This is a genomic window from Kitasatospora sp. NPDC008050, from assembly GCF_042957465.1.
Taxonomy (GTDB): domain Bacteria; phylum Actinomycetota; class Actinomycetes; order Streptomycetales; family Streptomycetaceae; genus Kitasatospora.
Window position 1 is genome coordinate 1 of sequence record NZ_JBIBIJ010000008.1, and the last position, 115,343, is coordinate 115,343.

29 protein-coding genes, 1 tRNA gene and 3 pseudogenes (1 of these 33 running past the window's edge) are annotated in these 115,343 nt (G+C 74.2%); 14 read left to right on the forward strand and 19 right to left on the reverse strand.

The annotated features are described in order from the left end of the window. Positions 1 to 85 precede the first annotated feature (85 nt). Both ACFZB9_RS17700 and ACFZB9_RS17705 read right to left on the reverse strand, forming a co-directional pair. The gene (locus tag ACFZB9_RS17700; RefSeq protein WP_391448095.1) at positions 86 to 1,522 is read right to left on the reverse strand and encodes a class I adenylate-forming enzyme family protein; all 1,437 of its coding nucleotides are present in this window, start codon (positions 1,520 to 1,522) and stop codon (positions 86 to 88) included. Between the two features lie 261 nt (positions 1,523 to 1,783). Beyond that, positions 1,784 to 2,671: an ACP S-malonyltransferase gene (locus ACFZB9_RS17705; protein ID WP_391448096.1), complete on the reverse strand. Its 888-nt coding sequence runs from the start codon at positions 2,669 to 2,671 to the stop codon at positions 1,784 to 1,786. A gap of 298 nt (positions 2,672 to 2,969) precedes the next feature. Between ACFZB9_RS17705 and ACFZB9_RS17710 the strand changes: the two genes are divergently transcribed. From ACFZB9_RS17710 to ACFZB9_RS17725, 4 genes are all read left to right on the forward strand, one after another. Continuing rightward, positions 2,970 to 3,773 carry a carbon-nitrogen hydrolase family protein gene (locus ACFZB9_RS17710; protein WP_391448097.1) on the forward strand — a complete coding sequence of 268 codons (804 nt, stop codon included), beginning with the start codon at positions 2,970 to 2,972 and terminating at the stop codon, positions 3,771 to 3,773. Between the two features lie 33 nt (positions 3,774 to 3,806). Then, positions 3,807 to 5,492: a flavin monoamine oxidase family protein gene (locus tag ACFZB9_RS17715; protein WP_391448099.1), complete on the forward strand. Its 1,686-nt coding sequence runs from the start codon at positions 3,807 to 3,809 to the stop codon at positions 5,490 to 5,492. Between the two features lie 135 nt (positions 5,493 to 5,627). Further along, a complete protein-coding gene (locus ACFZB9_RS17720; protein WP_391448101.1) occupies positions 5,628 to 6,026 on the forward strand; it encodes a transposase family protein in 399 nt (132 codons plus the stop codon). A 783-nt stretch (positions 6,027 to 6,809) separates the two neighbouring features. Beyond that, complete coding sequence (locus ACFZB9_RS17725; protein ID WP_391448103.1) at positions 6,810 to 9,668, forward strand: ATP-binding protein; 2,859 nt, start codon at positions 6,810 to 6,812, stop codon at positions 9,666 to 9,668. Between the two features lie 177 nt (positions 9,669 to 9,845). Here ACFZB9_RS17725 and ACFZB9_RS17730 read toward each other — a convergent pair whose 3' ends face one another. The 3 genes and pseudogenes from ACFZB9_RS17730 to ACFZB9_RS17740 all read right to left on the reverse strand — a co-directional run bounded on the left by ACFZB9_RS17730 (position 9,846) and on the right by ACFZB9_RS17740 (position 43,850). Further along, a complete protein-coding gene (locus tag ACFZB9_RS17730; protein WP_391448105.1) occupies positions 9,846 to 10,607 on the reverse strand; it encodes a thioesterase II family protein in 762 nt (253 codons plus the stop codon). Positions 10,608 to 10,711: 104 nt separating this feature from the next. Continuing rightward, positions 10,712 to 22,441 (reverse strand): annotated as a pseudogene (locus tag ACFZB9_RS17735) (type I polyketide synthase); the annotation flags it as partial. Between the two features lie 97 nt (positions 22,442 to 22,538). Continuing rightward, a complete protein-coding gene (locus tag ACFZB9_RS17740) occupies positions 22,539 to 43,850 on the reverse strand; it encodes an SDR family NAD(P)-dependent oxidoreductase (RefSeq protein ID WP_391448107.1) in 21,312 nt (7,103 codons plus the stop codon). A gap of 437 nt (positions 43,851 to 44,287) precedes the next feature. Between ACFZB9_RS17740 and ACFZB9_RS17745 the strand changes: the two are divergent. From ACFZB9_RS17745 to ACFZB9_RS17755, 3 genes and pseudogenes are all read left to right on the forward strand, one after another. Then, a pseudogene (locus tag ACFZB9_RS17745) lies at positions 44,288 to 45,751 on the forward strand (class I adenylate-forming enzyme family protein); the annotation flags it as partial. Positions 45,752 to 45,823: 72 nt separating this feature from the next. Next, complete coding sequence (hemA, locus tag ACFZB9_RS17750; RefSeq protein WP_391448574.1) at positions 45,824 to 47,038, forward strand: 5-aminolevulinate synthase; 1,215 nt, start codon at positions 45,824 to 45,826, stop codon at positions 47,036 to 47,038. A 98-nt stretch (positions 47,039 to 47,136) separates the two neighbouring features. Further along, on the forward strand, positions 47,137 to 48,717 hold the full coding sequence (locus ACFZB9_RS17755) for a long-chain fatty acid--CoA ligase (protein ID WP_391448109.1): 1,581 nt from the start codon (positions 47,137 to 47,139) through the stop codon (positions 48,715 to 48,717). 27 nt (positions 48,718 to 48,744) lie between these two features. On the opposite strand, the gene ACFZB9_RS17760 is transcribed toward ACFZB9_RS17755, so the two are convergent. The 5 genes from ACFZB9_RS17760 to ACFZB9_RS17780 all read right to left on the reverse strand — a co-directional run bounded on the left by ACFZB9_RS17760 (position 48,745) and on the right by ACFZB9_RS17780 (position 85,101). After that, on the reverse strand, positions 48,745 to 49,422 hold the full coding sequence (locus ACFZB9_RS17760; protein WP_391448111.1) for a response regulator transcription factor: 678 nt from the start codon (positions 49,420 to 49,422) through the stop codon (positions 48,745 to 48,747). Positions 49,423 to 49,664: 242 nt separating this feature from the next. Next, positions 49,665 to 52,694, reverse strand: coding sequence for an amino acid adenylation domain-containing protein (locus tag ACFZB9_RS17765; RefSeq protein WP_391448113.1), 3,030 nt, complete (start codon positions 52,692 to 52,694; stop codon positions 49,665 to 49,667). A gap of 130 nt (positions 52,695 to 52,824) precedes the next feature. Beyond that, positions 52,825 to 64,611: an SDR family NAD(P)-dependent oxidoreductase gene (locus tag ACFZB9_RS17770; protein ID WP_391448116.1), complete on the reverse strand. Its 11,787-nt coding sequence runs from the start codon at positions 64,609 to 64,611 to the stop codon at positions 52,825 to 52,827. 63 nt (positions 64,612 to 64,674) lie between these two features. Beyond that, positions 64,675 to 74,265: a type I polyketide synthase gene (locus ACFZB9_RS17775; RefSeq protein ID WP_391448117.1), complete on the reverse strand. Its 9,591-nt coding sequence runs from the start codon at positions 74,263 to 74,265 to the stop codon at positions 64,675 to 64,677. Between the two features lie 63 nt (positions 74,266 to 74,328). Then, positions 74,329 to 85,101 (reverse strand): type I polyketide synthase, encoded by a 10,773-nt coding sequence (locus tag ACFZB9_RS17780; RefSeq protein WP_391448119.1) that lies wholly within the window; start codon positions 85,099 to 85,101, stop codon positions 74,329 to 74,331. Between the two features lie 460 nt (positions 85,102 to 85,561). Between ACFZB9_RS17780 and ACFZB9_RS17785 the strand changes: the two genes are divergently transcribed. The 3 genes from ACFZB9_RS17785 to ACFZB9_RS17795 are packed head-to-tail and all read left to right on the forward strand — an operon-like array spanning position 85,562 to position 88,971. Beyond that, positions 85,562 to 86,560, forward strand: a complete 999-nt coding sequence (locus ACFZB9_RS17785) for an ABC transporter ATP-binding protein (protein ID WP_391448121.1) — start codon at positions 85,562 to 85,564, stop codon at positions 86,558 to 86,560. Further along, a complete protein-coding gene (locus tag ACFZB9_RS17790) occupies positions 86,557 to 87,402 on the forward strand; it encodes an ABC transporter permease (RefSeq protein WP_391448123.1) in 846 nt (281 codons plus the stop codon). Before ACFZB9_RS17785 ends, ACFZB9_RS17790 begins: the two co-directional genes overlap by 4 nt. Before the next feature lie 18 nt (positions 87,403 to 87,420). Next, entirely contained in the window at positions 87,421 to 88,971 is a 1,551-nt protein-coding gene (locus tag ACFZB9_RS17795) for an ArnT family glycosyltransferase (protein WP_391448125.1), read from the forward strand. 289 nt (positions 88,972 to 89,260) lie between these two features. Here the strand turns inward: ACFZB9_RS17795 and ACFZB9_RS17800 are convergent, their stop codons facing one another. After that, complete coding sequence (locus ACFZB9_RS17800) at positions 89,261 to 104,761, reverse strand: type I polyketide synthase (RefSeq protein ID WP_391448576.1); 15,501 nt, start codon at positions 104,759 to 104,761, stop codon at positions 89,261 to 89,263. A 381-nt stretch (positions 104,762 to 105,142) separates the two neighbouring features. Between ACFZB9_RS17800 and ACFZB9_RS17805 the strand changes: the two genes are divergently transcribed. Next, complete coding sequence (locus ACFZB9_RS17805) at positions 105,143 to 106,252, forward strand: agmatinase family protein (RefSeq protein ID WP_391448578.1); 1,110 nt, start codon at positions 105,143 to 105,145, stop codon at positions 106,250 to 106,252. A gap of 131 nt (positions 106,253 to 106,383) precedes the next feature. On the opposite strand, the gene ACFZB9_RS17810 is transcribed toward ACFZB9_RS17805, so the two are convergent. After that, positions 106,384 to 106,569, reverse strand: a complete 186-nt coding sequence (locus ACFZB9_RS17810) for a hypothetical protein (RefSeq protein WP_391448127.1) — start codon at positions 106,567 to 106,569, stop codon at positions 106,384 to 106,386. A gap of 381 nt (positions 106,570 to 106,950) precedes the next feature. Continuing rightward, positions 106,951 to 107,619, reverse strand: coding sequence for an MBL fold metallo-hydrolase (locus ACFZB9_RS17815; RefSeq protein WP_391448129.1), 669 nt, complete (start codon positions 107,617 to 107,619; stop codon positions 106,951 to 106,953). 223 nt (positions 107,620 to 107,842) lie between these two features. On the opposite strand from ACFZB9_RS17815, the pseudogene ACFZB9_RS17820 reads away from it, so the two are divergent. Further along, positions 107,843 to 108,058, forward strand: a pseudogene (locus ACFZB9_RS17820) (zinc ribbon domain-containing protein); the annotation flags it as partial. Positions 108,059 to 108,248: 190 nt separating this feature from the next. Here ACFZB9_RS17820 and ACFZB9_RS17825 read toward each other — a convergent pair. Next, complete coding sequence (locus tag ACFZB9_RS17825; RefSeq protein ID WP_391448131.1) at positions 108,249 to 109,004, reverse strand: helix-turn-helix domain-containing protein; 756 nt, start codon at positions 109,002 to 109,004, stop codon at positions 108,249 to 108,251. Between the two features lie 255 nt (positions 109,005 to 109,259). Here ACFZB9_RS17825 and ACFZB9_RS17830 point away from each other — a divergent pair, with 255 nt between their 5' ends. Next, positions 109,260 to 109,928: an alpha/beta fold hydrolase gene (locus ACFZB9_RS17830; RefSeq protein WP_391448133.1), complete on the forward strand. Its 669-nt coding sequence runs from the start codon at positions 109,260 to 109,262 to the stop codon at positions 109,926 to 109,928. Between the two features lie 115 nt (positions 109,929 to 110,043). On the opposite strand, the gene ACFZB9_RS17835 is transcribed toward ACFZB9_RS17830, so the two are convergent. The 3 genes from ACFZB9_RS17835 to ACFZB9_RS17845 form a co-directional block, all read right to left on the reverse strand. After that, a tRNA-Leu gene (locus ACFZB9_RS17835) sits at positions 110,044 to 110,132 on the reverse strand. Between the two features lie 160 nt (positions 110,133 to 110,292). Then, positions 110,293 to 110,757, reverse strand: a complete 465-nt coding sequence (locus ACFZB9_RS17840) for an NADAR family protein (protein ID WP_391448135.1) — start codon at positions 110,755 to 110,757, stop codon at positions 110,293 to 110,295. Positions 110,758 to 110,934: 177 nt separating this feature from the next. Then, on the reverse strand, positions 110,935 to 112,122 hold the full coding sequence (locus ACFZB9_RS17845; RefSeq protein ID WP_391448137.1) for a serine hydrolase domain-containing protein: 1,188 nt from the start codon (positions 112,120 to 112,122) through the stop codon (positions 110,935 to 110,937). Between the two features lie 428 nt (positions 112,123 to 112,550). Here ACFZB9_RS17845 and ACFZB9_RS17850 point away from each other — a divergent pair, with 428 nt between their 5' ends. After that, on the forward strand, positions 112,551 to 113,714 hold the full coding sequence (locus ACFZB9_RS17850; protein ID WP_391448139.1) for a serine hydrolase domain-containing protein: 1,164 nt from the start codon (positions 112,551 to 112,553) through the stop codon (positions 113,712 to 113,714). A gap of 40 nt (positions 113,715 to 113,754) precedes the next feature. Here the strand turns inward: ACFZB9_RS17850 and ACFZB9_RS17855 are convergent, their stop codons facing one another. Continuing rightward, positions 113,755 to 115,074 (reverse strand): MFS transporter, encoded by a 1,320-nt coding sequence (locus ACFZB9_RS17855; RefSeq protein ID WP_391448141.1) that lies wholly within the window; start codon positions 115,072 to 115,074, stop codon positions 113,755 to 113,757. After that, positions 115,071 to 115,343 carry the 3' portion of a GNAT family N-acetyltransferase gene (locus ACFZB9_RS17860; RefSeq protein ID WP_391448142.1) on the reverse strand. It continues 240 nt past the right edge of the window, so 273 of the gene's 513 nt are visible here — the last part of the coding sequence; its start codon lies off the right edge, out of view — the gene reads right to left on this strand; it ends in the stop codon at positions 115,071 to 115,073. The genes ACFZB9_RS17855 and ACFZB9_RS17860 overlap by 4 nt, the downstream gene beginning before the upstream one ends.

Here is a 115,343-nt window from a genome sequence, read left to right on the forward strand (position 1 = left end):
GGGTCAACGTTCTATGGGCCCTGATCCGTGACGGGAAGAGCTACGAGCCTGCACTCCCCGTCACATCAGCGGCTTGACAACATCATTAGGAGGTCTGCTGATTCTCCGTCACACTCTGGACCTCTGCGGCGAGTTCGGTCATCCTGCGCTTGTCCGGCTTGCCGTTGCGGTTGAGCGGGAACTGGTCCACCACGATCACGCGGTTGGGCTGCTCGTAGGGCGGCAGCAACTCGTCCAGGACCTCGCGCCAGTGGGCCGCGTCGCGCTGCTGCTCGTCCTCCACGAAGAAGACCAGGCTGCTGCCGCGGCGCTCGTCGGGCAGCGGCACGATCCGGGCCGAGCAGCCGCCGGCGGCGGCCTTGCGCTCGACGATCTCGGGGTAGAGCGTGTAGCCGTTGCGGTGCACCGCGAACTTGCGGCCCAGCACGAAGAGGTTGCCCGCCGCGTCCAGGTAGCCGAGGTCGCCGGTGCGGAAGACGCTCTGGTCCACCGGGTCGATCCCGCCGTCCGGCGTGAGGTAGCCGACCATCACGTCCGGCGTCTCGATGAGCAGTTCGCCCACTTCGCCGGCCGGCACCTCGTTGCCCTCGTCGTCCACCACCCGCACCCGCAGGCCGTCCATGACCTGCCCGCAGGAGACGGCGTTGTCGCTGGTGGCGAAGGCCACGTTGCCCGCCTCGGTGCTGCCGTAGCTGTCCAGCAGCGGCAGGCCGAAGCGCTCGATGTAGCGCTCCACCAGGGCCGGGTCGAGCGGCGCGGCCCCGCTGCAGAACATCCGGACCGCGCCCAGCGCCTCGGCGAGGGCCGGTCGCTGCCTGATGATGTTCAGCATGCTGCGGTAGGTGGCCGGGGTCGCGTCCAGCACGGTGGCGCCCGAGTGCCCGGCCATCCGCAGCGCCCGGTCGGCGCGCTTGTAGGGGGCGATCACCAGCGAGCCCTGGACGATCCAGGCGATCAGCACCATCGACAGGCCGTACTGGTGCGAGAAGGGCAGCAGCGGCAGCAGGACGTCGTCCGCGCGGTGGCCCATGTGGTGCGCGTTGCGCTCCAGGTTGGCCAGCATCCGGCCGCCGTTCTTGACGATGCCCTTGGGCTCACCGGTGGACCCGGAGGACCACATGATCAGCGCGTCGTCCAGATCGGACCAGGCGTCGAACGAGAGCCGCTCGTCGGTGACCGCCAAGTCCGGTGCGGAGGCGATCAGTTCGTAGAGGTAGACGGGATCGGTGTCGGTCGGTACCGGGGCGTCGTCGTCCACCAGGACCAGCTTGGTGCCGGCCCGCCGGATGATCGAGCCGGTGGCCTCCTGCTTCTCCTGCTGGTCCACCAGCACCACCGAAGCACCCACGTGCATCAGGGCGAAGAGGACCGAGACATAGGCGATCGAGTTGCCGGCCTTCAGCAGCACCCGGTCGCCGAGTCCCACGCCCCGCTCCCGCAGGACCTGGGCGACCCGCAGGGTGTCCTGCTCGAACTCGGCGAGCGTCGCTGCGGAGTTCTCCGCGAGGATCTTGGCCGGCATCGGCTCCACTCATCCTTCTCGTGCTCGGCGGCCCACCCGTAGCCGCCCGCGCCCGGGGCGGCCGGGGGGTGGTCCCAAAGGGGGGATTCGGGGCGGGCCGGGCCCGCACGTACCGGAGCGTATCGAGCATCCGCCAGGGCCGGAAACCCCTATCCGACCCCAGCCGCCGTACCGTCAACTACCCGTTCCACACAAGGGATTGGACACGCCGAAGCACCGCGCGGGAGTCCGTCCCGGCGGTGCGTCGGTGACCCGGCCGCGTCAGCTGCCGGGCTTGAGGGCCGCCTCCGGCGCGATGGTGATCACGGCGAAGCTGTCGGCCGTGCAGGTAAGGCGGCGCAGCAGCCGGTCCCGTCCGACGATGGCGATCCGCCGCACGCCCTGCTCGACCAGCGTGTCCACCACACCGGGCCAGCGCATCGGGCGGGTGTAGCCGCCCAGGATCCACTCCCGGGCCTGCTCGGCACTGGTGACCAGCGAGCCGTCCTGGTCGGAGACGATCGGCAGCAGCGGGTCGCGCAGCCGGTAGCCGCCGAGGACGTCCTGCTCGATCCGCTCGCGCAGCGGGGCGAAGATGGCGGCGTGGGCCGGCGGGCGCATGGTGTAGAGGGAGTAGCCGCCGACCGCGCCGATCCGCTCCTTGAAGCCCTCCAGCGCCCGCTCGTTGAGCGAGACCATGGACATGTCGTCATCCAGGTACGAGGAGATCTCGTACCACTCGCCGGCCTCGGCCAGTTCGGCCAGCAACTCGGCCAGGGCCTGCGGGCCGACCTTCACGAAGGAGTGGGTGACGATGTCACTGTGCTGCTCCATGAAGTACTCGTGCTCGCAGCGGGCGAGTTCGGCGACCAGCGGCACGGCCTCCTCGAACGGCAGCACACCCGCGTACGCGGCCGCCGCCATCTTGCCGAAGCTCACCCCGGCGCAGTGGCCGACCGGGCCCGGCAGTTGGGCCGCGCCCCACTCGACGAGGGCGAGCGAGGCGACGAACGAGGTGATCTGCGCGACCTCCGCGTAGTCGTCCTCGCTCTGCCGCAGCGCGTCGAAGACCCGGTAGCCGAGCACCTCGTCGGCGACCGAGAACAGTTTTCTGGCCTGCCTGTTGACCACCATGAAGCGGCCGAAGTCGGCGAATCGCGACGGGCCCATGGCAGGAAAGACGATAGCGCTGCTGCCCGGCTCACCGGTCGTCATGTCAGCCCGTTCTCTCGGCCGTGTCGGTCGCCCCGAACCTAGCGGCGCGGACAATCCCCGCCACCCCCTGTCCGCCCCCTACTCCCCTTGCCACCGAGTGCCGGCCCGCGTTTCGCCAGTGACAAAAACGGTGCCGTAGGGGGAAGTTAGGGGTTGCCCGGATTATTCGGGCACCCATAGCTTCGGCGGCGGCAATGCCCGTCCCGGATGATTCCGCTGCCGATGATTCCACCGCACCACGAGGAAGCCCGCGATGAGAATTGCTTGCTGGCAGGCCGCGTGCGGCTCCCCCGACGTTCCGCACCTGCTGGAGCGGCTTCGAGCAGCGGCCCGGCAGGCGGCCGAAGCGGGCGCGGAGCTGCTGGTCGCCCCGGAGATGACGGTGGGCGGCTACCCGCTGCGCCCCGGCACGCTGACCGAGGCCCGTGAGCCGGTCAGTGGCCCGCACGGCCTCGCGGTGGCCCGCATCGCCCGCGAGTTCGGCATCGCCGTGCTGCACGGCTGGCCGGAGAGCGACGGGGACGCCGTCTACAACGCGAGCCGGCTGGTCTCCGCCGAGGGCGTCCTGCTGGCCAACTACCGCAAGGCGCACCTGTTCGGCGAGGTGGACCGGTCCCGGTTCGTGCCGGGCGACCACGGCGTGGTGCAGGCGCGGCTGGGCGACCTGACGGTGGGTCTGCTGATCTGCTACGACGTCGAGTTCCCGGAGGCCGTGCGGGCGCACGCCCTGGCCGGCACCCAACTGCTCCTGGTACCGACCGCGCTGATGCGTCCCTGGGACGTGGTCGCGCGAACCCTGGTGCCCGCCAGGGCCTTCGAGAGCCAGCTCTACATCGCCTACGCCAACTGGATCGGCGAGCGGGGCGGCCTGGACTTCTGCGGGCTGAGCACCGTGGCGGCCCCGGACGGCACCCGGCACACCCGGGAGGAGCCCACCGAGGGCCTGCTCCTGGCCGAGATCGACCCGGCCGTGGTGGCGAAGGCGCGCCGCGACACTCCCTATCTCCATGACCGGCGCCCCGAGCTCTACCAGGGCCTGCCCGACCGCCTGGGCTGACCCCGCGAGCCGGGTCCCGAAAGGTGTCCACCGATGTCCCTCAGTGCCCGCGCATTTCCGGCCGCGCGTGATGTGACCGCACCCCTGACGATGTTCGGCCCCGACTTCCCCTTCGCCTACGACGACTGGCTGCGCCACCCCGCCGGGCTCGGCTCGCTGCCCGCCGCACGACACGGCACCCCGGTGGCCGTGGTGGGCGGCGGGATGGCGGGCCTGGTCGCGGGCTACGAGCTGATGCGCCTGGGGCTGCGGCCCGTGCTCTACGAGGCCGGCGAACTGGGCGGCCGGATGCGGTCGGTGCCGTTCGAGGCGGACCCGCGCTGTGCCGCCGAGCTGGGCGCGATGCGCTTCCCGGTCGCGGCCAGCACGCTGTTCCACTACATCGACGCGCTCGGCCTGCGCACCCGCCCGTTCCCCAACCCGCTCGCCCCGGGCACCCCGAGCACCCTGGTGCACCTGGGCGGCGAGCGGCACTACGCGCGCTCGGTCGAGGACCTGCCCCCGGTCTACCAGGAGGTGGCCGACGCCTGGCAGAAGACGCTGCTGGACCAGGCCGAGCTGGCGGTGATGGAGGACGCGGTGCGCCGCCGCGACACCGTGCTGCTCAAGGCGGTGTGGAACCGCATGGTGCGCACCCTGGACGACCAGTCCTTCTACGGGTTCCTGGCGGCCTCGCCCTACTTCCGATCGTTCCGGCACCGGGAGCTGTTCGGCCAGGTCGGCTTCGGTACCGGCGGCTGGGACACCGACTTCCCCAACTCGATCCTGGAGGTGCTGCGGGTGGTGTTCACCGGCGCCGACCAGGACCAGGTGGGCATCGTCGGCGGCACCGGGCAGCTGGTCCAGGGCCTGTGGCGGCGGCCCGCGGGCCGGGCCGCGCACTGGCCGGCCGACACCTCGCTGGCGGGCCTGCACGAGGGCACCGCGCGCCCGGCGGTCACGGCGCTGCGGCGGGTGGCCGGCGGCGTGCTGGTGGAGGACGCGGGCGGCGGCCGGGCGACCTATCCGGCCGTGGTCCACACCCCGCACGTGTGGACGCTGCTGAGCCAGCTCGACTGCGACCCGGCGCTGCTCTCCACCGAGCAGTGGACGGCCGTCGAGCGGACCCACTACATGGGCTCCTCCAAGCTGTTCGTCCTCACCGACCGGCCGTTCTGGCGCGACCGGGACGGCGCCACCGGCCGTGACACGATGAGCATGACGCTCAGCGACCGGCTGCCGCGCGGGGTCTACCTCTTCGACGAGGGCCCGGACCGGCCCGGGGTGATCTGCCTCTCTTACACCTGGAACGACGACTCGCTGAAGGTCGCCACGCTCAGCGACGAGCAGCGGCTGGACGTGCTGCTCGGCCAGCTGCGCGAGATCTACCCCGGGGTCGATCTGCGGCGGCACATCGTCGGGCCGCCGATCTCGGTGACCTGGGAGACCGACCCGCTGTTCATGGGCGCCTTCAAGGCCAACCTGCCCGGCCAGTACCGCTACCAGCGCCGGCTGTTCACCCAGTTCTTCCAGGACGGCCTGCCGGCCGAGCGGCGCGGGCTCTTCCTGGCCGGCGACGACGTCTCCTGGACGGCCGGTTTCGCGGAGGGCGCGGTCACCACGGCGCTGAACGCCGTCTGGGGCGTGCTGCACCACCTGGGCGGCGCCAGCAGCCCGGACAACCCCGGGCCCGGCGACGTCTTCGACCGGCTCGCCCCGGTGCAGTTGCCGGAGGACTGAAGACCTTCCGTACATGGACAGTTCAGCATCTGAACAACGGGGGAACGGATGGAACTACTGGAGCAGGGAATCCGCGGTGAGCCGGTATGGTCCGTGCTGGACAGAGCGACCGGCCGGAGCGGCTCGGATACAGTCATGGCACAGTTGATCAGCGCAGCACAGCCCACGTGGGTCGAACTCCTCACGGGCCTGGACAGCACGGAGTTCGAGGAGCTGCTCCGGACCCTGCGGCCGCACGCCGAGGCGGACACCCCGCGGGTGGGGCGGCGCTGGACGCTCTGTCTGGCGGACCGGGTCCTGCTGGTCTCGGTCTACCGGCGCACCAACCTGACCATGCGTGAGGTCGCCGTCGTGTTCGGGATCTCCAAGTCGGCCGCCGACCGGATCGTCGGCCAGCTCGGGCCGCTGCTCGACCTGCCGCCGGTGCGCCACCGGCGCAGCCGGCTGACCCTGCGACTGGACCGGACCGGCGGTGAGGCTTCCGCCGCCCCGGCCGGCGAATCCCGGTCGGATCCCTGCACCGGCGGTAACTGACAGAGCATCAGAAACGCATCATCCGGCCGGTCCGGACCAGCGAACACGCTGGCCCGGACCGGCCGTTGACGTATCGGTGTGCCCGATCGGGCAGCTGGAGACCTGCTCGGTGTGCCCGATCGGGCACACTTCGGCCCGGCTGCCGGCCCCGCCTCTAACGGGACAACCGCACTGCATCCCTGATCGGGCGCCCACCGAACCGCCCGGAGCGAAATGAAACCTGGTGAACCATCAAACATCGACGAAAACTTCGGAGTTAACGCGGCGTTTCCTACCACCGCGCCCCCGCGGCGCGCGGAGCCGGCTGCCCGATTTGTTGTGCCATGTCGGATCAATCACCTTCCCCGACCCTCCGCGGGGCCTCTCCGGGGCCTCTCGGGGGCCTCTCGGGGGCCGACATCCTCAATTCCTGATCAGTTCTCCACGGCAGGCGTGTCCCCGTCACCCGAGCAGTGTTATGTTTCCGACCAGCTGTCCCGCAACTAACCACGGCCGGACCACAACGGCCCACCTGTGCGCGGACTTGGAGTGCTGCGGGCCCACCCGTCCGGTGCGACCCGAATAGCTCACCGCTGCTCAGGTGAATCCTCAGTCGTCAGAATTTTCGTGCATTTCATCTGGGAGAAATGTGTTCCAGCACGGAGTGCGGCAGGCCTTTCCTCTGCAAAAGACCGCCGTGCCGGAGTCCCCCCTCACCACCCGGGCCGAATTCCATGTGGCAGGACCGTCGACCACCAGACCTCGCCTGGGCCGGATTCAGGACCCGAAGCAAGGAGCAGCCATATGACGGGCCGTCCTGACCTCATCGAGCGCACCGAAGAACTGCTTGTCCTCAACAGCATCACCACCTCGGCGATCCAGGGAGCCGGCTCGGTCGGCCTGGTGGTCGGCCCGGTCGCCAGCGGCAAATCCGTTCTGCTCAGTGCCCTGGGCGAGCAGGCGACCGCGGCCGGTGCCACCGTGCTGCGCGCCACCGGCGCGCAGGCCGAGTCCGGCACCCCGCTGAACATCGTCGGCCAGTTGCTGCAACAGGCCCCGCTGGATGACGAAGAAGCCGTGCGGACACGGCACTTGCTGGCGCTCGCCGCCCAGGCCACCCGGCCGGGCCAGGCCGGCCCCACCGGTCAGGCCGGCCCCGAACAGCTGCCGGCCGACCTGGTGCAGGCGCTCTGCGCGGTCCTCTTCGACCTGTCGAAGTCCGTCCCGCTGCTGATCTGCATCGACGACGCCCACCACGCCGACCCCGTCTCCCTGCAGTGGCTGCTCTTCCTGATCCGCCGGCTCGGCACCGCCCGGATCGCCGTGGTGCTCACCGAGCGCACCGCCCGCCAGCACCCGCAGCCCGCCTTCCACGCCGAGCTGCTGCGCCAGCCACACTGCCGCCGCATCATGCTCGGACCGCTCAGCCGCGACGGGGTGGCCCAGCTGCTCGGCACCCGGCTGGACCCCGAGCAGGCCAAGGAGCTGGCGCCCCGGGTGGACGCCCTCACCGGTGGCAACCCGCTGCTCGTGCACAGCCTGCTGGAGGACCTGCGCTCGGCCACCCGGCAGTCCGCCGAACAGCGCCCGGTGGGCCTCGGTGACGGGTTCGCCTTCTCCCAGGCCGTGGTCAGCTGCCTGCACCGCAGCGAGCCGGCCGCACTCGCGGTGGCCCGTGGCATCGCCGTCCTCGGCGACCAGGCCTCCGACCACCTGCTCGGACAACTGCTCGGCCTCTTCCCCAGCCTGGTGGCCGGCGTCATCGACGGCCTGCACTCGGTGGGCCTGCTGGAGGAGGGCCGGTTCCGGCACCCCGCGGTGCGCACCGCCGTCCTGCACGACACCGACCCCACCGAACTCAGCCACCTGCACGCGCAGGCCGCCCGGCTGCTCTACGGCCAGGGCGCGCCCGAGCGGGCCATCGCCGAGCAGTTGCTGGCCTCCGACCAGCCCGGTGAGGGGTGGAGCGCACGGGTCCTGTGCGACGTGGCCCGCCAGGCGCTCTTCGACGGCGACGCGGACCTGGCCCGGCGCTGCGTCGAGCACGCCCACCGCAGCTGCGCCGACTCCCGTCAGCGCGCCAAGGTGCTGACCCTGCTGGCCGGCGTCGAATGGCAGCTTCAGCCCGGCAACGCCACCCGGCACCTGCCGATGCTCACCGCCGCCCTGCGGGCCGGCGAGCTGGACGACCGGGACTCGGTGGTGGTCGTCAAGTACCTGCTGCGGCACGGCCGGATCACCGAGGCCACCCAGCTGCTGGAGCAGCTGCTGACCCTGGGCCGGCCCATCGACGCCCGGACCGCCTCCGAACTGCAGACCGTCAAGCTGCAGTTCTCCAGCTCCTACCCGGGGGCACTGGCCGAGCTGCGGCCCTTCGGGTCGTGCGGCGTCAACCAGGACCGCACTCCGGCGGCCGTCCGCGCCGACCCGCAGCTGCAGGCCGCCGCCGCCCTGGACGAGGTACTCAGCGGCCGGGCCGACGAGAACACCTTCCTCGGCGCCGAGCAGGTGCTGCGGAGCATCGGGCTGACCTACCGCCACTGGGAGCAGGTCGAGTTCGCGCTGCTCGCGCTGATCTACGGCGACCAGCTGGAACGCGCCGCGTTCTGCTGCGAGCAGCTGCTGGGCAGGATCGGCCGGGCCGCCGAGGGCATCCGCCCGCCGCTGCTCGCCCTGCGCGGCCTGATCGCGGTGCGCCAGGGCCTGCTGGCGGAGGCCGAGCGCTACGCCACCAGCGCCCTCGAACAACTCCCTTGGAATGCCTGGGGGGTGAACATCGGCCTGCCGATCGCCACGCTGCTGATGGCGCAGACCCTGATGGGCAAGTACGAGGACGCCGCCCAGCTGCTCAACCGCCCGGTCCCGCAGGCCATTTACCAGACCCGCTACGGGATGCACTACCTGTTCGCCCGCGGTGAGTTCCGGCTGGCCACCAACCACCCGCACGCGGCCCTGGACGACTTCCTGATCTGCGGCGAGATGATGCAGGACTGGGATCTCGACCTGCCGAGCGTGGTGTCGTGGCGCAGCGCGGCAGCCCGGGTCCACCTGCAGATGGGCAACCACCAGCAGGCCAAGGTGCTGATCGACGAGCAGTCCAAGCGGCTGCAGCCCGGCCCCTCGCGTTCGCGCGGCCTGACCATGCGGCTGAGCGCGGCGGTCGCCGAACTCAAGTACCGGCCCTCGTTGCTGCGCCAGGCCGTGGACGACCTCCAGCGCTGCGGCTCGCGGGTCGAACTCGCGCTGGCACTGGCCGACTTGGGCTACGCCCATCAGAGCCTCGGCGATCACAAGCGCTCCCGGATCATGATGAGCCAGGCCTGGCAACTGGCCAAGGAACAGTGCGCCGAGCCGATCCAGCGCGGGCTGTCCAGCATGTTCTCCGACCTGCGCGAGGAGGTGGCGCCGGCACCGGCCACCGACGCGGCCGCGGCCTGCGCCGGCTCCGTCGTGGACGGGCTGAGCGACGCCGAGCGGCGGGTCGCCGGGCTGGCCGCGCTCGGGCACAGCAACCGGGAGATCGCCCGCGAGCTGTTCATCACGGTCAGCACGGTCGAGCAGCACCTGACCCGGGTCTACCGCAAGCTCAAGGTCACCCGGCGCAGCGATCTGCCGAGCGACCTCTGCCTGGTGACGAGCGGCTCCACCTGGTTCGCCTCCTGACCGCTCGGCGCGGCAGGGTGAGGGAACGGCCCGCGGCGGCCGGCTTCGGCCGGCCGCCGCGGGCCGTCGGGGGTTCACCGGGCCGGCCGGGTCGAGCGGCTCAGACGGTGTGAGCGGGTGAGGCGGTGTGAGCGGCTCAGACGGTGTGAGCGGGTCAGGCGGTCAGGCGATAGGCGGTCAGGCGATGCAGGTGCGCAGGTGGTCGGTGATCTCGCCGAGCACCGCGCGCTGCTGGGCGGCCAGGTAGAAGTGGCCGCCGGCGAAGACCCGCAGCGTGAAGTCACCGGTGGTCTCCTCGGCCCAGGCCTTGGCCTCCGCCACCGTGGACTTGGGGTCGTCATCGCCGATCAGCGCCACGATCGGGCAGCTCAGCGGGCCGCCCAGCGGGCGCTGGTAGGTCTCGATCGCCCGGTAGTCGTTGCGGATCGCGGGCAGGATCATCCGCAGGATCTCCTCGTCGCCCAGCAGCGCGGTGTTGGTGCCGCTGAGCGTCTTGAGCTCGCCCACCAGGCCGTCGTCATCGCGCTGGTGGACGAACTCCGCGCGATGCGTGGCCGGACCGCGCCGCCCGGAGGCGAAGAGCGCGGCCGGCACCCGCCCCTCGGCCTCCAGCCGGCGGGCCAGCTCGAAGCCGAGGATCGCGCCCATGCTGTGGCCGAACAGGGCCAGCGGACGGTCGTCCAGCGTTCCCAGCACCCGGTGGACCTGGTCCGCCAGCTCGGCGATGGTCCCGATACTCGGCTCCGTCCGGCGGTCCTGGCGCCCCGGGTACTGCACCGCCAGCACCTCGATCTCCGGGGACAGCGCGGCCGACACCGGGAAGTAGAAGCTCGCCGAGCCGCCGGCGTGCGGCAGGCAGAGCAGGCGCACCCTGGCGTCGGGGGCCTGGTGGAACCGGCGGATCCACAGGTCGGACTCGGCGCTGGTCGGGACGCTCATTCGGGTCTCTCATCTCTCTCGGGTTGGAGCCGCCCCGGCCCGCGGGGGTCGGGCCGGGGCGGCGGTCGGTGGCCTCCCGCCGTCGGCGGGAGGCGGTCGCGAAGTCAGTGCACCGAGCGCAGCCAGTCCTCGATCAGCCCGGCGACGGTGGCGGCGTGCTCCTCCATCACGGTGAAGTGGTCGCCCGGGCCGTCCACCGCGGTGTGCGGCAGCGGCCAGGACGCCTGCACCGCGGCACCGACCGGGGCCCGGCCGCCATCCGCCGCGGGGGCGGTCAGCGGGTCCGCGGCCCGGACCAGCAGGGTCGGCGCGGAGATCGCGGTGGGCCGGCGGCCGGTGAAGAGCCGCAGGTAGCCGCCCATCGCGGTGAGCCTGGCATCGTCCATCGGCACATAGCCGCCCTCCCGGGCGAGCATGGCCCCGGTCAGCACCGGCAGGATCTGCGCCGCGACACCCAGACCGGCGACGCCCGCACCGACGACGCCCGCACCGACGGCCGCGTCGGCGTCCTCGTCGGCGTCCTCGTCGGCGTCGGAGTGCCGCTGGTCCCCTCCGTCCGCGTCCCCGCCGGCCGCGCCGGTGAAGGAGTAGGTGTCCACCAGGACCACGCCCGCCGGGCCGCTGCCCAGCTCCTCCAGCCGGGCCGCGGTGGCCTGCGCCAGCAGCCCGCCGGTGGAGTGGCCGAGCAGCACGAACGGCGCTCCCCCGGTGGCCCGCAGCACCGCCTGGGCGCCCAGTTCGAGCATCGCCTCGGCCGTCTCCGGCAGCGGCTCACCCTCCAGGTAGCCCGGCAGCGGCAGCGCCAGGACCTCACGCCGGCCTCGGAAGGCCGCCGCGATCCGGGCGTACTGGTGCGGGCCGGAGATCGCGAGCAGCGAGGGCAGGCAGACCAGCACCGGCTGCTCGGGCCCCTCGGCCAGTCGGAGCAACTCCGGTGCCAGCTCGGTCGCTTCGGCCTGCGCGAAGGCGGGCCGGAAGCGCGAGGCCGCGAAGAGCAGGGCCATGAACTCCTCGCTGCGCCCGCTCCCTGCGGCGCTGCGCAGCATGGCCGTCATGGTGCCGGCCGGCCGGCTCTCCGGTGCCTCGCTCGTCGCGCTCGCGGCACCCTGGCCGGCCGCCGACTCCAGCTGCCGGTTCAGCCGGGCGGCCAGCAGCCGTGCGGTGGGGTGGTCGAAGAGCAGCGTGGCGGGCAGCCGCAGACCGGTCGCCAGAGCGAGCCGGTTGCGCATCTCCACCGAGGTCAGCGAGTCGAACCCGAGCTCCAGGAAGGCACGTTCGATGTCCACCGCCTCCGGGCCCGGGTGGCCGAGCGCCGCGGCGGCATGCGCGCGCACCAGGTCGAGCAGGATCGCCTCGCGCTCCGGCCCGGTGCGGCCGGCCAGCTGCGCACCGAGCGCCCCGGCCGACTCCTGCTGACCGGCGGCGGCCCGGCGTGCCGGCACCCGCAGCAGGCCGCGCAGCAGCGCCGGCACCTGCCCGGTCACCGCGGCGTGCGCGCGCAGGCCGGCCAGGTCGAGCTTGACCGGCACCAGCAGCGCCTCGTCCAGCGCGTCGGCGGCGTCGAACAGCGCCAGGCCCTCGGCGAAGGAGAGTGGCGCCACCCCGCCACGGGCCAGCCGCTGCCGGTCCGCCTCGCCCATCTCGCCGGTCATCCCGCTGCCGGTCTCCCACAGGCCCCAGGCCAGCGAGGTCGCCGGCCGGCCCTGCGAGCGCCGGTGCTCGGCGAGCGCGTCCAGGAAGGCGTTGGCAGCAGCGTAGTTGGCCTGCCCCGGGCCACCGAAGACACCGGCCACGGAGGAGAAGAGCACAAAGGCGTCCAGCTTCTGATCGAGCGTCAGCTCGTGCAGCAGCCAGGCCGCGTCGACCTTCGGGCGCAGCACCCGGTCGACCCGCTCCGGGGTGAGCGAGACCACGGCGCCGTCGTCCAGCGCACCGGCCGCGTGCACCACGGCGGTCAGCGGATGCTCGTCGGGCACCGAGGCGAGCAGCTCGGCCATCGCCGCGCGGTCGGCCGCGTCGCAGGCGGCGAACCGTGCCTCGGCCCCGAGTTCGGCCAGCTCGCGCCGCAACTCGGCGGCCCCAGCGGCCGCCTCACCGCTGCGCGAGACCAACAGCAGGTGTCGCACGCCGTGTTCGGCGACCAGGTGACCGGCCAGCAGGCGGCCCAACTCGCCGGTGGCACCGGTGAGCAGCACCGTCCCGGCGGGGTCCCAGCCGGGACGGGCCCCGGCGGACTCGGCGGGCTCGGCGGGCTCGGCGGACTCGGCGGACTCGGCGGACTCGGCCGGCAGCGCGATCCGGGTGAGCCGTGGAGCGATCAACCGGCCTTCTCGGATGGCGAGTTGGGGCTCATCCAGGGCGCAGGCGAGGCCCAGTGCGGCGGCGGACTCCCCGGGCTCGTCCAGGTCGATCAGGACGAACCGGTCGGGGTTCTCGGTCTGCGCGGTCCGCAGCAGGCCCCAGACCGCGGCCGACGCCAGGTCGGCCACGCCCTCGCCGGGCCGGGCGGCCACCGCACCACGGGTGGCCAGTACCAGCCGCGCGTCCGCGGTGCACTCCTGCGCGAGCCAGCCCTGGACCAGCTCCAGCACCCGGTGCACCGCCTGATGCGTCGCCTGCACGATCCCGGCTCCAGCTCCAGCTCCAGCCCCAGCTCCGGTTCCGGGAGCGGCGGGCGGCGGGCAGCAGGCCAGCACGGTCGCCGGCATCGGCGCCCCGGCGGCGACCGCGGCCGCCAGCGCGGCCGGGTCGGCGTAGCCGGTGATTCCGGTGCCGAGCAGGCCGGTCGCCCAGTCCTCGGGATCCGGCCCGAGCAGCGCCCAGTCACCGCCGGGCGCGGTGGACTCGGCGGGCGCCGCTACGGTGACCCACTCCCGGCCGAACAGGGCGTCACCCACCCCGCCACCCGCGGCACCGAGCTGCTCGGGCGAGACCGGGCGCAGCGCGAGCGAGTCCACGGCCGCCACCGGGGCGCCGGCCGCGTCGGCCAGTTCCAGCGCGATCGCGTCCTCGCCCACCGGTCGGATCCGGGCGCGCAGGTCGGTCGCACCGGTGGCGAAGAGACGGACCCCGCTCCAGGCGAACGGCAGGCGCCCGCCACCCGTGTCCGCGACGATCCCGCCGAGTGCCAGGGTGTGCAGCGCGGAGTCGAGCAGCGCCGGGTGCAGGCCGAAGGCCTCGGCCTGCGGCCGGCACTCCTCGGGCAGGGCGAGCTCGGCGAAGATCTCGCCCTCGCGCCGCCAGGCGGCCCGCACGCCCCGGAAGGCCGGACCGTAGGCGAAGCCGAGGGCGGCGAAGGTGTCGTACAGGTCGTCCACCGCGACGGGTTCGGCGTCCAGCGGCGGCCAAGGCGCCGACGTGACCGACGTGACAGCCGGGACAGCCGGGACTGCCGGGACTGCCGGGCCAGCCGGAGCGGCGGACAGCTCGCCGGTGGCGTGCCGGGTCCACGGCTGGTCGAGCGGCGCATCCTCCGGCCGCGCGTGCAGGGCGAACCGGCGCCGCCCGGCGGCGTCCGGCGTGCCCACGGTCAGCTGCACCTGGACCCCGCCGCGCTCGGGCAGCACCAGCGGCGCCTCCAGGGTCAGCTCCTCCAGGCGGTCGCAGCCGACCTGGTCGCCGGCCCGGATCGCCAGGTCGACGAAGGCGGTGCCGGGCAGCAGCACGCTGCCCAGCACCGCGTGGTCGGCCAGCCACGGATGGGTGTCCAGGGCGAGCCGGCCGGTGAACAGGTGACCGTCGGCGTCCGCGAGGGTGACCGAGGCGCCGAGCAGCGGGTGCTCCGCCGCGCCCAGTCCGGCCGAGGAGACGTCCCCGAACACCCCGGCGTACGGCTTGGGCCAGTAGCGCTCGCGTTGGAAGGCGTAGGTCGGCAGCTCGATCCGCCGGGCGCCACGGTCGGCCAGGAAGCCCGCCCAGTCGACCGCGACCCCCCGCACATGCGCCTCCGCCAGCGAAGCGAACAACCGCTCCAAGCCGCCCTCGTGACGACGCAACGTACCGAACGCCACCGCATCCCGCCCGGCCGCCTCGATACCCTCCTGAACCGCCATCGCCAACACCGGATGCGCACTCACCTCGACGAACGTCCCAAAACCGTCCGCCAACAACGCCCGCACCGCACCCTCGAACTCCACCGTCGCCCGCAGGTTGGCGTACCAGTACTCCGCATCCAACCCGGAACCGTCCACCACCTCACCACTCACCGTGGACAACAGCGGCACCTGCCCGACGCGCGGCTCGACCCCCGCCAACAGCTCCAGCAACTCCACCCGGACCGACTCCACCTGCGCCGAATGCGAGGCATAATCCACCGGCACCCGACGCGCCCGCACCCCCTCCACCGCACACGACGCCAACAACTCGTCCAACGCCACCGGCTCACCCGACACCACCACCGACGACGGCCCGTTCACCGCCGCCACCGACACCCGCGCCTCACCCCACACCGCCAGCCGCTCACGCACCTCCGCCACCGGCAGACCCACCGACACCATCCCACCCAACCCCGCCAGACCACCCGCAATCACCCGGCTACGCAACGCCACCACCCGCGCACCATCCTCCAACGACAACGCACCAGCGACCACCGCCGCCGCGATCTCCCCCTGCGAATGCCCCACCACCACACCCGGACGCACACCCGCCGCCCGCCACACCTCCGCCAACGACACCATCACCGCCCACAACACCGGCTGCACCACCTCCACCCGCTCCAACGCCCCCGCATCACCCAGGACATCGAGCAGCGACCACCCGTCCACGAACGCCGCCAGCGCCGCCGCACACTCCGCCATCCGCGCCGCGAACACCGGCGAGCACTCCAGCAGCTCCACCGCCATCCCGACCCACTGCGAACCCTGCCCCGGGAAGACGAACGCCACCCGCCCCGCCGAACCACCCACCCCACGCACGACCTCCGCCGCTACCCCGCCCGAAGCCAGCGCCGCCAACCCCCGCACCGCCGCCTCGCGGTCACCCGCGACCACCACCGCCCGGTGCTCGAACGACGCACGGGTCGTCACCAGCGAGGCCGCGACGTCCAGCAGCCCCACCCCGGGCTCCGCGTCGAGTCGGCTCAGCAGCCGCCCGGCCTGGTCGCGCAGGGCCTGCTCCGAACGGGCGGACAGCACCCACGGCGCCGCCGTCCCGGTTACCGGCGGTGCGGCGGCCGGCGCGGCATCCGTGGTCGGCTCCGCGTCCTCGGGCGCCTGTTCGAGGATCACGTGCGCGTTGGTCCCGCTGAAGCCGAACGAGGACACCGCGGCCCGGCGCGGCCCGCCGGTCTCCGGCCAGGGCCGGGCCTCGGTGAGCAGTTCCACGGCGCCGGCCGTCCAGTCGACGTGCGGGGTCGGCTCGCCGATGTGCAGGGTGCGCGGCAGCACGCCGTGACGCATCGCGAGCACCATCTTGATGATCCCGGCGGCACCGGCGGCGGCCTGGGTGTGCCCCAGGTTCGACTTGACCGAGCCGAGCCAGAGCGGCCGCTCCGCCGTGTGCTCGCGGCCGTAGGTGGCGAGCAGCGCCTGGGCTTCGATCGGGTCGCCCAGCGGCGTGCCGGTGCCGTGCGCCTCGACGGCGTCGACCTGGTCGGCCGACAGGCGGGCGTTCGCCAGCGCCTGGCGGATCACCCGCTGCTGGGCCGGGCCGTTCGGCGCCGTCAGACCGTTCGAGGCGCCGTCCTGGTTGATCGCCGAGCCACGCACGACGGCGAGCACCGGGTGCCCGTTGCGCCGGGCGTCGGAGAGCCGCTCGACCAGCAGCATGCCCACGCCCTCGGCCCAGCTGGTGCCGTCCGCGTCGGCCGAGAACGGCTTGCAGCGGCCGTTGGCGGCCAGCCCCCGCTGGCGGCTGAACTCGATGAACGAGGTCGGGGAGGCCATCACCACCGAGCCGCCGGCCAGCGCCAGCGTGCACTCGCCGGTGCGCAGCGCCTGGGCGGCGAGGTGCAGGGCGACCAGTGAGGAGGAGCAGGCGGTGTCGATGGTGACCGCCGGGCCCTCCAGGCCGAAGGTGTAGGAGATCCGGCCGGAGGCGACGCTGCTGGAGCTGCCCGTCCCGACGTAGCCCTCCATCGCGTCGGCCGACTGCATCAGCAGGGGGGCGTAGTCGCCGTACATCACGCCCGCGAAGACGCCGGTCCGGCTGCCCTTGACCGAGGCCGGGTCGATGCCGGCCCGCTCGAAGGCCTCCCAGGAGGTCTCCAGCAGCAGCCGGTGCTGCGGGTCGATCGAGATCGCTTCGCGCGGCGAGATGCCGAAGAAGCCCGGGTCGAAGAGGCCGGCGTCGTGCAGGAAGCCACCCTCCCGGGTGTAGGAGGTGCCCGGCCGCTCGGGGTCGGTGTCGTAGAGCGCCTCCAGCGGCCAGTCACGGTCGGTGGGGAAGCCGGAGACCCCGTCCACCCCGTCCGCCACCAGGCGCCACAGGTCCTCGGGCGAGGCGACCCCGCCGGGGAAGCGGCAGGCCATGCCGATGATCGCGATCGGGTCGTCGTCCAGCGGCGCGACGACCGCGGCGACCGCGGCGGGCAGGGTGCCGAGCAGTTCCTCGCCCAGCAGTTCGGCGATGGCCAGTGGGTTGGGGTGGTCGAAGACCAGGGTGGCCGGCAGCCGCAGGCCGGTGACGGCGTTCAGACGGTTGCGCAGCTCGACGGCGGTGAGCGAGTCGATGCCGAGGTCCTTGAAGGCCCGGTCGGTCTCCACCGCGTGCGCACCGGCATACCCCAGCACGTGGGCGGCCTCGGTGCACACCAGCTCCACCAGTGCGCCCGCCCGGTCGGCCTCGGGCAGGGCGGCCAGCCGCTGCGCCAGCGCCGAGCCGCCCGCACCGCCGGCCGCCTCGGCCGCGCGGCGGATCGGCCCCCGGACAAGGCCGCGCAGCAGGTGCGGCAGCATGCCCGTCTCCGCCATGCCGCGCAGGCCGGCCAGGTCGAGGCGGATCGGGACGTAGCTCGCGCCGCCCAGCGCGGTGGCGGTGTCGAGCAGGGACAGGCCCTGCTCGGAGGTCAGCGCGCCGACCCCGCCGCGGGCCATCCGCTGGGTGTCCGGGCTGCTCAACTCCCCGGCCATGCCGCCGTCCTCGGCCCACAGGCCCCAGCCGAGCGAGGTCGCGGGGAGGCCGGCGGCCCGGCGCTGCTGTGCGAGGGTGTCGAGGAAGGCGTTGGCGGCCGCGTAGTTGGCCTGGCCGGGGTTGCCGAAGACACCGGCGGCGGAGGAGAAGAGGACGAAGGCGGTGAGGTTCTGATCCTTCGTCAGCTCGTGCAGGTGCCAGGCCGCATCGACCTTGGGGCACAGCACGGTGGCCAGCCGCTCGGGGGTGAGCGAGGAGACGATGCCGTCGTCCAGCACACCGGCGGTGTGCACCACGGCGGTCAGCGGGTGCTCCAGCGAACCGAGCAGCGCGGCGAGGGCCTGCCGGTCGGCCACGTCACAGGCCGCCAGCGTCACCTCGGCACCCGACTCCCGCAGCTCGGCGGCGAGTTCGGCCGCACCCACGGCCGCCGCACCACGACGCGACACCAGCAGCAGCCGCCGCACCCCGTGCCCGGCCACCAGATGCCGCGCCACCAGCGCACCCAGCGTCCCCGTCGCACCCGTGACCAGCACCGTCCCATCCGAGGCCGGCGCCAGGACAGGCGCCAGAGCAGGCCCGGCGTCGGCATCGGCGGTGTCGGTGGCGGTGTCGGTGTCGGCGGTGTCGGTGACCGGCACCCTGGCCAGCCGGGGCGCGTACAACGCCCCGTCACGCAGGGCGAGTTCGGGCTCGCCCGTGGCGAGCGCGGCCGACAGGGCTTCGCGGGAGAGGTCCTCGCCGTCCAGGTCGAGCAGCATCAGGCGGCCGGGGTTCTCCGCCTGTGCGGAGCGGAGCAGGCCCCGGACGGCGGCCGCCGGGAGGTCGGTCACCGTGTCCTCGTCCCCGGTGGTGACCGCGCCCCGGGTCAGCGCCACCAGCCGGGTGTCGGCGAACTCCTCGGCAGCCAGCCACTGCTGCACCAGCGCGAGGGCCTCGGCGGTGCGCCGGTGGGTGGCCGCAGGCAGGTCGGGCCCGGCCGGCGCGGTGAAGGAGGCGATCAGGGTCCGCGGGAGCGTGGCTCCCTGGTGGGCCGCCGCGACCGGCGCGTCGAGGTCGGCACAGCGGGCGTCCAGGTCCGGGCCGAGGTCGGCGGCGGCGCCGAGCACCGCCCACGGTGCGCAGTCGTCGGCCGCGGGCGCGGTCGGCAGCGGGAGGAGGTGCCAGTCCAGCCGGAAGAGCGACTCGTGGTGGGCCGTGCGGCTCGCCGCCAGCTGCTCCAGCGCCACCGGTCGCAGCACCAGTTCCGCCACCGAGGCCACCGGCGCGCCGGTGCCGTCGGCGAGGGAGAGCGAGACCGAGTCCGGCCCCTTCGCCGCGATCCGCACCCGCAGGGCGACCGCACCGGCCGCGTGCAGGGTGACACCGCTCCAGGCGAACGGCAGCCGGGCCTGACCGGTGTCCGGCAGGACGCCGCCGATACCGATGGCGTGCAGCGAGGCGTCGAGCAGCGCCGGGTGCAGACCGAAGAAGGCGGCCTCGGTCCGGTTGGCCTCGGGCAGCTCGACCTCGGCGAGCAGCTCGCCACCGCGTCGCCAGGCCCGGCGCAAACCCTGGAAGGCCGGTCCGTAGCCGTAGCCGGCGGTGGCGAAGAGGTCGTAGAGCGCGTCGACCGCGAGCGGCTCGGCATCCGCCGGGGGCCACACGGCGGGCTCGAAGGGCACCACCGCCCCCGTGCCCGGGGCGAGCAGGCCGGTGGCGTGCCGGGTCCACGGATCCTCTGCCGGCGAGTCCTCGGGCTGTGAGTAGAGGTTGACGGTGCGTCGGCCGGAGTCGTCCGCGGTGCCGACCCAGAGCTGCACCCGGACGGCGCCCTTGGCGGGCAGGATCAGCGGCGCCTCCAGCGACAGCTCGTCCAGCAGCCCGCAGCCGACCTGGTCGCCGGCCCGGATCGCCAGCTCCACGAAGGCGGTGCCCGGCAGCAGCACGGTGCCGGCCACGGCATGGTCGGCCAGCCACGGGTGGGTGTCGAGGGCGAGTCGGCCGGTGAACAGGTGACCGTCGGCGTCCGCGAGGGTGAGCGAGGCCCCGAGCAGCGGGTGGTCCGCCGCGCCCAGTCCGGCCGAGGTGACGTCGCCGATCCAGCCGGTCAGCGGCCGGGGCCAGAAGTGCTCGTGCTGGAAGGCGTAGGTGGGCAGTGCGATGCGCCGGGCGCCGGCGCCCGCGAAGAGGGCCGGCCAGTCGACCTTGGCGCCGCGTGCGTGCAGCTGGGCGAGGGCGGCGGTGAAGGTGTCGGCCTCGGGGCGGTCGCGGCGCAGCGCGGGGGCGAACACTGCCTCGTCCTCGGCGGTCACGCAGGCCTGGCCGAGGGCGGCGAGGGTACCGTCCGGGCCCAGCTCCAGGAAGCTGCGAACGCCCTGGCCCTCCAGCGCCGCGATCGCGTCGGCGAAGCGGACGGCCTCGCGGACGTGGCGCACCCAGTAGTCGACCGTGGCCAGGTCGGCCGACCGGTCGAGCGTCGAGACGATCGGGATCTTCGGCTGGTGGAAGGTCAACTCCGAGGCCACCGCGCGGAACTCCGCCAGCATCGGCTCCATCAGCGGCGAGTGGAAAGCGTGGCTGACGGTCAGCCGCCTGGTCTTGCGGTCCAGCTTCTCCGCCAGCTCAAGGACCGCCGACTCGGCACCCGAAAGCACCGTGGCTGAAGGCCCGTTGACGGCGGCGATACCCACGTCGGAGCGGTCGGCGAGCAGCGGCAGCAGCTCCGCCTCGCTCGCCTGGACGGCCACCATCGCTCCACCGGCGGGCAGTTGCTGCATCAACCGGCCACGCGCCGCCACCAGCCGCGCGGCATCGGCCAGCGAGAGCACACCCGCCACGTGCGCGGCGGCCAGCTCACCGATCGAGTGCCCGGCCAGGAAGTCCGGCCGCACACCCCAGGATTCGACCAGGCGGAACAGCGCCACCTCCAGCGCGAAGAGCGCCGGCTGGGTGTACTCCGTCCGGTCGAGCAGCTCGCCCGCGTCCTTCAGCGGCGTCTCCAGGTACCGGTCCAGCTCCGCGCGGACCGCGTCATGGGCCGCCGCGAACACCGGGAAGGCGGCGTGCAGTTCCGCACCCATGCCGGCGCGCTGACTGCCCTGACCCGCGAAGAGGAACGCCGTGCGCCCCGCGGAGCCGGCCCGCCCGAGCACGGCCCGCGGCGCGGACTCGCCGCGCGACAGCGCCGCCAGTGCCCGGCGCAGCTCCTCGCGGTCGCCGCCGACCACGGCCGCGCGGTGCTCGAAGGCGGCGCGGGTGGTGGCCAGCGAGAAGGCGACGTCCAGCGTGGACAGTTCGGGTTCGGCGTCCAGCTGGGCGAGCAGCCGCTCGGCCTGCCCGCGCAGCGCCTGCGGCGTGCGGCCGGAGAGCAGCAGCGGCGGCGTGTGCCCGACCACGGCGGGCGCGGCCGGCTCCGTGTCGGTCTCCGGCACCTCTTCGGTCTCCGGTGCCTGCTCAAGGATGATGTGCGCGTTGGTCCCGCTGAACCCGAAGGAGGAGACGGCGGCCCGGCGCGGTTCGCCGGTCCGCGGCCAGTCCCGCGCCTCGCTCAGCAGCTCGACCGCGCCCGCCGACCAGTCCACGTGCGTGGACGGCTCCCCGACGTGCAGCGTCTTCGGCAGCACCCCGTGGCGCATCGCCATGACCATCTTCATGATCCCGGCGGCACCGGCGGCGGCCTGGGTGTGGCCCAGGTTCGACTTCACCGAGCCGAGCCAGAGCGGCCGGTCGGCCGGGCGCCCCTGGCCATAGGTGGCGAGCAGTGCCTGGGCCTCGATCGGGTCACCGAGCGAGGTGCCCGTGCCGTGCGCCTCGACCGCGTCGACCTGGTCGCCGGTGAGGGCGGCGCCGGCCAGCGCCTGCTTGATGACCCGCTGCTGGGAGGGTCCGTTCGGGGCGGTCAGGCCGTTCGAGGCACCGTCCTGGTTGACCGCGCTGCCACGGACCACCGCGAGCACGGGGTGCCCGTTGCGCTGGGCGTCCGAGAGGCGCTCGACCAGCAGCATGCCGACGCCCTCGCCCCAGCCGGTGCCATCCGCGTCGTCCGAGAACGGCTTGCAGCGCCCGTCGGTGGCCAGGCCCCGCTGTCGGCTGAACTCCACGAAGGTGCTGGGCGTCAGCATCACCGTGACGCCGCCCGCCAGTGCGAGGGTCGACTCGCCCGAACGCAGCGACTGGCAGGCCAGGTGCAGGGCGACCAGCGAGGAGGAGCAGGCCGTGTCGATGGTCACCGCCGGACCCTCCAGACCCAGCGTGTAGGAGACCCGGCCGGAGGCGATGCTGCCGGAGGTGCCGGTCCCCAGCTGGCCTTCGAGGCCCTCGATCGACTGCTGGAGCACGGCGCCGTAGTCGTTGTACATCACACCGACGAAGACACCGGTCCGGCTGCCCCTGAGCGTGGTCGGGTCGATGCCCGCCCGCTCCAGCGCCTCCCAGGAGGCTTCGAGCAGCAGCCGCTGCTGCGGGTCCATCGACATCGCCTCGCGCGGCGAGATCCCGAAGAAGCCCGGGTCGAACACCCCCGCCCGGTCCAGGAACCCGCCCTCGCGGGAGTAGGAGGTGCCGGGGTGGTCCGGGTCCGGGTGGTAGAGGTTCTCGGTGTCCCAGCCCCGGTCCTCGGGGAAGAACGAGACCGCATCCCGGCCGCCCGCCACCAGGTCCCACAGCCCCTCCGGCGAGGCCACCCCGCCCGGGAACCGGCAGGCCATGCCCACGATCGCGATCGGCTCGTGCTCGCCGTCCTCGAACTCCTTCAGCCGGCGACGCGTCTCGTGCAGATCCGCGGTCACGCGCTTCAGGAAGTACCGAAGCTTCTCCTCGGCCACCATCTCAGCCGACATGTCAGGTCACCTCTCGGGATGTTGCAGAACGGTCGGGCGGCGATCAGGAGATGCCGAATTCCTTGCCGATGAAGTCGAACAGGTCGTCGTCGCTGGCCTCGTCGAGCTGTTCGGCCACCTCGGCGTCCGCAGCGGGGGCCTGCTGGTCGTTCCACCGGGTGAGCAGGGCCTGAAGGCGGTTGGCGACCCGCAGGTGGGCCTCGTCGTCCGGTGCCGTCCCCAACAGGGCGGCCTCCAGCCGGTCCAGCTCGTCGAGCAGCGGTGCGACGGCCTGGGCCGGGTCGGGCACCACCTCGGCCCGCAGCAGGTCGACCAGGGCCAGTGGGGTCGGGTAGTCGAAGACCAGGGTGGCCGGCAGCCGCAGACCCGTGACCCCGTTGAGGCGGTTGCGCAGCTCGACGGCGGTCAGGGAGTCGAAGCCCAGGTCCTTGAAGGCCCGGTCGGCCTCCACCGCCTGCGGTCCGGCGTAACCGAGCACGGCGGCCACCTCGGCGCAGATCAGCTCCAGCACGACCGCCTCGCGGTCCTCCTCGGCCACGCCCGCCAGCCGCTGGGCGAGCGAGGGTCCGCTCGCCTCGACCGTCCGGCGGACGGCGACGCCACGCACCAGGCCGCGCAGCAACGGCGGGAGCAGGCCCGCCTCGGCCCGCTCGCGCAGACCGGCCTGGTCGAGACGGACCGGAACGAGCACCGGATCGCCCGAACGCACCGAGGCATCCAGCAGCGCCAGCCCCTCGGCGGCGGACAGCGGCAGCACACCACCTCGCGCCATCCGCTCCATCTCGACCGCGCCCAGCTCCCCGGCCATGCCGCCGTCCTCGGCCCACAGACCCCAGGCCAGCGACGCCGCCGGCAGACCGGCGGTCTGCCGGTGCTGAGCGAGCGCGTCCAGGAAGCTGTTCGCCGCAGCGTAGTTGCCCTGACCCGCATTGCCGAACACCCCGGCGGCGGACGAGAAGACGAGGAACGCGGCAAGATCCTGATGCTTCGTCAGCTCGTGCAGATGCCAGGCCGCGTCGACCTTGGGCCGCAGCACGGTGGCCAGCCGCTCGGGGGTGAGGGAAGGGACGATGCCGTCGTCCAGCACACCGGCGGTGTGCACCACGGCCGTCAGCGGATGCTCCAACGAGCCGAGCAGCCCGGCCAGCGCCTCCCGGTCGGCCACATCACAGGCCGCGAACCGCACCGCAGCACCCAACTCCACCAGGTCGGCCGCCAACTCGGCGGCACCGGGGGCTGTTTCACCACGACGCGACACCAGCAGCAGGCGGCGCGCACCGTACTCCGTCACCACGTGCCGGGCCACCAGACCACCCAGCGAACCCGTCGCACCCGTGAGCAGCACCGTGCCCTCCGGATCCAGCACCGGCACCTCGGCCTCGGCCACCACCACCCGCGCCAGACGCACGGCGAACGCCCGGCCCGCACGCAGCGCCAACTGCGGCTCACCCGCGTCGATCGCACCGGGCAGCGCGGCCAGCGACCTGTCGTCCGCGTCCACCAGCACGATCCGGCCCGGGTTCTCCGACTGCGCCGACCGCAGCAGACCGAGCACGGCCGCCGACGGCAGATCGGCGACATCCTCCTCGGTGCTGACGGCCACCGCGCCCCGGGTCACCACCACCAGCCGGGAGCCGGCGAACGCCTCCTCGGCCAGCCACTGCTGCACCAGCGTCAGCGTGCGTCGCACAGCCTCATGGGTGGCCGCGACCACATCCACGGCGTCGGTCGGCAGGACGGGGACCACGACCGTGTCGGGCACGATCGCGCCCAGTGCCGCCAGGCTCTCGAAGCACTCCGCACCCGCCAGCCCGAGGCCGTCCGCGCCGAGCACTCCGACGGTGCCGAGCGATCCGGCCGACGGCAGCGCCACGCCCGTCCACTCCGGCCGGAACAGCGCCTCGTGCCGCGCCCCGCTGCCCGCCAACTGTTCGGGCGAGAAGGATCGCAGCACCAGCGAGTCCACCGACGCCACCGGCGCACCGCTGCCATCGGCCACCGTCAGCGACACCGCGTCCGTTCCGGCCGCCGACAGCCGCACCCGCAACTCCGCCGCACCGGCGGCGAAGAGCGACACACCCGACCAGGCGAAAGGCAACCGCCCCTGTCCCGTCCCGTCCAGCAGCCCGCCCAAGGCGATCGCATGCAGCGTGGCGTCCAGCAGCGCCGGGTGCAGACCGAAGAGGCCCGCCTCCGCCCGGCTGCCCTCGGGGAGCGCCACCTCGGCGAACAGCTCACCGCCGCGCCGCCAGGCCGCCCGCAGCCCCTGGAAGACCGGGCCGTAGCCGAACCCGGCCGTCGCAAAGCCGTCGTACAGACCGTCGATGGCCATGGGCTCCGCACCGGTCGGCGGCCACTGCGTCAGCTCGCCGGGCAGCGCGGCCCGCGCATCAGCGGTGTCGACGGCTGGGGCCTGTCCCAGCAGGCCGTTGGCGTGCCGGGTCCACGGCTGATCCGGTTCGGCGTCCTCGGCCCGCGAGTACAGGCTGATCCCGCGCCGCCCGGCCTCGTCCGGCGCACCGACCGTCACCTGCACCTGGACGGCGCCCTTGGCCGGCAGGATCAGCGGCGCCTCCAGCGTCAGCTCCTCCAGCAGGCCGCAGCCGACCTGGTCGCCGGCCCGGATCGCCAGCTCCACGAAGGCGGTGCCCGGCAGCAGCACCGTGCCGGCGACGGCATGGTCGGCCAGCCACGGGTGGCTGTCCAGCGCGAGCCGCCCGGTGAAGACGTGGCTGTCCGCGTCCGCGAGCGCCAACGACGCGCCCAGCAGCGGGTGATCGGCCGCGCCCAGACCGGCCGAGGCGACATCGCCCACCATGCCCGTGCGGACCCGGGGCCAGAAGTTCTCCTCCTGGAAGGCGTAGGTCGGCAGGTCGACCCGGCAACCGCCGAGCCCGGCGAAGACGGACGGCCAGTCGACCTTGACGCCACGCGCGTGCAGCTGGGCGAGGGCGAGGGTGAAGGTCTCCGCCTCGGGGCGGTCGCGGCGCAGCACGGGGGCGAACAGCGCCTCGTCCTCGGCGGTCGCACAGTCCTGGGCCAGCGCGGAGAGCGTGCCGTCCGGGCCCAGCTCCAGGAAGCTGCGGACACCCTCGGCCTCCAGCACCGCGATCGCATCCGCGAAGCGGACGGCCTCGCGGACGTGGCGGACCCAGTACTCGACCGAGGTCGGATCGGCGCCGATCTCCAGCGTCGAGACGATCGGGATCCTCGGCTGGTGGAAGGTCAACTCCGAGGCCACCGCGCGGAACTCCGCCAGCATCGGCTCCATCAGCGGCGAGTGGAACGCGTGGCTGACGGCGAGCCGCCTGGTCTTGCGGTCCAGCTTCTCCGCCAGCTCCAGCACTGCCGACTCGGCACCCGAAAGCACCACGGCTGAAGGCCCGTTGACGGCGGCGATCCCCACGTCGGAGCGGTCGGCGAGCAGCGGCAGCAGCTCCTCCTCACTCGCCTGGACGGCCACCATCGCGCCACCGGCGGGCAGTTGCTGCATCAACCGGCCACGCGCCGCCACCAACCGCGCGGCATCGGCCAGCGAGAGCACACCCGCCACGTGCGCGGCCGCCAGCTCACCGATCGAGTGCCCCGCCAGGAAGTCCGGCCGCACACCCCAGGATTCGACCAGGCGGAACAGCGCCACCTCCAGCGCGAAGAGCGCCGGCTGGGTGTAGGCCGTCTCATCGAGCAGCTCGCCCGCGTCCTTCAGCGGCACCTCCAGGTGCCGGTCCAGCTCCGCGCGGACCGCGTCATACGCCTCGGCGAACACCGGGTGAGCGGCGTGGAGTTCGGCCCCCATCCCGAGGCGCTGGCTGCCCTGACCGGTGAAGAGGACCGCGCTGCGGCCCGCCGAGCCGGCGCTGCCGATCACCACCCGCGCCGCCGACTCGCCGCGTGCCAAGGCCGCCAGGCCGGTGCGCAGCTCGTCGCGGTCGCCGCCCAGGACGGCCGCGCGGTGTTCCAGCACCGTGCGCGTCGTCACCAGCGAGTACCCGACGTCGACCGGATCGAGCGTCGGCCGAGCGTCCAGGTGGGCCAGCAGCCGCCCGGCCTGCCCGCGCAGCGCCTGCGCCGTGCGGCCGGAGAGCAGCAGCGGCGTGGGCACCACCACGGCGGGCGTTGTCGGCTCCGCGTCGGTCGCGGGCCCCTGTTCGGCCTCCTCCGGCGCCTGCTCAAGGATGATGTGCGCGTTGGTCCCGCTGAACCCGAAGGAGGAGACGGCGGCCCGGCGCGGTTCGCCGGTCCGTGGCCAGTCCCGCGCCTCGCTCAGCAGCTCGACCGCGCCCGCCGACCAGTCCACGTGCGTGGACGGCTCCCCGACGTGCAGCGTCTTCGGCAGCACCCCGTGGCGCATCGCCATGACCATCTTCATGATCCCGGCGGCACCGGCGGCGGCCTGGGTGTGGCCCAGGTTGGACTTGACCGAGCCGAGCCAGAGCGGCTGCTCCTCGGTGTGCTCGCGGCCGTAGGTGGCGAGCAGTGCCTGGGCCTCGATCGGGTCGCCGAGGGTGGTGCCGGTGCCGTGCGCCTCGACCGCGTCGACCTGGGCCGGGGTCAGGCGCGCGCCGGCCAGTGCCTGGCGGATCACCCGCTGCTGAGAGGGGCCGTTGGGGGCGGTCAGGCCGTTCGAGGCGCCGTCCTGGTTGACGGCGCTTCCGCGCACGATGGCAAGGACCTGGTGCCCGTTGCGCCGCGCGTCCGAGAGTCGCTCGACCAGGATCATGCCGACGCCCTCGCCCCAGGCGGTGCCGTCCGCGTCGTCCGAGAAAGGCTTGCAGCGCCCGTCGGCGGCCAGACCGCGCTGGCGGCTGAACTCCACGAAGGTGCCCGGCGTCAGCATCACCGTGACACCGCCGGCCAGCGCCAGCGTCGACTCGCCCGAACGCAACGACTGGCAGGCCAGGTGCAGGGCGACCAGCGAGGAGGAGCAGGCCGTGTCGATGGTCACCGCCGGACCCTCCAGACCCAGCGTGTAGGAGACCCGGCCCGAGGCGACGCTGCCCGAGGCACCGGTGCCGACCTGGCCCTCCATCGCCTCCACGGACTGCTGGAGCAGCGCGCCGTAGTCGTTGTACATCACACCGACGAAGACACCGGTCCGGCTGCCCCTGAGCGAGGTCGGGTCGATACCCGCCCGCTCGAACGACTCCCAGGAGGTCTCAAGGAGCAGCCGCTGCTGCGGGTCCATCGAGAGTGCCTCGCGCGGCGAGATGCCGAAGAAGCCCGGGTCGAAGAGCCCCGCCTCGTGCAGGAAGCCGCCCTCCCGGGTGTAGGAGGTGCCGGGGTGGTCCGGGTCCGGGTGGTAGAGGTTCTCGGTGTCCCAGCCCCGGTCCTCGGGGAAGAACGAGACCGCGTCCCGGCCGCCCGCCACCAGGTCCCACAGCCCCTCCGGCGAGGCCACCCCGCCCGGGAACCGGCAGGCCATGCCCACGATCGCGATCGGCTCGTCGTCGACGGCCGGGGCCACCACCGCAGGCAGGCCGTCCTCGGGCAGTGTGCCCAGCAGTTCGGCGCCGAGCAGCCCGGCCAGCACAGTCGGGGTCGGGTAGTCGAAGACCAGCGTGGCCGGCAGCCGCAGACCCGTCACCCCGTTGAGACGGTTGCGCAGCTCGACGGCGGTCAGCGAGTCGAAGCCCAGGTCCTTGAAGGCCCGGTCGGCCTCCACCGCCTGCGGTCCGGCGTAGCCCAGCACAGCAGCCACCTCGGCGCAGACCAGCTCCAGCACGACCGCCTCGCGGTCCTCCTCGGCCACGCCCGCCAGCCGCTGGGACAGGGCCGAAGCGCCGGCACCGCTGACGGCCTCGACAGCGCGGCGCATCGGCGCCCGGACCAGGCCGCGCAGCAGCGGCGGGAGCAGGCCCGCCTCGGCCCGCTCGCGCAGACCGGCCTGGTCGAGACGGACGGGCACCAGTACCGGATCGCCCGAACGCACCGAGGCATCCAGCAGCGCCAGGCCTTCGGCGGCGGACAGCGGCAGCACACCGCCACGCGCCATCCGCTCCATCTCGGTGGCGCCCAACTCCCCGGCCATGCCGCCGTCCTCGGCCCACAGACCCCAGGCCAGCGAGGTGGCCGGCAGACCGGCGGCCTGCCGGTGCTGGGCGAGCACATCCAGGAAGGCGTTGGCCGCCGCGTAGTTGCCCTGACCCGCATTGCCGAACACACCGGCGGCGGAGGAGAAGACGAGGAACGCGGCAAGATCCTGATGCTTCGTCAGCTCGTGCAGATGCCAGGCCGCGTCGACCTTGGGACGCAGCACGGTGGCCAGCCGCTCCGGGGTGAGCGAGGAGATCACACCGTCGTCCAGCACACCGGCGGTGTGCACCACGGCCGTCAGCGGATGCTCCAACGAGCCGAGCAGCCCGGACAGCGCCTCCCGGTCGGCCACATCACAGGCCGCGAACCGCACCACAGCACCCAACTCCACCAGGTCGGCCGCCAACTCGGCGGCACCGGGGGCTGTTTCACCACGACGCGACACCAGCAGCAGGCGGCGCGCACCGTACTCCGTCACCACGTGCCGGGCCACCAGACCACCCAGCGAGCCCGTCGCACCCGTGAGCAGCACCGTGCCCTCCGGATCCAGCACCGGCACCTCGGCCTCGGCCACCACCACCCGCGCCAACCGCGCCGCGAAAGCCCGGCCGTCCCGCAGCGCCAGCTGCGGCTCACCCGCGTCGATCGCACCGGGCAGCGCGGCCAGCGACATGGCGTCCATGTCCACCAGCACGATCCGGCCCGGATTCTCCGCCTGCGCCGACCGCAACAGGCCGAGCACGGCCGCCGACGGCAGATCGGGAACATCGTCCTCGGTGCTGCCGGCCACCGCGCCCCGGGTCACCACGACCAGCCGAGAGCCGGCGAACGCCTCCTCGGCCAGCCACTGCTGGACGGTGGCCAGCATCTGACGGACAGCCGTGTGCGTGGCCGCGACCACATCCTCGGCGTCGGTCGGCAGGACGGGGAGCACGATCGTGTCCGGCGCCGCCGCGACCAGCTCGCCCAACTCGGCGGCGCAGGTGGCCCCGGCGAGCCCGAGACCGTGGCTACCGAGCACCGCCACCGCACCGAGCGACACCGACGACGCCAGCGCAACCCTCGTCCACCCCGGGTGGAACAGCGCATCATGCCGACCGCCACGGCCCGCCAACTGGTCGGCCGAGAAGGGCCGCAGTACCAGCGAGTCCACCGACGCCACCGGCGCCCCCGACCCGTCGGCCACCGCCAGCGACACCGCGTCCGCGCCCGCAGCCGTCAGCCGCACCCGCAACTCGGCCGCACCGGCGGCGAAGAGCGACACACCCGACCAGGCGAACGGCAACCGCCCCTGACCCGTCTCGTCCAGCAGCCCGCCCAGCCCGACCGCATGCAGCGAGGCGTCCAGCAGCGCCGGGTGCAGACCGAACAGACCGGCCTCCGCCCGCTGCTCCTCCGGCAGCGCCACCTCGGCGAACAGCTCGCCGCCGCGCCGCCAGGCCGCCCGCAGCCCCCGGAACACCGGACCGTAACCGAACCCGGCCGCCTCGAAGTCCGGATAGACCGCCTCGACCGGCACCGCCTCCGCACCGGCCGGCGGCCACTGCGCGAACTCGAACGACGCCGCCCGCTCACCCACCGCCAGAACACCCGTCGCATGCCGCGTCCACGGCTCGTCGAACGGCGCTTCCTCGGCCCGCGAGTACAGGCTGAGGCTGCGTCGCCGGTCCACGTCCGGCGCGCCCACCCAGAGCTGCACCTGCACACCGCCCTTGGCCGGCAGGACGAGCGGCGCCTCCAGCATCAGCTCGTCCAGCAGCCCGCAGCCGACCTGGTCACCGGCCCGGATCGCCAGCTCCACGAAGGCCGTGCCCGGCAGCAGCACGCTGCCCGCGACCGCGTGGTCGGCCAGCCAGGGCTTCGCGTCGACCGCGAGCCGCCCGGTGAACAGGTGGCCGTCGGCATCCGCGAGCGCCAGCGAGGCACCGAGCAGCGGGTGATCCGCCGAGCCGAGACCGGCGGAGGTGACGTCACCGACCCAGCCGGTCAACGGTCGGGGCCAGTAGCGCTCGTGCTGGAAGGCGTAGGTCGGCAGGTCGACCCGGTGGGCGCCGAGCCGGGCGAAGTGCGCCGGCCAGTCCACCTTGGCACCGCGTACGTACAGGTGGGCGAGGGCGAGGGTGAAGGTCTCCGCCTCCGCGCGGTCGCGGCGCAGCACGGGCGCGAACAGCGCCTCGCCCTCGGCGGTCAGACAGTCCTGGGCCAGCGCGGAGAGTGTGCCGTCCGGGCCCAGCTCCAGGAAGCTGCGGACACCCTCGGCCTCCAGCGCCGCGATCGCGTCGGCGAAGCGGACGGCCTCGCGGACGTGGCGCACCCAGTAGTCAACCGTGCTGAGGTCGGCGTCCTGGTCGAGCGTGGAGACGATCGGGATCTTCGGCTGGTGGAAGGTCAACTCCGAGGCCACCGCACGGAACTCCGCCAGCATCGGCTCCATCAGCGGCGAGTGGAACGCGTGGCTGACGGTCAGTCGCCTGGTCTTGCAGCCCAGCTGCTCCGCGACTTCGAGGACTGCCTGCTCCACCCCCGAAAGCACCACGGCTGAAGGCCCGTTGACGGCGGCGATACCCACGTCGGAGCGGTCGGCCAGCAGCGGCAGCACCGCCGCCTCGCTCGCCTGGACGGCCACCATCGCCCCACCGGCGGGCAGTTGCTGCATCAACCGGCCACGCGCCGCCACCAACCGCGCGGCATCGGCCAGCGAGAGCACACCCGCCACGTGCGCGGCCGCCAGCTCACCGATCGAGTGCCCCGCCAGGAAGTCCGACCGCACACCCCACGACTCGACCAGACGGAACAGCGCCACCTCCAGCGCGAAGAGCGCCGGCTGCGTGTAGGCCGTCTCGTCGAGCAGCTCGCCCGCGTCCTTCAGCGGCACCGCCAGGTGCCGGTCCAGCTCGGCGCGGACCGCGTCATACGCCTCGGCGAACACCGGGTAGGCGGCGTGGAGTTCGGCCCCCATCCCCAGGCGCTGACTGCCCTGACCCGCGAAGAGGAACGCCGTCCGCCCCACCGAGCCGGCCCGCCCGAGCACGGCACGCGCCGCCGACTCGCCGCGTGACAGCGCCGCCAGCACCTCGCGCAGTTCGTCCCGGTCGCCACCGACCACCGCGGCCCGGTACTCAAGGGCGGCCCGGCCGGTCGCCAGCGAGGCACCGACGTCGGCCGGGTCGAGCGCCGGCTCGGCGTCCAGGCGGACCAGCAGCCGCTCGGCCTGCTCCCGCAGCGCCTGCTCGGTGCGCGCCGACAGCACCCACGGCAGCACGGGCCGCAGCACCGGCATGCGCCCGGCCGCCACCGGCGCAGGCGCAGCCTCGACGGCCGGCGCCTGCTCCAGCAGGACGTGCGCGTTGGTCCCGCTGATCCCGAAGGAGGAGACGGCGGCCCGGCGGGGCTCGCCGGTCCGCGGCCACTCCTGGGCCCGGCTCAGCAGCTCCACCGCGCCAGCCGACCAGTCCACGTGGCTGGAGGGCTCACCGACGTGCAGCGTCTGCGGCAGCACCCCGTGGCGCATCGCCATGACCATCTTGATCACACCGGCCGCACCCGCCGCCGCCTGGGTGTGACCCAGGTTGGACTTGACCGAGCCGAGCCAGAGCGGCTGCTCCTCGGTGTGCTCCTGACCGTAGGTGGCGAGCAGCGCCTGCGCCTCGATCGGGTCGCCCAGCGAGGTGCCCGTACCGTGCGCCTCGACCGCGTCGACCTGGGCCGGGGTCAGACGCGCGTTGGCCAGCGCCTGGCGGATCACCCGCTGCTGGGACGGCCCGTTCGGCGCGGTCAGACCGTTCGAGGCACCGTCCTGGTTGACGGCGCTTCCGCGCACGATGGCAAGGACCTGGTGCCCGTTGCGCCGCGCGTCCGAGAGGCGCTCGACCAGCACCATGCCGACGCCCTCGCCCCAGCCAGTGCCGTCCGCGTCGTCCGAGAAGGCCTTGCAGCGCCCGTCGGCGGCCAGACCGCGCTGGCGGCTGAACTCCACGAAGGTGCCCGGCGTCAGCATCACCGTGACACCGCCCGCCAGCGCCAGCGTCGACTCGCCCGAACGCAACGACTGGCAGGCCAGGTGCAGGGCGACCAGCGAGGAGGAGCAGGCCGTGTCGATGGTCACCGCCGGACCCTCCAGGCCCAGCGTGTAGGAGACCCGGCCGGAGGCGACGCTGCCCGTCGACCCGGTGCCGACCTGGCCTTCCAGACCCTCGATCGAGTGCTGGAGCACGACGCCGTAGTCGTTGTACATCACACCGACGAAGACGCCGGTCCGGCTGCCCTTGAGTGAGGTGGGATCGATGCCCGCCCGCTCAAAGGTCTCCCAGGAGGTCTCAAGGAGCAGCCGCTGCTGCGGGTCGATCGACAGCGCCTCGCGCGGCGAGATGCCGAAGAAGCCCGGGTCGAAGAGCCCCGCCTCGTGCAGGAAGCCGCCCTCCCGGGTGTAGGAGGTGCCGGGGTGGTCCGGGTCCGGGTGGTAGAGGTGCTCGGTGTCCCAGCCCCGGTCCTCGGGGAAGAACGAGACCGCGTCCCGGCCGCCCGCCACCAGGTCCCACAGGTCCTCGGGCGAGGCCACCCCGCCCGGGAACCGGCAGGCCATGCCCACGATCGCGATCGGCTCGTCGTCGACGGCCGGGGCCACCACCGCAGGCAGGCCGTCCTCGGGCAGTGTGCCCAGCAGTTCGGCGCCGAGCAGCCCCGCCAGCGCGGTCGGGGTCGGGTAGTCGAAGACCAGCGTGGCCGGCAGCCGCAGACCCGTCACCCCGTTGAGACGGTTGCGCAGCTCGACCGCCGTCAGCGAGTCGAAGCCGAGCTCCTTGAAGGCCCGCGAACCGTCCACGGACACGTGGTTCGGGTAGCCGAGCACAGCGGCGACCTCGGCGCAGACGAGCTCCAGCAGTGCGGCCTCGCGCTCGCCCTCGGGCAGCACCACCAGCCGCTGGGCCAGCGCCGACCCGGCACCGCCCGCGACCTTCGCCGCGCGTCGCACCGGCACCCGGACCAGGCCGCGCAGCAGCGGCGGCAGCAGGCCGAGGCCCGCCTGGGCGCGCAGGCCCGCGAGATCGAGCTGGACCGGGACCAGAACCGGGTCCGGGGCCTGCACGGACACGTCGAAGAGCAGCAGGCCGTCCTCGGCGGTCAGCGCGGTGACACCGCCACGCGCCATCCGCTCGACATCGGAGCGGACCAGGGCCGCGCCCATGCCGCCGTCCTCGGCCCACAGGCCCCAGGCCAGCGAGGTGGCCGGCAGACCGGTGGCGCGTCGGTGCTCGGCGAGTGCGTCCAGGAAGGCGTTGGCGGCCGCGTAGTTGCCCTGCCCCGCCGCACCGAACACACCGGCGGCGGAGGAGAAGACGATGAACGCGGCAAGATCCTGATGCTTCGTCAACTCGTGCAGATGCCAGGCCGCGTCGACCTTCGGCCGAAGCACCGCATCCAGCCGCTCCGGAGTGAGCGAGGAGATCACACCGTCGTCCAGCACACCGGCCGTGTGCACCACGGCCGTCAGCGGGTGCTCCAGCGAACCGAGCAGCCCGGCCAGCGCCTCCCGGTCGGCCACATCACAGGCCGCGAACCGCACCGCAGCACCCAACTCCATCAGATCGGACGCCAACTCGGCGGCGCCCTCAGCTGCTTCACCACGACGCGAGACCAGCAGCAGACGGCGCGCACCGTACTCGGTCACCAGGTGGCGGGCGAAGAGACCGCCCAACGTCCCGGTCGCACCGGTCACCAGCACCGTACCCTCGGGGTCCAGCACCAGCGGCGACGCCTCGGCGGCGGCCGCTACCCGTGCCAGACGCGGCACGAAAGCCGCACCCCCGCGCAGCGCCACCTGCGGCTCCCCCGCGTCAATCGCACCCGGCAGCACGGACAGCGAGGCGTCGTCCACGTCCACCAGCACGATCCGGCCCGGATCCTCCGACTGCGCCGACCGCAGCAGACCGAGCACAGCCGCCGACGGCAGATCGGCGACATCCTCACCTGCGCCGACGACCACCGCACCCCGCGTCACCACGACCAGCCGCGACTCGGCGAACGCCTCCTCGGCCAGCCACTCCTGCACCAGCGCCAGCGCCTGCTGCACAGCCTCATGGGTGGCCGCGACCACATCCTCGGCATCGGTCGGCAGGACGGGCAGCACGATCGTGTCCGGCGCCGCCGCGACCAGCTCGCTCAACTCCACGGCGCACGTGGCCCCGGCGAGCCCGAGAGCGTCCGCACCCAGCACCGCCACCGCACCGAGCGACCCGGCCGACGACAGCGCCACGCCCGACCACTCCTGGCGGAACAAGGCCTCAAGCCGACCGCCGCCACCCGCCAACTGCTCCGCCGAGAACGGCCGCAGCACCAGCGAATCGACCGCCGCCACCGGCGCACCGGTACCATCCGCCACCGCCAGCGACACCGCATCCCCACCCGCAGCCGCAGCCGACAGCCGCACCCGCAACTCCGCCGCACCGGCGGCAAAGAGCGACACACCCAACCACGTGAACGGCAACCGCCCCTGACCCGTCTCCGCCACCAAGCCACCCAGCCCGATCGCATGCAGCGAGGCATCCAGCAACGCCGGGTGCAGCGCGAACAGGCCTGCCTCCTCGGCGGCCTCCTCCGGCAGCGCCACCTCGGCGAACAGCTCACCGCCGCGCCGCCAGGCCGCCCGCAGCCCCCGGAACACCGGACCGTAGCCGAACCCGGCCGCCTCGAAGGTCGGGTAGACCGCCTCGACCGGCACCGCCTCCGCACCGGCCGGCGGCCACTGCGCGAACTCGAACGACGCCGCCCGCTCACCCACCGTCAGCAGACCGGTCGCGTGCCGCGTCCACAGCTCTCCCCCAGCCTGACGGCTGGGAGGTGCCCCCACCGGCGCGGCGTCCTCCAGCCGCGAGTGGACAGAGAGGTGACGTCGACCGGCCTCGTCGGGCCCGCCCACCGCGACCTGGACCTGCACGCCGCCGCGCTCCGGCAGGACGAGCGGTGCCTCCAGCGTCAGCTCCTCCAGCAGGTCGCAGCCGACCTGGTCACCGGCCCGGATCGCCAGTTCGACGAAGGCGGTGCCCGGCAGCAGGACGACCTCGCCGACAGCGTGGTCGGCGAGCCACGGGTGGGTGTCCACCGCGAGCCGGCCGGTGAAGAGCAGCCCGTCGGCGTCGGCCGGCGCGACGAAGGCGCCGAGCAGCGGGTGGTCCGCCAGGTCGAGGCCGAGCAGCGCAACGGCCGCCTCGCCCACCGGGATCGGCGGCGCCTCCAGCCAGTAGCGCTCGTACTGGAAGGCGTAGGTGGGCAGGTCGATCCGCTGGGCGTCGGTGTCCGCGAAGACGGCCGACCAGTCGAGCTTCACACCCCGCACGTACAGCTGCGCCAGACCGGCGGTAAAGGTCTCCGCCTCCGCCCGATCCCGGCGCAACACCGGGGCGAAGACCACCTCGTCCTCAACCGCCACACACGCCTGACCGAGCGCGGACAGCGTGCCGTCCGGGCCCAGCTCCAGGAAACCGCGGACCCCCTCCGCCTCCAACGCCACGATCGCATCCGCGAAACGCACCGCCTCGCGGACATGGCGCACCCAGTACTCGACCGAGGTCAGATCCGCGCCCAGCTCCAACGTCGAGACGATCGGGACCTTCGGCTCGTCGAGGACCAACTCCGAGACCACTGCCCGGAACTCGGCCAGCATCGGCTCCATCAACGGCGAGTGGAACGCATGACTGACCGTCAGCCGCTTGGACTTGCCGCCCAGCTGCTCCACCACCTCCAGCACCGCCGACTCGGCCCCCGAAAGCACCACCGAAGAAGGCCCGTTGACAGCCGCGATACCGACATCCGAACGGTCGGCCAGCAGCGGCAGCACCTCCGCCTCACTCGCCTGCACCGCCACCATCGCCCCACCAGAGGGCAGCGCCTGCATCAGGCGACCACGCGCCACCACCAGCCGCGCCGCATCCGCCAGCGAGAACACACCGGCCACATGCGCGGCCGCCACCTCACCGATCGAATGCCCCGCCAGGAAGTCCGGCCGCACACCCCACGACTCAACGAGCCGGAAGAGCGCCACCTCCAACGCGAAGAGCGCAGGCTGGGTGCAGGCGGTCTGGTCGACCAGCTCGGAGGCGTCCTTGAGCGGAGTGTCGAGATGCCGGTCCAGCTCCACCCGGACCGCGTCATAGGCCGCCGCGAACACCGGGAAGGCGTCGTAGAGTTCAGCACCCATCCCGACCCGCTGACTCCCCTGCCCCGCGAAGAGGAACGCCGTCCGCCCCGCCGCACCCGCCGCCCCCAGCACCGCGCGCGAGCCCGGTTCACCGGCCGCCAGGGCGGCCAACTCCGCGCCGAGCAGTCCGGATTCGGCGATCGGCAGGACCGCGCGGTGTTCGAAGGCGGTGCGGGTGGTGGCGAGCGAGAAGCCGAGGTCGAGCAGGGTGGCCCCGGGTCGCTCCCGCAGGTGCTCGCTCAGCCGGCCGGCCTGCGCCCGCAGGGCCTCGGGGCTCTTCGCCGACAGCACGACAGGCACGACAGGCGCCACAGGCGCCACAGACAGCGCACGCGAGGGCTGCCGGCCCCCGGCGCGAGGCAGGGCGGGCGGCTCCTCGATGATGGCGTGCGCGTTGGTGCCGCTGATCCCGAAGGAGGAGACGCCGGCCCGGCGCGGCCGGTCGCCCTGCGGCCACTCCCGGGCCTCGGTCAGCAGCGCCACCGCGCCCATCGACCAGTCCACGTGCGTGGACGGCTCACCGACGTGCAGCGTCTGCGGCAGCACCCCGTGCCGCATCGCCATGATCACCTTGATGATGCCCGCGACACCGGCCGCCGCCTGGGTGTGGCCCAGGTTGGACTTGACCGAGCCGAGCCAGAGCGGCTGCTCCTCGGTGTGCTCCTGACCGTAGGTGGCGAGCAGCGCCTGGGCTTCGATCGGGTCGCCGAGGGTGGTGCCGGTGCCGTGCGCCTCCACCAGGTCGACCTGGTCCCCGGTCAGCCCGGCCGAGGCCAGTGCCTGGCGGATCACCCGCTGCTGGGAGGGCCCGTTCGGCGCCGTGAGGCCGTTGCTCGCGCCGTCCTGGTTGATCGCCGAGCCGCGCACGATCGCCAGCACCGGGTGCCCGTTGCGCCGCGCGTCGGAGAGCCGCTCGACCAGCAGCATGCCCGCGCCCTCGGCCCAGCCGGTGCCGTCCGCGTCGTCCGAGAACGACTTGCAGCGCCCGTCGCGGGCCAGGCCGCGCTGGCGGCTGAAGTCGACGAAGGTGTCGGGCTTGGCCATCACGGTCGCGCCACCGGCCAGCGCCAGCGTGCACTCGCCGGTCCGCAGCGCCTGGATCGCCCAGTGCAGCGCGACCAGCGAGGAGGAGCAGGCGGTGTCGACGGTGACGGCCGGGCCCTCCAGGCCCAGCACGTAGGAGACGCGGCCCGAGGCGATGCTGCCCGAGTTGCCGGTGCCCAGGTAGCCCTCGACGCCCGGCGGGATGGCCGGCAGCCGCGTGATGTAGTCGTGGTACATGATCCCGGCGAAGACACCGGTCCGGCTGCCCCGCACGGTGTCCAGGTCGATGCCGGCCCGCTCGAACGCCTCCCACGAGGTCTCAAGGAGCAGCCGCTGCTGCGGGTCCATGGCCAGCGCCTCGCGCGGCGAGATGCCGAAGAAGCCCGGGTCGAACTCGCTGGCGTTGTGCAGGAACCCGCCCTCGCTGGTGTACGAGGTGCCGGGGTGGTCGGGGTCCGGGTGGTAGAGGTTCTCGACGTCCCAGCCGCGGTCGGTGGGGAAGGGCGAGATGCCGTCGACCCCGGCGGCGATCATCTGCCACAGGTCCTCGGGCGAGCGCACGCCGCCCGGGTAGCGGCAAGCCATGCCGACGATGGCGATCGGCTCGTCCGGGACGGCGGCCATCGGCACGGGGAGCGTCCCGGTGGCGGCTTCGCTCAGGCCCAGTGCCTCGGCGTGCAGGTAGCCGGCGAGCGCGGCGGGGGTCGGGTAGTCGAAGACGACGGTGGCCGGGAGGCGGACACCGGCGACCGTGTTGAGGCGGTTGCGCAGTTCGACCGAGGTCAGCGAGTCGAAGCCGATCTCGCGGAACGCCTTGGCCGGGTCGACGGTGTGGGCGCCCGCATGGCCCAGCACCAGGGCGACCTGGGTGCGGACCAGCTCGACCAGGGCACGCTGCTGCTCCTCCTCGGTGAGCGCGAGCAGGCGCTGCACCAGCGAGGCGTCCCCACCCGTGCCGCCGGCGGCGGCCGTCCGGCGGACCGGGGTGCGGACCAGGCCGGTCAGCACGGCGGGCAGGCGGCCGGTCCTGGCCTGGTGACGCAGTCCGGCCTGGTCGAGCCGGATCGGCACCAGGGTGGCGGCAGGCCGGGCCAGGGCCGCGTCGAACAGGGCCAGGCCCAGCTCGGCGGTGAGCGGGGCGACGCCGTTGCGGGTCATCCGCTCGACGTCGGCCTCCTCCAGGGCGCCGGCCATGCCGCCGGCCCACAGGCCCCAGGCCAGCGAGGTGGCCGGCAGACCGGCCGCCCGGCGCTGCTCGGCGAGTGCGTCCAGGAAGGCGTTGGCGGCCGCGTAGTTGCCCTGCCCCGCCGCACCGAACACACCGGCGGCGGAGGAGAAGACGATGAACGCGGCAAGATCCTGATGCTTCGTCAACTCGTGCAGATGCCAGGCCGCGTCGACCTTCGGCCGAAGCACCGCATCCAGCCGCTCGGGGGTCAGCGAGGAGATCACACCGTCGTCCAGCACACCGGCCGTGTGCACCACGGCCGTCAGCGGATGCTCCAGCGAACCGAGCAGCCCGGCCAGCGCCTCCCGGTCGGCCACATCACAGGCCGCGAACCGCACCGCAGCACCCAACTCCGTCAGATCGGACGCCAACTCGGCGGCGCCCTCAGCTGCTTCACCACGACGCGAGACCAGCAGCAGACGCCGGGCACCGTACTCGGTCACCAGGTGGCGGGCGAAGAGACCGCCCAACGTCCCGGTCGCACCGGTCACCAGCACCGTACCCTCCGGGTCCAGCACCAGCGGCGACACCTCAGCAGGCGACGCCACCCGCGCCAGACGCGGCACGAAAGCCGCACCCGCACGCAGCGCCACCTGCGGCTCCCCCGCGTCAATCGCACCCGGCAGCGCGGCCGGCGAGGCGTCGTCCACGTCCACCAGCACGATCCGGCCCGGATTCTCCGACTGCGCCGACCGCAACAGACCGAGCACAGCCGCCGACGGCAGGTCGGTGACGTCCTCGCCTGCGCCGACGGATACCGCACCCCGGGTCACCACGACCAGGCGCGACTCGGCGAACGCCTCCTCGGCCAGCCACTCCTGGAGCAGGGCGAGCACCTCATGGACAGCCGTGCGGACCTCGACGGCCGAACCCGAGGCGGCCGAACCCGAGGCGGCCGAGCCGATCGGCAGGTAGAGGGTGGTCGGCGCGGGCCCGTCGGTGCCCAGGCGCGCGGCCAGGGCGGTCAGGCTCTCCGGGGTGTCGACGCCGTGCCCGGCGGCGAGCAGGCCGGCGGCCAGGCCGAGGGTGTCGGCGCCGACGACGGTGTGCCGCTCGGCGGGTGCGTCGGTGGTGTCGGGCAGCGCGAGGGGCGTCCAGTTCACTGCGAAGAGCGCGTCGGCGACGGCGGCGGCCCGGCGGTCGGCCTCCTGGAGGTGCTCGGGGGCGATCGGGCGCAGCACCAGGCTCTCGACCGTGGAGACCAGCGCACCTGCGCCGTCCACGGCGGTGAGCGCGACGGTGTCCGTCCCGGCCGGGACGATCCGCACCCGCAGCGTGGCGGCGCCGACGGCGTGCAGCGCGACGCCGGTCCAGGAGAACGGCAGCCGCCCCTGGGAGGGGCCGGCCGGGTCGGCGGTGAGGGCCACGGCGTGCAAGGCCGCGTCGAGCAGCGCGGGGTGCAGGCCGAAGCCGGCCGCCTCGGTCACCGCGGTCCCGGGCAGGGCGACCTCGGCGAAGACCTCCTCGCCGCGCACCCAGGCGGCGCGCAGGCCCTGGAAGACCGGGCCGTAGCCGAAGTCGGCCTCGGCGAGGGCCTGGTAGAAGCCGCTGAGCTCGACCGGGCGGGCCTCGGCGGGCGGCCAGACGGCAGGGTCGAAGCCGGCCCCGGGCGTGCCGGCTCCCGCGCCGGGCACGCCCGCGGCGAGCAGCCCCTCGGCGTGCCGGGTCCACGGCTCCTCGGCCTCGGCGGCCTCGGGGCGGGAGTAGACGGTCAGCGGGCGCAGCCCGGTCGGCTCCACCTGTCCGACCCACAACTGCACCTGAACGCCGCCCGTTTCGGGCAGCACCAGCGGCGCCGCCAGGGTCAGCTCCTCCAGCCGGTCGCAGCCGACGTGGTCCCCGGCGCGCATCGCCAGTTCGACGAAGGCGGTGCCGGGCAGCAGTACCGAGCCGGCCACCGCGTGGTCGGCCAGCCAGGGGTGGGTGTCCACCGCGAGCCGGCCGGAGAAGAAGAAGCCGTCGCTGTCGGCGAGCGCCACGGCCGCGCCGAGCAGCGGGTGGTCGGCCGAGCCGAGGCCGATCGCGCGCGCGTCGGCGGGCAGCGGGGCCGAGCGGTCGATCCAGTACTCCTCGTCCTGGAAGGCGTAGGTGGGCAGGTCGACGCGCCGGGCGCCGCGCCCCGCGAAGACGGCCGGCCAGTCGAGCCTGACCCCGCGCACGAAGAGCCGTGCCAGGCCGGCGGTGAACGCCTCGGCCTCCGGGCGACCGGGCCGCAGCACCGGGGCGAGCACGGCGTCCTTGGTGACGCAGTCCTGGGCCAGCGCGGTGAGGGTGCCGTCGGGGCCCAGCTCCAGGTAGCTGCGGACGCCCTCGCCCTCCAGCCCGGCCACCGCGTCCTGGAAGCGCACGGCCTCGCGGACGTGGCGCACCCAGTAGTCCGCGGAGCCGAGTTCCTCGGCGGTGGCGAGCCGGCCGGTGACGGTGGAGACGATCGGGATCCGCGGCGCCGCGTAGCTCAGCCGCTCGGCGACGGCGCGGAAGGTGTCGAGCATGCCGCTCATCAGCGGCGAGTGGAAGGCGTGGCCGACGGCGAGGCGCTTGGTCTTGCGGCCCAGCCGCGCGAGCTGTTCGGCCACCGCCAGCACGCTCTGCTCGGCGCCCGAAATCACCACGGAGGCCGGGCCGTTGACGGCGGCGATGCCCACGTCCGCGCGGTCGGCGAGCAGCGGCAGCACCTCGGCCTCGGCGGCCTGCACGGCCACCATCGCGCCGCCGCCGGGCAGCGCCTGCATCAGACGGCCGCGGGCGGCGACCAGTGCGGCGGCGTGGCCGAGGGTCAGCACACCGGCGACGTGCGCGGCGGCCAGTTCGCCGATCGAGTGCCCGGCCAGGTAGTCGGGACGCACGCCCCAGGACTCGGCCAGGCGGAACAGCGCCACCTCGATCGCGAAGAGCGCGGGCTGCGTGCAGTCGGTCCGGTGGATCAGTTCGGGGTCGGCGACGGCCTCCTTGAGCGGGCGCTCCAGGTAGCGGTCCAGCTCGGCGCAGACCGCGTCGTAGGCCTCGGCGAACACCGGGAAGGCGTCGTACAGTTCGGCGCCCATGCCGGGGCGCTGGCTGCCCTGGCCGGCAAAGAGGAACGCCACCCGGCCGACCGGGCCGGTGCTGCCCTGCTGCGCGTTCGCGGCCGCCTCGCCGCGGGCCAGCGCCGCCACCGCCCGGCGCAGTTCCGCGCGGTCGCCGCCGACCACGACGGCCCGGTGCTCGAAGGCGGACCGGGTGGTGGCCAGCGAGAAGGCCACGTCAGCCGGGTCCGGCTCAGGCCCGGCGTCCAGCTCAGGCCCGGCGTCCAGCTCAGGCCCGGCGTCAGGCCCGGTCCCAGTCCCGGCGTCAGTCCCGGTCCCGGCGTCCAGCCTGGCGAGGAGCCGCCCGGCCTGCTCGGCCAGCGCCTGCTCGGTGCGCCCCGACAGCACCCACGGCACCACCGGCGTGCGCACGGTCACCGCGGGCTGCTCGGCGGCCGCCTCGGGCTGCGGCGCCTGTTCGAGGATGGCGTGCGCGTTGGTGCCGCTGAAACCGAAGGAGGAGACGGCGGCCCGGCGCGGCTCCTCGCCCTGCGGCCAGTCCTGCTCCGCGGCGAGCAGCCGTACGGCGCCCGCGGTCCAGTCGACCACCGGCGAGGGCTGCTCGGCGTACAGAGTGCGGGGCAGCACCCCGTGGCGCATCGCCTCGACCATCTTGATCACACCGGCGACGCCGGCGGCGGCCTGGGTGTGGTTGAGGTTGGACTTGACCGAGCCGAGCCAGAGCGGGCGGTCCTCGGGGCGGTCCTGGCCGTAGGTGGCGAGCAGCGCCTGGGCCTCGATCGGGTCGCCGAGCGAGGTGCCGGTGCCGTGCGCCTCGACGGCGTCGACCTGCTGGGGCGTCAGCCGGGCGTCGGCCAGGGCCTGGCGGATGACGCGCTGCTGGGAGGGGCCGCTGGGGGCGGTCAGGCCGTTGCTGGCGCCGTCCTGGTTGACGGCGGTGCCGCGCACGATCGCCAGCACGGGGTGCCCGTTGCGCCGCGCGTCGGAGAGCCGTTCGACGAGCAGCATGCCGACGCCCTCGCCCCAGCCGGTGCCGTCCGCATCGGCGGAGAACGCCTTGCAGCGCCCGTCGCCGGCCAGGCCGCGCTGGCGGCTGAAGTCGATGAACGCGTCGGGGGTGGACATCACGGTGACGCCGCCGGCCAGCGCCAGCGTGGACTCGCCGCGGCGCAGCGACTGCACGGCCAGGTGCAGGGCGACCAGCGAGGAGGAGCAGGCGGTGTCGATGGTCAGTGCCGGGCCCTCCAGGCCCAGCGCGTAGGCGACCCGGCCGGAGGCGATGCTGGCCGAGCTGCCGGTGCCCAGAAACGCCTCGACGCCCTCCGGCACGGCGTGCAGGCGGGCGGCGTAGTTGTGGTGGATGACACCGGCGAAGACACCGGTGCGGCTGCCGCGCAGGGTGGCCGGGTCGATGCCGGCCCGCTCGAAGGCCTCCCAGGAGGTCGTCAGGAGCAGCCGCTGCTGCGGGTCCATCGCGAGCGCCTCGCGCGGCGAGATGCCGAAGAACGCCGGGTCGAACTCGGTGGCCCGGTGCAGGAACCCGCCCTCGTTGATGTACGAGGTGCCCGGGTGCTCCGGGTCCGGGTGGTAGATGGCGTCGAGGTCCCAGCCGCGGTTGACCGGGAAGGCGTCGACGGCGTCCCGGCCCTCGCGCACCAGGCGCCACAGCTCCTCGGGAGAGGTGACGTCACCGGGGAAGCGGCAGGCCATGCCGACGATCGCGATCGGCTCGTGGTCGGCGCTCTCCACCTCCTGGAGGCGCTGGCGGGTCTGCGCCAGGTCGGCGGTCACCCACTTGAGGTAGTCACGAAGCGTCTCTTCATTCGCCATCTGATTGCCCACCTCTTCAACGCATCCGGTCGGCCCACGTCGCGCTTCGACGGATTTCACCGACAGGAATTCACAGCCACCTCGACCATGGCATTTCGCTAGCCAGATGATGGTCGGGCCCCAGGGGCCCCTCAACCCCTAACCGTCCCCTAGGACGCTGCTCAAAGCGGCTCGGCGAGCTGCTCGGCGCACCACTCACCGCGGCCGTGGCGTGCGCCGATCCGGCAGTAGCCGATCGGGTACCCCGGTGGTGCCCCGCGGTGGGGGCCCGGTCCGGCGGCCCGTTCGCCCATTGTCGGCGGGTCGGCGCACCGGAAAGGCTGGCGTGGGTCCGTGGCGAGACCGCGGAGCCCGCAAGACCAGCTCAAGCGCATTGAATCGAGGTCACCATGGCTGATCCGGACGACTCGCGGACCGGCGGTTACGCCGCCCAGATCATGTCGACGCTGGCGGCGGACCCGGGGCGCGCCGCCCTGCACTGGCATGGGCGGGACGTACCGGCGGGCGAGTTCGCCGACGCCGTGACCGGCGCGGTGCACACCCTGCGCGGGCTCGGGGTCGGCCCCGGGAGCATGGTGGGCATCCTGGTGACGCCCAACAGCCCCGACATGTTCGGCGCGCGCTACGCCGCCCATCTGCTGGGTGCCGCCGTCTGCTACCTCGGCACGATCAACCCGGGGTCGGCCGGGCGGGCGCTGCCCATCGAGGGGCAGCTGCGGATCGTGCGCGACACGGCCGTCTCGGTACTCTTCACCGATGCCGAAAACGTGGGGCGGGCCGCGGAGTTGGCCGCGCTGACGCAGAACACGCCGGTGCTCACCGGGTTCGGTCTGGAGGAGGCGGGGGCGGTCCCGATCGCGCCGGTGCCCGCGGCAGAGCTCGGTGAGGCCGCTCCGTTCGACGCCGAGGCCCTGGCTGCGGTGGTGTTCACCAGCGGCAGCACCGGCCGTCCCAAGGGGATCCGGATGTCGAACCCCATCTGGGAGAGCAGCGTCCGCACCAACCTCGGCTCGATGATCGAGGCCGACCACCCCCGGATGCTGGTCACCACCCCGCTGAGCCACACGGTCGGCCCGATGGCCGACGCCGTGCTCCTCTCCGGTGGAACGGTCGTGCTGCACGAGGAGTTCGAGCCCGGCGCGGTGCTGCGCGCGGTGGCCGAGCAGAAGATCACCCGGACCTTCATGGCCACCGAGCACCTCTACCGGCTGCTCGACCACCCCGACAGCCGCACGGCCGACCTGGCCACGCTCTGGCTGCTGATCTACACCGGCAGCGCCGCGGCACCCGCCCGACTGGCCGACGCCGTCGAGGTGTTCGGCACCCGGCTGTTCCAGGCCTACGGCGCCAGCGAGGGCGGCCGGATCACCCACCTCACCCCCTGGGACCACCAGGACCCGCGCCTGCTCTCCTCGGTGGGCCGCCCCTTCCCCGAGGTCGAGGTCAAGGTGTGCGACCCCGACTCCGGTGCGGAGGTCCCGGTGGGCGCCCAGGGCGAGGTGTGGTTCCGTTCGCCGCACGTGATGGACGGCTACTGGAACGACCCCGAGCTGTCGGCCACGGTGCTGCGCGACGGGTGGGTGCGCACCGGCGACCTCGGCCGCCTGGACGAGGACGGCCTGCTGTACCTGCTGGACCGGATCGCCGACGTCGTCAAGACCCGGGGCGTCAAGGTCCACCCGGTCGAGGTCGAGCGCACCATCCTGGCCCTGCCCGGCGTCGCGCACGCCGCGGTCTACGGCGTCCGGGACGCGGACAGCCTCGAACACGTGCATGCGGCCGTGGTGCTGCAGCCGGGCGCCACCCTCGGCACCGAGGAGATCCGGTCCCAGGTCGCCGCGGCCCTGTCCCCCGTGCACGCCCCCGAACACCTCATGCTGCTCGACGAGCTCCCGCTGAACGCCGCCGGCAAGCCGGACAAGCCGCAGCTGCGCGCGCTGGGCCTCGTTCCTCAGAAGGCGAGTGACACCACCATGACCCAACACCTGGAATTCTTCACCCGGGAGATGCGGGAATTCGGCGACCAGGCCCGGCAGTTCCTGGAGATCGGCCGCCGCGCCGGGCGGTTCCCCACCGCCACCGCGCGCGAGGGGCACCAGGGCGGCGAGCTGGAGATCAGCGTCTGGTGCAGCAACGACTACCTCGGCATGGGCCAGAACCCGTCGGTGCTGACAGCCATGAAGGAGGCCATCGACAGCTTCGGTGCCGGCTCCGGCGGTTCGCGCAACATCGGCGGCACGAACTACTACCACGTCCTGCTGGAGCAGGAACTCGCCGCGCTGCACGGCAAGGAGGCGGCGCTGCTGTTCACCTCCGGCTACACCGCGAACGACGCCGCGCTGACCGTGCTGGCCGGCCGGATGCCCGGCACCGTCGTCTACTCCGACCAGCTGAACCACGCCTCGATCATCGACGGCCTGCGACACAGCGGTGTGGAGAAGCGGATCTTCCGCCACAACGACGTCGCGCACCTGGAAGAGCTGATGGCCGCCGACGGCGACCGTCCCAAGATCGTCATCATGGAGTCGGTGTACTCGATGTCCGGTGACATCGCGCCGCTCGCCGAGATCGCCGAGGTCGCGAAGCGGTACCGCGCCACCACGTACATCGACGAGGTGCACGCGGTCGGCATGTACGGCCCCGAGGGTGCGGGCATCGCCGCCCAGCAGGGCATCGCCGACCGGTTCACCGTCGTGATGGGCACGCTGGCCAAGGGCTTCGGCACCTGCGGCGGCTACATCGCCGGCCCGGCCGCGATGATCGACGCGGTGCGCGGCTTCGCGCGCGGCTTCATCTTCACCACCTCGCTGCCGCCGGCCATCGCGGCCGGTGCGCTCGCGGCGGTGCGGCACCTGCGCGCCTGCGACGAGGAGCGCACCCGCCTGCGGGAGAACGCGCAGCTGCTGCACCGGCTGCTCACCGAGCGGCGGATCCCGTTCGTCTCGCCGATGTCCCACATCGTCTCCGTCTTCGTCGGCGAGGACAGCACCTGCCGCCAGGCCTCGGCCATGCTGCTGGAGCGCTACGGCATCTACGTGCAGGCGATCAACGCCCCGAGTGTCCGCGAGGGCGAGGAGATCCTGCGGGTGGCACCCTCGGCCACCCACACCACGGCCGATGTCGAGAAGTTCGCCGAGGCGCTGGAGGCCATCTGGCAGGAGCTCGGCATCGCCCGCACCGAGGGCTGAGGGCCACGGCGGCGGGCCGGGTGCACCGGGGGCCCCGTCCCCCGGCCCGCCGCCGTACCCGTTTCTCTCTGGGACAGCTCTCGACGTTGGAGAATGTGGTGACTCTCTCGGTAGCGGCCGTGCTCGCCGAATCGGCGGCCCGGCGCCCGGACCACCCGGCGATCACCTTCGGCCGGGAGCAGGTGACGTACCGCGAACTCTGGCTGCGGGCCCGCCGGTACGCGGCCGTGCTGGCCGAGCAGGGCATCCGCCCCGGCGACCGGGTGGCGCTGCTGCTGCCCAACGGGCTGGAGTTCCCGCCGGCCTACTTCGGCGTGCTCGCGCTCGGCGCGGTCGTGGTGCCGGTGCACGCGCTGCTCAAGGCGCCGGAGATCGAGTACGTGCTGCGCGACAGCGCCGCCCGGGTGCTCATCTGCGCCGGGTCGCTGCTCGCCGAGGGACGCAAGGGCGCGGAGGTCGCCGGCGTGCCGCTGCTCACGGTGCGCGCCGACCTCGGGGCACCTCCCGGCCGCCAGGCCGGGGGAGAACACGAGGCGCCGCGGCTCGACCTGCTCGCCGAAGTGGCCGAGCCGATCGCCCACTACGCACCGCGCGAGCCCGGGGACCTCGCGGTGGTGCTCTACACCTCCGGCACCACCGGCCGGCCCAAGGGCGCGATGCTCACCCAGCTCAACATCACGATGAACGTGAGCGTCGGGATGCTCTCGCCCTTCGACTTCCGGGCCGACGACGTGCTGCTCGGCTGCCTGCCGCTGTTCCACACCTTCGGTCAGATCTGCGGCATGCTCACCTGTTTCCGCGCCGGTGCCGCCCTGGTGCTGATGGAGCGGTTCGACGGCCCGGGCGCCCTGGAGCTGATGGCGACCCACGGCTGCACGGTGTTCATGGGCGTCCCCACCATGTACCTGGCGCTGCTCGACGCGGCCGCCCGGGACCCGCGCCGCCCGCCGCTGGACCGCGCCTTCTCCGGCGGTTCGGCGCTGCCGGTCAAGGTGCTGCAGGAGTTCCGGGAGACCTTCGGCTGCGAGATCTACGAGGGGTACGGCCTGACCGAGACCTCACCGTCGGTCTCCTACAACCAGCGGGCCTGGCCCTGTCGGCCGGGCACCGTGGGGCGGCCGCTCTGGGGCGTGCAGGTTTCGATCGCCCGGGCCGAGCTGGAGGGCCGGATCGAGCTGCTGCCGGTGGGCGAGGTGGGCGAGATCGTCATCCGCGGCCACAACGTGATGGCCGGCTATCTGGGCCGTCCCGAGGCCACCGCCGAGGTGCTGGTGGACGGCTGGTTCCGTTCCGGCGACCTCGGGGTGCTGGACGAGGACGGCTATCTGTCCGTCGTCGACCGCAAGAAGGACCTGGTGCTGCGCGGCGGGTACAACGTCTACCCCCGCGAGATCGAGGAGGTGCTGGTGCACCACCCGGCGATCGCCCAGGTCGCGGTCGTCGGGGTGCCGCACGAACGGCACGGCGAGGAGGTCTGCGCGGTGGTGCGGACCCGGCCCGGCACCGAGCCCTGCGCGGAGCTGGGCGCAGGGATCATCGCCTGGAGCAAGGAGCGGATCGCGGCGTACAAGTACCCGCGGCTGGTGGAGTTCGTCGACGCGTTCCCGCTCGGTCCCAGTGGCAAGGTGCTCAAGCGCGAGCTGGTGGCCCGGTTCGGCGGCGGCCCCGACGGACGCTGAGCGAAGTACGCCGAGCACAGCGGGACTTCACACCGCCAGCAGACCGTCCTCCAGCGCGCGGACGACGGCGAGGGTGCGATTGGGGCAGTTCAGCTTCGTCAGGACGTTGCCGACGTGACGCTTCACCCCGTGCTCCGAGATCTCCAGCTGACGCGAGACCTGCTTGTTGCTCAGGCCCTCGGCCACCAGCCGCAGCACCTCCAGCTCGCGCGGTGTCAGCGCGGCCCCCGCCGGTGCGCCGGGCTGGGCGGCGCGCGCGGAGGCCTGGCCGACCCGCACCAGCAGTTGGCGGGCCAGCGTGCCGGAGACGTGGAACTTGCCCGCCATGACGTCGAAGACGGCCTCCCGCAGGGTCGCCGGATCGAGTTCGGACCAGTCCAGGACGCCCTGGGCCTCGTACTCCGCCAGCGCCCGCGCGTCGATCCCGTCCGGCCCGTCGACCAGGAGCAGCAGCCGGGCGCCCTGGGCACAGAGCGCTCGGACGGTCTCCCGGGTGCGCTCGCAGGCCAGCTCGGCCGAGGCGGTCAGGATCAGGTCGAAGCGCTGCCCGAGCGCCGAACAGGCCTGCTGCCCAGACGAGTTGAATGACCGGACCGCACCGAGACGATCGGGAAAGCGGATCATGCCCTCGACCCCGAACCGCTGCAGCGCGTTCTCCAGCACCAGGGCGATACTGAGTTCGGTCTGGTCCACCTGAGTTCCCACGCTTTCGTTCCTTCGACCGATCTGGATCGAGATATGCAGCCACCGGTGGGCCAGGCTAGCCACGGGGCCTCGGCCGTGACACCCGTAGGCACCCCGTAGCAGGCCGTGCACCGCCCTGCCCCGCGGGCATCGGTGCAGCTCAGCGGCGGTGGTCGCGGGCAACCGAATAGGGGTCGCGGCCAGGGCCGGTCCGGGCTGACGGTGCGCCGCCGCGCCGGGTGGGTGCGGCGGCGCACCGGCGGTCAGAGCCGCCGGCCGGCCCGGGCCCGGCGGGTCAGCTCGGCCACCCGGGTCAGGGTCGGCTCGCCCACGATCTGGGCCAACTGGCCCATGAACTCCTCTTCCTGACTTGGGCTCAGCGACACCTCGCGGCAGACGCCCGCCAGCATAGCGAGCAGCGCCACCGAGTCCCCACCCAGCCGGTGGAAGTCGGCCGTCCCGTCGAGCCGTTCGCGCGGCACCCTGAGGGTGCGGGCCCAGATGCCGGCCACCGCCTCCTCCACGGAGTCCACCGGTGCAGCCGGCGCCGCCGGCTCCGCCTCGGGCCGCGCGGCTGCGGGGTCTGCCGCGAACGGGTCGGGCAGGGCGCGCGCGTCGACCTTGCCGCTCACCGTGTAGGGCAGCTCGGTCAGTACCATGACGGCCGCGGGCACCAGGTAGGCGGGCAGCCGCTCGGCCAGGTGCGCCGTCAGCTGCTCGCCGCCGACCGCCGGCTCGGCCAGCACATAGCCGTACAGCGCCTTGGCACTCTGCCCGGGCCGGGCCCGGGCGATCACCACGGCACGGTGCACGGCGGGATGCTCCTCCAGCGCCCGGGCCACCTCCGCCGGCTCCACCCGGTGCCCGCGGACCTTGACCTGGTCGTCGATCCGCCCCACGCACTCCAGCTCGCCCGAGGGCAGCAGGCGCACCAGGTCGCCGGTGCGGTAGACCCGGGTGCCGTCGGCCAGGTGGACGAAGCGCTCCCGGTCCAGCTCGGGCCGGCCGAGGTAGCCGCGGGCGAGCTGCGCGCCGCCCAGGTAGAGCTCGCCGATCTCACCGGGGGCGACGAACCGCAGCTCCTCGTCGAGCAGATGGGCGGTGGTGTTGTCGGCCGGCAGGCCGATCGGCACCACCGCGTACCCGGCGTCGCCCTGCGGGTCGTAGGTGTGCGCGGTGCAGCCGATGGTGGCCTCGGTGGGCCCGTACTCGTTGATGATCCGGCAGTCGGGCCCGAACATCTGCTGGGCCCGGGCAGCGACCTCCACCCGCAGTTGCTCGCCGATCACCAGCACCGTGCGGTAGCCGGTGGGCGCCAGGCCGAGGCGGCCGATCAGGTCGAGGTGGGAGGGCGTCAGGTTCAGCGTGTTGGCGCCCGAGCGCTCCAGCAGGTGGCGCAGCGAGAGGTGGGTGGGCTCCTCGCGCAGCAGGATCACCTCGCCGCCGGCCAGCAGCGGCAGGAAGACCGAGGTGCCCGTGACGTCGAAGGAGGGCGAGGTGATCAGCGGCAGCCGGGTGTCCGCGTCCACCTCGAAGGCGCGGGTGGCCCAGTGCACGTAGTTGGTCAGGCTGCGGTGCTCGATCTGCACGCCCTTGGGCCGGCCGGTGGAGCCCGAGGTGTAGATGACGTAGACCAGGTCCGCGGGATCGACGGCCGCGTCCCGCAGGTCCTCGGGCACCTCACCGTCCAGCGCCAGCTCGTCCAGCGGCAGCCCCCGGCAGCCGGCCGGCAGGCAGTCGCGCTCGTCGTAGGGCCGCTCCAGCAGGCAGAGGCCGCTGCCGGCGTCGGCCAGCAGGTCGGCGATCCGGGCGTCCGGGTGGCGGGAGTCCAGGGGCAGGTAGCAGGCCCCCGTCCGCAGCACCCCCCAGAGTCCGGCGATCCCGGCCACCGTGCGGTCCGCCAGCAGGCCCACCACGCTGCCGGGGCCCACGCCCTCGCGGCGCAGTTCGGCGGCGACCCGGTCCGCCCGGCGGCTCAGTTCCGCGTAGGTCACCTTGCCCTCGGGGCCACTGAGCGCGATCCGGTCCGGCGTGCGCTCGACCTGCGCGCGGAAGAGCTCGACCACCGACTGCTCGCAGGGCAGCGCGCGCTCGGTGCGGTTGCCGGCCCACTGGCGGTGCGCGGGCGGGCAGAGCGCGTCCGCGACGGTGTCCAGCAGGCCTTCGACGAGGTCGGCCGTGCCGGGCTCGTCGTGCCAGGCGACGGTGACCTCGGTGCGCCCTGCCCGCTCCACCAGGTCGATCTCGGGCGGGCCGCCGGGGCCGACCCCGCCCAGCGCGTAGCAGGTGCCGGCCCGGAAGGTGCCGGTGGACAGCTCGGCGAGGTCGACCGCGCCCAGGTGCGAGAGATAGCCGGTGCCGGAGTAGCGGCGGCCGCGCCAGGCGGCCCGCTCGATCCCGGCGTTGAGCACGCGCAGCACCGGCACCGGCACCCGCAGCAGCCAGGAGGCGATCGGCAGCCTCAGCTCATCGCGCCCGGCCAGCGAGCCGAGCAGCCGCTGGTGCACCTGCTGCCAGTCCTCCCCCGCCGCGACGTCCACCGTCAGGGTGTGCGCCAGCATGGCGGTCGAGCGCAGCTCCGGCTCGTGCCGTCGCAGGTCGACCGGGACGAGGAACCGCCCGCCGCCGGGCCCGGCGGCGGCGGCGAGCGCGGCGGCCACCTTGGCCACCGCCGCCGGGTGCCGGCCGTCGAGCGTGCGGCGGCGCCAGCGCAGGCGGGGCAGGTTCGGCGCCGGGTTGCCCAGCAGCGAGGGCCACTCCTGCTTGGCGGCGGGCACCGTCCCCAGCTCGTGGCCGGCCACCCGCAGCGCGAGTGTCTGGTGGTCGACCGTGGCGTCGTAACCCACCGGGGGCTCGCCGCGCAGCACCCGGAAGACGTCGGCGGCCCACAGGTGCAGGCCACGGCCGTCGGTGACGCCGTGGAAGGCGCGGAAGACCAGGGTGGTCGGCGTGCCGGGGATCAGCAGCACCTCGCAGGTCGCGCCGCTGGCGTCCAGCGGGCGGTGCAGCGCGGGGTGGTCGAGCCGCTCGTTGTCGAAGCTGTCGGCGTCGAGCACGTGCAGCGCGGGGGCGGTGCCGCTGTCGACCCAGCGCCGGCCGCGGCGGATCAGCCGCATCCCCGGGGAGGCCTGGGCCGCGATCGCCAGCGCCGCGGCGAGGTCCTCGGGCGCCACGGTCCCGTCGCCCTCCACCACGTGCTGGACGACGCTCAGCGCCGGGCGCACGCCCAGGAAGGCCCACTCCATCGGCGTGATGGCCCGTTGGTACGGCCGCGGGCCGGCGGGGGTGCTCACCGCCGGTGCGGAGGGGGTGCGTTGGTTCTCCTGTTGCGTTCTCAACGTGATCGCAATCTCTCGTGCCGTTCGGCGAACGAACGCCCGGCGCGGTCGTCGGGCGCGAGGTCGGGGGCCGGTCGGTGCTGGCTCAACTGCTCGGGGAGCGGCCGAGCTGGTCGTTGATGAAGGCGAAGAGTTCGTCGTCGGAGGCCGCCTTGAGCTGCCCGGTGTCCACCGCTTCGGCGGCGGGCGGGGCGGCGGGGCCGGCGAGCCTGCCCAGCAGCGCCTCCAGCCGGGCCGCCAGGGTGCCGCGCAGCTCGCCGTCGGCCACCGGAGCGGCGGTGAACGCCGCCTCCAGCCGGTCGAGTTCGGCCAGCAGCGGTTGCGCGGCGGCGGCCGGGGCGGGGGTGATCTCGGTGAGCAGCAGCGCGGCGAGCGCGGCGGGCGTCGGGTGGTCGAAGACCAGCGTCGCGGAGAGCCGCAGGCCGGTGGCCGCGTTCATCCGGTTGCGCAGCTCGATGCCGGTCAGCGAGTCGAACCCGAGCTCCTTGAAGGCCCGTTCGGCCTCGACGGACTCCGGCCCGGGGTGCCCGAGCACGGCGGCGACCTGGGTGCAGACCAGGTCCAGGAGCAGCTTGCGGCGCTCCTCCTGGTCCAGTCCGGTCAGCCGCTGCGCCAGCGTCGGCCCCTCCACACTCCCCGCCGCGGTCCGGGCGGCCCGGCGCGCGGGCGTGCGCACCAGGCCGCGCAGCAGCGGCGGAACGGCGGCCGGGTCGGCGTGGGCGCGCAGCCCGGCGACATCCAGGCCCATCGGAGCGAGGGTGCTGCGGCCCAGGGTTGCCGCGGTGTCGAGCAGCGCCAGGCCCTGGGCGGAGGCGAGCGGGGTGATGCCGCCGCGGGCCATCCGCTCCAGGTCGGCCGTGCCGAGGTCGCCGGTCATCCCGCTGCTCTCGGCCCACAGGCCCCAGGCGAGCGAGAGGGCGGGCAGGCCGTCCTGGGCGCGGCGGGTGGCCAGCGCGTCCAGGAAGGCGTTGGCAGCCGCGTAGTTGCCCTGCCCGGCGCCGCCGAAGGTCCCGGCGACCGAGGAGTAGAGCACGAAGGCCGACAGGTCGAGTCCGGCGGTCAGCTCGTGCAGGTTGAGCGCGGCGTCCACCTTGGGGCGCAGCACGGCGTCGAGCCGCTCGGGCGTCAAGGTGTTGACCACGCCGTCGTCGAGCACACCGGCGGTGTGGAGGACGGCGGTGAGCGGGCGTTGGAGCGAGCCGAGCAGCGCGGCGAGGCCGGCGCGGTCGGCCGCGTCGCAGGCCGCGATGCTGACCGATGCGCCCAACTGCTCCAGCTCGGCGGCGAGTTCGGCCGCACCCGGGGCCTCGGCGCCGCGCCGGCTGGTGAGCAGCAGGTGCCGGGCGCCGTGCTCGGCGACCAGGTGCCGGGCGGCCAGCGCCCCCAGGGTGCCGGTCGCGCCGGTGATCAGCACGGTGCCGTCCGCGTCCAGCGGGGCCGGAACGGTCAGCACGACCTTGCCGATGTGCCTGGCCTGCGAGACGAAGCGGAAGGCCTCCGGTGCCCGGCGCAGGTCCCAGGTCGCGATCGGCAGATGCTCCAGCGCACCCTTCTCGAAGAGCGCGAGGACCTCGGCGAGCAGCTCGCCGGTGCGCTGCGGCCCGGCCTCGATCAGGTCGAAGCCCTGGTAGTGCACCCCCGGGTGCTCGGCCGCCACCTGCTCGGGGTCGCGGACGTCGGTCTTGCCCATCTCCACGAACCGCCCACCGCGCGGCAGCAGCCGCAGCGAGGCGTCCACGAACTCCCGGGCCAGCGAGTCCAGCACCACGTCGACGCCCCGGCCGCCGGTCGCCGACCGGAACCGCTCCTCGAACGCCAGATCACGCGAGGAGGCGATGTGCTCGTCGTCCAGACCCAGCTTGCGCAGGGCATCCCACTTGCCCGCGCTCGCGGTGCCGTAGACCTCCGCCCCCAGGTGCCGGGCCAGCTGCACGGCCGCCATGCCGACACCACCGGCGGCGGCGTGGATCAGCACCGACTCACCCGCCCGGAGGTCCGCGAGGTCCACCAGCGCGTAGTAGGCGGTCAGATGGACCACCGGGACGGCGGCCGCCTCGGCGAAGCTCCAGCTCTCGGGCATCCGCGCGATCATCCGGCGATCGACCACCGCGAGGGGGGCGAAGCCGCCGGACATCATGCCGAACACCCGGTCGCCGACGGCGAGATCGGTGACGTCGGGTGCCACCTCCAGCACCACACCGGCGCCTTCCAGGCCCAGCAGACCGGCGTTGCCCGGGTACATGCCCAGCGCGTTGAGCACGTCACGGAAGTTCAGACCGGTGGCCCGCACCCCGATCCGCACGCTGCCGGGCTCCAGCGGCGCGACGGCCGCCGGGTGCTCGATCAGCGCCAGGTTGTCCAGGGTGCCCTTGACCGGGATGCCGAGACGCCAGGCCACCGCGCCCTCGGGCGGGGTCAGCGCCGCGTCGGTGGCGATCCTCGCCAACCTTGGGACAAGGCAGGTTCCCTGACGGAGCGCCAGCTCGTGCTCCGGCAGCGCCAGTGCGGCGGGCAGGGCGGCGAGCGAGGCGTCGGCGCCGTCCAGGTCGAGCAGCACGAACCGCTCGGGGTTCTCCGCCTGCGCCGAGCGCACCAGGCCCCGGACGGCGGCACCGGCCGGATCGGCCAGCCGCTCCCCTCCCAGTGGCGCCACCGCACCCCGGGTCAGCAGGACCAGGCGGGAGCCGGCGAACTTCTCCTCGGCCAGCCAGGCCTGCACCAGCCCCAGCACCCGGTGCGTCACCTCCCGCACCCCGTCGGCCGACAGACCGTCAGCCAGCGGCAGGCACGGCACGAAGAGCACCTCGGGCACCGTGACGGACGCCGCCACCGCCGCCAGGTCGGCGAACGACTCCGCGGCCAGGCCCAGCGGAACCTCGCCCAGCACCCCCCAACGTCCCACCACAGGCGAGGCGTTGGCAGCGGCGGGCAGCGCGGCCCACTCGACCTGGAAGAGCGCGTCGTGGTGGGCGGCGCGCGCGGCGCCGCGCAGCTGCTCGGCGCCGACCGGGCGCAGCACCAGCGAGTCGACGGTGGCCACCGGCTCGCCGGTGGCGTCGGCGATCGCCAGGGCGATCGCGTCCGTGCCCTGCGGGGTGATCCGCACCCGCAGCGCGCCGGCCCCGGCGGCGTACAGGGTGACACCGCTCCAGGCGAACGGCAGGCGGCCCCCTTCGGCGCCGCTGCCCTGCAGGAAGGTGCCGTGCAGCGCGGCGTCGAGCAGCGCGGGGTGCAGGCCGAACAGGCTCCCGTCCGGCTCGGTGCCCGCGGGCAGCGCGACCTCGACGAAGATCTCCTCGCCCCGCTGCCAGGCGGCGGTCAGGCCCTGGAAGGCGGGGCCGTAGGCGAATCCGCCGACGGCCAGGCGCTCGTAGAAGCCGGTGGTCTCCAGCGGCACGGCCTCGGCCGGTGGCCAGCTGGCGAGTTCGCCCGCGGCCGGTCGCTCCGCCCCGCCGGTGGCCAGCAGGCCGTCGGCGTGCTTGGTCCACGGATCCTCGGCCGACGCGTCCTCGGGACGGGAGTGGACGGACAGCGCCCGGCTGCCCGTCTCGTCGGCGGGGCCCAGCCAGAGCTGGAGCTGGAGCGCGCCGGTCTCCGGCAGGACGAGCGGCGCCTGGAGGGTCAGTTCCGCCAGCCGGTCGCAGCCCACCTGGTCACCCGCGCGGACCGCGAGTTCGACAAAGGCGGTGCCCGGCAGCAGGACGGTCCCGGAGACCGCGTGATCGGCCAGCCAGGGGTGGGTCCGCAGCGAGAGCAGCCCGGTGAACAGGTAGCCGTCCGACTCGGCGAGCGGGGCGGCGGCACCGAGCAGCGGGTGCGCGGGGGTCACCAGTCCGGCCGAGGCGACGTCGGCGGCCCAGAGCACCGGCGGCTCCAGCCAGTAGCGCTCCCGCTGGAAGGCGTAGGTGGGCAGGTCGACGCGCCGGGCGCCGGTGCCCGCGAAGACCGCCCGCCAGTCGAGTGCGGCACCGCGCACGTATAGGTGAGCGAGGGCGGTGGCGAAGGTCGTCACTTCGGGGCGGTCGCGGCGCAGCACGGGGGCGAACACCGCCTCCTCCTCGGCGGACGCGGTGGCCTGGGCCAGCGCGGTGAGGGTGCCGTCCGGGCCCAGCTCCAGGAAGGCGCGGACGCCCTCGCGCTCCAGGGTCTCGATCGCGTCGGCGAAGCGGACGGCCTCGCGGACGTGGCGCACCCAGTAGTCGGGGGTGGTGAGGTCGGCGTCCTGGTCGAGCGTGGAGACGATCGGGATCCTCGGCTGGTGGAAGGTCAACTCCGAGGCCACCGCACGGAACTCCGCCAGCATCGGCTCCATCAGCGGCGAGTGGAAGGCGTGGCTGACGGTGAGCCGCCTGGTCTTGCGGTCCAACTTCTCCGCCAGCTCCAGCACCGCCTGCTCGGTACCCGAAAGCACCACGGAGGTCGGTCCGTTGACGGCGGCGATCCCCACGTCGGAGCGGTCGGCCAGCAGCGGCAGCAGCTCCGCCTCGCTCGCCTGGACGGCCACCATCGCTCCACCGGCGGGCAGTTGCTGCATCAGCCGGCCGCGCGCCGCCACCAGCCGCGCGGCATCGGCGAGCGAGAGCACGCCCGCGACGTGCGCGGCGGCCAGCTCACCGATCGAGTGGCCCGCCAGGAAGTCCGGTGTGAGGCCCCAGGATTCGACGAGGCGGAACAGTGCCACCTCCAGCGCGAAGAGCGCCGGCTGGGTGTAGGCCGTCCGGTCGAGCAGCGCGTCGGCGTCCTTCAGCGGCACCTCCAGGTACCGGTCCAGCTCCGCGCGGACCGCGTCATACGCCTCGGCGAACACCGGGTGGGCGTCGTACAGTTCGGCGCCCATGCCGGCCCGCTGGCTGCCCTGCCCGGCGAACAGGAACGCCGTGCGCGGGGTGCCGGCGGCGGTGCCCTCGACGAGGTGGCCGGCCGGCTCACCGGCGGCCAGCGCGGCCAGGCCGCGCAGCAGTTCGGCGCGGTCGCCGCCGACCACCGCGGCGCGCTGCTCCAGGCTGCCGCGGGTGGTGGCCAGCGAGAAGGCGAGGTCGACCGGGTGCAGGGTCTCGTCCTCGGTCAGCCGGGCGTGCAGACGGCTCGCCTGGGCCCGCAGCGCCTGGGTGCTCTTCGCCGAGAGCACCCAGGGCAGCGCGGCCGGAGCGGCCGGCTCGGCCACGGGGGCGGGGTCCGGCGCCTGCTCCAGGATCACATGCGCGTTGGTGCCGCTGACGCCGAAGGACGAGATGCCCGCGCGGCGCGGCTCGCCGGTCTCCGGCCAGGGCCGGGTCTCGGTGAGCAGCTCCACCGCGCCGGCCGTCCAGTCGACGTGCGGGGTCGGCTCGCCGACGTGCAGGGTGCGCGGCAGCACGCCGTGGCGCATCGCGAGCACCATCTTGATGATCCCGGCGGCACCGGCGGCGGCCTGGGTGTGCCCCAGGTTGGACTTGACCGAGCCGAGCCAGAGCGGCCGCTCCGCCGTGTGCTCACGTCCGTAGGTGGCGAGCAGCGCCTGGGCCTCGATCGGGTCGCCCAGCGAGGTGCCGGTGCCGTGCGCCTCGACAGCGTCGACCTGGTCGGCCGTCAGGCGGGCGTTCGCCAGCGCCTGGCGGATCACCCGCTGCTGGGAGGGGCCGTTCGGCGCCGTCAGACCGTTCGAGGCGCCGTCCTGGTTGACGGCGGTCCCCCGGACGATCGCCAGCACCGGGTGCCCGTTGCGCCGCGCGTCGGAGAGCCGCTCGACCAGCAGCATGCCCACGCCCTCGGCCCAGCTGGTGCCGTCCGCGTCGGCCGAGAAGGACTTGCAGCGCCCGTTGGCAGAGAGCCCGCCCTGCCGGGCGAAGTCGATGAAGGTGTCGGGGGTGGCCATCACGGTGACGCCGCCGGCCAGCGCCAGCGTGCACTCGCCCGAGCGCAGCGCCTGGGCGGCCAGGTGCAGGGCGACCAGCGAGGAGGAGCAGGCGGTGTCGACGGTGACGGCCGGGCCCTCCAGGCCGAAGGTGTAGGAGATCCGGCCCGAGGCGACGCTGCCGGAGCCGCCGGTGCCCAGGTAGCCCGCCACCTCCTCGGGGACGGCGGGCAGCCGGGTGACGTAGTCGTGGTACATCACGCCCGCGAAGACGCCGGTCCGGCTGCCCTTGACCGAGGCTGGGTCGATGCCGGCCCGCTCGAAGGCCTCCCAGGACGCCTCCAGCAGCAGCCGCTGCTGCGGGTCCATCGCCAGCGCCTCGCGCGGGTTGATGCCGAAGAAGCCCGGGTCGAAGGCACTGGCGTCGTGCAGGAAGCCGCCCGCCAGTGCGGCGTCCGCCTGCTCGGTGTCGGCGCTGCGCAGCGCGTCCACCAGCCAGCCGCGGTCGGTGGGGAAGCCGGAGATGCCGTCCCGGCCGCTGGTGACCAGCTGCCACAGCTCCTCGGGCGTGGTCACCTCGCCCGGGTAGCGGCAGGCCATGCCGATGATCGCGATCGGGTCTTCCGTCAGGGGTGCGACAACCGCGGCGGTCGCGGTGGGCTGGGGGCCCAGCAACTCGGCGCCCAGCAGTTCGGCGCCCAGCAGTTCGGCGCCCAGCAACTCGGCGAGGGCAGCCGGGTTCGGGTAGTCGAAGACCAACGTGGCGGGCAGCCGCAGGCCGGTGACCGTGTTCAGCCGGTTGCGCAGCTCGACGGCGGTCAGCGAGTCGAAGCCCAGCTCCTTGAAGGCGAGCTGCGGCTCGATGGCCTCGGCGCCGCTGTGTCCGAGGACGGCGGCCACCTGGCCGGTGACCAGGGTGAGCAGCGCCTTGGCCCGCTCGGCGGGCGCCAGCGCGGCCAGCTGTTCGCGGAACGAGTCGCCGCCCTGCTCGGCCTGGGCCGCCCGGCGGGCCGGTGCCCGGACCAGGCCGCGCAGCAGGGCGGGCAGCGCCGAGGACCCGCCGTGGGCGCGCAACCCTGCCAGGTCGAGGCGGATCGGGACGTAGCTCGCGCCGCCCAGCGCGGTGGCGGTGTCGAGCAGGGCCAGACCCTCCGCGGAGGAGAGCGCGGCGACCCCGGCGCGGTTGATGCGCTGGAGGTCGGCCTCCTCCAGGGTGCCGGTCATGCCGCTGCGTTCGGCCCACAGGCCCCAGGCCAGCGCGGTGGCGGGCAGCCCGGCGGCCCGGCGGTGCTGGGCGAGGGCGTCCAGGAAAGCGTTGGCGGCCGCGTAGTTGGCCTGACCGGGGCCGCCGAGGGTGGCCGCGGCGGCCGAGAAGAGCACGAAGGCGGTGAGGTTCTGATCCTTCGTCAGCTCGTGCAGGTGCCAGGCCGCATCGACCTTGGGGCGCAGCACGGTGGCCAGCCGCTCGGGGGTGAGCGAGGAGACGATGCCGTCGTCCAGCACACCGGCGGTGTGCACCACGGCGGTCAGCGGGTGCTCCAGCGAACCGAGCAACTCGGCCAGCGCCGCCCGGTCGGCCACGTCACAGGCCGCCAGCGTCACCTCGGCACCCGACTCCCGCAGCTCGGCGGCGAGTTCGGCCGCACCCACGGCCGCCGCACCACGACGCGACACCAGCAGCAGCCGCCGCACCCCGTGCCCGGCCACCAGATGCCGCGCCACCAGCGCACCCAGCGTCCCCGTCGCACCCGTGACCAGCACCGTCCCATCCGAGGCCGGCGCCAGGGCAGGCGCCAGGACAGGCCCGGCGTCGGCATCGGCGGTGTCGGCGGCGGTGTCGGTGGTGGCGGCGGTCACCCGGGCCAGCCGGGGCAGCTTGAGGGTCCCGGCGCGCAGCGCGAGCTGCGGCTCGTCGGCGGCCAGGGCAGCGGCCAGCGCGGCGGGCAGGGCCCGCAGCGAGGCCTCGTCGGCGTCGAGGTCCACCAGCAGCAGGCGGTTCGGGTGCTCGGACTGGGCCGAGCGGACCAGGCCCCAGACGGTGGCGGCGGCCAGGTCGGCGACCGGCTCGCCGGGCACGACGCTCTGCGCGCCCGCGGTGACCAGCACCAGGGGGGCATCGGCGAACCGGTCCTCGGCCAGCCACTGCTGGACCAGCGCGAGCGCCCGCTCGGCCGTCGCGTGCGCGGCCGCCGGCGGCTCGCCGGGCTCGCCCCGCACGGCCGCCAGCACGAGGGCGGGCGGCGTCGCAGCGGCGTCCAGGGACGCGGCCAGCGCGGCCGGGTCGACGTGCCGGGGCAGGTCGAGCCCCAAGGTCTCGGCACCGAGCAGCGCCCACCCGGCGGTGTCGGGAGCGCCCAGCACGGGCCCGGGGGCCGCGTCCTGCCACTCCACGGTGAACAGCGACTCGTGGTGGGCCCGGCGGGCGGCCTGCACCTGGGCGGCCGAGACCGGGCGCAGCAGCAGCGACTCGATCCGGGCGACCGGGGCGCCGGTGCCGTCGGCGACGGTGACCGCGACGCGGTCCGCACCGGCCGGGGCGAGCCGCACCCGCAGGGTGTCGGCGCCCGAGGCGTGCAGGGTGACACCGCTCCAGGCGAACGGGAGCCGCCCGGATTCGCTGGGGCTCAGCAGGGTGCCCATGCCGACGCCGTGCAGGGCGGCGTCGAGCAGCGCGGGGTGCAGGCCGAAGCGCTGGGCCTCGGCCCTGGCCTGCTCGGGCAGCCGCACCTCGGCGAAGATCTCCTCGCCCGACTGCCAGGCGGCGCGCAGGCCCTGGAACACCGGGCCGTAGTCGAAGCCGGCCTCGGCGAGGTAGCCGTAGAGCCCCTCGGTCTCGACCGGGACGGCACCGGCCGGCGGCCAGCTGTCCCGGCCGAGCGGCTCGGGCTGCGGGCCGGTGCCGAGGGGGGCGAGGCTGCCGGTGGCGTGCCGGGTCCAGGCGTGCTCGGCGGTCAGCGCCGCGCCGGCGGCGGTGTCCTCGGGCTCGGGGCGCGAGTGCAGGGTGAAGCCGCGGGCGCCGGTGGCGTCGGCCTCCCCCACCGCGAGCTGGAGCTGGACGGCGCCGTGCTCGGGCAGCACCAGCGGGGCCTGCAGGGTGAGTTCGGCGAGCTGCTGGCAGCCGACGTGGTCGCCGGCCCGGATCGCGAGTTCGACGAAGGCGGTGCCGGGCAGCAGGACGGTGCCGAGCACGGCGTGGTCGGCCAGCCAGGGGTGGGTCCGCAGCGAGAGCAGCCCGGTGAAGAGCACCCCGTCGGCGTCGGCGAGCGCGACGGCGGCGCCGAGCAGCGGGTGGTCGGCCGCGCCGAGACCCGCCGAGGCGACGTCACCGACCCAGCCGGCCGGTGGCTCGGGCCAGTGGCGGCGGCGCTGGAAGGCGTAGGTGGGCAGGCCCACCCGGGCGCCGCCCCAGCTCGCGCCGACGGCCCGCCAGTCGGGGGTGGCGCCGTGCACCTGGGCCCGGGCGAGCGCGGTCAGCAGGGCCCGGGCCTCGGGGCGCCCGGCCCGCAGGGTGGGGATCAGGGCGGCCGTGCTCTCCTCGCCCAGGCAGTGCTCGGCCATCGCGGTGAGCACGCCGTCGGGGCCGAGCTCCAGGTAGCTGGTGACGCCGCGCGAGGCCAGGGTCTCGATCGCCTCGGCGAACCGGACGGCCTCGCGGACGTGCCGCACCCAGTACTCGACCTCGGTCAGATCGGCGCCCGGCTCCAACGTCGAGACGATCGGGATCCGCGGCGCGTGGAAGGTCAACCGCTCGGCCACCGCGCGGAACTCGGCCAGCATCGGCTCCATCAGCGGCGAGTGGAACGCGTGGCTGACGGTCAACCGCTTGGACTTGCCGCCCAGTTGACCCACCACCTCCGACACCGCCGGCTCAGCGCCCGAAAGCACCACCGACGACGGCCCGTTGACCGCCGCGATGCCCACGTCCGCGTGGCCCGCCAGCAGCGGCAGCACCTCCTCCTCGCCCGCCTGCACCGCCACCATCGCCCCACCGGCGGGCAGCGCCTGCATCAACCGGCCACGGGCGGCCACCAGTTCGGCCGCATCCGCCAGCGAGAGCACGCCCGCCACGTGCGCGGCGGCCAGCTCGCCGATCGAGTGCCCCGCCAGGAAGTCAGGGCGCACGCCCCAGGATTCGACGAGGCGGAAGAGCGCCACCTCGATCGCGAAGAGCGCCGGCTGGGTGTACTCCGTCCGGTCGAGCAGTGCGTCGGCCTCCTTGAGCGGGGTGTCGAGGTGCCGGTCCAGCTCCGCGCGGACCGCGTCGTAGGCCTCGGCGAACACCGGGAAGGCGTCGTACAGTTCAGCGCCCATCCCGGCCCGCTGGCTGCCCTGCCCGGTGAAGAGGAACGCCGTGCGGCCCTCGGCCGCCACGCCCTGCACCAGGTGCGGCGCGCTCTCGCCGGCGGCGAGGGCGTCGAGGCCGGCCAGCAGCTCGGCGCGGTCGCCGGCCAGCACGGCCGCCCGGTGCTCCAGGGCGGCGCGGGTGGTGGCCAGCGAGTGGGCGAGGTCGGCCGGGGCCGGCTCGGGGGCGGTGTCCAGGTGGGCCCGCAGCCGGGCGGCCTGGGCGCGCAGCGCCTCGGCGCTGCGGCCCGAGACCAGGTAGGGCAGCAGCGCGGGGGCGGCCGCCCTCGGGCGGTCGGCGGCGGACTGCTCGGGCTCGGGCGCCTGCTCGATGATGGTGTGGGCGTTGGTGCCGCTGACCCCGAAGGAGGAGACGCCCGCGCGGCGCGGCTCCTCGGTCGCCGGCCACGGCCGGGCCTCCTGCAGCAGGGCGACGCCGCCCGCGGACCAGTCGACGTGCGGCGAGGGCTCGTCCACGTGCAGGGTCCTGGGCAGCACGCCGTGCCGCATCGCGAGCACCATCTTGATGACGCCCGCGACTCCGGCGGCGGCCTGGGTGTGCCCGAGGTTCGACTTGACCGACCCGAGCCAGAGCGGCCGGTCCGCCGGGCGCTCCAGGCCGTAGGTGGCCAGCAGTGCCTGGGCCTCGATCGGGTCGCCGAGCACGGTGCCGGTGCCGTGCGCCTCCACCACGTCCACCTGAGCGGGCGTCAGCCCGGCCCCGGCCAGCGCCTGGCGGATGACGCGCTGCTGCGAGGGGCCGTTCGGGGCGGTCAGCCCGTTCGAAGCGCCGTCCTGGTTGACGGCCGAGCCGCGGATCACCGCGAGCACCGGGTGCCCGTTGCGCCGGGCGTCGGAGAGCCGCTCCAGCAGCAGCATGCCGACGCCCTCGCCCCAGCCGGTGCCGTCGGCCGCCGCCGCGAAGGACTTGCAGCGGCCGTCGGCCGCCAGTCCGCGCTGGCGGCTGAACTGGATGAAGGCCCGCGGGCTGGACATCACCGTGACACCGCCGGCCAGCGCCAGCGAGCACTCCTTCTGGCGCAGCGACTGCACCGCGAGGTGCAGGGCGACCAGCGAGGAGGAGCAGGCGGTGTCGACGGTGACGGAGGGGCCCTCCAGGCCGAAGGTGTAGGAGATCCGGCCGGACAGCACGCTGGCCGCGTTGCCGGTGAGCGTGTAGCCCTCGACGCCCTCGGGGACCTGGTACAGCAGATCGCCGTAGTCCTGGCCGTTGGTCCCGGCGAAGACGCCGGTGCGGCTGCCCTTGAGCGAGGTCGGGTCGATGCCCGCGCGCTCCAGCAGCTGCCAGGAGGACTCCAGCAGCAGCCGCTGCTGCGGGTCCATGCCGAGCGTCTCACGGGGGCTGATGCCGAAGAACGCGGCGTCGAACTCCGGTGCGTCGTACAGGAATCCGCCGTGCCGGGTGTAGCTGGTGCCCTGCTGGTCGGGGTCCTCGTCGAAGAGCGCGGCCGCGTCCCAGCCGCGGTCGGCGGGGAACTCGCCGATCGCGTCCCGGCCCTCGGCCACCAACTGCCAGAGATCCTCGGGCGAGTCCACCCCGCCTGCGAACCGGCAGCTCATCGAGACCAGGGCGATCGGCTCGGAGTCGCCCGACTCCACGTCACGCAGCCGCTGGCGGGTCTGGTGCAGATCCGCCGTCACGCGCTTCAGATAGTCGAGGAGCTTTTCCTGATCCACTGCTGGAACCTCACCCAATTCGATCACTGCTGCAAGTAGTTAGGGGCCGCTGTCGCGGGACCGTCAGGCGATGCCCAACTCGTTGTCGATGAAGGCGAACAGCTCGTCGGCCGAGGCCGCCTGGAGCTTCTCGGTCACCTGCTCCTCGGCCTGCCGCTCGCCGGGCTCGCCGCTCCACCGGGCCAGCAGGGCCGACAGGCGGGCGGCGACGTCCGCGCGGGTGTCCTCGTCGGCGGCGACCACGGCCAGCGCGGCCTCCAGCCGGTCGAGGTCGGCGAGCGAGGCCCCGGTCGGCCCGCCGCCGGCCGGCAGCAGGTCCGCCCGCAGCCGGGCGGCCAGCGCGGCCGGGGTCGGGAAGTCGAACACCAGCGTCGCCGGCAGTCGCAGCCCGGTGGCGGCGCCGAGCCGGTTGCGCAGCTCCAGGGCGGTCAGCGAGTCGAGTCCGAGCTCCTTGAACGCCCGGCCGCCGAGCACCTCGTCCACCGTCGGGTGACCGAGCGCCGCCGCCGCGTGGGCCCGCACCAGGTCGAGGACGGCCTGTTCGCGCTCCAGCTCCGCCATCCCCGAGAGGCGTCGGCGCAGGTCCGCCGCGTCCGTGGGCGCCGCCTCCCCGGTGGGCTCGCCGGCGGCGGCCGGTCGCCGGGCGCCGGGCAGCTCGTCCAGCAGGGCGCAGGCGCGCACGGCCGTGAAGCCGGGCACGAAGCGCTCCCAGACGATGTCGGCGATCGCGACCACGGTCTCGTCCAGGTCCAGGGCCTGTTGCAGGGCGGCGATCGCCGCCTTGGGACGCATGCCGGGCAGCCCGGCCCGGTCCAGGCGGTCGCCGATCGGGCCGTCGGCCGCCATGCCCGCCTCGCCCCAGCGGCCCCAGGCCACCGAGGTGGCGGGCAGGCCCTCGGCCCGGCGGTACTCGGCGAAGGCGTCCAGGAAGGCGTTGGCGGCGGCGTAGTTGCCCTGCCCGGGGTCGCCCAGGGTGCCGGCGATGCCGGAGAAGAGCACGAAGGCCGTCAGCTCCGAGGCCGAGGTCAGCTCGTGCAGGTTGCGCACGGCGTCCACCTTCGGGCGCAGCACGCCCGCGACCCGGTCGGGGGTCAGCGCGTCCAGCACGCCGTCGTCCAGCACGCCCGCGGTGTGGAAGACCGCGGTGAGCGGCCGTTCGGCCGGGACGGCGGCCAGGAGTGCGGCGAGCGCCGCCCGGTCGGCCGCGTCGCAGGAGGCGATGGTGACCTGGGCGCCGAGGGCGGTGAGTTCCTCGCGCAGCTCGGCGGCGCCCTCGGCCTCGGGGCCGCGGCGGCTGGTGAGCAGCAGGTGCTCGGCGCCACCACGGGCCAGCCAGCGGGCGACGTGCGCACCGAGCGCGCCGGTGCCGCCGGTCACCAGCACGGTGCCGCCCGGGCGCCAGCCCTCGGCCGGCGCCGGGCCGGGGGGCGCGGGCACCAGGCGGCGTCCGAACACCCCCGACGCCCGCACGGCGAGCTGATCCTCGCCGCCCGCACCGGCCAGCACGCCCACCAGGCGGTCCAGCACCCGCTGGTCGAGCGCTGCGGGCAGGTCCAGCAGACCGCCCCAGCGCTGCGGCTGCTCCAGGGCGGCGACCCGGCCCAGGCCCCAGACCAGCGACTGGTCAGGGCCCGCCGGGCGCTCGGTGCGGCCGACCGCCACCGCGCCCCGGGTCGCGCACCACAGCGGGGCCTCGAAGGCGGCGTCGCCGAGCGCCTGCACCAGCGCGACGGTGCCGGCCAGACCGAGCGGCAGCCCGGGGTGCTCGTGGTGCGGCCGCTCGTCCAACGCGAGCAGCGAGAGCACACCCGTCAGCTCGACCACGTCGCCCAGTTCCTTGCGGAGCCGCTCGCCGACCGCCTGCCGCTCCAGGTCGGCGCCGTCGATCTCGAACAGCCGCACCTCGGCGCCGTGCCGGGCCAGGGCGCGGCCGATGTCGGCCACCGCGTCCTGGTCCGCGAGCCCTTCGGGCACGATGACCGCCCAGGTGCCGCCGAGGACCGGCGCGGCGGGCAGCGTGGTCAGCGGCCGCCAGGCGACCCGGTAGCGCCAGCCGTCGACGACCGACTGCTCGCGGCGCTGCCGCCGCCAGGAGGAGAGCGCGGGCAGCACCGTGCTCAGCGGGGCGTCGCCGCCCAGGTCGAGCGAGTCGGCCAGGGCCGTCAGGTCCTCGTTCTCCACGACCTCCCAGAACGCCGTCTCCACCGGGTCGTTGCCCGGCTGGGCGGCCGGCGCCTCGAAGCCGGCCGGCTCGGGCCAGTAGCGACGGCGCTGGAAGGCGTAGCCCGGCAGTTCGGTGCGCTCGGCGCCGGTGCCGGCGAAGACGGCGGCCGTCCAGTCGACCGCGGTGCCGCGCACCCACGCCTCGGCGAGGGAGGCCAGCATCCGGCGGGCACCGCCCTCGCCCCGGCGCAGCGTGCCGAAGGCCACCGCCTCGCGGTCCGCCGCCTCGATGCTCTCCTGGAGCGCCATCACCAGCACCGGATGCGGGCTGACCTCGATGAAGGTCCCGCACCCGGTGGCCAGCAGCGATTCGACCGCCTCCTGCAGCCGTACGGTCTCGCGCAGGTTGGTGTACCAGTACGCGGCGTCCAGGCCCGAGCCGTCCACCAGTTCACCGGTCACCGTGGAGCGCAGCGGCACCCGCCCGGCGCGCGGCTCGATGCCCGCCAGGGCGGTGAGCAGCTCGGCGCGGATCGCCTCCACTTGCGCCGAGTGCGAGGCGTAGTCCACCGGGACCCGGCGCGCCCGGACCCCGTCCGCCTCGCACGAGGCCAACAACTCGTCCAGCGCCGCGGGTTCACCCGACACCACCACCGAGGACGGCCCGTTGACCGCCGCCACCGACACCCGCGCCTCGCCCCACTCCGACAGCCGCTCGCGCACCTCGGCCACCGGCAGCGCCACCGAGACCATGCCGCCGCGGCCCGCCAGCCCGGCGGCGATCGCCTTGCTGCGCAGCGCGACGACCTTGGCGCCGTCGGCCACCGACAGGGCGCCCGCCACCACCGCGGCCGCGATCTCGCCCTGCGAGTGGCCGAGCACCACGTCGGGTTCCACTCCCGCCCCGCGCCAGAGGGCCGCCAGCGAGACCATCACGGCCCACAGCACCGGCTGCACCACGTCCACCCGCTCCAGCCACGCCTCACCGGCGCGGCCGAGCAGCACCTCGGTCAACGACCAGTCGGTGAACGGCGCGAGGGCGCTCTCGCACTCCTCGATCGCCGCCCGGAAGACCGGCGACTCCTCCCAGAGGCCCGCGCCCATCGCGAGCCACTGCGAGCCCTGCCCGGGAAAGACGAACGCCACCGTGCCGACGGGCCGGGTCGCGCCCTCGACCACCTCCGCCGTGACCGTGCCGGCGGCCAACGCCCGTAGCCCGTGGTCGAGTTCGGCGAGGTCGGCGCCGAGCACGACGGCCCGGTGCTCCAGCGCGGCCCGGCCGGTGGCCAGCGACAGCCCGACCCCCAGCGCCTGCGGGGCGGGCTCCGCTGCCGCGAAGGCCCGCAGCCGCGCCGCCTGACCACGCAACGCCTGCGCGCTACGGCCCGACACCACCCATGGCAGCACCGCGGCCCCGATCGCCGCTCCCCCGGTCTGAACGACCGCCTCCTCGGCCACCGGCGCCTGCTCGATGATGACGTGCGCATTGGTGCCGCTGAACCCGAAGGAGGAGACCCCCGCCCGGCGCGGCTGCTCGCTCCGCGGCCATGCGCGCGCCTCGGTCAGCAACTCCACCGCGCCCGCCGACCAGTCCACCTGCGCGGTGGGCTCGGTCAGGTGGATGCTGGCCGGCAGCACGCCGTGCCGCATCGCCAGCACCATCTTGATCACTCCGGCCAGGCCGGCCGCCGCCTGGGCGTGGCCGATGTTGGACTTCACCGAGCCCAGCCAGAGCGGCCGCTCCGCGGGCCGGCCCTGGCCGTAGGTGGCCAGCAGCGCCTGTGCCTCGATCGGGTCGCCCAGCGAGGTGCCGGTGCCGTGCGCCTCGACCGCGTCCACCTGGTCGGCCGTCAGTCCCGCGTTCGCCAGGGCCTGGCGGATCACCCGCTGCTGGGACGGGCCGTTGGGCGCCGTCAGGCCGTTGCTCGCGCCGTCCTGGTTGATCGCCGAGCCGCGCACGATCGCCAGCACCGGATGCCCGTTGCGCCGCGCGTCCGAGAGCCGCTCCACCAGCAGCATGCCCACGCCCTCGGAGGGGGTGAAGCCGTCGGCGGCAGCCGAGAACGGCTTGCACCGCCCGTCGGAGGCCAGGCCCTGCTGCTTGCTGAACTCGACGAAGGTGCCCGGGGTGGACATCACGGTCACGCCACCGGCCAGCGCCAGCTCGCACTCGCCGCCGCGCAGCGCCCGCACCGCCAGGTGCAGGGCCACCAGCGAGGCCGAACAGGCGGTGTCCACGGTCAGCGCCGGCCCTTCGAGGCCGAACAGGTAGGAGACCCGGCCCGAGACCACACTGGCCGCCGTACCGGTGGCGACATGGCCCTCGGAGGACTCGGCCGCACCCGCCAGCAGGCTCAGGTAGTCCGAGCCGTTGGTGCCGGCGAAGACGCCGGTCCGGCTGCCGCGCAGCGCCGTGGGGTCGATCCCGGCCCCCTCGATCGCCTCCCAGCTGGTCTCCAGCAGCAGCCGCTGCTGGGGGTCCATCGCCAGCGCCTCGCGCGGCGAGATGCCGAAGAAGCCGGCGTCGAACTGGCTGGCGTCGTCCAGGAACCCGCCCTCCCGGAGGTAGGAGGTGCCGGTGTCGAGGTCCCAGCCGCGGTCGGCGGGGAACGCCGACAACGCGTCACCGCCGTCGACCAGCAGCTGCCACAGGTCCTCGGGCGAGGCAACGCCGCCGGGGAAGCGGCAGCTCATGCCGACGATCGCGATCGGCTCGTCGTCCGCGGCCGGGCGGACCACGACCGGGGCCGCGGCCGAGTTCACCGTGCCGGAGAGCTCCTCGGCGAGGTGGCGGACCAGCGCGAGGGTGTTGGGGTGGTCGTAGATCAGCGTGGCGGGGAGCTTGACCCCGGCGGCCGCGCCGAGCCGGTTGCGCAGCTCCACGGCGGTCAGCGAGTCGAAGCCCAGCTCCTTGAACGCCCTGGCGGTGTTCACCGCCTCCGGGCCCGGGTAGCCGAGCGCGGCCGCGACATGGGAGGTGACCAGGTCCAGCAGGATCCGGTCCCGCTCGGCCGCCGGCACACCGGCGAGCCGGGCGGCCAGCCCGCCCTCGGCGCCCGTCCCCTGCTCGGCGCCGCCTCCGGTGCGCTCCAGCGCCCGCACGGCCTCGGGCACCTCGAAGAGCAGCGGGCGGACCCGGCCCGAGGTGAAGGCGAGGGCGAAGCGCTGCCAGTCGATGTCGGTCACGGTCAGCACGTGGTCGCCCTGGTCCAGCGCCTGCTGGAGGGCGGCCGTGGCCGGCTCGGGCGCCATCGGCAGGATGCCGTGGCGGCGCATCCGGTCACCCAGGCCGCCCTCGGCCGCCATGCCGCCCTCGCCCCACGGCCCCCAGGCCACCGAGGTGGCGGGCAGGCCGTCGGCGTGGCGCTGCTCGGCCAGCGCGTCCAGGAAGGCGTTGCCGGGCGCGTAGTTGCCCTGGCCCGGGGCGCCGAAGGTGGCGGCGAAGGAGGAGAAGAGCACGAAGGCGGACAGGTCGAGCTCGCGGGTCAGCTCGTGCAGGTGCAGGGCGGAGTCGACCTTGACCCGGAGCACCCGCTCCAGCTGATCGGTGGTCAGCGCCTGGATCACCGCGTCGTCCAGGACGGCGGCGGTGTGCAGGACGGCGGTCAGCGGCTGCTCGGCCGGGACGGCGGCCAGCAGCTCGGCCAGCGCCGCACGGTCCGACACGTCGCAGGAGGCGATCGTCACCCGGGCGCCGAGCGCGGTGAGTTCCTCGCGCAGCTCGGCGGCACCCTCGGCGTCGGGGCCGCGACGGCTGGTGAGCAGCAGGTGCTCGGCGCCACCGCGGGCCAGCCAGCGGGCGACGTGCGCACCGAGCGCGCCGGTGCCGCCGGTCACCAGCACCGTGCCGCCCGGCCGCCAGCCCTCGGCCGGCGCCGGGCCGGCCGGCGCGTGCAGCAGTCGGCGGACGAAGACGCCACCGGGCCGCAGGGCGACCTGGTCCTCGCCACCGGTGCCGGCCAGCACGCCCACCAGGCGGTCCAGGGCAGGCTGGTCCACCGCCTCGGGGAGGTCGAGCAGACCGCCCCAGCGCGGCGCGTCCTCCAGCGCGGCGACCCGGCCCAGCCCCCAGACCAGCGCCTGCGCGGGGCAGCTGAGCCGCTCGCCACGGTCCACCGCCACCGCGCCCCGGGTCGCGGTCCACACCGGGGTCTCCAGACCGGCGTCCGCCAGGGCCTGGAGCAGGGCGACCGAGCCCGCCAGGCCGACCGGCACCGAGGGGTGGTCGGGGCAGCGGGTCCCGTCGAGCCCGAGCAGCGACAGCACCCCGGCGGGCGTGCCGCCCTCGGGCAGCTCGCGGCGCAACAGCCCGGCCAGCACCGTGCGCTCCAGGTCGGCCGTGCCCAGCACCAGCGTGGTGACCTCGGCCCCGCGCTCGGCGAGCGCCCGGGCGGCGCCGACCGCCCAGGCGTCGGCCGTCAGCGCCTCGGGCAGGACGAGCAGCCAGCCGCCGGAGAGCACCGGTGCGGGCAGCTCGGCCAGCGGCCGCCAGGCGACCCGGTAGCGCCAGCCGTCGACGACCGACTGCTCGCGGCGCTGCCGCCGCCAGGAGGAGAGCGCCGGCAGCACGGCGCTCAGCGGGGCGTCCGCGCCCAGGTCGAGCGAGCCGGCCAGGGTCGCCAGGTCCTCGTTCTCGACGGCCGCCCAGAACTCGGCCTCCACCGGGTCCAGGGCGCTATCGCGCTCCTCGGCGGCCGCGGTCGGCGCGTCCAGCCAGTAGCGGCTGCGCTGGAAGGCGTAGGTGGGCAGGTCGGTCGGCTCGGCGCCGGTGCCGATGCTGGTGCTGGTGCCCGCGAAGACGGCGGCCGTCCAGTCGACCGCGATGCCGCGCACCCACGCCTCGGCGAGGGAGGCCAGCACCCGGCGGGCACCGCCCTCGCCCCGGCGCAGCGTGCCCACGGTCACCGCCGCGGCCTCGGCCTCCTCCAGGCACTCCTGAAGTCCGGTCAGCAGCACGGGGTGCGGGCTGACCTCGACGAAGCCGCCGACCCCGTGGTCGCGCACCAGGGTGCGAGCGGCGTCCGCGAAACGGACGGTCTCGCGCAGGTTGGTGTACCAGTACGCGGCGTCCAGGCCCGAGCCGTCCACCAGTTCACCGGTCACCGTGGACAGCAGCGGCACCTTGCCGGCCCGCGGCTCGATGCCCGCCAGGGCGGTGAGCAGCTCCGCGCGGATCGTCTCGACCTGCGCCGAGTGCGAGGCATAGCTGACCTGCACCCGGCGGGCCCGGACCCCGTCCGCCTCGCAGGCGGCGAGCAGCTCCGCCAGCGCCGCGGGCTCACCGGCGACGACCACCGAGGCCGGGCCGTTGACGGCGGCCACCGAGATCCGCTGCTCGCCCCAGGCGGCCAGCCGCTCGCGCACCTCGGCCACCGGCAGCGCCACCGAGACCATGCCGCCCCGGCCTTCGAGGCCGGCGGCGATCGCCTTGCTGCGCAGCGCGACGACCTTGGCGCCGTCGTCCAGCGACAGGGCGCCGGCCACCACCGCGGCCGCGATCTCGCCCTGCGAGTGGCCCACCAGCAGCGCGGGCTCGACCCCGGCGGCCCGCCAGACCTCGGCGAGCGCGACCATGACGGCCCACAGCACCGGCTGCACGATCTCGACCCGGTCCGGCCACTCGGCACCGGCGCGGCCCAGGGCCTGCCCGAGCAGTACCTCGGTCAACGACCAGTCGGTGAACGGCGCGAGGGCGCTCTCGCACTCCTCGATCGCCGCCCGGAAGACCGGCGACTCCTCCCAGAGGCCCGCGCCCATCGCGAGCCACTGCGAGCCCTGCCCGGGAAAGACGAACGCCACCTTGCCGACGGGCTGCGCCACGCCCTCGACCACGTCGGCGGCCACGCCACCGGCGGCCAGCGTCGCCAGCCCGTGGCCGAGTCCGGCCAGGTCGGCGCCGAGCACCACGGCCCGGTGCTCCAGCGCCGCCCGGCCGGTGGCCAGCGACAGCCCGACCCCCAGCGCCTGCGGGGCGGGCTCCGCTGCCGCGAAGGCCCGCAGCCGCGCCGCCTGACCACGCAACGCCTGCGCGCTACGGCCGGACACCACCCACGGCAGCACCGCGGCCCCGATCGCCGCTCCCCCGGTCTGAACGACCGCCTCCTCGGCCACCGGCGCCTGTTCGACGATCACATGGGCGTTGGTGCCGCTGAAGCCGAAGGAGGAGACGGCGGCCCGGCGCGGCTGCCCGGTCTCCGGCCACGCCCGCGCCTCGGTGAGCAGCTCCACCGCGCCCGCCGACCAGTCCACGTGCGCGGACGGCTCGCTGACGTGCAGGGTGCGCGGCAGCACGCCGTGCCGCATCGCCATGACCATCTTGATCACGCCGCCGACCCCGGCGGCCGCCTGGGTGTGGCCGATGTTGGACTTCAACGAGCCAAGCCAGAGCGGCCGGTCCGCCGGCCGCTCCTGGCCGTAGGTGGCCAGCAGCGCCTGCGCCTCGATCGGGTCGCCGAGCGTGGTGCCGGTGCCGTGCGCCTCCACGGCGTCCACCTGGCCCGGCGTCAGCGCGGCACTGGCCAGCGCCTGGCGGATCACCCGCTGCTGGGAGGGGCCGTTGGGCGCCGTCAGGCCGTTGCTCGCGCCGTCCTGGTTGATCGCCGAGCCGCGCACGATCGCCAGCACCGGATGCCCGTTGCGCCGCGCGTCCGAGAGCCGCTCGACCAGCAGCATGCCCACGCCCTCGCCCCAGCCGGTGCCGTCCGCATCGGCGGAGAAGGCCTTGCAGCGCCCGTCGGTGGACAGGCCGCGCTGGCGGCTGAACTCCACGAAGGTGCCCGGGGTGGCCATCACGGTGACGCCGCCGGCCAGCGCCAGCGTGCACTCACCGGTGCGCAGCGCCTGCACGGCCAGGTGCAGCGCGACCAGCGAGGAGGAGCAGGCGGTGTCGACGGTGACGGCCGGACCTTCCAGGCCGAGGGTGTAGGAGATCCGGCCCGAGGCGACGCTGCCGAAGCTGCCGGTGCCCAGGTGGCCCTCGACGCCCTCGGGCACCGAGCCGAGCCGGCTGGCGTACTCGTGGTACATCAGACCGGCGAAGATCCCGGTCCGGCTGCCCTTGAGCGCGGTCGGGTCGATGCCGGCCCGCTCGAAGGCCTCCCAGGACGCCTCCAGCAGCAGCCGCTGCTGCGGGTCCATCGCCAGCGCCTCGCGCGGCGAGATGCCGAAGAACGCCGGGTCGAACTCGCAGGCGTCGTGCAGGAAACCGCCCTGGCTGACGTAGCTGGTGCCCTGCTGGTCCGGGTCGTCGCCGAGCAGCGCATCGACCTGCCAGCCGCGGTCGGTGGGAAAGCCGGTGATGGCGTCGGTGCCGTCCGCCACCAGCCGCCACAGCTCCTCGGGCGTGGTCACCCCGCCCGGGTAGCGGCAGGCCATGCCGACGATCGCGATCGGCTCCTGGTCGCGCTCCTCCAGCTCCCGCAGGCGCCGGCGGGCGTTGCGCAGATCAGTGGTGGCGCGCTTGAGGTAGTCGCGCAGCTTGTCCTCGTTCACCGTGTCCGTCCGTTCCTTGCGGAAAAGGGGTCGCGCCTGCGTGCTGGGGTCCGGTTGCCCGGTTCAGGAGGTTTCGAGCTCGTCGTCGAGCAGGTCGAACAGCTCGTCGTCGGTGGCCGATTCGATGTCGGTGCCGCTCTCGGCCGGCTCCTGGCCGTCGGCTCCGAGGTAGTCCCGCCACTGCGTGAGCAGGGCCTGCAGGCGCAGGGTGACCCGCGTCCCGGTCTCCTCGTCGGTGGGGGTGGTCGCCAACGCCTCGGCCAGCCGGTCCAGTTCGGCGAAGACGCCCGGCCCGGCCGCCTGTTCGGCCAGCGGCAGCGTGGTGCGCAGCGCACCGGCCAGCTCGGCCGGGCTCGGGTGGTCGAAGGCCAGGGTGGCCGGCAGCCGCAAGCCGGTGACCGCGCCCAGGCGGTTGCGCAGCTCGATGGCGGTCAGCGAGTCGAAGCCCAGCTCCCGGAAGCCGGCACCGGGTTGGACGGCGGCGGCCGTGGCGTAGCCGAGCACCACCGCGACCTGGGCGCGCACCAGCTCCAGCAGGATGCGCTCCTGCTCGCCGGCGTCCAGTCCGGTCAACTGCCGCACCAGCGCCGTACCCGGGTCCTCCTGGGCGGCGCTGACCGTGCGCCGGGAGGGCCGGCGGATCAGGCCCCGCAGCAGCGCGGGCACCTGGCCCGACTCCGCCGCCCGGGCGCGCAGGGCGGGCAGGTCCAGCCGGGCCGGCAGCAGCACCGGGTCCGGCAGCCCGACGGCCGTGTCGAGCAGCGCCAGGCCCTCGGCGACCGACAGGGCCGCCGCGCCGCGGGTCATCCGGCGGGCGTCGGCCTCGGCCAACTCCCCTGCCATGCCGCCGCCGTCCTCGGCCCACAGGCCCCAGGCCAGCGCGCCGGCCGGGCGGCCGGCGGCCCGGCGCTGCTGGGCGAGCGCGTCCAGGAAGGCGTTGGCGGCAGCGTAGTTGGCCTGACCGGGGTTGCCGAAGATTCCGGCGGCGGAGGAGAAGAGGACGAAGGCGGTGAGGTTCTGATCCTTCGTCAGTTCGTGCAGGTGCCAGGCCGCGTCGACCTTGGGGCGCAGCACGGTGGCCAGCCGCTCGGGGGTGAGCGAGGAGAGTACGCCGTCGTCCAGCACACCGGCGGTGTGCACCACGGCCGTCAGCGGGTGCTCCAGCGAGCCGAGCAGTCCGGCCAGCGCCTCGCGGTCCGCGACGTCGCAGGCCGCGAACCGCGGCACGGCGCCCAACTCCGTCAGCTCGGCGGCCAACTCGGCCGCGCCCTCGGCCGCCTCACCACGGCGCGAGACCAGCAGCAGGTGTCGCACGCCGTGCCGTGCCACCAGGTGCCGGGCCACCGCCCGGCCGAGCGAGCCGGTCGCGCCGGTCACCAGGACGGTGCCGGCGGGGTCGTAGGCCGGGGCCGTCCCGGGTTCGTCGGTGCCGACCTGCGCCAGCCGTGGCGCGAGCGCCGCACCGGCGCGCAGGGCGAGCTGGGGTTCGTCCGCCTCGACGGCGGCGGCGAGCGCGGCTGCCGAGGCGGGGTCCTCGTCGACGTCGAGCAGCACGATCCGGCCCGGGTTCTCCGCCTGCGCCGACCGCAGCAGACCGAGCGCGGCGGCCGCGGGCAGGTCCCAGACGCTCTCGCCCGCCGTGACGGCAACCGCGCCACGGGTCACCACGACCAGCCGGGAGTCGGCGAACGCCTCCTCGGCCAGCCACTGCTGGACGGTCACCAGCACCTGGTGGACGGTGCGGTGGGTGGCCGCGACCACCTCCCCGACGCTCTGCGGTACCGGCAGCACAACCGTGTCGGGCAGCGTCCCGCCCAGCTCGGCCAGGTCCTCGAAGGACACCGCCTCGAAGGACACGGCCCCGAAGGACACGGCCTCGAAGGACACGGCCTCGAAGCACGCAGCCCCGGCCAACCCGAGGTCGTCCTGTCCGAGCACCGCCACCGCGCCGAGCGAGCCGGCCGGCGGCAGGGCGACGGGCGCCCACTCCTGGCGGAAGAGCGCCTCGTGGCGGCCGGCGCTGCCCGCCAACTGCTCGGGCGAGAAGGGCCGCAGCACCAGCGAGTCGATCGACGCGACCGGCGCACCGCCGGCATCGGCCACCGCCAGCGCGACCGCGTCCGGGCCCACCGAGGAGAGCCGGACCCGCAGCTCGGCCGCACCGGCGGCGAAGAGTGAGACACCCGACCAGGAGAACGGCAGCCGTCCCTGGCCCGTCTCCGCCACCAGACCGCCGAGCCCGATCGCGTGCAAGGTGGCGTCCAGCAGCGCCGGGTGCAGGCCGAACAGGCCCGCCTCCGCGGCGGCCTCCTCCGGCAGCGCCACCTCGGCGAACAGCTCACCATCGCGCCGCCAGGCCGCCCGCAGCCCCCGGAACACCGGACCGTAGCCGAAGCCGGCCGCCTCGAAGCCCGGGTAGACCGCGTCGACCGGGACCTCCTCGGCACCCGCCGGCGGCCACTGGGTCAGCTCGAACGAGGCCACCCGCTCACCCGCCGCCAGCAGACCGGTCGCGTGCCGGGTCCACGGCTGGTCCGGCTCGGCGGCGAACGTGCCGTCCGTGCCGCCCGTGCCGTCCTGGCGCGTGAAGACCGCCAGCGGGCGCCGGCCGGCGGCGTCGGGCGAACCCACCGTCAGCTGCAGCCGCACCGCGCCCTTGGCCGGCAGGACGAGCGGTGCCTGGAGCGTCAGTTCCTCCAGCAGGTCGCAGCCGACCTGGTCGCCGGCCCGGATCGCCAGCTCCACCAGAGCGGCTCCCGGCAGCAGCACCGTGCCGGCGACGGCGTGATCGGCGAGCCACGGGTGGCTGTCCAGCGCGAGCCGCCCGGTGAGGACGTGGGTGTCCGCCTCGGCGAGCGCCAAGGAGGCGCCCAGCAGCGGGTGTTCCGCCGCCCCGAGGCCCGCCGAGGCGAGGTCGCCGACCCAGCCGGACTGCGGCCGGGGCCAGTAGCGCTCGCGCTGGAAGGCGTAGGTGGGCAGCTCGACCCGCCGGGCCCGGGTGCCCGCGAAGACGGCCGCCCAGTCGACCGGGAGGCCGCGCACGTGCAGGCGCCCCAGTGCCATGGCGACCGCCTCGGCCTCCGGGCGGTCATGGCGCAGCAGCGAGGTCAGCAGCACCGCGCTCTCGTCGGCCAGGCACTCCTGCGCCATCGCGGTGAGGGTGCCGTCCGGGCCCAACTCCAGGAAGGTGCGGACCCCTTCGGCCTCCAGCGCTTGGACCGCATCGGCGAAACGCACCGCCTCCCGGACATGGCGCACCCAGTATTCGGCGGAGTTCAGGGCCACCGTGAGGTCGCCGGACCGGTCGAGCGTGGAGACGATCGGGATCCGCGGCTCATGGAAGGTCAACTCCCCGACGAGCGCGCGGAACTCCGCCAGCATCGGCTCCATCAGCGGCGAGTGGAACGCATGGCTGACGGTCAGCCGCTTCGTCTTGCACCCGTCGGCGGTCAGCTTCTCGGCCACCTCCAGCACCGACTGCTCCGCACCCGAGATCACCACCGACGACGGCCCGTTGACGGCGGCGATCCCCACGTCCGCGCGGCCCGCCAGCAGCGGCAGCACCTGCTCCTCGGCCGCCCGCACGGCCACCATCGCGCCACCTGCGGGCAGTTGCTGCATCAGCCGGCCGCGGGCGGCCACCAGCCGGGCCGCGTCCGCCAGCGAGAGCACGCCCGCGACATGCGCGGCGGCCAGCTCGCCGATCGAGTGCCCGGCCAGGACGTCAGGCCGCAGGCCCCAGGACTCGACCAGGCGGTAGAGCGCCACCTCGATCGCGAAGAGCGCGGGCTGGGTGTAGGCGGTCCGGTCGAGCAGCTCGTCGGCCTCCGTCAGCGGGGTGTCGAGGTGGCGGTCCAGCTCCGCCCGCACCGCGTCGTAGGCCGCCGCGAACTCCGGGTACCTGTCGTAGAGTTCGGCGCCCATTGCGGCGCGCTGGCTGCCCTGCCCGGTGAACAGGAAGGCCGTGCGGCCGACCGGGCCGAGCGTCTCGCCCACGGCCGCACCGCTCGCCAGCCGGTCGAGACCGTGCAGCAGCTCCGCGTGATCGCGTGCGACCACGGCGGCGCGGTGGTCGAACGCCGCCCGAGCGGTGGCCAGCGAGTAGCCCACGTCCACGATCGCCTGCTCGGGACGGGCCGCGAGGTGCTCCCGCAGCCGGGCCGCCTGGCCCCGCAGGGCCTGCGGCGTCCGGCCCGACAGCACGAGCGGCACCACCGGCGTCCGCCCGGCCGCGTCGGGCAGCGCGGAGGCCTCGTCGGCCGCCTCCGGGGCCTGCTCGATGACCAGGTGCGCATTGGTGCCGCTGATCCCGAACGACGACACCGCCGCGCGACGCGGCCGGCCCGTCTCGGGCCACGGCCGCGCCTCGGTCAGCAGCGCCACCGCACCGACCGACCAGTCCACATGGCTGGACGGCGTGCCGACGTGCAGCGTCCTGGGCAGCACGCCGTGGCGCATCGCCATCACCATCTTGATCACACCGGCCACGCCCGCCGCCGCCTGGGTGTGGCCCAGGTTCGACTTCACCGAGCCGAGCCAGAGCGGCCGCTCCGCGGTGTGCTCGCGGCCGTAGGTGGCCAGCAGCGCCTGCGCCTCGATCGGGTCGCCCAGCGAGGTGCCCGTGCCGTGCGCCTCGACGGCGTCCACCTGGTCCGCCGTCAGCCCGGCACTGGCCAGCGCCTGGCGGATCACCCGCTGCTGGGCCGGGCCGTTGGGCGCCGTCAGGCCGTTGCTCGCGCCGTCCTGGTTGACCGCGCCACCGCGCACCACGGCGAGCACCGGGTGCCCGTTGCGCCGCGCGTCGGAGAGCCGCTCGACCAGCAGCATGCCCGCGCCCTCGCCCCAGCCGGTGCCGTCCGCGTCGTGCGAGAACGCCCGGCACCGGCCGTCGGGCGACAGGCCGCGCTGGCGGCTGAAGCCCACGAAGGTCGCGGGGGTGGCCATCACGGTGACGCCGCCGGCCAACGCCATGGTGCACTCGCCGCTGCGCAGCGCCTGGATCGCCCAGTGCAGCGCGACCAGCGAGGAGGAGCAGGCGGTGTCGACCGTCACGGCCGGGCCTTCGAGACCGAAGGTGTAGGAGAGCCGGCCCGAGGCGATGCTGCCGGTGTCGCCGCCGCCCAGGTAGCCCTCGCCGCCTGCCGGATCGTCCCGCGGGAGGCCTGCGTAGTCGTGGTACATCACCCCGACGAAGACGCCGGTCCGGCTGCCGCGCAGGGCGGCCGGGTCGATGCCCGCACGCTCGAAGGCCTCCCAGGAGGTCTCCAGGAGCAGCCGCTGCTGCGGGTCGGTGGCCAGCGCCTCGCGCGGGCTGATGCCGAAGAAGGTCGGGTCGAACTCGGCGGCGTCGTGCAGGAATCCGCCCTGGCGGGTGTACGAGGTGCCGGGGTGCTCCGGGTCCGGGTGGTAGAGACGCTCGATGTCCCAGCCGCGGTCCTCGGGGAAGCCGGAGATCGCGTCCCGGCCGCCCGCGACCAACTGCCACAGGTCCTCGGGCGTGCTGACACCGCCGGGGAAGCGGCAGCTCATGGCGACGATGGCGATCGGGTCCTCGTCGGCCGGGGCGGGCCGGGCGGGGGCGTCCGGCCGATACTCCGGGCCCGCGCCGCCGACGAGTTCGGCGTGCAGCAGCCGGGCGAGGGCCTGCGGGTTGGGGTGGTCGAAGACCAGGGTGGCCGGCAGCCGCAGGTCGGTCACCGCGGCGAGGCTGTTGCGCAGCTCCAGGGCGCTGAGCGAGTCGAAGCCCAGCTCGCGGAAGGCGCGGGTCGGGTCGACCGCGTCCGGGCCGCCGTGGCCCAGCACGGCGGCGGCATGGGTGCGCACCAGGTCGAGCAGCAGCGCGTCCTGCTCGGCCCGGGGCAGGCCGGTGAGTTGCGCGCCCAGCGCCGAGGCCGCGGCGCCGACGCCGACGGCCGCGCGGCGCGTGGGCACCCGGACCAGGCCGCGCAGCAGCGGCGGGAGCAGGCCGAGGCCGGCCTGGGACCGCAGGCCGGCCAGGTCGAGCCGGGCCGGCAGCAGGACCGGTCCACCGGAGCGGGCCGCTGCGTCGAACAGCGCCAGGCCCTCGGCCGTGGCGAGCGGCAGCACCCCGCCGCGGGCCATCCGCTGGGTGTCCGGGCTGCTCAACTCCCCGGCCATGCCGCCGTCCTCGGCCCACAGGCCCCAGGCCAGCGAGGTGGCCGGCAGACCGGCAGCGCGCCGGTGCTCGGCGAGCGCGTCCAGGAAGGCGTTCGCGGCGGCATAGTTGGCCTGCCCCGCCGCGCCGAACACACCGGCGGCGGAGGAGAAGACGAGGAACGCGCCGAGACTCTGATGCTTCGTCAGCTCGTGCAGATGCCAGGCCGCGTCGACCTTGGGCCGCAGCACGGTGGTCAGCCGCTCGGGGGTGAGCGAGGAGACGATGCCGTCGTCCAGCACACCGGCGGTGTGCACCACGGCCGTCAGCGGGTGCTCCAGCGAACCGAGCAGCCCGGCCAGCGCCTCGCGGTCGGCCACATCACAAGCCGCCAGCGTCACCTCGGCACCCGACTCGCGCAGCTCCGCGGCGAGTTCGGCCGCACCCGCGGCCCGCGCACCACGCCGGGAGACCAGCAGCAGGCGGCGCGCACCGTGCTCGGTCACCAGGTGGCGGGCGAAGAGCCTGCCCAGCGTTCCGGTGGCGCCGGTCACCAGGACCGTGCCCTCCGGGTCCAGCACCAGTGGCGACGCCTCGGCGACGGGCGCCACCCGTGCCAGACGCGGCACGAAGGCCGCACCCGCGCGCAGCGCCAGCTGCGGCTCACCCGCATCGACCGTGGCCGGGAGCGTGGACAGCGAGGCGTCGTCGACGTCCACCAGCACGATCCGGCCCGGGTTCTCCGACTGCGCCGACCGCAGCAGACCGAGCGCGGCGGCCGACGGCAGGTCGGTGACATCTTCGCCTGCGCCGACGGCCACCGCGCCCCGGGTCACCACGACCAGGCGGGAGTCGGCGAACGCCTCCTCGGCCAGCCACTCCTGGACGGTCACCAGCACCTGACGGACAGCCGTGTGCGTGGCCGCGGCCACATCCTCGGCATCGGTCGGCAGGACGGGCAGCACGATCGTGTCCGGCGCCGCCGCGACCAGCTCGCCCAACTCCGCGGCGCACGTGGCCCCGGCGAGCCCGAGACCGTCCGCACCCAGCACCGCCACCGCACCGAGCGGACCGGCCGACGACAGCGCCACGCCCGTCCATTCCGGGCGGAAGAGCGACTCAGAGCGGCCGGCGCCCGCCAACTGCTCGGCCGAGAACGGCCGCAGCACCAGCGACTCGATCGACGCCACCGGCGCACCGGTGCCATCCGCCACCGCCAGTGACACCGCGTCCCCGCCGGCCGGCGAGAGCCGCACCCGCAACTCGGCCGCACCGGCGGCGAAGAGCGAGACACCCGACCAGGCGAACGGCAGCCGCCCCTGACCCGTCTCGTCCAGCAGCCCGCCCAGTCCGATCGCGTGCAGCGAGGCATCCAGCAGCGCGGGGTGCACCCCGAACAGGCCGGCCTCCGCGGCGGCCTCCTCCGGCAACGCCACCTCGGCGAACAGCTCACCGCCGCGCCGCCAGGCCGCCCGCAGCCCCCGGAACCGCGAGCCGTAGTCCAGCCCGGCCTGCCCGAGGCCGTCGTACAGACCCTCGACCGGCACCGCCTCGGCGCCGGCCGGCGGCCACTGCGTCAGCTCGAACGACGCCGCCCGCTCGCCGACCGCCAGCAGACCGGTCGCGTGCCGGATCCAGGCTTCGGCGGCGGAGTCGTGCTCCGGACGCGAGTACACCTGAAGCGCACGCCGCCCCTCGCCGTCCGGCTCACCCACCGCGAGGCAGAGCTGCAGCCCGCCCGCCGCCGGAACGACGAGCGGCGCCTGCAAGGTCAGCTCCTCCAGCAGGCCGCAGCCCGCCCGATCCCCGGCCGCCACCGCCAGCTCCACGAACGCGGTGCCCGGCAGCAGCACGCTGCCCGCGACCGTGTGGTCCGCCAGCCACGGCTGCGCCTCCAGCGACAGCCGCCCGAAGCAGAGCAGCCCGTCCGCGCCGGGCAGCGCAACGACCGCGCCCAACAAGGGGTGTTCCATCGCGCCGAGGCCGGAGCCGGTCACGTCGCCGACGGGCAGGGCACCGCTGTCCAGCCAGTAGCGCTCGCGCTGGAAGGCGTAGGTGGGCAGGTCGACGCGCTGGGCGCCGGTGCCCGCGAAGACGGCCGACCAGTCGAGCTTCACACCCCGCACGTGCAGCTGCGCCAGGCCCGCGGTGAAGGTCTCCGCCTCCGCCCGGTCGCGGCGCAGCACGGGCGTGAACAGCGCCTCCTCCTCGGCCGTCACGCACGCCTGACCGAGTGCGGACAGCGTGCCGTCCGGCCCCAGCTCCAGGAAACTACGGACTCCCTCGGCCTCCAACGCCCCGATCGCATCCGCGAAGCGCACCGCCTCGCGGACATGACGCACCCAGTACTCGACCGAGGTCAGATCGGCGCCCGGCTCCAGCGTCGAGACGATCGGGATCCGCGACTCGTGGAACGTCAACTCCGAGGCCACCGCCCGGAACTCCGCCAGCATCGGCTCCATCAACGGCGAATGGAACGCATGACTGACCGTCAGCCGCTTGGTCTTGCACCCCAGCTGCTCCGCCACCTCCAGCACCGCCGACTCGGCACCCGAAAGCACCACGGCAGCAGGCCCGTTGACAGCCGCGATACCGACATCCGAACGGTCGACCAGCAGCGGCAGCACCTCCGCCTCGCCCGCCTGCACCGCCACCATCGCCCCACCAGCGGGCAGCGCCTGCATCAACCGCCCACGCGCCACCACCAACCGCGCCGCATCCGCCAGCGAGAGAACCCCCGCGACATGCGCGGCCGCCAGCTCACCGATCGAGTGCCCCGCCAGGAAGTCCGGCCGCACACCCCACGACTCGACGAGCCGGAACAGCCCCACCTCCAGCGCGAACAACGCCGGCTGCGTGTAGGCCGTCCCGTCCAGCAACGCCCCCGCATCCTTCAGCGGCACCTCCAGATGCCGGTCCAGCTCCGCACGGACCGCGTCATACGCCGCCGCGAACACCGGGAAGGTCTCGGAGAGTTCAGCGCCCATCCCGGCCCGCTGACTCCCCTGCCCCGCAAAGAGGAACGCCGTCCGCCCCGCCGAACCCGCCGTCCCCAGCACCAAGCGCGCCGTGGTCGGCTCACCGTCGGCCAGCGCCCCGAGGGCCGCCAGCGCCTCCCCGCGGTCCCGGACCAGCAGCGCGGCCCGTCGCTTGAGGGCCGTACGGGAGGTGGCGAGTGAGAACCCGAGCTCGGCCGGGCCGAGTTCGGCCCGGCCGGTCACGTGCTCCAGCAGCCGGGCCGCCTGGGCCCGCAGCGACCTCTCGTCCCGCCCGGTGATCACCAGCGGCAGCGGCCGGGTCGGCTGCAAGGCAACACCAGGCCCGTCCTCGTCAGGCGCCGGCTCGACCACACCCTGCTCGATCACCACGTGTGCATTGGTCCCGCTGACGCCGAACGAGGACACCGCCGCCCGGCGCGGCCGCCCGGTCTCGGGCCAGGGCCGCGCCTGGGTCAGCAGCTCCACCGCGCCGGCCGACCAGTCGACGTGCGGGGTCGGCTCGTCCACGTGCAGCGTCCTGGGCAGCACGCCGTGCCGCATCGCCTGCACCATCTTGATGATGCCGCCCACGCCGGCCGCCGCCTGGGTGTGGCCGATGTTGGACTTCAACGAGCCCAGCAGCAGCGGACGTTGCCGGTCCTGCCCGTAGGTGGCCAGCAGGGCCTGTGCCTCGATCGGGTCGCCGAGCCGGGTGCCCGTCCCGTGGGCCTCCACCGCGTCGATCTGATGGGCCGTCAGCCGGGCCGAGGCGAGCGCCTGCTTGATGACCCGCTGCTGCGCCGGGCCGTTGGGGGCGGTCAGCCCGCTGCTGGCGCCGTCCTGGTTGACCGCGCTGCCGCGCACCACGGCGAGCACGGGGTGCCCGTTGCGCTGGGCGTCCGAGAGCCGCTCGACCAGCAGCATGCCGACGCCCTCGCCCCAGCCGGTGCCGTCGGCCGCCGCGGCGAAGGACTTGCAGCGGCCGTCGGCGGCGAGCCCGCGCTGGCGGGCGAAGTCGATGAAGGCGTTGGGGGTGGACATCACGGCGACGCCGCCGGCCAGCGCCATCGTGCACTCGCCCGCGCGCAGCGCCTGGACGGCCCAGTGCAGCGCGACCAGCGAGGAGGAGCAGGCGGTGTCCACGGTGACGGCGGGGCCCTCCAGGCCCAGTGCGTAGGCCACCCGGCCGGAGGCGACGCTGCCCGCGTTGCCGTTGCCCAGGTAGCCCGCGACGTCCTCGGGAACCTCGAAGAGGCGGGCGGCGTAGTCGTGGTACATCACGCCCGCGAAGACCCCGGTCGCGCTGCCGCGCACCGAGTCCAGGTCGATGCCGGCCCGCTCGAAGGCCTCCCAGGAGACCTCCAGCAGCAGCCGCTGCTGCGGGTCCATGGCCAGCGCCTCGCGCGGCGAGATGTTGAAGAAGTCGGGGTCGAACCGGGCGGCGTCGTGCAGGAAGCCACCCTCACGGGTGTAGCTCGTGTCCTCGGGATCGGCGGGCAGGAGGTCCCAGCCGCGGTCGACGGGGAAGCCCGAGACGCCATCGGTCCCGGTCGCCACGAGCTGCCACAGGTCCTCGGGAGAGCTCACGCCGCCCGGGTAGCGGCAGGCCATGCCGATGATCGCGATCGGCTCGGGCTCCTGCTCCTCCAGTTCGCGCAACCGCCGACGGGTCTCGCGCAGGTCGGCGGTCGCCCGCTTGAGGTAGTCGAGGAGCTTCTCTTCGTTCTCCACGTTGTCCGTCACACCCCTGAACCGGCCGTGAGGGTCCTGCCGGTCGCCGGTCGGCGTCCGTGGACGCCGTCGAGCGGATCGGGCCTGACCGACAATTGATCGACCACCAATTGATTCGTGATGAAAAGCGCGCGCCCGCCGGATCCCGCCGCCCGGAAAGGAATGGTGCCGTATGTCCGACTGACTCTCGGAACACCATTGCTGCTCGGCCACGCTAGCAGCGGCCCGTTGCGGCGGACATCCCCTAACCGCCCCCTAGCCCCCCTGACTCAAGGGGTCCCGGATGGCGGCAGACCTGCCCAAGTCTCCCCCATGCTATACATGGTGACCTCAGTTCCGTGTCCCTTTCCACCGGCGCATGACGTCGTATCAGGATGCGCGTGAACTCCTCGCCGCGCAGCCCCCAGGCCGCCGTTATCGCGTCCCGCCCGATTCGCAGGAATCAATGAATAGAGCACGCGCAGCACAGGCCGTGGATTCTGCCGTCGTCGTGGACCGGCTGGTCAAGAAATACCGCAACCGCGGTCACCCGGCAGTCGACAATCTCAGCTTCAGCGTCCGCCCCGGCGAGGTGTTCGGCCTGCTCGGGCCGAACGGCGCCGGCAAATCGACCACCGTCGGCATCATGACCACCCGGGTCGCCCCGACCTCGGGCAGCGTCACCATCCTCGGGGTCGACGTGGCGGCCGACCCCGCCCGCGCACACCGGACCTTCGCGGTCGTCCCGCAGCGCAACAACCTCGACCGCTCGCTGACCATCCGGCAGAACCTCGTCTTCCACGCCGGCTACCACGGCATGGGCCGCGCCGAGCGCAAGCGGCTGGCGGACAGCAGCCTGGAGTGGGTGGGCCTCAGCGACCACGGCAAGGCGCGGGTGGACGAGCTCTCCGGCGGCCAGGCGCAGCGGGTGATGATCGCCCGGGCGCTGATGCACCGGCCACGGGTGCTCTTCCTGGACGAGCCGGCCACCGGGCTCGACCCGCAGTCCCGGCTCTTCGTCCACGAGCGGGTGACCGAACTGAGCGCGGCCGGCATCACCGTGGTGATCACCACGCATGACATGGAGGAGGCCGCCAAGCTCTGCGACCGGGTCGGCATCATCGACCACGGCAAGCTGCTGGCGCTCGACTCCCCGCGGGCGCTGACCGAGTCGCTGCCGGGCACCGGCACCCTGACCGTCACCCTGCGGGAGTCCGCCGAGGCCGACCCGAACGATGTGCTCCGGGCCTTGGAGAAGACCACCGGCGTCGAGCGGGTCGAGCCGGTCGACCGGACCGGCGCCGCCGAGGGGGGCGAGGCCCCGTCGGGCCCCACCCGGCTGCGGATCTACACCACCGGCCGGCCGACGGCGGCGCTGCCCGCCGTCGTCGGCGTCCTCACCGAACTGAACCGCGACCTCGACGACGTGTCCCTCGGCGAGCTGACCCTGGAGGACGTGTTCATCGAACTGACCGGGAGGGAACTCCGTTGAGCACCACCACCCCCCTCATGCCCCTGCCGCACGCCGGGGCCGATCCGGTGGGCGCCCGCAGGGTCCGCTCGGCGGCCTGGGCGTTCTGCTACATCCTGTGGCGGGACATCTTCGTCACCGGCCGCGAGCTGGTGCCGTTCCTGGCCCAGGTGGTCGTCGAGCCGTTCTTCATCCTCTTCGTCTTCGGCAAGGTGCTGACCGGCATCGGCTACACCGGCGACGGGTTCCAGGAGGTGCTGCTGCCCGGTGTGGTGGCGCTCAGCAGCTTCCTGGTGGCGCTGCAGAACACGGCCTTCCCGCTCATCGTGGACTTCTCCTTCACCAAGGAGATCGAGGACCGGCTGCTCTCGCCGATCCCGCTCGGCCTGGTCGCCATGGAGAAGCTGCTGTTCGGGGCGATCCGCGGCCTGATCGGTGCCGGCGTGATGATCCCGCTCGGCTTCCTGCTGCTGGACCACGTGCACTGGCCGCTGTCCAGCGCTCTGCCGGTCGCCGGCATCCTGGTGCTCGGTTCGCTGGCCGGCGCCACGGTGGGGATGACCATCGGCACCGCGGTCGACTCGCGGCACATCAGCATCATCATCGCCGTGGTGCTGACCCCACTGATGTTCACCGGCGCCACCCAGTTCCCGTGGTTCGGCCTGAGCGCGGTGCGGCCGTTCCAGGTGGTGTGCGCGCTCAACCCGCTGACCTACGTCAGCGAGGGGCTGCGGTCCGTCCTGATCCCGCACACCGCCCTGCACTCGATCCCGCTCTGGATCGACCTCGCCGCGCTGGTCGCCGCCTGCCTGCTGTACGGACTGATCGGCATCCGTGGTTTCCGCAAGCGGGCGCTGGACTGAGCCGAGGAGGAGGAACCCATGGCCCAGACCGACCTCGCCGCCGGTACGGCATCCGCCGAGCAGCCGGCACCCGCGGCCGCCGCGCGACCACCGGCCGACCAACAGCCCTTCGCCCGGCGACCGGTGGCGATCATCGCCGGGATCCTCACGCTGGCCCTGCTGGTCACCAGCAACCGCTACGGGTACTACGGCGACGAGCTGTACTTCATCGTGGCCGGCCGGCACCCCGCCTGGGGCTATGCCGACCAGCCGCCGCTGCTGCCACTGCTCGCGCACGCGCTCAATGCGCTGGCCCCGGGCAACCTGGTGGTGCTGCGGCTGCCCGCGACCCTGCTGAGCGGCCTCGGCGTGCTGCTCTGTGCCCAGCTCGCCCGCGAGATGGGCGGGCAGCGGCGCGCCCAGGTACTGAGCGCAGGCGCCTTCGCCGTGTCACCGATCATCGTGGTCTTCGGCCACCTGACCATCACCCCGACCCTGGACGTCTTCTTCTGGACCCTGATCAGCTGGCTGCTGGTGCGCTGGATCCGGCTGCGCGACGACCGGCTGCTGCTCTGGCTCGGCCTCGCGACGGCGGTGGACCTGCAGAACAAGTACCTGGTGGGGGTCCTCCTGCTCGCCCTGCTCGGCTCGGTGGTCGCGGTCGGCCCGCGCGAGCTGCTGACCCGGCCCGCGCTCTGGGCCGGCGCTCTGTTCGCGGTGCTGGTGACGCTGCCGAGCCTGCTCTGGCAGGCCCGGCACCACTGGCCGCAGGCGGACATGACCAGCGTGATCGCCGCCGAGGACGACCGGCTCTTCGGCGGTCGGGTCGGCTTCCTGCCGCTGGCCCTGTCGATGGCCGGCTTCCCGTTGCTGCTGCTGATGTGCGCGGGCCTGTGGCGGCTGCTGCGGATGCCGGAGCTGCGCGACCACCGCTTCCTCGGCTGGGCGGCGCTCGGCACCACCGCGTTCTTCCTGGTCGGCGACGGACGTTCGTACTATCTCGCCGGGCTCTTCCCGGTGCTCTGGGCCGCGGGCGCGGTCTCCCTGCAGCACCGCCCGGCCTCGCGCGGCTGGCGCTGGAGCCACAGCACGGTCTCCTTCGTGATCTGCGCGGTGGTGGCGGTCGCCGAGCTGCCGCTGTATCCGTTCTCCTCGATCGCGAAGGTGCCCTACGCCTTCAACTTCTCGACCGCCGAGACGATCGGCTGGCCACAGCTGGCCGACACGGTCGCCACCGCCTACCGCGCGCTGCCCGCCGACGAGCGGCAGCACGCGGTGATCGTCACCGACACCTTCTGGGCCGAGGGCGCCCTGGAGCTCTACGGGCCGGCCCGCCGACTGCCGCAGGCCTACAGCCCGCAGCGCGGCGCCTGGTACTTCGGGGCGCCGCCGGACGACTCCGGCGCCGTGCTCTACGTCGGCGGCGACGAGGCGACGCTGCGCGGCGAGTTCGGCAGCGTGCGCCAGGTGGCCACGATCGACAACGGCCACGGGGTGACGAACATCGACCAGGGCAAGGCGGTCTGGCTCTGCCAGGGCCCGCACACGCCGTGGTCCACGCTCTGGCCCGGCCTGCACGAGTTCGCCTGACGAACCATCACGAGAGGGACGGCTTCGGCCCCGGGATCCTGAGGATCCCGGGGCCGAAGCTTTGCTGCGACCGGGGGCCGACCGTAGGGCCGGTCGGGCAAGCCGTAGGGGCCCGTCCGGCAACCCGTAGGGCCCGTCCCGCAACCCGTAGGGCCGGTCCGGCGGATGCTGCCGGACCGGCCCCGGTCCAGACACGACCGCCCCCTCGGACCGGGACGGTGCTCCGGTCCGAGGGGGCGGTCGAGCTCTCGCCGGGTCAGTACCCGGTCAACACCCGGTCAGTACCCGGTCAGTTCAGCCCCAACTCCTCGTCCAGCAGGCTGAACAGCTCGTCCGCGGTGGCCGAGCCGAGTTCGGTGCCGGCCGCGGGCTCGCCACCGGCCGCCGCCGGCGGCTGCTGGGTCTCGGTCCACATCGACAGCAGGGTGCGCAGCCGGCTGGTGATGCCCCGGTGCTCCTCCTCGCCGGGGGTGAGCCCGGCGAGAATCGACTCCAGGCGGTCCAGCTCCGCACCGATCGGCAGGGCCGGGCCGCCGGCCGCCTCGGCCTCGCGGGTCTGCTCGCGCAGGTAGCCGGCCAGCGCCACCGGGGTCGGGTAGTCGAAGATCAGCGTGACCGGCAGCCGCACCCCGGCCTGCGCGCCCAGCCGGTTGCGCAGGTCGACGGCGGTCAGCGAGTCGAAGCCCAACTCGACGAAGCCGCGCTCCGGTTCGATCGCCCCGGCGCTGCCGTAGCCCAGCACCGCGGCCACCTGCCCGCGGACCAGGTCCAGCAGCAGCCGGTCCCGGTCGGCGTCCGGCAGCCCCCGCAGCCGCTCGGTGAGCGAGCGCTCCTCGGGCGCCGCCGCGGCCGTGGCGGTGGCTGCCGGGCGCCGGGCCGGGATCCGGACCAGGCCGCGCAGCAGGTGCGGCACCCGCTCGGGGTCGCCCTGGCCACGCAGCACCGCGGTGTCCAGCCGCATCGGCACCAGCACCGGATCGTCCAACCCGAGGGACAGCTCGAAGAGTTCGATGCCCTCCTTGGGCGCCAGCGGCGCGAACCCGGCCCGGACCAGCCGTGCCGTGTCCGCCTCGTCCAGGCCGCCGGCCATGCCGCCCTCGGTGGCCCACAGGCCCCAGGCCAGTGCGCCGGCCGCCAGGCCCTGCGCCCTGCGGTGCTGGGCCAGCGCATCCAGGAAGGTGTTGGCGGCGGCGTAGTTGCCCTGGCCCGCGCCACCGAAAACACCGGAGGACGAGGAGAACAGGACGAACGCGGACAGCTTCTGATGCCGCGTCAACTCGTGCAGGTGCCAGGCCGCGTCCACCTTCGGGCGCAGCACGGCGTCCAGCCGCTCGGGTGTCAGCCCGGCGAACACTCCGTCGTCGAGCACACCGGCGGTGTGGATCACGGCGGTCAGCGGCCGGGTGTCCGGGATCGCCGCCAGCAGGGCGGCGAGCGCCTCGCGGTCGGCCGCGTCGCAGGCCGCGATCTCCACCTGGGCCCCCGACTCGCGCAGTTCGGTGGCGAGTTCGGCCGCGCCCGGGGCATCGGCACCACGGCGGCTGGTGAGCAGCAGGTGCCGGGCGCCGTGCTCGGTCACCAGGTGGCGGGCCACCAGTGCGCCCAGCGCGCCGGTGCCGCCGGTGATCAGCACGGTACCGGCCGGATCCAGCACGGTCGCCCGCTCGGTCGGCCCGGCGGCCACCCGGCCGAGCCGGAACCCGTACAGGACGCCCGCGCGGACGGCGAGTTGCGGCTCGCCGCCGACCAGCGCGGCGGACAGCGCGTGCTGCGGGTCGGCGGCCGCGTCCAGGTCGACCAGCACGATCCGGTCCGGGTGCTCGGCCTGGGCGGCGCGCAGCAGACCCCACACCGGGGCGTGCACCAGGTCGGCCGGGCCGTGGTCCTCGGCGGTGGCCACCGCGCCCCGGGTGGCGACGATCAGGCGGGTGTCGGCGAGACGGTCCTCGGCGAGCCAGGCCTGGACCAGCTCCAGGACCTCCCGGACGGCGGCCCGCGCGGCAACACCGGTACCGGTACCGGTACCGGTGTTGCCGGCGGCGTCCACGCTGTCCGTGGTATCCGTGATGTCCGGTGCGAAGCACGGGAGCACCACCGCCTCCGGCAGCTCACCACCGGCGAGCAGCGCGGCCAGGTCGGCGTGGACCACCGGCCCGTCGCCGAAGGGCTCGCCGCCCAGCACCGCCCAGCGGGCCGGTGACGCGCCGACGGCCACGGGCGGCAGGGCCACCCACTCCGGACGGAACAGCGCGTCGTGGAAAGCGCCCTGTGCGCCGCGCAGTTGACCGGCCGACACGGCCCGCAGCACCAGCGCGTCCACCGAGGCCACCGGACGCCCGGTCCCGTCGGCCAGCTCCAGCGCCACCGCGTCGGCCCCGGCCGGCGTCAGCCGCACCCGCAGCTGCGCCGCGCCGGTGGCGTGCAGCCGGACCCCGCTCCAGGAGAACGGCAACCGGGCCCGGCCCGCCTCCTGGTCGGCTCCCTCGCCCACACCGCCCCGAACCGGCCCCAGCGCAACTCCGTGCAGCGCGGCATCCAGCAACGCCGGGTGCAGGCCGAACGACGCGGTGTCCAGGCCCGGCCGCCGCGGTCCCTCCGAGGCCGCCGGGTCGGCGGGCCGGATCTCCGCGAAGACCTCGTCCGCGCGCCGCCAGGCCCGGCGCAGGCCCTGGAAGAGCGGGCCGTACTCCAGACCGGCCGCCGCCATCCCGGTGTAGAAGTCGGCGAGGTCGACCGGCTCGGCACCGGCCGGCGGCCACTCGGCGAGGTCGACGGCGGCGGGCTGCGCGCCGGTGGCGAGCAGCCCGGTGGCGTGCCGGGTCCAGGGCTCCTCGGCCGGGGACTGCTCCGGGCGCGAGTGCAGGGTCAGCGGGCGGCAGCCGGAGGCGTCCGGCACGCCGATCGTGATCCGCACCTGCACCCCGCCGCGCTCGGGCAGGACCAGCGGCGCGGCCAGCGTGAGTTCCTCCAGCAGCTCGCAGCCGACCTGCTCGCCCGCCCGCAGCGCCAGCTCGACGAAGGCCGTGCCCGGCAGCAGCACCGCGCCCAGCACGGCGTGGTCGGCCAGCCACGGGTGGGTGGAGAGCGCGAGTCGGCCGGTGAGCACGAAGCCGCCGGTGTCCGGCAGTTCGACCGCCGCACCGAGCAGCGGGTGCCCGGTCGGGTCGACACCGGCGGTGGCCAGGTCACCGAGCGAGACGCCCATGTCCAGCCAGTACCGCTCGCGTTGGAAGGCGTAGGTGGGCAGGTCCACCCGGCAGGCGCCCCGGCCGGCGAAGACCGCCGCCCAGTCGACGGCCACGCCCTGCACATGGGCCCGGGCCAGCGCCGTCAGCAGCGCCGGCGCCTCCGGGCGGCCCGCCCGCAGCACCGCCACGAACAGCGCCGGGCCGGCCACGCACTCCTGGCCCATCGCGCTCAGCACACCGTCGGGGCCGAGCTCCAGGTACCGGGTGACGCCACGATCGGCCAGGGTCTCGATCGCCTCGGCGAACCGGACGGCCTCGCGGACGTGGCGCACCCAGTAATCGACAGTAGCCAGGTCCGCGTTCCGGTCGAGCGTGGAGACGATCGGGATCCGCGGCGCGTGGAAGGTCAACCGCTCGGCCACCGCGCGGAACTCCGCCAGTATCGGCTCCATCAGCGGCGAGTGGAACGCATGGCTGACGGTCAACCGCTTGGACTTGCCGCCCAGTTGACCCACCACCTCCGACACCGCCGGCTCGGCGCCCGAAAGCACCACCGAGGCCGGGCTGTTGACGGCCGCGATGCCCACGTCCGCGCGGCCCGCCAGCAGCGGCAGCACCTCCTCCTCGCCCGCCCGCACCGCCACCATCGCCCCACCGGCGGGCAGCGCCTGCATCAACCGGCCACGGGCGGCCACCAGTTCGGCCGCATCCGCCAGCGAGAGCACGCCCGCCACATGCGCGGCGGCCAGCTCGCCGATCGAGTGCCCCGCCAGGAAGTCAGGGCGCACGCCCCAGGATTCGACGAGGCGGAAGAGCGCCACCTCGATCGCGAAGAGCGCCGGCTGGGTGTACTCCGTCCGGTCGAGCAGCGCGTCCGCGTCCTTCAGCGGCACCGCCAGATACCGGTCCAGCTCCGCGCGGACCGCGTCGTAGGCCTCGGCGAACACCGGGAAGGCGTCGTACAGTTCAGCCCCCATCCCGGCCCGCTGGCTGCCCTGCCCGGTGAAGAGGAAGGCGGTCCGCCCGGTACCGGCCGAGCCCTGCACCAGGCTCGCGCCGCCCGGCGCCCCGGTCGCCAGCGCCTCCAGCGCGTCCAGGAACTGCGCGCGGTCGTCGGCCACCAGCACCGCGCGCTGCTCCAGCGCCGCGCGCCCGGCCGCCAGCGAGTAGCCGACGTCGAGCGGCCGCGCCTCGGGCTGCTCCAGCAGCCGGGCGCGCAGCCGGGCGGCCTGCGCCCGCAGGGCCGGCTCACCCTTGGCGGAGAGCACCCAGGGCAGCGCCTCGGGCAGCACCTCGGGCAGCATCGCGGCCCGGTCGCTGGGCGGGACCGCTGCCGGCTCGATCGCCGGTTCGGGGTCCGGTGCCTGCTCCAGGACGGTGTGCGCGTTGGTGCCGCTGATCCCGAAGGAGGACACCGCCACCCGGCGCGGCCGCCTGGTCTCCGGCCACGGCCGCGCCTGGGTCAGCAGCTCCACCGCGCCCGAGGCCCAGTCGACCTGCGGCGAGGGCTCGTCCACGTGCAGCGTCTTCGGCAGCACCCCGTGCCGCATCGCCAGCACCATCTTGATGATGCCCGCCACTCCGGAGGCCGCCTGGGTGTGCCCGAGGTTGGACTTCACCGACCCCAGCCAGAGCGGCCGCTCGGCGGTGTGCTCACGGCCGTAGGTGGCCAGCAGCGCCTGCGCCTCGATCGGGTCGCCCAGCGGGGTACCGGTGCCGTGCGCCTCGACCGCGTCCACCTGGTCGGCCGTCAGTCCGGCGTTCGCCAGCGCCGCCCGGATCACCCGCTGCTGCGAGGGGCCGTTCGGTGCCGTCAGACCGTTGCTCGCACCGTCCTGGTTGACCGCCGAGCCGCGCACCACCGCGAGCACGGGGTGCCCGTTGCGCCGCGCGTCGGAGAGCCGCTCGACCAGCAGCATGCCCGCGCCCTCGCCCCAGCCCGTGCCGTCCGCCGCCGCGGCGAAGGACTTGCAGCGGCCGTCGGCGGCCAGGCCGCGCTGGCGGCTGAACTCGATGAAGGTGCCGGGCGTGAACATCACGGTCACGCCGCCGGCCAGCGCCATCGTGCACTCGCCGTTGCGCAGCGCCTGCACCGCCAGGTGCAGGGCGACCAGCGAGGAGGAGCAGGCGGTGTCCACGGTGACCGCCGGGCCCTCCAGACCGAAGGTGTAGGAGACCCGCCCCGACACGACGCTGCTGGAGCCGCCGGTGCCGAGGTAGCCCTCGACCTCGTCGGGCGCGGACCGCAGCCGGGTGCCGTAGTCGTGGTACATCACACCGGCGAAGACACCGACCGAGCTGCCGCGCACACGCGCCGGGTCGATGCCGGCCCGCTCGAACGCCTCCCAGCCGGTCTCCAGCAGCAGGCGCTGCTGCGGGTCCATGGCCAGCGCCTCGCGCGGCGAGATCCCGAAGAACGCCGGGTCGAAGTGGCTGGAGTCGTAGAGGAACCCGCCCTCGCGGGTGTACGAGGTGCCGAGCGCGTCCGGGTCCGGGTTGTAGAGCTCGTCCAGGTCCCAGCCGCGGTCGGCGGGGAAGCCGGAGATCCCGTCCCGCTCGCCGGCGATCAGCTGCCACAGCTCCTCGGGCGAACGGACCCCGCCCGGGTAGCGGCAGGCCATCGCGACGATGGCGATCGGGTCTCCCCCAGCCTGACGGCCGGGAGGTGCCCCCATCTCCTCCGCCACCGTCCGGGTGGCGTACTGCTGCTCCTGCGGGGCGACCTCGGGCAGCGAGCCGAGCAGTTCGTCGCGCAGGTGGCCGGCCAGCACGGTCGGGTTGGGGTAGTCGAAGATCAGCGTGGCGGGCAGCCGCAGGCCGGTGACGGTGTTCAGCTGGTTGCGCAGTTCGACCGCCGTCAGCGAGTCGAAGCCCAGCTCCTTGAAGGCCCGTCCGCCGTCGACGGCCTCGGCACCGGAGTAGCCGAGGACGGCGGCGATCTGGCCGCGCACCAGGTCGAGCAGCGCCTGCCGCTGTTCGCCGGCCGGCAGCGGGGCCAGCCGGGCGACCAGCGCGGACTCGCCGCCCGGCGCAGTCGCCGTGGCCGGTGCCACGCTGCGGCGCAGCGGGGCCCGGACCAGCGCGCGCAGCAGCGTGGGCAGCTGCCCGGCCGCCGCCTGCTCGCGCAGGGTGGCGGTGCGGATGTGCATCGGCACCAGGACGGCGCCCTCGGCCGAGAGCGCGGCGTCGAACAGTGCCATGCCCTCGGCCGAGCCGAGCGCGCCGAGACCCGAACGTTCGAGGCGGGCCAGGTCGTTGGCGTCCAGGTGGCCGCTGACGCCGCTGCGCTGCGCCCACAGCCCCCAGTCCAGCGAGGTGGCCGTCAGCCCCCGGGCCCGTCGGTGGTGCGCCAGCGCGTCCAGGAAGGCGTTGGCGGCGGCGTAGTTGCCCTGCCCCGGTCCGCCGAAGAGGCCGGCGGCCGAGGAGAAGAGCACGAACGCCGACAGGTCGAGCCCGGCGGTCAACTCGTGCAGGTTCCAGGCGCCTTCGGCCTTCGGCCGGTACACCCCGGCGATCCGCTCGGGGGTGAGCGAGGCGAGCACACCGTCGTCGGCGATGCCCGCGGTGTGCACCACGGCGGTCAGCGGCTGCGCCAGCTCGCGGCCGAGCAGCTCGGCCAGCGCCGCACGGTCGGCCGCATCACAGGCCGCGACCGTCACCGAGGCGCCGAACTCGCCCAGCTCCGCGACGAGTTCGGCTGCACCCGGAGCCTCGGCGCCACGTCGGCTGGTGAGCAGCAGGTGCCGGACGCCGTGCTCGGCCACCAGGTGGCGGGCGAGCAGCGCGCCGAGCGTGCCGGTGCCGCCGGTGATCAGGACGGTGCCGGTCGGCCCGAAGGCGGCGCTCTGCGCCTGCGGCGCGGACTCCACCCGGGCCAGCCGCAGTGCGTGCGGCGCCCCCTGACGGATCGCCAGCTGCGGTTCCTCGTGGGCCAGCACGGCGGTCAGCCCCCGGGCCGAGGCGGCGTCTTCGTCCACGTCGACCAGGACGATCCGGGCCGGGTTCTCGGTCTGCGCCGAGCGCAGCAGGCCCCAGGCAGCGGCGTGTGCCAGGTCGATGACGTCCGGGTCGGCGGCGGTCGCCACCGCGCCCCTGGTGACCAGCACCAGCTGCGTGTCGGCCGTCCGCTCCTCGGCCAGCCAGGACTGGGCCAGCGCGAGCACCCGGTTCACGGTGGCGAGCACCGCCTCGGGCAGGTCCGCCGCCGGGTTCGGCGACGCCAGGCAGGGGACGATCACGGCGTCGGGCAGCGTGCCGCTCGCCAGCAGCGCGTCCAGGTCGGGGTGGACGGGCAGGTCGCGGTCGAGGCCGTCCAGCGCCCCGGCCCCGTCACCCAGCACCGCCCAGCGCTCATCCGCCGGGGCGGCGGCCGGCGGCAGCGGCACCCACTCCGGGCGGAACAGCGACTCCTGGAACGCGGCCTGCGCCGAACGCAGTTGCTCGGCCGACACGGCCCGCAGCACCAGGGTGTCGACCGCGGCCACCGGACGTCCGGCCTCATCGGCCAGCTCCAGCGAAACCCCGTCCGCCCCGACCCGCGCCAGCCGCACCCGCAGCGCCGAAGCGCCGACCGCGTACAGCGACACACCGGTCCAGGAGAACGGCAGCCGGCCGTGCCAGTCGGTCTCGCCGTCGGTGTCGGCCATGCCCAGCGCGTGCAGGGCGGCATCGAGCAGCGCCGGGTGCAGGCCGAACAGCGCGGCCTCGGCCCGGGCCCGCTCCGGCAGGCGCACCTCGACGAAGACCTCGCCCGCGCCGCGCCAGGCCCGTCGCAGGCCCTGGAAGGCCGGGCCGTACTCGAATCCCAGCTCGATCAGGCCCTCGTAGTGGCCGGCCAGCTCGACCTCGGTGGCACCGGGCGGCGGCCACTGGGCGAGCTCGAACTCGGCGGGCGCTCCGCCGGTGGCGAGCAGACCGGTGGCGTGCCGGATCCACGGCTCCTCGGCCGGGGCCTGCTCGCGCCGCGAGTGCAGGCTCAGCGCCCGGCGCCCGGCCGGATCCGGGGCGGCCACCGTCAGGCGCAGTTGCACCCCGCCCGGCCCGGCCAGGATCAGCGGCGCCGCGAGGGTGAGCTCCTCCAGCAGTTCGCAGCCGAGCTGTTCGCCCGCGCGCACCGCCATCTCGACGAAGGCCGTGCCGGGCAGCAGCACGGTGCCCATGACGGCGTGGTCGGCCAGCCACGGGTGGGTGGCGAGCGCGAGCCGGCCGGTGAAGACGTAGCCGCCGGAGTCCGGCAGTTCCACCGCCGCACCGAGCAGCGGGTGGTCGGTGGCGCCGAGGCCCGCCAGGGTGACGTCCCCGGCACCCAGCGCCGGGACGTCGGGCCAGTACTGCTCGCGCTGGAACGCGTAGGTGGGCAGGTCGATCCGCCGGGCGCCCTGGCCCGCGAAGAACGCGTCCCAGTCCACCGGCACGCCCTGGACGTACGCCCGGGCGAGGGCGGTGACCACGGCGCGCGCCTCGGGACGGCCCGTGCGCAGCACCGGCGCGAAGAGCGCGTCCTCGGCCAGGCACTCCCGGCCCATCGCGCTCAGCACACCGTCGGGGCCCAGCTCCAGATAGCTCGTGACCCCTTGGTCCGCCAGCAGGCTCATCGCGTCGGCGAACCGGACGGCCTCGCGGACGTGGCGCACCCAGTACTCGGCGGTGGTGAGATCGGCCGTCCGGTCGAGCGTCGAGACGATCGGGATCGCCGGTGCGTGGAAGGTCAGTTCGGCGACGACGGCGCGGAACTCCGCCAGCATCGGCTCCATCAACGGCGAGTGGAACGCGTGGCTGACGGACAGGCGCCTGGACTTGCCGCCCAACTGCCCGGCCACCTCCAGGACCGCCTGCTCGGCACCCGAAAGCACCACCGAGGCCGGGCCGTTGACGGCCGCGATGCCCACGTCCGGGCGGCCCGCCAGCAGCGGCAGCACCTCACCCTCGCCCGCCTGCACCGCCACCATCGCCCCACCGGCGGGCAGCGCCTGCATCAACCGGCCACGGGCGGCCACCAGTTCGGCCGCATCCGCCGGCGAGAACACACCCGCCACATGCGCGGCGGCCAGCTCACCGATCGAGTGCCCCGCCAGGACGTCCGGTCGCACGCCCCAGGACTCCAGCAGCCGGAACAGCGCCACCTCCAGCGCGAAGAGCGCCGGCTGCGCATAGCCGGTGCGGTGGATCAGCTCGCCGTCGGCGGCGAACATCACCTCGCGCAGCGGGCGGTCCAGGTGCTGGTCCAGGTGCGCGAGGATCTCGTCCAGCGCAGCCGCGAACACCGGGTACGTGTCGTACAGTTCGGCGCCCATCCCGAGCCGCTGGCTGCCCTGTCCGGTGAACAGGAACGCCGTGCGGCCCAGCGCCGCCGTGCCCTCGACCAGCCCCGGGGCCTGCTCGCCCGCGGCCAGTGCGGCCAGCGCGGCCCGCCATCCGTCGGCGTCCTCGGCCAGCACGACCGCCCGGTGCTCCAACGCCGCCCGGGTGGTCGCCAGCGAGTAGCCGACATCCACCGGCCGCGCCTGCGGCTGCTCCAGCAGGTGCGCGGTCAACCGCTCGGCCTGCCCCGACAGCGCCGCCGCCGTGCGGGCCGACAGCGGCCACGGCACCACCGCAGCCGCCACCGTCGCCTCGGCAGCCGGTTCTTCGGCGAACTCCGGCGCTTGTTCCAGCACCGTGTGCGCATTGGTGCCGCTGATCCCGAACGACGAGACCGCGGCCCGACGCGGCCGCCCGGTCTCCGGCCACGGCCGCGCCTGGGTCAGCAGCTCCACCGCTCCCGAGGCCCAGTCGACCTGCGGCGAGGGCTCGTCCACGTGCAGCGTCTGCGGCAGCACACCGTTGCGCATCGCCAGCACCATCTTGATGATGCCCGCGACACCGGCAGCGGCCTGGGTGTGGCCCAGGTTCGACTTGACCGACCCCAGCCAGAGCGGCTGGTCCCCGGGGCGGCCCTGGCCATAGGTGGCCAGCAGCGCCTGCGCCTCGATCGGGTCGCCCAGCGCGGTGCCCGTCCCGTGTGCCTCCACCGCGTCGACCTGATCGGCCGTCAGACCGGCCGAGGCGAGCGCCTGCTGGATCACCCGCTGCTGCGAGGGCCCGTTGGGCGCCGTCAGACCGTTGCTCGCACCGTCCTGGTTGACCGCCGAGCCCCGGACGATCGCGAGCACCGGGTGCCCGTTGCGCCGCGCGTCGGAGAGCCGCTCGACCACCAGCATGCCCGCGCCCTCGCCCCAGCCCGTGCCATCGGCCGCCGCGGCGAAGGCCTTGCAGCGCCCGTCGGCCGCCAGCCCGCGTTGACGGCTGAAGTCGATGAACGAGCCGGGCGTGGACATCACCGTCACACCGCCGGCCAGCGCCAGCGAGCACTCTCCGGCGCGCAGCGCCTGGATCGCCCAGTGCAGGGCCACCAGCGAGGACGAGCAGGCCGTGTCCACGGTGACCGCCGGCCCCTCCAGCCCCAGGCTGTAGGAGACCCGGCCCGACATCACGCTCGCCGCGTTCCCGGTGCCGAGGAAGCCTTCGGAGCCGTCCGGGGCGGTCAGGATCAGCGGCAGGTAGTCCTGCCCGTTGGTCCCGGCGAAGACCCCCGTCCGGCTGCCCCGCAGCGACGCCGGATCGATCCCCGCCCGCTCCAGCGCCTCCCAGGAGACCTCCAGCAGCAGCCGCTGCTGCGGGTCCATGGCCAGCGCCTCGCGCGGCGAGATCCCGAAGAACCCCGCGTCGAACGCCCCTGCCGCCGCCAGGAAGCCGCCCTCCCGCACGTAGCTGGTGTCCGGGTGCTCCGGGTCCGGGTGGTAGACGGCGTCGAGGTCCCAGCTGCGATCGGTGGGGAAGCCGGTGAGCGCGTCCGTGCCCTCGGCCAGCAGCCGCCACAGCTCCTCGGGCGTGCTCACCCCGCCGGGGAACCGGCAGGCCATGGCGACGACGGCGATCGGGTCGTCCGCGTCCGCCGGGCTGCTCGGGGCAGCCGCGGCCGTCCTGGTGTCCACCACCGTGCCGAGGAGTTCGACGCAGAGCTGTTCGGCCAGCACGGTCGCGTTCGGGTAGTCGAAGACCAGGGTCGCCGACAGCTTCAGGCCGGTCAGCGCGGCCAGCAGGTTGCGCAGCTCGACGGCCGTCAGCGAGTCGAAGCCCAACTCGCGGAACGCGCGCGCCGGTTCGACCGACTCCGGCCCCGGATGGCCGAGCACCGCGGCAACCTGGGTGCGCACGAAGTCCAGCGCGATCCGGCCGCGTTCACCCTCCCTCGCCACCGCCAGCCGCTGCCGCAGCGACTCGCTCTGCGCCGCCGGCGCCCCGGTCCGCGCCTCGGAGGCCGCCAACGCACGTGCGGCTTCGGGTAGTTCATCGAAAAACGTGCTCGGCCGGATCGCGGTGTACTGCGGCGCGAACTGCTCCCAGTGCAGGTCCGCGACGAGCGAGTACGTCTCGTCCTGGTCCAGTGCCTGCCGCATCGCGGCGATCGCGAGATCCGGCGCCAGCGCCGACAGGCCGCCCCGGCGCAGCCGCTCGGTGACCACCTCGTCCACCGCCATACCGCCCTCGGCCCACGGGCCCCAGGCCAGCGACGTCGCCGGCAGTCCCGCCGCCCGCCGCTGCTCGGCGAGCGCGTCCAGGAAGGCGTTCGCCGCCGCGTAGTTGCCCTGGCCCGGGCCGCCGAAGGCGCCGGCGAAGGAGGAGAAGAGCACGAACGCGGACAGGTCCAACTCACGGGTCAGCTCGTCCAGATGGACCGCCGCGGCCACCTTCGGACGCAGCACGCCCGCCAGCCGCTCGGGCGTCAGCGCATCCAGCACACCGTCGTCCAGCACACCGGCCGCGTGCACCACCGTCGTCAGCGGGAACTGGGCCGGCACCGCCGCCAGCACCTCGGCCAGCGCGGCGCGGTCCGCCACATCGCAGGCCGCCACCGTCACCCGCGCACCGAGCGCGGTCAGCTCGGCCGCCAACTCCGCCGCGCCGTCGGCCGCCAGGCCACGCCGGCTGGTCAGCACCAGATGCTCCGCCCCCGCCCGCGCCAACCACCGCGCCACCTGCGCACCCAGCGCACCCGTGCCGCCCGTCACCAGCGCGGTCCCGCGCGCGACGAACCCCGGCGCCACCGCCTCGGCCCTCGGCACACGCACCAGCCGGCGAGCCAGCACGCCGCAGGAGCGGATCGCCAGCTGGTCCTCCTCGCCCAGTCCGCCCAGCACCGCGAGCAACCGGGCGGGCGCCCGCTCATCGGTCGGTTCCGGGACGTCGACCAGACCGCCCCAGCGCTGCGGATACTCCTGCGCCACCACCCGGCCCAGACCCCACACCTGCGCCTGCACCGGCGATGCCAGCCGGTCCGAGCGCCCGGTCGACACCGCACCCCGCGTCACGCACCAGAGCGGCGCCTCGACCCCGGCATCGCCCAACGCCTGCACCAGCGCCAAGGTGCCGGCCAGTGCCGCCGACACCGACGGCGAGTCGGCGCACCCGCCCTCCTGCAAGGCGAGGAAGGAGAGCACCCCGGCGACCGGTTGCCCGTCGGCCAGCAGCCCGGCCAGCTCGGCCCGTCCTGCCGCCGCCGCATCGACCTCGATCTGACGGACCGTCACACCCTGGGCGCCGAGCACCCGCCCGGCGGCGGCGGCCCACTCCTCACCGGCCGGCGCCACCACCACCCAGCGCCCCGCCGGGACGGACCGGGGGGCCTGCGTGGTCGGCCGCCACCCGATCCGGTACCGCCAGCCCTCGACCGTGGAGCGCTCACGGCTCTGCCGCCGCCACGCGGTCAACGCGGGCAGCACCGAACTCAGCGGCAGATCCCCCGCCACCGCCAAGGTGCTGGTCAGCGCCTCCAGATCACCACGTTCCACCGCCTCCCAGAACCGCGCCTCCACGCCGTCCCCGCCGGGCTCCCCGGCCGCTCCGGCCTCCGCCCACGCGGCAGCGGTCGGCCAGTAGCGGCGCCGCTGGAAGGCATAGGTGGGCAGGTCCACCCGGCGGGCGCGGCGGTCGGCGTAGCAGGCCTGCCAGTCAACGGCCGTGCCGCGCACGAAGATCCGGGCCAGGGCGGTGGTCAGCGCCCGGACCTCCGGACGGTCGGCGCGCAGCACCGGTGCGAAGACCGCCTCCCCGGCCAGGCACTCCTGGCCGAGCGCGCTCAGCACCCCGTCCGGGCCCAACTCCAGGAAGCTGGCGACCCCTTCGGCCTCCAGCGCCCGCACCGCGTCGGCGAAGCGCACCGCCTCGCGGACGTGCCGCACCCAGTAGTCGGGCGTGGACAGCTCCTCGGCGGCGGCCGGCCGCCCGGTGAGCGTGGAGACGATCGCGATCCGCGCGGGCTCGAAGGTCAACTCCTCGACCACCGCGCGGAACTCGGCCAGCATCGGCTCCATCAGCGGCGAGTGGAACGCATGGCTGACCGTCAGCCGCTTCGTCTTGCGGCCCAGCTGCTCCGCGACCTGAAGCACCGCCGCCTCGGCGCCCGAGATCACCACCGCCGACGGCCCGTTGACCGCGGCGATCCCCACCTCCGGGCGGTCGGCCAGCAGCGGCAGCACCTCGTCCTCGCCCGCCTGAACCGCCACCATCGCGCCACCAGCGGGCAGTTGCTGCATCAACCGGCCACGCGCCGCCACCAGCCGCGCGGCATCGGCCAGCGAGAGCACGCCCGCCACATGCGCGGCCGCCAGCTCGCCGATCGAGTGCCCCGCCAGGAAGTCCGGCCGCACACCGAAGGACTCGACCAGCCGGAACAGCGCCACCTCCAGCGCGAACAGCGCCGGCTGGGTGGAGGCCGTCTCGTCGAGCAGCGCGTCGGCCTCCTTCAGCGGCACCGCCAAGTGCCGGTCCAGCTCCCCGCGGACCGCGTCGTACGCCTCGGCGAACACCGGGAACGCGCCATACAACTCCGCCCCCATACCGGCGCGCTGACTGCCCTGCCCGGTGAACAGGACGCCCAGCTTGCGCTCGGCCACCGAGCCCCGCACCAGAGCCGCGGCCGGCTCGCCCGCCGCCAGGGCCCGCAGCCCCTGCAGGAACTCCGCACGGTCGTCGGCCACCAGCACCGCGCGCTGCTCCAGCGCCGCCCGGCCGGTGGCCAACGAGTAGCCCACGTCCAGCGGTTGAAGGCTGGGATCGGCCTCCAGCCGCTCCCGCAGCCGGGCCGCCTGCGCACGCAGCGCCTCCTCGGTGCGCCCGGCCAGCGGCCAGGGCAGCACGGCCGGCGCCGAGCTCGTCGGAGTCCCGTCAGCCTCCCCGGCCGCCGTCTCGTCGGTCTCCGTCTCGTCGGTCTCCTCGACCGGGGCCTGCTCGATGATGGTGTGCGCGTTGGTGCCACTGACCCCGAACGAGGAGATGCCCACCCGGCGCGGCGCCCCGGTCCGCGGCCACGGCCGCGCCTGGGTGAGCACCTCCACCGCGCCCGAGCCCCAGTCCACCTGCGAGGAGGGCTCGTCCACGTGCAGTGTCCTCGGCAGCACGCCGTGCCGGATCGCCATCACCATCTTGATCAGGCCCGCCACGCCCGCGGCGGCCTGGGTGTGGCCCAGGTTCGACTTGACCGAGCCGATCAGCAGCGGCCGGTCGGCGGGACGGCCCTGGCCGTAGGTGGCCAGCAGCGCCTGCGCCTCGATCGGGTCGCCCAGCCGGGTGCCGGTGCCGTGCGCCTCGACGGCGTCCACCTGATCGGGCGTCAGCCGGGCACTGGCCAGCGCCTGGAGGATGACCCGCTGCTGGGAGGGGCCGTTCGGCGCCGTCAGACCGTTGGACGCGCCGTCCTGGTTCACGGCGCTGCCCCGCACGATCGCCAGCACCGGATGCCCGTTGCGCCGTGCGTCGGAAAGCCGCTCGACCAGCAGCATGCCCGCGCCCTCGGCCCAGCCGGTGCCGTCGGCGGCGTCCGCGAAGGCCTTGCAGCGGCCGTCGGCGGCCAGCCCGCGCTGACGGCTGAAGTCGATGAGGTTGCCGGGCGTGTTCATCACCGTGACGGCCCCGGCCAGCGCCAGCGAGCACTCGCCGTTGCGCAGCGCCTGCACCGCCAGGTGCAGCGAGACCAGTGAGGAGGAGCAGGCGGTGTCGACGGTGACGGCCGGGCCCTCCAGGCCGAAGGTGTAGGAGATCCGGCCGGCGAGCACACTGGCCGCGTTGCCGGTGCCGAGGTAACCCTCCACGTCGTCGGTGGAGTTCAGCAGGACGGCCAGGTAGTCCTGGCCGTTGGTCCCGGCGAAGACACCGGTCCGGCTGCCGTGCACCGACAGCGGGTCGACGCCGGCCCGCTCGAACGCCTCCCAGGCCACCTCCAGCAGCAGCCGCTGCTGCGGGTCCATCGCCAGCGCCTCGCGCGGGCTGATGCCGAAGACCGCCGGGTCGAACTCCGCGACCCCGTGCAGGAAGCCGCCCTCGCGCGTGTAGGAGGTGCCGACGTGGTCCGGGTCCGGGTGGTAGAGCGTCTCGACGTCCCACCCGCGGTCGGCCGGGAACTCGGAGATCGCGTCCTGGCCGCCGGCAACCAGCTGCCACAGCTCCTCGGGCGAGCCGACCCCGCCCGGCAGCCGGCAGCTCATTCCGACGATGGCGATCGGCTCCTGGTCCTTCGCCTCCACCTCGCGCAGCCGCAGCCGCGTCTGTGCCAGGTCGGCCGTCACCCGCCTGAGATAGCTGCGGAGTGTCTCTTCATTCGCCATTTCGTGACCTCATTTGCGGCATTCCGGAATCCGCGCTGCGCGCGGGTGCGCCCACGCAGAAGGTTTTTCCGAAGCTCTCGGGTGGGCGGCGAAACGTTCGACACGGCGCTTTCCGCCGTCACGGTAGGGCGGCCGCATCGGGCGCCCAACCCCTAACCTGCCCCTAGGGTCGGCCTGCTCGGGGTTGGCCGGCCGCCGAACAGGGGGTGCCGGGGTCGAATAGGAGGTCGTGCGGGAAGCCGCGCATTTCCGGCGCACCTACGCTGGACGCGAGCGGAATATGCGAAGCACTCGCATGGGGGAATGCGCCGTGTCATCCACCGGGGAGATGTGTTGAACGAGATGCCTCAGACGCCCGCGCAGCGCGTGGAGATCGACCGGTCGGCGGCGCCCGCCCGGGAGCCGGGGCCGATCGACATCCGCCGCTACTACGCGCACCCCGCGTACTCGGGCATCGCGACCTTCATGGGCGTGCCGCTCTGCCTCAACCAGGAGGACCTGCGGGCCGGGAACGTCGACGTGGCCGTGCTGGGCATCCCGCTGGACTCCTCGGTGGGCCACCGCGGCGCCTCGTACGGCCCGCGGATGATCCGCGCGGACGAACGCTACGTCTTCAACACCCCCGAGGCCGTGATCAACGCCAGCACCCGGATCAACCCGTTCGACGTGCTCAAGGTCGTCGACTACGGCGACGCGGCCGTGGACCCGTTCAGCACGCCCAACTCGATCGGCCCGATCCGGTCGCTGGTGCGCGAGATCGCCGAGGTCGGCGCGGTGCCGGTGCTGCTGGGCGGCGACCACTCGCTGCTGTGGCCGAGCGTCGGCGCGCTGGCCGACGTGTACGGCCCGGAGAAGATCGGCGTGATCCACTTCGACGCCCACCCCGACTGCCACGACAGCCAGTTCGGCCACCAGGTGACCCACAGCACCCCGATCCGGCGGATCATCGAGGACGAGAAGATCCCGGCGGGCAACGTGGTCCAGGTCGGGCTGCGCACCATCACCGGCCCCGACAACCAACTCTTCCACTGGATGCGGCGACAGGGCATGAAGTCGCACTTCATGGCCGAGATCGAGCAGATCGGCTTCACCGCGGTGCTGGAGAAGGCGATCGCCGAGGTTCAGGAGAACGCCGAGTTCGTCTATCTCTCGCTGGACATCGACGTGCTCGACCCGGCCTTCGCCCCCGGCACCGGCACCCCCGAGCCGGGCGGCCTGACCACCCGTGAACTCTTCCCGGCCTTCCGCCGGATCTGCCACGAGACCAAGGTCATCGGCATCGACGTGGTGGAGGTCGCCCCGCACCTGGACCACGGCTACTCCACCACCATGAATGCCCGCCGCGCCATCTTCGAGGGCCTGACCGGCCTGGCGATGAACCGCCTGAAGATCGCCGGACCGAACTACCTCAACCCGATCGTCTCCGGCCAGGTCAAGTTCCCGATGGGCTGACCCCCGCCGGGGACTCCCGGCCCCAGCCCCAGCCCTGGCCCTGGCGGAGCCGGGGTGCCGCCCGCACCCCCGTGACGGGCGGCACCCCGGGTCGGTGAAGCCCGGCAGGAGCGTCAGGACCGCAAGGACCGTCAGGCGAGCCTCCGGCAGAGGCCCTCCACCCGGTGCTGGGTCAGCACCTGCTGCTGCCTGCCCGGGTGGAAGCCGACGCTGAGGTGCGAGGTCCTGGGCACCTCCCAGAGGGAGCTGCCGTCGCTCCGGTGGTAGCGGGTGCCGCGGCCGCTCTGGTCGCGGTCCACCGTCTTCCCGCTGTTCACGTTGATTGGGAACGCCGGGACGGTACGGCGGTGCACATCGCTGGCCTCCTGAGGCTCTGATCGGGATGGCCGCCCCCTGCCGGGCGGGCCGCGTCCTGGCTATCGTCGGACCGGAGAGAACCCGGCGCGATGCTTTCGGCCAGGGCCGAAACCTCGGGCCCCGGCACGAGCCCGGGTTGCCGTCCAGGGCCACTGCCCGGGACGGCTGGCCGAGGCCCTGAAGCCAGGCCACGGCCAGCCGCTCAGGCTGGCGACTTAGAGGTCGCACAGATAGGCGACAGCTTTGTCCGGTGGGCAGGCGTGGCAAATGCAGGTTCCGTGATCACGGAGTGTCATGGCCCCGTGATCACGGAACCTGCGATTGCGCCGGGTGGGGCACCGTCACACCGTTGCTGCTGCTGCCTGCAGTGCAGCCGTCGCGCCGCGGCCGATCGGGTCGCCGTGCCCGAAGACCGCCGTCTCGACCTCCAGCTTGGCCAACCGGTGCAGCGACTCGATGGCACGGGCGCGGTCGGTATTGAAGACACCGAGCATGGTCCGGCCGACGTTGGCGACCGTATCGCCAGTGAACAGCACGCCTGGTCCAGGCAGGTGGAGCGCGATCGACCCCTCCGTGTGTCCAGGTACCGCGATGACCACAGCCCCGCCACCGAAGTCCAGGATGTCGCCGTCCTCGACTTCCCGGTCCACCCGGCACGGTGGAGCTGGCGGCAGCGGCGGAAGAGCCGCTCTGATAGACAGCTCGAACTCCTCCAGTACCGCTGGCGCCCCGGTCGCCTCGCCCCGGATCACCGGAGCCTCCAGCCGATGCGCCACCACCTCCGCCCCGTGCCTGGCGGCCAGTTCGGCGGCCGAGCCCGCGTGGTCCTCATGCCAGTGCGTCAGCACGATCCGCCGCAGTTCGCCCTCCAGCACTTCCTCGATCTCCGTCGCGCAGTCCGCCGTCCCGGTATCGATCAGGGTCAGCTGATCGCCGTCCCGCCACAGATAGGCGGTCCCTACCGGGAAGCGGAGCATGTGCAGCATCGGCCGTACTTCGATCACATCCATACCCCCAGCCTGCGCGGCCGGGCCCGCCGCTATGCCTTCGTTCGCTGACAGCTCACCAGGTGTGCGGGATGTGATCCAGCTCGCCCATGCGCGTCTCCATGCGGCCGGGGGACGCAGATGGGTGCCTGCTCATGGTCGGCATCGGGGCGCGCTGCCCAGCGGTGACTGGTCCAGGCTCGGCGGATCAGGCTGCGTACGATGACGCCGGGCACAGTGCCTGACAGCGCGCCGGGTGCCACTGGTGTACGTCGATCCCGCGTACACCTCGCAGACCTGCGCCGACTGCCACCACATCGACAAGAGGAACCGGGTCTCCCAGGCCCTGTTCATCTGCCGGTCCTGCGGGGTTGTTGCCCACGCCGACCGGAACGCGTCCCGCAACATCGCCGCACGCGGCGCTGCTGTGTGGCCGGCGGGGCGTGCGTCACGCGTCCCAGCACCCACAGAGGTACTCAGACGGAGGAGGCCACGCGGCAGCCAGCCGCGCCCTACCTCCAAGCCCGGTCGTTTACGGCCGGGTCAAATTGACGTCACGGATGCCGCACGTCTGCCCATCCGGGAAGGCCGCAACGGCCGGACGCCGCGCCGACCGGGAGGCTGCGGACCACGGGCGAAGGTGCGCACGGGTATCACCCCGAGGGCTTGACCACCGTCGGGAGTTGAGACACGCGGGCGGTGGTCCGGCGACTGGTTCGGTAGCGGCCCGGGGTCGTTCCGATGATGCCGGTGAACGCCGCGATGAAGCTGCTGGGGTTGGCCCATCCGCAGGCGTAGGCGGTTTGGGTGGTGTCGTGGCCGTCGGCGAGGAGCACGAGCGCGTGGTGGACGCGTAGCTGGGTGCGCCACTCGTAGAAGGTCATGCCGAGTTCGTTGCGGAACAGTCGGCTGAGGGTTCGGGTGCCGGCTCCGATCGTCTTCCCCAGTTCGGCCAGCGTGGCGTTGTCCGCAGGCGTCTCGTGCAGCATCCGGGCGATGGCTTGCAGTCGGTCGTCCCGTGGTTCGGGCAGGTGCAGTGGCTGTTCGGGTGCTTCGCGGAGTTCATCGACGAGGACTCGAAGGAGGCGAGAGCGCGCGGAGCGGCCACCGGGGCCGTAGTCGGGCGCGGCGGGCTCGTAGTTGCGGGGGCCGGTCAGGGCGAGCAGGACCTCGCGGGCGAGGCCGGAGGCCAGGAACACGGCGGGGTGGTCCGGTATGAGCCGGGCGAGGGACGGCGCGAGGAAGACGATCCGCATATCGGTGTCGCCGTGGGCGCGGTGGCAGTGCGTGAACCCGGCGGGGGTCCAGGCGACCCGGTTGGCGGGGACGATCGACGTGCCGCGCTCGGTGTGCACTGCCAGGACGCCGCTGGCTGCGTAGACCAGGTGTCCCCGGTCGTGCGACTGCACCGCACTTGTCTCGCCGGATGGCCGCAGGTGGCGCCCGCCGGACGGCCACACATGTGACGTCACTCCGGCGATCCCCCGAGGTTGGCCGTGAACAGGCATCAGTTGGCGTCCTATCGCTAACAAGCCACACCTTGATCCCGTGACACTACCTGTATGCGCAGTGGCCGTCAGTCGCGCGAAAGCGCCTGACCGCACCCCCGTGTCATCAGGGCAGCGTGCCTCGATGCCGCGGCTTGAGAGAGAAGGAGAAAACGCATGGCGACGTTCGTCCTTGTGCCCGGCGCCTGGAAGGGCTCCTGGTCGTTCGAGGCGGTGGTTCCGCTGCTGGAGCGTGCCGGTCACACCGTTCACGCCCTGACCCTGACCGGCCTACGGCCGGACGACGACAACGCGACGGTGGCGACCGCCAACCTCGACACGCACGCCGACGACGTATTGCGGCACCTCGATCGCCACCACATCACCAACGCGACGCTGGTCGGCCACAGCTACGCCGGGATGGTGATCGCCGCCGCCGCCGACCGCGCCGGCGGCCGGATCTCACGGCTGGTGCATCTCGACGCCTACGTACCGCGCGACGGCGAGTCGTGCTGGTCGTCAACGAACGAGCACTTCCGGGAGGTGTTCGCGGCCGGCGCCGCGGCCACCGGCTACGCCGTCCGGCCGCCGGACGGCGGCGATCCCCGCCGCCGTCCGCATCCCCTGGCCTCGTTCCTGCAGAGGATCCGGCTCACCGGAACGCTCGCCCAGGTCCCCCGCCGGGAGTTCGTCTACTGCTCGGGTTGGGAGGACAAGACGCCGTTCGCCGAACTCCGCACCCGGCTCCAGGCCGATCCCGCGTGGCAGGTCCACGACCTCCCCACCGGACACGACGCGATGCACGAGGCCCCGGAGGCGGTCGCCGCACTACTGCTCGGCGGATGAACCGCGGCCGCACCGAGCGGCGGTGCCGATCGGGCCCACCGGCGATCAGTGGGTGGGCCCGGTCCAGTCGGCGGGCCGATCCGACCGCCCGGTCGGGCGACAGGCCGACGGTGAGCGGAGAAGGCAGGATTCGAACCTGCGTGGGCTTGCGCCCGACCGAGGCCTGAGCCCCGGCCCCCGATCAACCACTCCGGGCACCTCTCCCCCAGGAACCGGCCGTTTCACTCGCTGCGGCCTGTCCCCGTGTCACCAACCATGGCCTGTCCCACTGACCTGTCACTGACGCTCTCCTGACGCTGCGTCAGAGATTCGGCAAGAGGCCCCCGCCGACCGAGACGGCGATCCCCCGTGGACCCGGTCCGGGTCATCCGCGATCGTGACGCCCCTGGGCCTCGGTGCGCAGTCGGTGGCGAGTGCGCATCAGGATCCGGCCGAGCATGTTCCGGCCGGTGCCGGTCCTGCCGCGGCCCCAGTAGTGGTCGGTGCCGGTGTCCTCGACGATCTCCTGATCGCCGGTGGACAACAGGATGCCGCGGATGTCCGCATGCGCCGCGAACTTGGCCGCCACGGCACGACGCATCACGTCGTCCCTGACGCGGTCCCAGTCCCGCCGCAGTGGTTTGGCCGGGTCGCGGCCCAACTCGGCCGCGCGCAACGGCGTACGGGCCCCACGGATGAGCTCGGCGTGGCGGGTGCCGATGAACTTCTGTGCTTGGAAGTAGTGTTCGGAGGTCGGCCACAGGTGCCCGTCGAGGTCCAGGCTGTGCGCGGAGAAGTTCGAGAAACAGCCGTAGGGGACCTCGTCGGCACCGTAGAAGTAGATCGTCATCCGAACCTCGTGACAGTCGCGGGAAGCCGCACCGTCTCAGGTCCTGCGCTGTGCCCGCAATCGGATTTCGCCCGTGTGCCCCTGCACCGGGGCCGCCGCAGTGGCGGTGCGGTGGCGGTGCGGTGGCGTTCAGAGGCGGTGCGGAGGAGGTGCGGAGGCACACCGGGCGAGCGGTGGTTACGGCGTGGGGTCGGTGGGGCAGAAGGTCCGGTCGATCAGAGCCATGACGGTCGGGACGAGGGCCGCGGACTTGGCCGGGTCGTAGGGGGTCACCGAGACGGCGATCTGGCGGGTGCCACTGCGGTCGCCGAACACGTAGGTGGTGTAGCCGTAGATCCCGCCCGGGTGGCCCCAGACCGCGCCGCACGACAGCGGGATGCGCATCAGGCCCAGGCCGTACTCGGAGGGCGGGTCGGCGATGGCGGGGACGGTGGTGGTCATCTCGGCGAGCTGGGCCGGGGCGAGCAGGCGGCCGCCGAGCAGGGCGGCGTTGAACCGGGTCAGGTCGTCGGTGGTGGAGATGATCTCGCCGGCGGACCCTGCCACCGACGGGTTGAGCTCGGTGATGTCGGCGGGGCCGGCGGTCAGGGCGAGGTAGCCGTGGGCGTGCGGGCCGGGGATCGAGGTGGCGGTGCCGGGCAGGTAGGTGTGGCGCAGGCCGAGCGGGCGCAGGATCCGCTGCTGGACCTCGGTGCGCCAGGAGTGGCCGGTCACCTTGCCGATCAGCTCGCCGACCAGCAGGTAGTCGGTGTTGGAGTAGTGCCAGCCCTGGCCGGGGGCGAAGTAGGGCGGGTGGCCGGTGGCGACGGCGATCAGCTGCTGCGGGGTGTAGGTGTGCCAGCGGTCGGTGGCGACCAGCTGTTCCTGCTCGGCCTCGGTGTCCTCGGCGAACCGCGGATCCTCCGTGTAGTCGAAGATCCCGGCGGTGTGGTTGAGCACCTGACGCACCGTGATCGAGGCGCCGTCCGGGACCACGCCGGGCAGGTAGCGCTCGATCGGGTCGTCGAGACCGAGCTTGCCCTCGGCGGAGAGCTGGAGCGCGACCGTGGCCAGGAAGGTCTTGGTCGCGCTGCCGATCCGGAACCGCCCCTCGACCGGGTCCGGTGCCTTGCTGGCGAGGTCCCGCAGCCCGGCGGTGCCGCGCCAGGCGACCTGGCCGTTCTGGCGGATCTCGGCGATGGCGCCGATCGCACCGGCCTGGGTGGTGATCGCCTCCAGAGCCTTCTGGAGGGCGGCGCCGTCCGGGCGGCTCGCCGCCGGGGTGGCGGCGCCCGCGGCCGGTGCGAGCGCGAGCACGGTGGCGCCCGCGAGCAGCCCTGCGGCCAGGCGAACGCCGCGCCGCGACGTGGTCCTGCTGTTCGTCATGCGAATCTCCCTCTCTCGACGACTGCCGAAGGAAACGGCGCACGCCAGCTTCACGGTCCGGTCACCGATTCCGCATCGATCCGCGGAAGGAGATGCCCGGAGAACTCTCATCCTCCGGTGCCGACTTGAGGCAGGCCGCAAGAAGGCGGCAGAGAGGCAACGGGGAAGCAGCCGGGCGGCCGCGGGCGGCTTCGGGACGTTGCCGCGGCGGAATTTCCGTCGGCGGCCCCGGGGTCACCCCGACTTCGGGGCCATGCGACTGAGCTGTGCGTATACCGGCGGTTCTCAGGGTCATCCCCTAGAGGGACTGGGGCGCGGCCGCCGCAGGACCGGCACCTGCGGCTGACGCGGCCTCACCGCACGCCGTCGCACCATGACCGGGCCGGGCCGGTGATCCCTCCGGCCGGCTTCGAGGAGCAGGAGAGAGCATGTCCGACCGAACGTCATATCGCCGCCGTACCAACCGCTTTGCGGCCTCCTTCCTTGCCACCGCCGTCGCCACCGCGCTGCTCGCCGGGCTCGCTCCGGCGGCATCCGCCGACACCGCGCGCACCACCCTCGGCAGCGACCTGCAGGCACTCGTCGACACCGGAGCCGTCTCCGCGCTGGGCGAGGTCCGCCAGGACGGTCACACCCGCTGGCGCGGCAGCGCCGGCACGGCCGACCTGGCGACCGGCGCGCCTGTTCCCGCCCGCGCCCGGTTCCGGATCGCCAGTGTGACCAAGACCTTCGTGGCGACCGTGCTGCTCCAACTGGTCGGCGAGGGAAGGGTCCAGCTGGACGCCCCGGTCGAGGAGTACCTGCCGGGCGAGGTGCCGAACGGCTCGCAGATCACGGTGCGGGAGCTGCTGACCCACACCAGCGGGCTCTACAACTACGACGACGATCCCCGGTACGGACTGACCGACGAGGCCTCCGTGGAGACCTGGTTGGCCACCGGACGCTGGCAGACCCACCGTGCGGCCGATCTGGTCGGGGCGGCCTTCACGCACCCGCCGTCCTTCGAACCGGGCCGGGGCTGGCAGTACTCCAACACCGGCTACCTGCTGCTCGGGATGGTCATCGAGCGGGTCACCGGCCACAGTTGGCAGGACGAGGTGACCGGGCGGATCATCCGTCCGCTCGGCCTGCACGCGACGATCATGCCCACCACCTCACCGGACCTCCCCGGCCCGCACATCGACGGCTACCTCAACACCGCCGCGGGCCCCGCCGACAACACCCGCTTCAGTCCCTCCATCGCGGGCGCGGCCGGCGCCGGGATCTCGGACGCGGGTGACCTCTCCCGCTTCACCGCCGCCCTGCTCGGCGGCCACCTGCTGCGGCCGGCCGAACTCGCCGCCATGGAACAGGTGACCGACACCGCCGACGGCCTCCACTACGGCCTGGGCCTGGAACGCTTCGACACCCCCTGCGGCCCGTTCTGGGGCCACAACGGCAGCGGCCGCGGCTACGCCGACATCGCCGCCAGCTCGCCCGACGGCCGCCGCCAGTTCACCCTCGCCCTCACCCCCTACGAGAAGGGCACCCAGGCGGAGTTCGGCAAGGCCGTCCAGCAGGCGATCGACGACGCGGGCTGCGCCACCCACTGACGGTTCACGGGGGGACGGTTCACGAGGGGGGTGGGACGGTTCACGGGTGGCGGGACATCGACCTGATGCCGCTGCCGAAGGTGGCCACCAGGGCGGCGACGGCGACCAGCAGGGGGAAGACGAGCATGGCGGTGCGGCCGGCGACGTGGGCCAGCAGGACGCCGGCCAGGGCGGGGGCCAGGGCGGCGGCGGAAGTGGCGGCCAGCAGGAGCAGGCTGACCACCCGGCCCTGCAGGTGGTCCGGGGTGACGGCCGCCTGGTACCCGAAGAGGGCCGCGTTGGCGGTGGGGCCGAGGAAGACCGCGGCGGCCAGCGGTACCGCGGTCGCGATGCTGGCGGACAGCAGCACGCTGAGCGCCATCAGGGCCGCGGCGGACCAGCAGATCACCATGATCAGTGTCGGCAGGCGCAGCCGGCGTTGCAGGGCCGGGGCGGTGACGGCCCCCAGGAGGCCGCCCACGGCGACGACCATGCCGACCACGCCGACCAGGGCCGGTGACAGTCCGGAGCGCCGCAGCGAGATGGTCATCGAGAAGATCATGCCGGTGAAGGCCATGTTGAGCGGGGCGGCGATCACCAACAGGGCGCGCAGGAAGGGGTTGCCGAGGACGAAGCGCAGCCCCTGCCGGCCCGCCCCACCCCCGCCGGTGCCCGCCGGTGCCGCGGAGGACACCGCGGAGGACGCCGCGGAGGACGCCGAGGCGGCCCCCGCGGCAGCCGCCGGTGGCCGCGGCTGTTGCAGGGGCCGGCGGATGCAGGAGACGGCCACCAGCGACAGCAGGAAGGTGACGGCGTTGCCGAAGAACGGCAGCGCCCGGCCCAGCCCGAACAGCAGTCCCCCCAGCGGTGGCCCGGCCAGCGAAGTGCCGTACGCCCGCGCCTCGTTGCGGGCGACCGCGGTGACGATCTGGTCGGGCCGCACCAGGCTGCGCACCGCGGCGTGTTCGGCGGTGCTGAACAGCGCCGTGGCGGCGGCGCTGGCGGCCACCACCGCCAGGATCACCACCAGGTGGGCCCTGCCCGCCTCGATCGCGCACGCCAGGAGGGTGAACACCACCACCCGGGCGACGTCGCAGACGATCATCAGCCGGCGCCGGTCGAAACGGTCGACCAGGACGCCGGCCGGCAGCCGGCAGGCCATCGTGACGGCGAAGCCGACCGTCCCGACGAAGCCGGCCTGCTCCGGGGACCCGGTCAGCTGGAACACCAGCAGGGGCAGCGCCAGGTCCGCCATGGCGCTGCCCGTGTCCGAGAGGCACTGACCGGTCCAGAGCAGGTTGAAGGCGCGGTTGCGCCACAGGCTCGGCAGCCGCTCGGTCGCCGGCGCATCGCTGGTGGTGCCGGTCACCGCCCCACTCATGCCGGCTCCGTGGTGTTGATGACCAGCACCTTCGTCACCGAGCCCTCGTCGTCGACCACGTCGCGCAGGTGCCGAAAGCCCAGCCGTCGGCAGAGCGCGAGGCTCGCGGTGTTCTGCGCGCCCACCATTCCGTAGACCTCCTTGAGTCCGAGATTGTCCGCCGCATGGCGCAGCAGACCGCGCGCCACCTCGGCGCCCAGCCCGCGCCCCCAGAACTCCGGGGCGAGCGCGGCGATGAGTTCATGGCCCTCGACGTTCCCCGTCTTCTT

Bases quoted from the DNA above. Each gene is read 5' to 3' on its own strand.
- ACFZB9_RS17700 (WP_391448095.1), bottom strand. From the start codon at position 1,522: ATGCCGGCCAAGATCCTCGCGGAGAACTCCGCAGCGACGCTCGCCGAG.
- ACFZB9_RS17705 (WP_391448096.1), bottom strand. From the start codon at position 2,671: ATGGGCCCGTCGCGATTCGCCGACTTCGGCCGCTTCATGGTGGTCAAC.
- ACFZB9_RS17710 (WP_391448097.1), top strand. From the start codon at position 2,970: ATGAGAATTGCTTGCTGGCAGGCCGCGTGCGGCTCCCCCGACGTTCCG.
- ACFZB9_RS17715 (WP_391448099.1), top strand. From the start codon at position 3,807: ATGTCCCTCAGTGCCCGCGCATTTCCGGCCGCGCGTGATGTGACCGCA.
- ACFZB9_RS17720 (WP_391448101.1), top strand. From the start codon at position 5,628: ATGGCACAGTTGATCAGCGCAGCACAGCCCACGTGGGTCGAACTCCTC.
- ACFZB9_RS17725 (WP_391448103.1), top strand. From the start codon at position 6,810: ATGACGGGCCGTCCTGACCTCATCGAGCGCACCGAAGAACTGCTTGTC.
- ACFZB9_RS17730 (WP_391448105.1), bottom strand. From the start codon at position 10,607: ATGAGCGTCCCGACCAGCGCCGAGTCCGACCTGTGGATCCGCCGGTTC.
- ACFZB9_RS17740 (WP_391448107.1), bottom strand. From the start codon at position 43,850: ATGGCGAATGAAGAGACGCTTCGTGACTACCTCAAGTGGGTGACCGCC.
- hemA (WP_391448574.1), top strand. From the start codon at position 45,824: ATGACCCAACACCTGGAATTCTTCACCCGGGAGATGCGGGAATTCGGC.
- ACFZB9_RS17795 (WP_391448125.1), top strand. From the start codon at position 87,421: ATGGCCCAGACCGACCTCGCCGCCGGTACGGCATCCGCCGAGCAGCCG.
- ACFZB9_RS17805 (WP_391448578.1), top strand. From the start codon at position 105,143: ATGCCTCAGACGCCCGCGCAGCGCGTGGAGATCGACCGGTCGGCGGCG.
- ACFZB9_RS17815 (WP_391448129.1), bottom strand. From the start codon at position 107,619: ATGGATGTGATCGAAGTACGGCCGATGCTGCACATGCTCCGCTTCCCG.
- ACFZB9_RS17830 (WP_391448133.1), top strand. From the start codon at position 109,260: ATGGCGACGTTCGTCCTTGTGCCCGGCGCCTGGAAGGGCTCCTGGTCG.
- ACFZB9_RS17840 (WP_391448135.1), bottom strand. From the start codon at position 110,757: ATGACGATCTACTTCTACGGTGCCGACGAGGTCCCCTACGGCTGTTTC.
- ACFZB9_RS17845 (WP_391448137.1), bottom strand. From the start codon at position 112,122: ATGACGAACAGCAGGACCACGTCGCGGCGCGGCGTTCGCCTGGCCGCA.
- ACFZB9_RS17850 (WP_391448139.1), top strand. From the start codon at position 112,551: ATGTCCGACCGAACGTCATATCGCCGCCGTACCAACCGCTTTGCGGCC.
- ACFZB9_RS17855 (WP_391448141.1), bottom strand. From the start codon at position 115,074: ATGAGTGGGGCGGTGACCGGCACCACCAGCGATGCGCCGGCGACCGAG.